General features: G+C 74.3%; 117 protein-coding genes and 1 pseudogene (1 of these 118 only partly in view). 79 read left to right on the forward strand and 39 right to left on the reverse strand.

Features of this window, described 5'->3' with window-relative positions; translation table 11 throughout:
• Positions 1-99: 99 nt before the first annotated feature.
• Entirely contained in the window at positions 100-264 is a 165-nt protein-coding gene (locus DQ237_RS19655; protein ID WP_166509514.1) for a hypothetical protein, read from the forward strand.
• Between the two features lie 67 nt (positions 265-331).
• On the opposite strand, the gene DQ237_RS06010 is transcribed toward DQ237_RS19655, so the two are convergent.
• From DQ237_RS06010 to DQ237_RS06020, 3 genes are all read right to left on the reverse strand, one after another.
• Positions 332-2,125: an acyl-CoA dehydrogenase gene (locus DQ237_RS06010; RefSeq protein ID WP_113798129.1), complete on the reverse strand. Its 1,794-nt coding sequence runs from the start codon at positions 2,123-2,125 to the stop codon at positions 332-334.
• A gap of 143 nt (positions 2,126-2,268) precedes the next feature.
• Positions 2,269-3,915, reverse strand: coding sequence for an MDR family MFS transporter (locus DQ237_RS06015; RefSeq protein ID WP_240619442.1), 1,647 nt, complete (start codon positions 3,913-3,915; stop codon positions 2,269-2,271).
• 108 nt (positions 3,916-4,023) lie between these two features.
• Positions 4,024-4,557, reverse strand: a complete 534-nt coding sequence (locus DQ237_RS06020; protein ID WP_113798131.1) for a MarR family winged helix-turn-helix transcriptional regulator — start codon at positions 4,555-4,557, stop codon at positions 4,024-4,026.
• A gap of 311 nt (positions 4,558-4,868) precedes the next feature.
• Here DQ237_RS06020 and DQ237_RS06025 point away from each other — a divergent pair, with 311 nt between their 5' ends.
• The 6 genes from DQ237_RS06025 to hrpA all read left to right on the forward strand — a co-directional run bounded on the left by DQ237_RS06025 (position 4,869) and on the right by hrpA (position 12,711).
• A complete protein-coding gene (locus tag DQ237_RS06025; protein WP_113798133.1) occupies positions 4,869-5,192 on the forward strand; it encodes a hypothetical protein in 324 nt (107 codons plus the stop codon).
• A 16-nt stretch (positions 5,193-5,208) separates the two neighbouring features.
• Positions 5,209-5,799, forward strand: a complete 591-nt coding sequence (locus tag DQ237_RS06030) for a hypothetical protein (RefSeq protein ID WP_147251752.1) — start codon at positions 5,209-5,211, stop codon at positions 5,797-5,799.
• Positions 5,792-6,919, forward strand: a complete 1,128-nt coding sequence (locus tag DQ237_RS06035) for a peptidoglycan-binding domain-containing protein (protein ID WP_113798137.1) — start codon at positions 5,792-5,794, stop codon at positions 6,917-6,919. Before DQ237_RS06030 ends, DQ237_RS06035 begins: the two co-directional genes overlap by 8 nt.
• Positions 6,916-7,560 (forward strand): ABC transporter ATP-binding protein, encoded by a 645-nt coding sequence (locus DQ237_RS06040; RefSeq protein WP_113798139.1) that lies wholly within the window; start codon positions 6,916-6,918, stop codon positions 7,558-7,560. The genes DQ237_RS06035 and DQ237_RS06040 overlap by 4 nt, the downstream gene beginning before the upstream one ends.
• Positions 7,557-8,669, forward strand: coding sequence for an FtsX-like permease family protein (locus DQ237_RS06045; RefSeq protein ID WP_113798141.1), 1,113 nt, complete (start codon positions 7,557-7,559; stop codon positions 8,667-8,669). The genes DQ237_RS06040 and DQ237_RS06045 overlap by 4 nt, the downstream gene beginning before the upstream one ends.
• 100 nt (positions 8,670-8,769) lie before the next feature.
• Complete coding sequence (gene hrpA, locus DQ237_RS06050; RefSeq protein ID WP_113798143.1) at positions 8,770-12,711, forward strand: ATP-dependent RNA helicase HrpA; 3,942 nt, start codon at positions 8,770-8,772, stop codon at positions 12,709-12,711.
• Here hrpA and DQ237_RS06055 read toward each other — a convergent pair.
• Positions 12,708-13,076: a hypothetical protein gene (locus DQ237_RS06055; RefSeq protein ID WP_113798145.1), complete on the reverse strand. Its 369-nt coding sequence runs from the start codon at positions 13,074-13,076 to the stop codon at positions 12,708-12,710. The genes hrpA and DQ237_RS06055 overlap by 4 nt on opposite strands.
• 212 nt (positions 13,077-13,288) lie before the next feature.
• Here DQ237_RS06055 and DQ237_RS06060 point away from each other — a divergent pair, with 212 nt between their 5' ends.
• The gene (locus DQ237_RS06060; protein WP_113798147.1) at positions 13,289-13,678 is read left to right on the forward strand and encodes an ATP-binding protein; all 390 of its coding nucleotides are present in this window, start codon (positions 13,289-13,291) and stop codon (positions 13,676-13,678) included.
• A 91-nt stretch (positions 13,679-13,769) separates the two neighbouring features.
• A complete protein-coding gene (locus DQ237_RS19660; RefSeq protein ID WP_166509515.1) occupies positions 13,770-13,934 on the forward strand; it encodes a hypothetical protein in 165 nt (54 codons plus the stop codon).
• 162 nt (positions 13,935-14,096) lie between these two features.
• Here DQ237_RS19660 and DQ237_RS06065 read toward each other — a convergent pair whose 3' ends face one another.
• On the reverse strand, positions 14,097-15,422 hold the full coding sequence (locus DQ237_RS06065; protein ID WP_113798149.1) for a sulfate adenylyltransferase subunit 1: 1,326 nt from the start codon (positions 15,420-15,422) through the stop codon (positions 14,097-14,099).
• A gap of 68 nt (positions 15,423-15,490) precedes the next feature.
• Here DQ237_RS06065 and DQ237_RS06070 point away from each other — a divergent pair, with 68 nt between their 5' ends.
• Positions 15,491-15,709 (forward strand): hypothetical protein, encoded by a 219-nt coding sequence (locus DQ237_RS06070; RefSeq protein ID WP_113798151.1) that lies wholly within the window; start codon positions 15,491-15,493, stop codon positions 15,707-15,709.
• On the opposite strand, the gene cysD is transcribed toward DQ237_RS06070, so the two are convergent.
• The 6 genes from cysD to DQ237_RS06100 form a co-directional block, all read right to left on the reverse strand.
• Positions 15,700-16,608 (reverse strand): sulfate adenylyltransferase subunit CysD, encoded by a 909-nt coding sequence (gene cysD, locus DQ237_RS06075; protein WP_113798567.1) that lies wholly within the window; start codon positions 16,606-16,608, stop codon positions 15,700-15,702. The genes DQ237_RS06070 and cysD overlap by 10 nt on opposite strands.
• Positions 16,609-16,694: 86 nt before the next feature.
• Entirely contained in the window at positions 16,695-17,435 is a 741-nt protein-coding gene (locus DQ237_RS06080; RefSeq protein ID WP_113798153.1) for an inositol monophosphatase family protein, read from the reverse strand.
• Positions 17,426-18,148: a PaaI family thioesterase gene (locus DQ237_RS06085; protein WP_240619443.1), complete on the reverse strand. Its 723-nt coding sequence runs from the start codon at positions 18,146-18,148 to the stop codon at positions 17,426-17,428. The genes DQ237_RS06080 and DQ237_RS06085 overlap by 10 nt, the downstream gene beginning before the upstream one ends.
• 22 nt (positions 18,149-18,170) lie before the next feature.
• On the reverse strand, positions 18,171-19,685 hold the full coding sequence (locus tag DQ237_RS06090) for a cell wall metabolism sensor histidine kinase WalK (protein WP_113798155.1): 1,515 nt from the start codon (positions 19,683-19,685) through the stop codon (positions 18,171-18,173).
• 15 nt (positions 19,686-19,700) lie between these two features.
• Complete coding sequence (locus tag DQ237_RS06095) at positions 19,701-20,465, reverse strand: response regulator transcription factor (protein WP_240619444.1); 765 nt, start codon at positions 20,463-20,465, stop codon at positions 19,701-19,703.
• Between the two features lie 229 nt (positions 20,466-20,694).
• Positions 20,695-21,489: a siderophore-interacting protein gene (locus DQ237_RS06100; protein ID WP_113798158.1), complete on the reverse strand. Its 795-nt coding sequence runs from the start codon at positions 21,487-21,489 to the stop codon at positions 20,695-20,697.
• A 105-nt stretch (positions 21,490-21,594) separates the two neighbouring features.
• Between DQ237_RS06100 and DQ237_RS06105 the strand changes: the two genes are divergently transcribed.
• Both DQ237_RS06105 and DQ237_RS06110 read left to right on the forward strand, forming a co-directional pair.
• A complete protein-coding gene (locus DQ237_RS06105; RefSeq protein WP_113798160.1) occupies positions 21,595-21,804 on the forward strand; it encodes a DUF2945 domain-containing protein in 210 nt (69 codons plus the stop codon).
• A 45-nt stretch (positions 21,805-21,849) separates the two neighbouring features.
• Positions 21,850-22,308, forward strand: coding sequence for a DUF2795 domain-containing protein (locus tag DQ237_RS06110; protein ID WP_113798162.1), 459 nt, complete (start codon positions 21,850-21,852; stop codon positions 22,306-22,308).
• Positions 22,309-22,311: 3 nt separating this feature from the next.
• Here DQ237_RS06110 and DQ237_RS06115 read toward each other — a convergent pair whose 3' ends face one another.
• Entirely contained in the window at positions 22,312-23,112 is an 801-nt protein-coding gene (locus DQ237_RS06115; RefSeq protein WP_113798164.1) for a hypothetical protein, read from the reverse strand.
• Between the two features lie 247 nt (positions 23,113-23,359).
• On the opposite strand from DQ237_RS06115, the gene DQ237_RS06120 reads away from it, so the two are divergent.
• Positions 23,360-25,294 (forward strand): LCP family protein, encoded by a 1,935-nt coding sequence (locus DQ237_RS06120; RefSeq protein WP_240619445.1) that lies wholly within the window; start codon positions 23,360-23,362, stop codon positions 25,292-25,294.
• On the opposite strand, the gene DQ237_RS06125 is transcribed toward DQ237_RS06120, so the two are convergent.
• The 7 genes from DQ237_RS06125 to DQ237_RS06155 form a co-directional block, all read right to left on the reverse strand.
• On the reverse strand, positions 25,275-25,829 hold the full coding sequence (locus DQ237_RS06125) for a GNAT family N-acetyltransferase (RefSeq protein WP_113798168.1): 555 nt from the start codon (positions 25,827-25,829) through the stop codon (positions 25,275-25,277). The two genes, DQ237_RS06120 and DQ237_RS06125, sit on opposite strands and share 20 nt — an antisense overlap.
• 23 nt (positions 25,830-25,852) lie before the next feature.
• Positions 25,853-26,632 carry a phosphate ABC transporter ATP-binding protein PstB gene (gene pstB / locus DQ237_RS06130; RefSeq protein ID WP_113798171.1) on the reverse strand — a complete coding sequence of 260 codons (780 nt, stop codon included), beginning with the start codon at positions 26,630-26,632 and terminating at the stop codon, positions 25,853-25,855.
• Positions 26,633-26,652: 20 nt separating this feature from the next.
• Positions 26,653-27,735 carry a phosphate ABC transporter permease PstA gene (pstA, locus tag DQ237_RS06135; protein ID WP_113798173.1) on the reverse strand — a complete coding sequence of 361 codons (1,083 nt, stop codon included), beginning with the start codon at positions 27,733-27,735 and terminating at the stop codon, positions 26,653-26,655.
• Positions 27,735-28,679 (reverse strand): phosphate ABC transporter permease subunit PstC, encoded by a 945-nt coding sequence (gene pstC / locus DQ237_RS06140; protein WP_113798175.1) that lies wholly within the window; start codon positions 28,677-28,679, stop codon positions 27,735-27,737. The genes pstA and pstC overlap by 1 nt, the downstream gene beginning before the upstream one ends.
• Before the next feature lie 121 nt (positions 28,680-28,800).
• A complete protein-coding gene (pstS, locus tag DQ237_RS06145) occupies positions 28,801-29,913 on the reverse strand; it encodes a phosphate ABC transporter substrate-binding protein PstS (protein ID WP_113798177.1) in 1,113 nt (370 codons plus the stop codon).
• A gap of 188 nt (positions 29,914-30,101) precedes the next feature.
• A complete protein-coding gene (gene mshD, locus DQ237_RS06150; RefSeq protein ID WP_113798179.1) occupies positions 30,102-30,998 on the reverse strand; it encodes a mycothiol synthase in 897 nt (298 codons plus the stop codon).
• A 7-nt stretch (positions 30,999-31,005) separates the two neighbouring features.
• Complete coding sequence (locus DQ237_RS06155; RefSeq protein ID WP_113798181.1) at positions 31,006-31,752, reverse strand: response regulator transcription factor; 747 nt, start codon at positions 31,750-31,752, stop codon at positions 31,006-31,008.
• A 166-nt stretch (positions 31,753-31,918) separates the two neighbouring features.
• On the opposite strand from DQ237_RS06155, the gene DQ237_RS06160 reads away from it, so the two are divergent.
• From DQ237_RS06160 to DQ237_RS06185, 6 genes are all read left to right on the forward strand, one after another.
• Positions 31,919-32,743 carry a hypothetical protein gene (locus DQ237_RS06160; protein WP_113798183.1) on the forward strand — a complete coding sequence of 275 codons (825 nt, stop codon included), beginning with the start codon at positions 31,919-31,921 and terminating at the stop codon, positions 32,741-32,743.
• A gap of 13 nt (positions 32,744-32,756) precedes the next feature.
• Complete coding sequence (locus DQ237_RS06165) at positions 32,757-33,446, forward strand: DUF2993 domain-containing protein (protein ID WP_113798184.1); 690 nt, start codon at positions 32,757-32,759, stop codon at positions 33,444-33,446.
• Between the two features lie 41 nt (positions 33,447-33,487).
• Positions 33,488-33,937 carry a thioredoxin family protein gene (locus DQ237_RS06170; protein WP_240619446.1) on the forward strand — a complete coding sequence of 150 codons (450 nt, stop codon included), beginning with the start codon at positions 33,488-33,490 and terminating at the stop codon, positions 33,935-33,937.
• 150 nt (positions 33,938-34,087) lie between these two features.
• Positions 34,088-34,516 (forward strand): DUF4395 domain-containing protein, encoded by a 429-nt coding sequence (locus tag DQ237_RS06175; protein ID WP_113798187.1) that lies wholly within the window; start codon positions 34,088-34,090, stop codon positions 34,514-34,516.
• Between the two features lie 37 nt (positions 34,517-34,553).
• Positions 34,554-35,381, forward strand: coding sequence for a sulfurtransferase (locus DQ237_RS06180; protein WP_113798189.1), 828 nt, complete (start codon positions 34,554-34,556; stop codon positions 35,379-35,381).
• Between the two features lie 6 nt (positions 35,382-35,387).
• Complete coding sequence (locus DQ237_RS06185) at positions 35,388-35,684, forward strand: DUF1416 domain-containing protein (protein ID WP_113798191.1); 297 nt, start codon at positions 35,388-35,390, stop codon at positions 35,682-35,684.
• Positions 35,685-35,736: 52 nt separating this feature from the next.
• Here DQ237_RS06185 and DQ237_RS06190 read toward each other — a convergent pair whose 3' ends face one another.
• Entirely contained in the window at positions 35,737-37,497 is a 1,761-nt protein-coding gene (locus DQ237_RS06190) for a SpoIIE family protein phosphatase (RefSeq protein WP_113798193.1), read from the reverse strand.
• Between the two features lie 88 nt (positions 37,498-37,585).
• Positions 37,586-37,810 (reverse strand): DUF4184 family protein, encoded by a 225-nt coding sequence (locus DQ237_RS19890; protein WP_205730092.1) that lies wholly within the window; start codon positions 37,808-37,810, stop codon positions 37,586-37,588.
• Between the two features lie 183 nt (positions 37,811-37,993).
• Between DQ237_RS19890 and DQ237_RS06200 the strand changes: the two genes are divergently transcribed.
• A complete protein-coding gene (locus DQ237_RS06200; protein ID WP_113798195.1) occupies positions 37,994-38,527 on the forward strand; it encodes an FABP family protein in 534 nt (177 codons plus the stop codon).
• Complete coding sequence (locus DQ237_RS06205) at positions 38,524-40,245, forward strand: DUF885 domain-containing protein (RefSeq protein WP_113798197.1); 1,722 nt, start codon at positions 38,524-38,526, stop codon at positions 40,243-40,245. The genes DQ237_RS06200 and DQ237_RS06205 overlap by 4 nt, the downstream gene beginning before the upstream one ends.
• Positions 40,246-40,259: 14 nt before the next feature.
• Here DQ237_RS06205 and DQ237_RS06210 read toward each other — a convergent pair whose 3' ends face one another.
• The 3 genes from DQ237_RS06210 to DQ237_RS06220 all read right to left on the reverse strand — a co-directional run bounded on the left by DQ237_RS06210 (position 40,260) and on the right by DQ237_RS06220 (position 43,611).
• Complete coding sequence (locus DQ237_RS06210; protein WP_113798199.1) at positions 40,260-40,994, reverse strand: hypothetical protein; 735 nt, start codon at positions 40,992-40,994, stop codon at positions 40,260-40,262.
• Positions 40,995-41,314: 320 nt separating this feature from the next.
• Positions 41,315-42,691, reverse strand: coding sequence for a Na+/H+ antiporter NhaA (gene nhaA / locus DQ237_RS06215; RefSeq protein WP_113798201.1), 1,377 nt, complete (start codon positions 42,689-42,691; stop codon positions 41,315-41,317).
• Positions 42,692-42,762: 71 nt separating this feature from the next.
• On the reverse strand, positions 42,763-43,611 hold the full coding sequence (locus tag DQ237_RS06220; RefSeq protein WP_113798203.1) for an aminotransferase class IV: 849 nt from the start codon (positions 43,609-43,611) through the stop codon (positions 42,763-42,765).
• Positions 43,612-43,650: 39 nt separating this feature from the next.
• Between DQ237_RS06220 and DQ237_RS06225 the strand changes: the two genes are divergently transcribed.
• The 7 genes from DQ237_RS06225 to DQ237_RS06255 all read left to right on the forward strand — a co-directional run bounded on the left by DQ237_RS06225 (position 43,651) and on the right by DQ237_RS06255 (position 48,593).
• Positions 43,651-44,109 (forward strand): Fur family transcriptional regulator, encoded by a 459-nt coding sequence (locus tag DQ237_RS06225; RefSeq protein ID WP_113798205.1) that lies wholly within the window; start codon positions 43,651-43,653, stop codon positions 44,107-44,109.
• A 2-nt stretch (positions 44,110-44,111) separates the two neighbouring features.
• Positions 44,112-45,215, forward strand: coding sequence for a folate-binding protein YgfZ (locus tag DQ237_RS06230; RefSeq protein WP_205730093.1), 1,104 nt, complete (start codon positions 44,112-44,114; stop codon positions 45,213-45,215).
• Between the two features lie 64 nt (positions 45,216-45,279).
• Positions 45,280-45,840 (forward strand): aerial mycelium formation protein, encoded by a 561-nt coding sequence (locus tag DQ237_RS06235; RefSeq protein ID WP_113798209.1) that lies wholly within the window; start codon positions 45,280-45,282, stop codon positions 45,838-45,840.
• 8 nt (positions 45,841-45,848) lie between these two features.
• Positions 45,849-46,802, forward strand: a complete 954-nt coding sequence (locus DQ237_RS06240) for an asparaginase (RefSeq protein ID WP_113798211.1) — start codon at positions 45,849-45,851, stop codon at positions 46,800-46,802.
• Between the two features lie 88 nt (positions 46,803-46,890).
• On the forward strand, positions 46,891-47,355 hold the full coding sequence (locus tag DQ237_RS06245) for a helix-turn-helix domain-containing protein (protein ID WP_113798213.1): 465 nt from the start codon (positions 46,891-46,893) through the stop codon (positions 47,353-47,355).
• A gap of 30 nt (positions 47,356-47,385) precedes the next feature.
• Positions 47,386-48,168, forward strand: a complete 783-nt coding sequence (locus DQ237_RS06250; protein ID WP_113798215.1) for a hypothetical protein — start codon at positions 47,386-47,388, stop codon at positions 48,166-48,168.
• 140 nt (positions 48,169-48,308) lie between these two features.
• The gene (locus DQ237_RS06255) at positions 48,309-48,593 is read left to right on the forward strand and encodes a DUF2516 family protein (RefSeq protein WP_113798216.1); all 285 of its coding nucleotides are present in this window, start codon (positions 48,309-48,311) and stop codon (positions 48,591-48,593) included.
• A gap of 30 nt (positions 48,594-48,623) precedes the next feature.
• Here DQ237_RS06255 and DQ237_RS06260 read toward each other — a convergent pair whose 3' ends face one another.
• From DQ237_RS06260 to DQ237_RS06270, 3 genes are read right to left on the reverse strand one after another with little or no spacing between them, the layout of a single operon-like run.
• Entirely contained in the window at positions 48,624-48,818 is a 195-nt protein-coding gene (locus DQ237_RS06260) for a PspC domain-containing protein (RefSeq protein WP_113798218.1), read from the reverse strand.
• Positions 48,819-48,849: 31 nt separating this feature from the next.
• Positions 48,850-49,689, reverse strand: a complete 840-nt coding sequence (locus DQ237_RS06265; protein WP_113798573.1) for a spermidine synthase — start codon at positions 49,687-49,689, stop codon at positions 48,850-48,852.
• Positions 49,690-49,694: 5 nt separating this feature from the next.
• Positions 49,695-50,558 (reverse strand): class I SAM-dependent methyltransferase, encoded by an 864-nt coding sequence (locus DQ237_RS06270; RefSeq protein WP_113798219.1) that lies wholly within the window; start codon positions 50,556-50,558, stop codon positions 49,695-49,697.
• A 34-nt stretch (positions 50,559-50,592) separates the two neighbouring features.
• Here DQ237_RS06270 and DQ237_RS06275 point away from each other — a divergent pair, with 34 nt between their 5' ends.
• Both DQ237_RS06275 and DQ237_RS06280 read left to right on the forward strand, forming a co-directional pair.
• Positions 50,593-51,600 (forward strand): UDP-N-acetylmuramate dehydrogenase, encoded by a 1,008-nt coding sequence (locus DQ237_RS06275; protein WP_113798221.1) that lies wholly within the window; start codon positions 50,593-50,595, stop codon positions 51,598-51,600.
• Positions 51,597-51,878, forward strand: a complete 282-nt coding sequence (locus DQ237_RS06280) for a hypothetical protein (RefSeq protein WP_113798223.1) — start codon at positions 51,597-51,599, stop codon at positions 51,876-51,878. The genes DQ237_RS06275 and DQ237_RS06280 overlap by 4 nt, the downstream gene beginning before the upstream one ends.
• A 482-nt stretch (positions 51,879-52,360) precedes the next feature.
• Here DQ237_RS06280 and DQ237_RS06290 read toward each other — a convergent pair whose 3' ends face one another.
• A complete protein-coding gene (locus DQ237_RS06290; protein WP_113798227.1) occupies positions 52,361-53,146 on the reverse strand; it encodes an SDR family oxidoreductase in 786 nt (261 codons plus the stop codon).
• An 86-nt stretch (positions 53,147-53,232) separates the two neighbouring features.
• Here DQ237_RS06290 and mshA point away from each other — a divergent pair, with 86 nt between their 5' ends.
• From mshA to DQ237_RS06315, 5 genes are all read left to right on the forward strand, one after another.
• Positions 53,233-54,573 (forward strand): D-inositol-3-phosphate glycosyltransferase, encoded by a 1,341-nt coding sequence (gene mshA / locus DQ237_RS06295; RefSeq protein WP_113798229.1) that lies wholly within the window; start codon positions 53,233-53,235, stop codon positions 54,571-54,573.
• A complete protein-coding gene (locus DQ237_RS06300) occupies positions 54,570-55,112 on the forward strand; it encodes a YbjN domain-containing protein (RefSeq protein ID WP_113798231.1) in 543 nt (180 codons plus the stop codon). The genes mshA and DQ237_RS06300 overlap by 4 nt, the downstream gene beginning before the upstream one ends.
• Positions 55,109-56,701: an MFS transporter gene (locus DQ237_RS06305; protein ID WP_113798233.1), complete on the forward strand. Its 1,593-nt coding sequence runs from the start codon at positions 55,109-55,111 to the stop codon at positions 56,699-56,701. Before DQ237_RS06300 ends, DQ237_RS06305 begins: the two co-directional genes overlap by 4 nt.
• 100 nt (positions 56,702-56,801) lie before the next feature.
• Complete coding sequence (locus DQ237_RS06310; protein ID WP_113798235.1) at positions 56,802-58,052, forward strand: pyridoxal phosphate-dependent aminotransferase family protein; 1,251 nt, start codon at positions 56,802-56,804, stop codon at positions 58,050-58,052.
• 44 nt (positions 58,053-58,096) lie between these two features.
• Entirely contained in the window at positions 58,097-58,858 is a 762-nt protein-coding gene (locus DQ237_RS06315) for a phosphoglyceromutase (protein ID WP_240619447.1), read from the forward strand.
• Between the two features lie 63 nt (positions 58,859-58,921).
• Here the strand turns inward: DQ237_RS06315 and phoU are convergent, their stop codons facing one another.
• Positions 58,922-59,587 carry a phosphate signaling complex protein PhoU gene (gene phoU, locus DQ237_RS06320; protein ID WP_113798237.1) on the reverse strand — a complete coding sequence of 222 codons (666 nt, stop codon included), beginning with the start codon at positions 59,585-59,587 and terminating at the stop codon, positions 58,922-58,924.
• A 169-nt stretch (positions 59,588-59,756) separates the two neighbouring features.
• Between phoU and DQ237_RS06325 the strand changes: the two genes are divergently transcribed.
• Positions 59,757-60,962 carry a cell wall metabolism sensor histidine kinase WalK gene (locus DQ237_RS06325; protein WP_113798239.1) on the forward strand — a complete coding sequence of 402 codons (1,206 nt, stop codon included), beginning with the start codon at positions 59,757-59,759 and terminating at the stop codon, positions 60,960-60,962.
• On the forward strand, positions 60,959-61,645 hold the full coding sequence (locus DQ237_RS06330) for a response regulator transcription factor (RefSeq protein ID WP_113798241.1): 687 nt from the start codon (positions 60,959-60,961) through the stop codon (positions 61,643-61,645). Before DQ237_RS06325 ends, DQ237_RS06330 begins: the two co-directional genes overlap by 4 nt.
• 34 nt (positions 61,646-61,679) lie before the next feature.
• On the opposite strand, the gene DQ237_RS06335 is transcribed toward DQ237_RS06330, so the two are convergent.
• Positions 61,680-61,880, reverse strand: a complete 201-nt coding sequence (locus DQ237_RS06335) for a DUF3072 domain-containing protein (protein WP_113798242.1) — start codon at positions 61,878-61,880, stop codon at positions 61,680-61,682.
• Positions 61,881-61,983: 103 nt separating this feature from the next.
• On the opposite strand from DQ237_RS06335, the gene DQ237_RS06340 reads away from it, so the two are divergent.
• Positions 61,984-63,051 carry a helix-turn-helix domain-containing protein gene (locus DQ237_RS06340; protein ID WP_113798244.1) on the forward strand — a complete coding sequence of 356 codons (1,068 nt, stop codon included), beginning with the start codon at positions 61,984-61,986 and terminating at the stop codon, positions 63,049-63,051.
• Here DQ237_RS06340 and DQ237_RS06345 read toward each other — a convergent pair.
• Entirely contained in the window at positions 62,944-63,756 is an 813-nt protein-coding gene (locus DQ237_RS06345) for a hypothetical protein (RefSeq protein WP_113798246.1), read from the reverse strand. The two genes, DQ237_RS06340 and DQ237_RS06345, sit on opposite strands and share 108 nt — an antisense overlap.
• Positions 63,757-63,841: 85 nt before the next feature.
• Between DQ237_RS06345 and DQ237_RS06350 the strand changes: the two genes are divergently transcribed.
• A complete protein-coding gene (locus DQ237_RS06350) occupies positions 63,842-64,786 on the forward strand; it encodes a hypothetical protein (RefSeq protein ID WP_113798248.1) in 945 nt (314 codons plus the stop codon).
• Complete coding sequence (locus DQ237_RS06355; RefSeq protein ID WP_113798250.1) at positions 64,786-65,610, forward strand: hypothetical protein; 825 nt, start codon at positions 64,786-64,788, stop codon at positions 65,608-65,610. Before DQ237_RS06350 ends, DQ237_RS06355 begins: the two co-directional genes overlap by 1 nt.
• A 25-nt stretch (positions 65,611-65,635) precedes the next feature.
• Here the strand turns inward: DQ237_RS06355 and DQ237_RS06360 are convergent, their stop codons facing one another.
• Entirely contained in the window at positions 65,636-66,202 is a 567-nt protein-coding gene (locus DQ237_RS06360) for a type 1 glutamine amidotransferase domain-containing protein (protein ID WP_113798252.1), read from the reverse strand.
• Between the two features lie 169 nt (positions 66,203-66,371).
• On the opposite strand from DQ237_RS06360, the gene proC reads away from it, so the two are divergent.
• The 5 genes from proC (at position 66,372) to DQ237_RS06385 (ending at position 70,105) form a co-directional block, all read left to right on the forward strand.
• Positions 66,372-67,190 carry a pyrroline-5-carboxylate reductase gene (proC, locus tag DQ237_RS06365; protein WP_113798255.1) on the forward strand — a complete coding sequence of 273 codons (819 nt, stop codon included), beginning with the start codon at positions 66,372-66,374 and terminating at the stop codon, positions 67,188-67,190.
• Positions 67,191-67,619: 429 nt separating this feature from the next.
• A complete protein-coding gene (locus tag DQ237_RS20595) occupies positions 67,620-67,835 on the forward strand; it encodes a helix-turn-helix domain-containing protein (protein WP_113798577.1) in 216 nt (71 codons plus the stop codon).
• 150 nt (positions 67,836-67,985) lie between these two features.
• Positions 67,986-68,084: a 30S ribosomal protein bS22 gene (locus tag DQ237_RS06375; RefSeq protein WP_012854759.1), complete on the forward strand. Its 99-nt coding sequence runs from the start codon at positions 67,986-67,988 to the stop codon at positions 68,082-68,084.
• Positions 68,085-68,094: 10 nt separating this feature from the next.
• Complete coding sequence (locus DQ237_RS06380; protein ID WP_113798257.1) at positions 68,095-69,201, forward strand: NAD-dependent epimerase/dehydratase family protein; 1,107 nt, start codon at positions 68,095-68,097, stop codon at positions 69,199-69,201.
• On the forward strand, positions 69,194-70,105 hold the full coding sequence (locus DQ237_RS06385) for a lysophospholipid acyltransferase family protein (RefSeq protein WP_113798259.1): 912 nt from the start codon (positions 69,194-69,196) through the stop codon (positions 70,103-70,105). Before DQ237_RS06380 ends, DQ237_RS06385 begins: the two co-directional genes overlap by 8 nt.
• Positions 70,106-70,118: 13 nt before the next feature.
• Here the strand turns inward: DQ237_RS06385 and DQ237_RS06390 are convergent, their stop codons facing one another.
• From DQ237_RS06390 to DQ237_RS06400, 3 genes are all read right to left on the reverse strand, one after another.
• A complete protein-coding gene (locus DQ237_RS06390; protein ID WP_113798261.1) occupies positions 70,119-71,033 on the reverse strand; it encodes an HAD family phosphatase in 915 nt (304 codons plus the stop codon).
• A gap of 99 nt (positions 71,034-71,132) precedes the next feature.
• On the reverse strand, positions 71,133-72,275 hold the full coding sequence (locus tag DQ237_RS06395) for a DUF5667 domain-containing protein (RefSeq protein ID WP_147251753.1): 1,143 nt from the start codon (positions 72,273-72,275) through the stop codon (positions 71,133-71,135).
• A gap of 112 nt (positions 72,276-72,387) precedes the next feature.
• On the reverse strand, positions 72,388-73,254 hold the full coding sequence (locus DQ237_RS06400) for a sigma-70 family RNA polymerase sigma factor (protein ID WP_113798265.1): 867 nt from the start codon (positions 73,252-73,254) through the stop codon (positions 72,388-72,390).
• A gap of 200 nt (positions 73,255-73,454) precedes the next feature.
• On the opposite strand from DQ237_RS06400, the gene DQ237_RS06405 reads away from it, so the two are divergent.
• The 15 genes from DQ237_RS06405 to DQ237_RS06475 all read left to right on the forward strand — a co-directional run bounded on the left by DQ237_RS06405 (position 73,455) and on the right by DQ237_RS06475 (position 88,059).
• The gene (locus DQ237_RS06405; RefSeq protein WP_113798267.1) at positions 73,455-75,038 is read left to right on the forward strand and encodes an AMP-binding protein; all 1,584 of its coding nucleotides are present in this window, start codon (positions 73,455-73,457) and stop codon (positions 75,036-75,038) included.
• Positions 75,031-75,276, forward strand: a complete 246-nt coding sequence (locus DQ237_RS06410) for a glutaredoxin family protein (protein ID WP_113798269.1) — start codon at positions 75,031-75,033, stop codon at positions 75,274-75,276. Before DQ237_RS06405 ends, DQ237_RS06410 begins: the two co-directional genes overlap by 8 nt.
• A gap of 224 nt (positions 75,277-75,500) precedes the next feature.
• Positions 75,501-76,163: a redox-sensing transcriptional repressor Rex gene (locus tag DQ237_RS06415; RefSeq protein WP_205730094.1), complete on the forward strand. Its 663-nt coding sequence runs from the start codon at positions 75,501-75,503 to the stop codon at positions 76,161-76,163.
• Positions 76,160-77,518, forward strand: a complete 1,359-nt coding sequence (locus DQ237_RS06420; protein ID WP_113798273.1) for a glutamyl-tRNA reductase — start codon at positions 76,160-76,162, stop codon at positions 77,516-77,518. The genes DQ237_RS06415 and DQ237_RS06420 overlap by 4 nt, the downstream gene beginning before the upstream one ends.
• Positions 77,515-78,501: a hydroxymethylbilane synthase gene (gene hemC / locus DQ237_RS06425; protein ID WP_205730095.1), complete on the forward strand. Its 987-nt coding sequence runs from the start codon at positions 77,515-77,517 to the stop codon at positions 78,499-78,501. Before DQ237_RS06420 ends, hemC begins: the two co-directional genes overlap by 4 nt.
• Positions 78,502-78,610: 109 nt before the next feature.
• Positions 78,611-80,155, forward strand: coding sequence for a uroporphyrinogen-III synthase (locus tag DQ237_RS06430; RefSeq protein WP_113798275.1), 1,545 nt, complete (start codon positions 78,611-78,613; stop codon positions 80,153-80,155).
• On the forward strand, positions 80,152-81,153 hold the full coding sequence (gene hemB / locus DQ237_RS06435; RefSeq protein WP_113798277.1) for a porphobilinogen synthase: 1,002 nt from the start codon (positions 80,152-80,154) through the stop codon (positions 81,151-81,153). The genes DQ237_RS06430 and hemB overlap by 4 nt, the downstream gene beginning before the upstream one ends.
• Before the next feature lie 4 nt (positions 81,154-81,157).
• The gene (locus tag DQ237_RS06440) at positions 81,158-81,628 is read left to right on the forward strand and encodes a hypothetical protein (protein ID WP_113798279.1); all 471 of its coding nucleotides are present in this window, start codon (positions 81,158-81,160) and stop codon (positions 81,626-81,628) included.
• Complete coding sequence (gene hemL / locus DQ237_RS06445) at positions 81,625-82,998, forward strand: glutamate-1-semialdehyde 2,1-aminomutase (RefSeq protein ID WP_113798281.1); 1,374 nt, start codon at positions 81,625-81,627, stop codon at positions 82,996-82,998. Before DQ237_RS06440 ends, hemL begins: the two co-directional genes overlap by 4 nt.
• Positions 82,995-83,633 carry a histidine phosphatase family protein gene (locus tag DQ237_RS06450; RefSeq protein ID WP_113798283.1) on the forward strand — a complete coding sequence of 213 codons (639 nt, stop codon included), beginning with the start codon at positions 82,995-82,997 and terminating at the stop codon, positions 83,631-83,633. The genes hemL and DQ237_RS06450 overlap by 4 nt, the downstream gene beginning before the upstream one ends.
• Positions 83,630-84,205 (forward strand): TlpA disulfide reductase family protein, encoded by a 576-nt coding sequence (locus DQ237_RS06455; RefSeq protein WP_113798285.1) that lies wholly within the window; start codon positions 83,630-83,632, stop codon positions 84,203-84,205. The genes DQ237_RS06450 and DQ237_RS06455 overlap by 4 nt, the downstream gene beginning before the upstream one ends.
• Before the next feature lies 1 nt (position 84,206).
• Positions 84,207-85,025: a cytochrome c biogenesis CcdA family protein gene (locus tag DQ237_RS06460; protein WP_113798287.1), complete on the forward strand. Its 819-nt coding sequence runs from the start codon at positions 84,207-84,209 to the stop codon at positions 85,023-85,025.
• A gap of 68 nt (positions 85,026-85,093) precedes the next feature.
• Positions 85,094-86,695, forward strand: a complete 1,602-nt coding sequence (locus DQ237_RS06465) for a cytochrome c biogenesis protein ResB (protein ID WP_240619449.1) — start codon at positions 85,094-85,096, stop codon at positions 86,693-86,695.
• Complete coding sequence (gene ccsB / locus DQ237_RS06470; protein ID WP_113798289.1) at positions 86,688-87,668, forward strand: c-type cytochrome biogenesis protein CcsB; 981 nt, start codon at positions 86,688-86,690, stop codon at positions 87,666-87,668. Before DQ237_RS06465 ends, ccsB begins: the two co-directional genes overlap by 8 nt.
• A gap of 112 nt (positions 87,669-87,780) precedes the next feature.
• The gene (locus DQ237_RS06475; RefSeq protein ID WP_113798291.1) at positions 87,781-88,059 is read left to right on the forward strand and encodes a hypothetical protein; all 279 of its coding nucleotides are present in this window, start codon (positions 87,781-87,783) and stop codon (positions 88,057-88,059) included.
• Positions 88,060-88,070: 11 nt separating this feature from the next.
• On the opposite strand, the gene DQ237_RS06480 is transcribed toward DQ237_RS06475, so the two are convergent.
• A complete protein-coding gene (locus DQ237_RS06480) occupies positions 88,071-88,289 on the reverse strand; it encodes a hypothetical protein (RefSeq protein ID WP_113798293.1) in 219 nt (72 codons plus the stop codon).
• A 105-nt stretch (positions 88,290-88,394) separates the two neighbouring features.
• On the opposite strand from DQ237_RS06480, the gene DQ237_RS06485 reads away from it, so the two are divergent.
• Positions 88,395-88,823 (forward strand): Lrp/AsnC family transcriptional regulator, encoded by a 429-nt coding sequence (locus DQ237_RS06485; protein WP_240619450.1) that lies wholly within the window; start codon positions 88,395-88,397, stop codon positions 88,821-88,823.
• The gene (locus DQ237_RS06490) at positions 88,816-89,118 is read left to right on the forward strand and encodes a DUF4229 domain-containing protein (RefSeq protein ID WP_113798297.1); all 303 of its coding nucleotides are present in this window, start codon (positions 88,816-88,818) and stop codon (positions 89,116-89,118) included. The genes DQ237_RS06485 and DQ237_RS06490 overlap by 8 nt, the downstream gene beginning before the upstream one ends.
• A gap of 6 nt (positions 89,119-89,124) precedes the next feature.
• On the opposite strand, the gene DQ237_RS06495 is transcribed toward DQ237_RS06490, so the two are convergent.
• Together DQ237_RS06495 and menE are read right to left on the reverse strand one after the other, a co-directional pair.
• Entirely contained in the window at positions 89,125-89,994 is an 870-nt protein-coding gene (locus DQ237_RS06495) for a 1,4-dihydroxy-2-naphthoate polyprenyltransferase (RefSeq protein WP_113798299.1), read from the reverse strand.
• On the reverse strand, positions 89,994-91,109 hold the full coding sequence (menE, locus tag DQ237_RS06500; RefSeq protein WP_113798301.1) for an o-succinylbenzoate--CoA ligase: 1,116 nt from the start codon (positions 91,107-91,109) through the stop codon (positions 89,994-89,996). The genes DQ237_RS06495 and menE overlap by 1 nt, the downstream gene beginning before the upstream one ends.
• A 39-nt stretch (positions 91,110-91,148) precedes the next feature.
• Between menE and DQ237_RS06505 the strand changes: the two genes are divergently transcribed.
• From DQ237_RS06505 to DQ237_RS19665, 3 genes are all read left to right on the forward strand, one after another.
• Entirely contained in the window at positions 91,149-92,117 is a 969-nt protein-coding gene (locus tag DQ237_RS06505; RefSeq protein WP_113798303.1) for an o-succinylbenzoate synthase, read from the forward strand.
• A complete protein-coding gene (gene menD / locus DQ237_RS06510) occupies positions 92,114-93,784 on the forward strand; it encodes a 2-succinyl-5-enolpyruvyl-6-hydroxy-3-cyclohexene-1-carboxylic-acid synthase (protein ID WP_113798305.1) in 1,671 nt (556 codons plus the stop codon). The genes DQ237_RS06505 and menD overlap by 4 nt, the downstream gene beginning before the upstream one ends.
• 112 nt (positions 93,785-93,896) lie before the next feature.
• Complete coding sequence (locus tag DQ237_RS19665; protein WP_166509517.1) at positions 93,897-94,037, forward strand: hypothetical protein; 141 nt, start codon at positions 93,897-93,899, stop codon at positions 94,035-94,037.
• Between the two features lie 9 nt (positions 94,038-94,046).
• Here the strand turns inward: DQ237_RS19665 and DQ237_RS06515 are convergent, their stop codons facing one another.
• Complete coding sequence (locus DQ237_RS06515) at positions 94,047-95,306, reverse strand: isochorismate synthase MenF (RefSeq protein WP_113798307.1); 1,260 nt, start codon at positions 95,304-95,306, stop codon at positions 94,047-94,049.
• Positions 95,307-95,341: 35 nt separating this feature from the next.
• On the opposite strand from DQ237_RS06515, the gene DQ237_RS06520 reads away from it, so the two are divergent.
• The 14 genes and pseudogenes from DQ237_RS06520 to DQ237_RS06585 form a co-directional block, all read left to right on the forward strand.
• Positions 95,342-96,061 carry a demethylmenaquinone methyltransferase gene (locus DQ237_RS06520; protein ID WP_113798309.1) on the forward strand — a complete coding sequence of 240 codons (720 nt, stop codon included), beginning with the start codon at positions 95,342-95,344 and terminating at the stop codon, positions 96,059-96,061.
• 1 nt (position 96,062) lies between these two features.
• Positions 96,063-96,935 carry a DNA polymerase beta superfamily protein gene (locus tag DQ237_RS06525; RefSeq protein WP_205730096.1) on the forward strand — a complete coding sequence of 291 codons (873 nt, stop codon included), beginning with the start codon at positions 96,063-96,065 and terminating at the stop codon, positions 96,933-96,935.
• A 39-nt stretch (positions 96,936-96,974) separates the two neighbouring features.
• Positions 96,975-98,486 carry an HNH endonuclease signature motif containing protein gene (locus DQ237_RS06530; RefSeq protein WP_240619451.1) on the forward strand — a complete coding sequence of 504 codons (1,512 nt, stop codon included), beginning with the start codon at positions 96,975-96,977 and terminating at the stop codon, positions 98,484-98,486.
• Between the two features lie 111 nt (positions 98,487-98,597).
• The gene (locus DQ237_RS06535) at positions 98,598-99,866 is read left to right on the forward strand and encodes a geranylgeranyl reductase family protein (protein WP_113798587.1); all 1,269 of its coding nucleotides are present in this window, start codon (positions 98,598-98,600) and stop codon (positions 99,864-99,866) included.
• Between the two features lie 109 nt (positions 99,867-99,975).
• The gene (locus tag DQ237_RS06540; RefSeq protein ID WP_113798589.1) at positions 99,976-100,338 is read left to right on the forward strand and encodes an NADH-quinone oxidoreductase subunit A; all 363 of its coding nucleotides are present in this window, start codon (positions 99,976-99,978) and stop codon (positions 100,336-100,338) included.
• 13 nt (positions 100,339-100,351) lie between these two features.
• Positions 100,352-100,903: pseudogene (locus tag DQ237_RS06545) on the forward strand (NADH-quinone oxidoreductase subunit B family protein); the annotation flags it as partial.
• A gap of 119 nt (positions 100,904-101,022) precedes the next feature.
• The gene (locus DQ237_RS06550) at positions 101,023-101,775 is read left to right on the forward strand and encodes an NADH-quinone oxidoreductase subunit C (protein ID WP_113798313.1); all 753 of its coding nucleotides are present in this window, start codon (positions 101,023-101,025) and stop codon (positions 101,773-101,775) included.
• A 13-nt stretch (positions 101,776-101,788) separates the two neighbouring features.
• Positions 101,789-103,111, forward strand: a complete 1,323-nt coding sequence (locus DQ237_RS06555; RefSeq protein WP_113798315.1) for an NADH-quinone oxidoreductase subunit D — start codon at positions 101,789-101,791, stop codon at positions 103,109-103,111.
• Positions 103,108-104,112, forward strand: coding sequence for an NADH-quinone oxidoreductase subunit NuoE (nuoE, locus tag DQ237_RS06560; protein ID WP_113798317.1), 1,005 nt, complete (start codon positions 103,108-103,110; stop codon positions 104,110-104,112). The genes DQ237_RS06555 and nuoE overlap by 4 nt, the downstream gene beginning before the upstream one ends.
• Before the next feature lie 2 nt (positions 104,113-104,114).
• Positions 104,115-105,443, forward strand: a complete 1,329-nt coding sequence (gene nuoF, locus DQ237_RS06565) for an NADH-quinone oxidoreductase subunit NuoF (protein WP_113798319.1) — start codon at positions 104,115-104,117, stop codon at positions 105,441-105,443.
• A complete protein-coding gene (locus DQ237_RS06570; RefSeq protein WP_113798321.1) occupies positions 105,440-107,938 on the forward strand; it encodes an NADH-quinone oxidoreductase subunit G in 2,499 nt (832 codons plus the stop codon). Before nuoF ends, DQ237_RS06570 begins: the two co-directional genes overlap by 4 nt.
• Complete coding sequence (gene nuoH / locus DQ237_RS06575) at positions 107,935-109,392, forward strand: NADH-quinone oxidoreductase subunit NuoH (RefSeq protein ID WP_113798323.1); 1,458 nt, start codon at positions 107,935-107,937, stop codon at positions 109,390-109,392. Before DQ237_RS06570 ends, nuoH begins: the two co-directional genes overlap by 4 nt.
• Positions 109,385-109,948 carry an NADH-quinone oxidoreductase subunit NuoI gene (nuoI, locus tag DQ237_RS06580; protein WP_240619452.1) on the forward strand — a complete coding sequence of 188 codons (564 nt, stop codon included), beginning with the start codon at positions 109,385-109,387 and terminating at the stop codon, positions 109,946-109,948. The genes nuoH and nuoI overlap by 8 nt, the downstream gene beginning before the upstream one ends.
• On the forward strand, positions 109,945-110,465 hold the 5' portion of the coding sequence (locus DQ237_RS06585; RefSeq protein WP_113798325.1) for an NADH-quinone oxidoreductase subunit J. Its footprint extends 298 nt past the window's final position; the window shows 521 of its 819 coding nt (coding positions 1-521); it begins with the start codon at positions 109,945-109,947; its stop codon lies beyond the right edge, outside the window. The genes nuoI and DQ237_RS06585 overlap by 4 nt, the downstream gene beginning before the upstream one ends.

A 110,465-nucleotide genomic window follows, 5' to 3' on the forward strand; every position in this document is an offset into this window, starting at 1 on the left:
CGACGGATCGGGGGAAGAGTCGTCCGACGACGTGCGCCGCCCTGACGGATGGCGCCGAGGACATGCAGACGCAGTACAGCGCGATGGGGGAGAGATCTGATGATGATGTGGCCGGCCGTGGCCCTGCTGGGGTTCCTGGTCCTGACGGCCCTGGTCATCGCGATGGGCACCCAGTCCACCGCCCGGTACGAGCAGGAGCAGCGCGCCGCTGCCCGCTCGGCCGGTCCGCGCACCGCCTCCGAGGCGGTCGGCGCCAGCGCCTGACCACTGACCGACGACGCCCCGCTCTCCTCCGGGAGGGCGGGGCGTCGTGCTGTCCGGGGTCGAACGGTCAGAACACGTCGGGCGGGGTGTCCAGCACCGTGCGGTCGAGCGACTCGAGCAGGTCGAACCACCCGCGGGTGCGGGAGAGCTCCCAGCGCCAGAAGTAGCGCGCCGCTGCCCGCTTGCCCTCGTAGAACGACCCGGTCCCCGTCCCGGTCGCCAGTGCCTGCTCCAGCCACAGCCAGGCGACGACGACGTGCCCTGCGGCCTCCAGGTAGACGTGCGAGTTGGCCAGTGCCACGTCAGGGTCGCCGGTGCCCCACAGGGCCGCTGTGACCGAGCCCATCCGCGCCACGGCGGCATCGAGGTCGGCGGCGAACCCGGCCCACTCCGTGCCGGCGGCGCGGGCGGTGGTCGCGGCGATCGTCTCGCCGAGCAGTGCCAGGCCCGCGCCGCCCTGCATGACGACCTTGCGGCCGAGCAGGTCCAGCGACTGGATGCCCTGCGTGCCCTCGTGGATCGGGTTCAGCCGGTTGTCCCGGTAGAACTGCTCGACCGGGTAGTCGCGGGTGTAGCCGTAGCCGCCGTGCACCTGGATGGCCAGGTCGTTGGCGACCAGGCCCCACTGCGAGGGCCAGGCCTTGGCGACCGGCGTCAGCATGTCCAGCAGCAGGTGGGCCCGCTCCCGCTCCTCCGGCGACTCGGCGGTCTGCTCCTCGTCGACCAGTCGGGCGCAGTACAGGCCCAGCGCCATGCCGCCCTCGGCGTAGGACTTGGCGGCCAGCAGCATCCGGCGCACGTCGGTGTGCTCGATGATCGGCACCATCGGCGAGGCCGGGTCCTTCGCGCCGGCCGGCCGGCCCTGGGTGCGGGTGCGGGCGTACTCGAGCGCGTGCAGGTAACCGGTGTAGGCGAGCACCGTGGCGCCCACGCCGACGCCGATCCGCGCCTCGTTCATCATGTGGAACATGTAGGTGAGGCCGCGGTGCGGCTCGCCGACGAGGTAGCCCACCGCCCCGGCCCGCCCGCCCGGGGTGTGCACGCCCTCGCCGAAGTTGAGCAGCGTGTTCGTCGTCCCGCGGTAGCCCATCTTGTGGTTGAGGCCGGCCAGGACGACGTCGTTGCGCTCCCCGAGGGTGCCGTCGTCGTTCACCAGGAACTTGGGCACGATGAACAGCGAGATGCCCTTGGTGCCGGCCGGTCCGCCGGGGATCTTGGCCAGCACCAGGTGCACGATGTTCTCGGTCAGCTCGTGGTCGCCGCCGGAGATCCACATCTTGTTGCCGGTCAGCCGGTAGGTGCCGTCGTCCTGCGGCTCGGCCCTGGTGGTGATGTCGGCCAGGGAGGAGCCGGCCTGCGGCTCCGACAGCGCCATGGTGCCGAACCAGCGGCCCTCGAGCTCGGGCCGGACGAACGTGTCGATCTGCTCCGGGGTGCCGTGCGCGAGCAGCAGCCGCGCGTTGCCCATCGTCAGGAACGGGTACGCCGACGTCCCGACGTTGGCCGCCTTGAACCAGGCGAAGACCGCCTGCCCGACGGTGTGCGGCAGCTGCATGCCGCCGTACTCCTCGTCGAAGGAGCCGGCCATGAGCCCCGCGTCGGTGAAGACCTTGAGCGCCTTGGCCACCTCGGGGATCAGCACGGCCTTGCCGTCGACCATGTGCGGCTCGTTCTCGTCGGCCTTGCGGTTGTGCGGCGCGAAGTGGTCGGCGGCGATCTGCTCGGCCAGGTCCATCACGGCGTCGAAGGTCTCGCGGGAGTGCTCGGTGAAGCGCGGCCGCTTGGTCAGCGACTCGACGTCGAGCCACTCGTGCAGCAGGAAGTCCAGGTCGCGGCGGGACAGGATCAACGACGACGGCATGCCCCGACTCTATGCCCAGGGAAGCGGGGCAGTTGTGGCCGCGGACACCTTCTCCGCGCCCCCGCCCTCGTCCTCCCTCACCGTTCCGGGTCCTCCCTCGCGGTCGACCGTGAGGGAGGACCCGTGACGATCAGGAGACCTGATCACCAGGGGATCGAGGGGTGTCGCCGGGGCGGCCCACCGGCGGCGGCGTGGACGTCGGGGCAGCGGCACCCGCCGCCTCGACGGCCTGCTCGACGGGGTCGCGCTGGTCGGTCGTCGCCGTGCCGGCCGCCGCCTGCTGGGCCTGGATGCCCGACTGGTTGCGCAGGGGCAGCTCCGGCAGGAACAGCAGCACGAAGAAGCCGAGGGCGACCACCACGGCCGCGACGAGGAAGACCAGGTCGATCGAGTCGGAGAACCCGGTCTCGAACGGCCGGGCCAGCGCGTCCGGGAGCTTCTGGATGAAGGAGGTGTCGTCCAGGTTCCCGCCACCGCCGGCACCCAGCTGCTGGAACTGCGGGCCGAGTTCGGGGTTCGCGGCGACCGCCGAGGTCACGGCGTCGTTGATCTTGTTCGGCAGCGTGGTGAAGAGGATGGAGAGGAACGCGGCCACGCCGATCGTGGCCCATCTGCCGGAAGAACGTCACCGAGGAGGTCGCGACCCCCATCTCGGTCGGGCGGACGGCGTTCTGCACGGCCAGGATCACCGGCTGGAAGTTGAAGCCGAGCCCGAGGCCCATGAGGATCATGAACGGCACGAGCGTCCAGACCGAGGTGTCCGCGTCGATGATGAACGACATCGAGACGAGGGCCACGACGATGAAGACCGTGCCGATCAGCGGATAGATCTTGTACTTGCCGGTCTTCCCGATGATGATGCCCGAGCTCATCGCGCCGGTCATGATGCCGAGCACCAGCGGGATCATCTGCAGGCCGGCGACGGTCGGGCTCGAGCCGTGCACGATCTGCAGGTACTGGGGCAGCAGCAGGATGCCGCCGAACATGCCGGCACCGAGGACGACGCTGCCGACACTGCTCACCGCGAAGCTGCGGTTCCGGAACATCCGGAGCGGCAGCAGGGCGTCGTCCCGGTAGGCCCGCTCGGCGAGGACGAACAGCACCAGCCCGAGGGCGCCGATGGCGTAGCAGGTCAGCGCCCGGCCCGAGCCCCACCCCCAGAGGCGGCCCTGCTCGGCGACGATGAGCAGCGGCACCAGGCAGACGATCAGCGCGAGCGCGCCCGGCCAGTCGATCCGGTGGTCACGGCGGGTGTGCGGCAGGTGGAGCACCCGCATGACGACGAGGAACGCCGCGATGCCGAGGGGCACGTTGATGTAGAAGATCCAGCGCCAGCCGTCGATGGCCAGCAGCGAGCTGCGGCCGGCGAAGAAGCCGCCGATGACGGGCCCGAGGACGCTCGACGTGCCGAAGACGGCCATGAACATGCCCTGGTACCGCGAGCGCTCCCGCGGGGGCACGATGTCACCGATGATCGCAAGGGCCAGCGACATCAGGCCACCGGCTCCGATGCCCTGGACCGCTCGGAAGGCCGCCAGCTGGTACATCGAGTCGGCCAGCCCGCAGAGCATCGAGCCGATGACGAACACGCCGATGGCGAACAGGTAGAAGGGACGCCGCCCGTACAGGTCGGAGAGCTTGCCGTAGAGCGGCGTGGCGATCGTCGAGGTGATCAGGAAGGCCGTCGTCGCCCACGCCTGCAGGTCGTAGCCGTTCAGGTCGTCGGCGATCGTGCGGATGGCGGTCGAGACGACGGTCTGGTCGAGCGCGGCGAGGAACATGCCGAGCATCAGGCCGCCGAGGATCGTGAGGATCTGGCGGTGCGTGAAGGTGCCGTCGCTCCCGGGGGGCGGCAGCCGCGGCGCGGGCGTCCCGCCGATCGTTCGCGGTGGACTGGCTCATCGGTTCTCCCGAGGGGACGTGGCAGAGGTGCTGGTGGACGGTACGGAAGCGGTCCCCGGCCAGCCGGGAAGCGCGGCGGCGAGATCGTCGAGGAATCTGCGCAGCAAGGTGGTGAACGTGCCGACGTCGTCGTCGCTCCATGCGGCGGTGACGGCGGTGAGGTGGGCCTCCCGCTCGTCGCGGAGCGCGACGAGCGTGGCAAGCCCATCGTCGGTGATGACCAGGCGGCTTGCGCGGCCGTCGGACGCATCGGCCGCGCGACGGACCAGCCCCGCCTCGACCAGCGCGGCGACGTGCCGGCTGATCGTCGACGGGTCGGCGTGCACCAGCTCGGCGAGCGCGCCCTGACGCAGCGGCCCGAGCCGGGCCAGCGGGTGCAGGAGCAGGAGCCCGGCGCGGTCGCGGGTGGGGCTGGAGAGCCGGGTGCGGGCGGCCTGGACCAGCCGGAAGAACCGGGGCAGTTCGTCGGCCAGGGCGCGCAGGTCCGCCGACCGGTCCGGCGGCGGGCCGGGGGCAGCGGACGTCGTCACGAAGGGCCTTCCGGATTCGGTGCACGGCACATGCCGTTGTACGAAGCAAACATCCGGCTGCGGTATGCCGGCAATCGTCCGGCCATGTGACCTGCCCGACGCCCGCGGACGGGCCGGGTACCGCCTTCAGAGGGCCGGCCCCCGATCCGTGGCCCCCTGTACCCGTGCTGCCCGGGAGGAACCCCTGCCCGCCCACCGGCGTGGGGGCTCTCGCGCCCGAGAGGAACGAGTTCCGAAACCTCTTGTTCCAGGACTTCCGCGCCACTAGGTTCGGCGCCCCGGAGCAGGGTGCTCCGACGGAAGGAGCGTTCATGAAGAGACGCTCGGGCGTCCTCGCGGCCGCGGCTGTCGCCGTCGTCGCCACGGCGCTGCCTGCGCACGCCGCCGTCGGCAAGAGCGGCACCAAGTACTGCGCCAGCACCCAGTCCGCGTACGCAACGGTGCGGTACTACGGCACCGGCACGCTGCAGCCCCCGGGTGGATCGCGCAGCTACCTGAACTCGTCCACGGGGGTGTGGGCGACCGCGACCAGGTACTCCCCGTACGGCAACGGCGGTGGCTACTGGGCCGCCTCGATCACCGGGGGGATCAGCGATTCGGGCACCTACGCCGGCTGCAACTCCAGCCAGCCGTGATCGGCCCCTGCTCCCGATGAATCGAACGGCACGGCTGGTGGTGGCGGGGCTCGTCCTCGCCACCACCCTTGCCAGCGGGTGCTCCTCCGCCGAGAGCGCCGACGGAGGCGCGACCGGGACCGGCGGGCGGGCACCGGCGGCCGCCTCGTCGGCGGGGGCGGTCTTCGAAGGGTCGGACGCCGAGTACGACGCCGCGATCCTCGACTGCCTCGCCGGGAGGGGGTGGCCGGCGGTGACGACGGACGGCGCTGCCACGTTCCCGGGCAGCGAGGGCGACCCGGAGGGGTTCGACCGCGCCTTCGCTGCGTGCCAGCGCGAGCTGGGGACGCCGGCGCCCCCCGACTACTCCGACGCCCAGTTCGCCGCGATGTACGAGTTCCAGGTCGGTACCCGGGAGTGCCTCATCGGCCTCGGGTACCCGATCTCCGAGCCGCCGACGGTGCAGCAGTGGACCGACAGCTACCGTGCCAGCCTCTCGAACGGGCAGCCCCCGTGGCTGCCGTGGTTCGAGCTCACGGCGCCCGCCCCCGGGGTCGAGGAGCAGTGCCCCCAGGCCCCGCGCGACGGGTGGCCGGCGTACTTCGCCGCCCAGGGCGTCGATGGCTGAACCGGAGACCAGTGGCGGCCCCAGCCGCACCGCCCGACGCAACCCCTGGGTCGCGCGGGCCGGTGCCCTCGGGCTCGCGCTGCTGACCCTCGGGACGGGCTGGTGGGCCGGGCGGGCCACCCTCAGCCCACCGGAGTCGGCGTCGCCGGCCGCGGCCGATCCGATCATGTACGAGGTCGTCGAGGGCACCGTCGGCCAGGCCGTCTCGTTCACCGCCGAGGCGACGTGGGCACCGGCCCCGCTGGCGGTCAACGCGGCGTCGGGCACGGTGACCAGCGTCGACGTGGCCGACGGCGACACGCTGACCGCCGGCGACGTCGTCTACACCGTGGGCCTGGAGCCGGTCGTCGCACTGCCGGGGGCCGTGCCGGCCTTCCGGGATCTCTCCGTGGGCCTCGAGGGTGCCGACGTCCGGCAGCTCGAGCAGTTCCTCGTCTCCGAAGGACGCCTGCGGACGGCGGACAGCAGGTACGGCGAGGACACCGCGGGGGCGGTTCGCGCCTGGCAGCGCGCGCTCGGGCGTCCGCCGACCGGCACGGTCGGCCCGGCCGGTCTCCTGTTCGTCCCGCGCCTGCCTGCCCGGGTGCTGGTCGACGACGCGCTCCAGGTGGGCGCCATCGTCTCGCCCGGTCAGGCCGCGCTGTCCGCGCTCGCGGACGCCCCGGAGTTCGCCGTCGTCCTGTCCTCGCAGCAGCAGGACTCGGTGCCGCTGACGGCGGCGGTGGAGGTGCACGCCGGGAACACGTCGTGGTCGGGCGTCATCGCCGATGCGGTGGCCACTCCCGAGGGCGACCTCCGCCTGCGCCTCACCGGTCCCGGCGGCGGCGCGCTCTGCGGTGCCGACTGCGGTCAGGTCCCCGTGTCGGGTGCACCCCGCTACCGGACCGACGTGGTCCTGGTCCCGGAGACGAGTGGCCCCGTGCTCCCGGTCGCGGCGATCGTCACGGCGCCGGACGGCACCACCCACGTGGTCCACGAGGACGGCCAGCAGGCCCCGGTGGAGATCGTGGCTGCGGCCGAGGGGCGGGCGGTGGTCTCCGGAGTGGAGATCGGCGACAGGGTCCGGCTGCTGCCCGGGGCCGGGGTCGGCGCGCCCGCGTCCGCCGATGGGCCGTCATGACCGAGGGCCTGGTCGTCGAGGACCTGACCTTCGCCTACCGGCCCGGAGCGGCGGCCGTGCTGGACGGGATGAGCGCCCGTTTCGAGCCGGGAACGGTCACGGTGGTGACGGGGGCGTCGGGGCGCGGCAAGTCCACGCTCCTGTACCTGCTCGGCATGCTGCTGCGGCCGACCTCCGGCCGGCTGCGGTGGGGCGACGTCGACCTGACCGGCGCGGACGACAGGACCTGCTCGCGGATCAGGGCGGAGCGCATCGGGTTCGTCTTCCAGGACGCGCTGCTGGACCCGGCACGCACGATCCTGGACAACGTCCTGGAAGGCGGTCTGTACGCCGGTCTCACCGGACCGGTGGGCCGGGCGCGGGCCCATGACCTCCTCGAGCAGTTCGGCGTGCGGGCGAGGGTCGACCACCGACCGGGCGAGATCTCCGGCGGCCAGGCCCAGCGGGTCGCGCTGTGCCGCGCGCTGATCAAGGAGCCGCTCCTGCTCCTCGCCGACGAGCCGACCGGCAATCTCGACGCCGAGTCCGCCGCCGTGGTGTGGCAGGCCTGCGCGGACACGGCAGCGCGCGGGGGAACTGTCGTCGTGGCCACCCACGACACCTCCCGGGCCGCGGGAGCGCGGCACCTGGTGCTCGCATGACGAGCGGCGGCCTCCGCCCGTGGCACCTCGTGCGCGAGGCGCTGGTCACCGCGCGCGTGCAGCGAGTGCCGACCGTGGTCACCGCCCTCGTCGTCGCTGCCGTCTGCGGGGTCGTCTTCGCCACTACGGGGCAGTCGGCCGCCGCCGAGCAGCGGGTGCTGTCGCGGCTGGGCGACGTCGGATCCCGCACCATCGTGGCCGAGGACGTGTCCGGCGCGGCGGGGATGTCGGCGCGATCGGTGTACATGGTGAGCCGGCTCGACGGCGTGCAGTGGGCCCTGGGCGTGGGACCGGTCGTCGACGTCCGCAACGCCGTCCTCGGGTCCGCCGGCCCACCGGTGCCCGGGCGTCTGCTGTACGGAGACGTCCCCGCCGAGATCCGGGTGGGCGGGCGGCTCCCGGCCGCCGGAGAGGCGCTGGTCAGCCCCGGGGCGCAGCAGGTGCTCGGCCTGGCCCAGCCGGTCGGCGGCGTAATGGGCGCGGAGCTCGACGCCGCCCTCGTGGGCTCCTTCACCGCCGTGGCGCCGCTCGACGGGCTGAACGACGGCGTGCTCCTCCGGGGGCCGGACAGGGTGGCCGAACCGACGCTGCGCAGGCTCTACGTCCTCGTCGAGGAGGTCGACGACGTGGAGGTGCTCGCCGCTGCGACCCGGGCGGCGCTCAGCGCCGACGATGCGACCCAGATCCGGGTCGAGGTCTCCACCACGGTCCTGGACCTCCGGGAGGTCGTCGCCGGTGACCTGGGCAGCTCCGGCCGCCGGATGATGCTCCTGGTCTGGGGAGTGGGCCTGGTGCTGATCGCCACCACGCTCTTCGCCGCCGTGAGCTCGCGGCGACGGGAGTTCGGACGGCGCCGGGCCCTGGGTGCCTCGCGGCCGGTGATCGTCGCCGTCGTCGTGCTGCACGGGCTCGTCGCGGCCGGGATCGGCGCGGGAACCGGGACAGCCATCGGGCTGATCACCGTCTGGCGCACTGCCGGCGCGCTACCGGCCGCCGAGTTCACGGCCGGTGTCGCCGTGACGGCAATCCTGGTGGCCCTCGTCGCGAGTCTCCCCCCGGCGCTGACCGCCGCCTACCGGGACCCGGTGCGGATCCTCCGCGTGGCCTGACCCTGATCGGTCGCGGGATTCGCGGCGCCCGCAGGATGGGGGCTGTCGCGAGGTGGGATCCTGGGACCCCTACCGAGCCGAGAGGAACCCGAGCCCCACCGTGAGTGCCCCGCAGCACGATCTCCAGGCGCGACTCAAGGCCCTCACCCTCGCCGACGAGCACCGGCTGCGCCGCCGGCTCGACGGGCTGCGGCGCACCCGCGATCCGCAGGCCCGTGAACGGCAGCGCGAGCGGATCGCCGTCGAGGTCAGCGCGGCCGAGGAGCGGATCGCCCGACGGCGGGCAGCGGTCCCGGTCGTCGGCTATCCGGAGGACCTGCCGGTCAGCGGCCGCCGCGACGACATCGCCGCGGCGCTCCGCGACTCGCAGGTCGTCGTCGTTGCGGGCGAGACGGGTTCGGGCAAGACCACGCAGCTGCCCAAGATCGCCCTCGAGCTGGGGCGCGGGGTGCGCGGGCGGATCGGGCACACCCAGCCGCGGCGCATCGCCGCGCGCAGCGTCGCCGAGCGCATCGCCGAGGAGCTGGGCACGGAGCTGGGCTCCGGTGCCGTGGGCTACAAGATGCGCTTCAACGACCAGGTGTCGGACTCGACCCTGGTCAAGCTGATGACCGACGGCGTCCTGCTCGCGGAGATCGGCCACGACCGGCTGCTGCGCCAGTACGACACGATCATCATCGACGAGGCCCACGAGCGGAGCCTCAACATCGACTTCCTGCTGGGCTACCTGGCGCAGATCCTCCCGCGTCGCCCCGACCTCAAGCTGGTCATCACCTCGGCGACGATCGACGTCGAGCGGGTGGCCAAGCACTTCGGGGACGCCCCGGTCGTGGAGGTCAGCGGGCGGACCTACCCGGTGGAGGTCCGCTACCGCCCGGTCGTCGACCCGGACGATCCGGACGCCGACCCCGACCGGGACCAGGTCACCGCGATCGTCGACGCCGTCGACGAGCTGGTGGTGGAGGGGCCGGGCGACATCCTGGTCTTCCTGGCCGGCGAGCGGGAGATCCGCGACACCCAGGACGCCCTCGCCGAGCGCGCACTGCCGAACACCGAGATCGTCCCGCTGTACTCGCGGCTGTCGGCCGCCGACCAGCACAAGGTGTTCGCGCCGCACACCGGACGGCGGATCGTGCTGTCGACCAACGTCGCCGAGACCTCGCTGACCGTTCCCGGCATCCGGTACGTCATCGATCCCGGGACGGCGCGGATCTCCCGGTACAGCCATCGCACGAAGGTGCAGCGACTGCCGATCGAGCCGGTGAGCCAGGCCTCGGCCCGCCAGCGGTCCGGCCGCTGCGGCCGCCTGGGACCCGGCATCGCCATCCGGCTCTACACCGAGGAGGACTTCGAGAGCCGGCCGGAGTTCACCGACCCGGAGATCCTGCGCACCAACCTCGCCTCCGTCCTCCTGCAGATGGCGGCGCTCGACCTCGGGGAGGTCGCGGAGTTCCCCTTCGTCGACCCGCCCGACAGCCGCGCGGTCGCCGACGGCCTCGCTCTCCTCGAGGAGCTGCACGCCCTCGACGGGGACGGGAAGCTCACCGAGACCGGCCGCGCCCTGGCCGCCCTGCCGCTGGACCCGCGGATGGCCCGCATGGTCGTGGAGGGAGACCGCCGGGGGGTGCTGGACGAGGTCCTCGTCATCGCGGCCGGTCTCACCATCCAGGACCCCCGCGAGCGGCCGAGCGAACACCAGCAGGCCGCCGACGAGCTGCACGCCCGATTCGCCGACGGGAACTCCGACTTCCTGGCCCTGCTCAACCTGTGGCGGTACCTGGGGGAGCAGCAGGAGGCGCTCTCGGGCAACCAGTTCCGCCGCACGGTCAAGCGCGAGTTCCTCCACTACCTGCGCATCCGGGAGTGGCAGGACCTGCACGGTCAGCTCCGCGGGACGGCCCGCCGGCTGGGCATGAACCTGGGGGAGCCGGCGGCCGAGCCCGACGAGCGCGGCATCCACGCCTCGCTCCTCGCCGGCCTGCTCTCGCACGTCGGCCTGCAGGTGGAGCCCGCGAAGGGCCGGGACGGGAAGCCCGGCCGGCCCGGCCGCGAGTACCTCGGCACGCGCAACACCCGCTTCGTGCTCGCCCCGGGCACGCCCCTGGCGAAGAAGCCGCCCCGCTGGGTGGTCGCCGCCGAGATCGTGGAGACCAGCCGGCTGTTCGCCCGCACGGTGGCGCGCGTCGATCCCGAGGACGTCGAGAAGCTCGCCGGGCACCTGGTGAAGCGTCAGTACTCCGAGCCGCGCTGGGACGCCAAGCGCGGCAGCGTCGTCGCCACCGAGCGGGTCACCCTCTACGGGCTGCCGCTGGTCGTCGGCCGGCGCGTGCAGTACGGCTCGATCGACCCCGTCGTCTCCCGGGAGCTGTTCATCCGGCACGCGCTGGTGCAGGGGGAGTGGACCACCCACCACCGGTTCTGGGCCGACAACCAGCGGGCCATCGAACGGGTCGCCGAGCTCGAGGAGCGCGCCCGCCGCCGCGACATCGGGGTCGACGACGAGACGCTGTTCGAGCTCTACGACGCCCGCATCCCCGCCGACGTCGTCTCCACCCGGCACTTCGACACCTGGTGGAAGCGGGCCCGGCACACGCACCCGGACCTGCTGACCTTCACGCCGGAGATGCTGACCAACGCGGCGGTGGCCGCCGAGGTGCGCGCCGAGGACTTCCCCGACGAGGTGCGGCTGACGCAGGGGCTGACCCTGCCGCTCTCCTACGCCTTCGCCCCCGGCGCCCCCGAGGACGGCGTGACCGTCGACGTGCCCCTGGGTGTCCTGGACTCCGTCGCCGAGCGGACTGCCGGCGAGTCGCTGGCGTTCACCGTGCCCGGGCTCCGCGCCGAGCTCGTCACCGAGCTGCTGCGGTCACTGCCCAAGCAGCTGCGCCGCGCGCTGGTGCCGATCCCGGACCGCGTACGCGAGGTGCTCCCGCGCATCGAGGTGACCGAGCCGCTGCTGCCGGCGCTCGAACGGGAGCTGCGCCGCGCCGTGGGCGTCGTCGTCCCGCCCGACGCGTGGCAGCCGGCGCAGGTGCCCGGGCACCTGCGGGCCACCTTCCGGGTGCTCGACGACCAGCACCGGCCGCTCGCGCAGGGCAAGGACCTCGGTGCGCTGCGGGCCCAGGTCGCGCCCCAGGCACGGACGAGCCTCGCCCGGGCGGCCTCCGACCACGAGCGCACCGGTGCGACGGCATGGATCTTCGGCACGCTGCCGGAGTCGGTCGAGGTACGGCGCGGAGGGCACGTGGTCACCGCCTTCCCGGCGCTGGTGGACGAGGGGTCGACCGTCGGCGTGCGCGTCGTTCCCACCCGGTCCGAGGCCGCCCGCCTCACCCGGCTCGGCGTCCGCCGGCTCCTGGTGCTGGTCGTTGGGTCCCCGGTCCGGCAGGTGGTGAAGGGGCTGCGGCCGGCCACCCGGCTGGCCCTGCAGTTCAACCCCGACGGCGAGATCCCCGACCTCGTCGCCGACTGCGCGGACGCGGCCGCCGACGAGCTGGTCGCTGCCGCGGGAGGTCCGCCCCGCGACGAAGCGGCGTTCGGCGCCCTCGTGACCGCCGCCAAGGCGCAGCTCCCGCAGCTCACGGCCGACACCGTGCAGCGTGTCGAGGCGGTGCTGACCCGCGCCCGGGAGGTCGCGGTGGCCATCGGTGCCGCGCCGGGCCGCCGAGTTCCCGAGGCGGCGGTCGCCGACCTGCGTGCGCAGATGACCGGCCTGCTGCACCGGGGCTTCGTGGCGGCGGCCGGTCGACGGCGCCTGCCCGACATCGTGCGGTACCTGTCCGCGATGAGCCACCGGCTGGAGAAGCTCCCGGCCAACGCCGCGCGCGACCAGGTGTCGATGCAGCAGGTCGCGGCGGTCACCGCGGAGTACGAGCAGCTGCGCCGGCAGGTGCCTTCCACCGGGGCTCCGGACGATCCGGTCGTGCGGGTGCGCTGGATGATCGAGGAGCTGCGGGTCGCGCTGTTCGCGCAGACCGTCGGCACGCCCCGCCCGGTGTCCGAGCAGCGGATCTACAAGGCGATCGACGCCGTCCTGGCCTAGTCGCCGGCCGTGGGGCCGGTGCCCTTGAGCAGCGCCGAGATGCGCTGGCGCGTGACCCCGAACAGGGCGGCGATCCGGTTGATGCTCACCTGCTCGCGCTGCAGGGCCGCGGCCTCCTCGCGGCGCCAGGTGTGCCCGGCGGTGGCCAGGGAGGACAGCACCGACGAGATGCTCTCGACCACCAGTGGGCGGGACTCCTGGGTGACCAGCTCCAACCAGCGGCGGCCGGCCCGGCGATCGGCCAGGAGCGTCACCGCTCGTTCCCGCGCCCGGTGCAGCTCCTCGACGGACCTGTCGATCTGCCCGATCAGGGCCTCGAGCGCCCGGGTCGCGGCGTCGTCGGACGGGGGCCCGGGAACGGTCATGCGGGTCCTCTCGACGCGGGGACGGGACTGGTCCCTCCACCGTACGGCAACGTCCGTTGCGCGCAACGGACATGACATGCAACAGGGGTTGCGCGATCGTCCCTCCAACGGGGAAAGTTGTGGGCAACCCAGTCGAGAGGCGTCACCGCACTGCCGATAACCAGTGCACGGGCAACTCCGCCGCACCGCCCCGGCAGAACGGAACGCACACCATGTCCACCCTCACCGCCAGCTTCGACCTGCCGCCGACCGCCGCCAGCGTGCCGGTCGGACGTCGGCTCGTCCGTGAGCTGCTGCAGGCCTGGGGTGCCCGTCAGGACCACGACGACGCCGCGCTGCTGGTGACGGAGCTGATCGCGAACGTGGTGGACCACGTGGGCGGCTCGGACTGCCTGACGCTGGAGGCGACCTACTCCGAGGACTGGCTGCGCCTGGCCGTCATCGACTGCTCGCCGGCGCGTCCCGCCGTCCAGCAGCTCGACCCCGAGAGCACCCGGGGCCGTGGCCTGCACATGGTCGAGGTCGTGGCCGACCGCTGGGGCTGCGAGGACCACCGCGGCGGCAAGCGGGTCTGGTTCGAGCTCCGCCCGCAGCGCCTCTGACCCGTCGCGCGGTGTGACGCCGTCGCTGGTTTGCCGCGGCCCCGCAGCGGGGAGGCTCCTGTCAGGAGCGACCCACAGGAAGGGGACTGCGATGAGCGAGCCCAACACCCACGCCGCCGGCGAGGGGATCTCCGACGAGGAGATGATCGAGACCGTCGCCGGTCAGACCGACAGCGCGTCGGAGAACGCCGACGTCGCCGGCAAGGACTGGGACGGCGACCCGAGCGCCGCGCCCGCGCCGACCGACCAGGCCTGAGCCGCACGACCCCGCGCCGCCCCCGTCCCGCATGTCGGGCCGGGGGCGGCGCTGCGTCCGGACCCCGGCGGCCCGGAACGATCAGGTGACCTGATCGTCATGGGTCCTCCCTCGTGGTCGACCGTGAGGGAGGACCCGGAACGGTGAGGGAGGACGGGGCTGCTAGCTGCCGGGGACGAGCATCCCGGCGCCGACGGTCGCGTTGGTGGCCTCGTCGACGAGGATGAACCGGCCGGTCACCCGGTTGCGCGCGTAGTCGTCCACGAACAGCGGCTGCGTGGTGCGCAGCTTCACCCGGCCGATGTCGTTGAGCCCGAGCTCGCCGGCCTCCTGGTCGCGGTGCAACGAGTTCACGTCGAGCCGGTACTGCAGCTCCTTGACCATGCCGCGCACCGTGCGGGTCGTGTGCTTCACGGCGAGCCGCTGCCGCGGGCGCAGCGGCTCGTCGGTCATCCAGCACACCAGCGCGTCGAGGTCCTGGGTGACGTGCGGAGCGTTCGCCGGCCGGCAGATCATGTCCCCGCGCGAGACGTCGAGGTCGTCGGCGAGCCGCACGGTCACCGCCATCGGCGCGAACGCCTCCTCGACCGGTCCTCGGGGGCCGTCGATGCCGGCGATCGTCGTCGTCAGACCGCTGGGCAGCACCTGCACCTCGTCGCCGGTCCGCAGCACGCCGCTGGCGACCGTCCCGGCGTAGCCGCGGTAGTCGTGGTGGGCATCGGACTGCGGGCGGATCACGAACTGCACGGGGAAGCGGACGTCGACCAGGTTCCGGTCGCTGGCCACGTGCACGTGCTCGAGGTGGTGCAGCAACGAGGGGCCGTCGTACCAGGGCGTGTGCTCCGACCGCCGGACGACGTTGTCGCCGTGCAGCGCGGAGATCGGCACCACGGTGAGGTCGGGGACGTCGAGCTTGGCGGCGAAGGCGCTGAACTCGTCGCGGATCGCCTCGAACGTCGCCTCGGACCAGTCGACGAGGTCCATCTTGTTGACCGCCACGACCAGGTGCGGCACGCGCAGCAGCGAGGCCAGGAAGGCGTGCCGGCGGCTCTGCTCGACCATGCCCTTGCGCGCGTCGACCAGGACGATCGCCAGGTCCGCGGTGGAGGCGCCGGTGACCATGTTCCGCGTGTACTGCACGTGGCCCGGGGTGTCGGCGAGGATGAACGTGCGCCGCGGGGTGGCGAAGTACCGGTAGGCGACGTCGATCGTGATGCCCTGCTCGCGCTCGGCGCGCAGCCCGTCGGTCAGCAGCGCCAGGTTCACGTAGTCGCCACCGGCGCTGGCGCGCTCCACGGCCTCGTACTGGTCCTCGAAGACGGCCTTGCTGTCGTAGAGCAGTCGGCCGATGAGCGTGCTCTTGCCGTCGTCGACCGAGCCGGCGGTGGCGATCCGCAGGATGTCCTTGCGCGCGGCGGCGATCTCGGCGGCCTGCTCGGCCGCGCGGGAGTGGAGGTCGACGGCGGGGTCCGGGTGCGGAGCGGTCATCGGGAGATCTCCTGGCAGAGGACGGCGGCGCGGCGGACGCTGGGGGCCGGCGTCCGGGGAGGCAGCGCGTGTTCGTGGTGGTCGTGGCGGTGCCCGCGCTGCTCGTGGTCGTCCTGGGCTACGTCGTCGGGCACGCGGTCGCCACGCAGGTATGCGCCGCGCTGGGGGTGGAGACGCAGCGGCCGCCGGAGGTGGCGGGCTGGGTCACCGGGCTGGTGCTGCTCGCCGTCGTGGTCCGGGCGCTGGTGCACCGCCGGCGCAGCCGGAGGGCGGGCCATCAGAAGTAGCCCTCCTTCTTCCGGTCCTCCATCGCCGCGTCGCTCACCTTGTCGTCGCCCCGGGTGGCGCCGCGCTCGGTCATCCGGGTCACCGCGATCTCGGCGATGACCTCCTCGACGGTCCGCGCCTCGGACGGCACGGCGGCGGTCAGGTTGGCGTCGCCCACGGTGCGGTAGCGGACGCTCTCGCGGCGCACCTGCTCGCCCTCGCGCGGGGTGATGAACTCGTTGACCGCGTAGAGCATCCCCTGGCGCTCGACGACGTCGCGCTCCTGCGCGAGGTACAGCGGCGGGATGGCGATCTGCTCGCGCGCGATGTACTGCCAGATGTCGAGCTCGGTCCAGTTCGACAGCGGGAAGACGCGGATCGACTCGCCCAGGTGGATGCGGCCGTTGTAGAGGTCCCAGATCTCCGGGCGCTGGTTCTTCGGGTCCCACTGGCCGAACTCGTCGCGGAAGGAGAACATCCGCTCCTTGGCGCGGGCCTTGTCCTCGTCGCGCCGGGCGCCGCCGAACAGCGCGGTGAACCCGTGCTCCTCGACGGCGTCGAGCAGCACCGGGGTCTGGATCCGGTTGCGGGAGCCGTTGGGCTCCTCCTTCACCGTGCCGGCCGCGATCGCGTCGGGGACCGAGGCGACGACGAGCTGCACACCGAGCTCGGCGACCCGCTTGTCGCGGAACTCCAGCACCTCGGGGAAGTTCAGCCCGGTGTCCACGTGCATGACCGGGAACGGGATGCGGGCCGGGGCGAACGCCTTGCGGGCCAGCTCAAGCATCACGATGGAGTCCTTGCCGCCGGAGAACAGCAGCACGGGCCGCTCGAGCTCGGCGACGACCTCGCGGATCACGTGGATGGACTCGGCCTCGAGCGTCTCCAGCTGGCTGAGCCGGTAGTCGGGGGTCGTCACGGGGCTGGGCTCCGGGGGATCGAGGACGGGGTGCAGCACAGTGCGCCAACCCCATCGGGTCGGTGCGGATTCCCCTCCAGTGTCCGCTATCGCCCCGCGCGAGCCGCAGCCAGCACCCGGTCGGCCAGCTCGGGGCGGGCCACGACCAGGTCGGGCAGCGAGGGATCGGGCGCGTTGTAGACCAGGGGCGATCCGTCCAGGCGGCAGGTCACCAGGCCCGCGGCCCGGGCGATCGCCACCGGGGCGGCGGAGTCCCACTGGTACATGCCGCCGGAGTGCACGTAGGCGTCGACCTCCCCGCGGACGACGGCGAGGGTCTTGTAGCCGGCCGACCCCATCGGCACCAGCTCGCCGTTCGTCGCGCGGGCCACCGCCTCGGCCTCGGCCGGGGGACGGGTGCGGCTGACCGCGATGCGGACCGGTCCGTCCGGGCGCGCCGGAAGGGGCGGGACGGGGTCGGTCACGTGCACCTGGCCGAGCGCCGGCAGCGCCACCGCGGCGGTGACCAGGTCGCCGCCGGTCCACAGCGCCACGTGCACCGCCCAGTCGTGGCGCCCGGGGTCCGAGTACTCGCGGGTGCCGTCGAGCGGGTCGACGATCCACACGCGGTCGGCGGTCAGCCGGCGGTCGCTGTCGGCCGCCTCCTCGCTGAAGACGACGTCGTCCGGGCGCTCGGCGGTGAGCAGCGCCAGGATCGCGCGCTGGGCCGCGGCGTCGCCGGCGTCGCCCAGGGCCCGGCCCTCCAGCCCACCGGACCGGAGGGGGAGCAGCGCGGTCGCGGCGGCCTGTGCCGCGGCGGCCGCGACGGCGACGTCGGTCAGCTCCACTGCACCGCGGTCGCGTCGCCCGGCCGGCGCGGCGGGGTGTGCTTGCCCGCGGCGTCGGTGATCGAGCCGAAGTACGCCTGGGCCTTCTCCGGGCGCGGCATGACGAAGATGCCGCGCGCCTCCACCAGCGGCTTGTCCGGGGCCGAGGCGAGCGCGATCGTGCCGGCGATGACCGACTTGCGGCCCTCGTTGCTGTCGACCCAGGCCCGCAGGACCAGGGGGGTCTCCAGCGGCAGCGGCCCCCGGTAGTCCAGCTCGAGGTGGGCGGTCATGCCCCACAGGCCCGCGGCCCCGGCCGCGCTGCCCAGCAGCTGGTCCATGAACAGGGCGCTCATCCCGCCGTGCACGTAGCTGGGCGGGCCCTCGTAGGCCACCCCGAGGGTGACCTCCGCGGCGACGCCGTTCCCCTCCCGCCGCACCAGCAGCGGCGGGGCGATCGCGTTGCCGATGCCGACGACGGGGTTGAACACCCGACGGCCCACGGAGGGGTCGTCGAGCACGGGCAGCTGGGCGGCGGGCCGACGCGAGGTGCTGATGCGGGCCGTCGCCTCGCGCACCAGCTCGGCGGCGGCCGCGATCTCCGCGGCGGGCACCGTGCTGACCACGGAGGCCTCGATGAGCTCGCGCAGCGCCGCACCCAGATCGGTGGACGCCGTCATCAGCTCGGCGTCGTAGGGGGCCCCGGCCTCGGGGGCGCCGTCGTTCGTCGTCACCCCCAGATGGTCGCAAGCGCCGTCACGACGGCGTCGCGGGACCCCCGCCCGGACCGCCGCGCGAAAGCCGCACGGTGACGGCGAGGCCCGCGCCGGGTGCGGTCTCCAGCTCTGCGGAGCCGCCGTGCGCGGCGGCGAGCGAGGCCACGATGGCCAGCCCCAGGCCGGTGCCGCCGGCGGCCCGGGTGCGGGAGGCGTCGGCCCGGTAGAAGCGCTCGAACGCGCGGGCGGCGTCGGCGTCGGCCATGCCGGGCCCCTCGTCGGCGACGCGGAGCAGCAGCACGTCGGCGTCGTCGGGGTCCTGGGCCACCGACACCTCCACCCGGGTGTCGACCGGGGTGTGGGTCAGGGCGTTGGTGACCAGGTTGCCGACGACCTGCCGCAGCCGGCTCTCGTCACCGATCACGACGGGGACGTCGGTCAGCGACTCGTCCAGGTGCAGGCCGATCGGGCGCTCCGGCTGGACGGCGCGCGCGTCGTGGACCGCGTCGCCGGCGACGGCGGCGAGATCCACCGGCGCCATGGCCAGGGGGCGCTGCTGGTCCATGCGCGCCAGCAGGAGGAGGTCCTCCACCAGCAGTCCCATGCGGCCGCCCTCGGCCTCGATCCGCTCCATCAGGCGGGCCACCTCGTCGTCGGACCGGACGGCGCCCTGCCGGTAGAGCTCGGCGAAGCCGCGGATCGACGTCAGCGGTGTGCGCAGCTCGTGACTGGCGTCGGCGACGAACCTCCGCATCCGCTGCTCGGAGCCCCGGGCCTGCTCCTCGGAGGCCTGCTGGGCGTGGAAGGCGCTCTCGATCCGCCCGAGCATGCCGTTGAGCGCGGTGGAGAGCCGGCCCACCTCGGTGCGTTCGTCCCCGGCGGGCACGCGCCGGGACAGGTCGCCGTCGGCGATGGCCCGTGCGGTCGACTCGACCTCCGCCAGCGGCCGGAGGCTGTTGCGCACCAGCAGGTAACCGGTGGCGCCCAGCAGCGCGAGGACGACGAGGCCGACCACCACCTCGATCGCGACCAGCCGGCCGATGACCTGCTCGTCGCCGCTCAGGTCGCGGGCGATGAGCGCGGTGTAGCCCTCCGGGAGCTCGACCGCGGCGACCCGCCAGGAGGTGCTGCGGTCCTCCGCGGGGACGGTGAACATGTGCGGTGGCCGCACGTGCTGCGGCCCGTCCAGGGCGCGGTCCTCGACGCGGGCGGCCAGTCGGCCGAGGTCGGGGCGCTGGTGCTCCTCGCCCGCCGGGCCGGCCAGCACCACCAGCTCGTCCCCGTCGGGGGACAGGCAGGCGAGGTAGTCGCTGGCCGGGTACGGCTGGGTCTCGACGGTGCACTGCCGGAGCACCGAGACGCGCTGCTCCGACACGCGGTCGGCGGTCAGCCGCAGCTGGGCGTCCTGCTGTTCGGTGAGGTAGCCGCGCAGCAGTGAGGTGGCGGCGAGCCCGGTGGCCAGCAGGGCGACGGAGACCAGTGCGACCAGCAGGGCGACCAGGGTGACCCGCAGGGGTACGCGCGGGAACCGGTGCTGGTCCGACCGGGCGGTCATGGCGTCATCGCGGGATCAGGACCCCCGGGGGAGCCGGAGCGTGTAGCCCACCCCGCGGATGGTCTGCAGGAGGCGCGGCTCGGTGGTGTCGATCTTGCGGCGCAGGTAGGAGATGTAGGACTCGACGACGTTGGCCTCGCCGTTGAAGTCGTAGTTCCACACGTGGTCCAGGATCTGCGCCTTCGAGAGCACCCGCCCGGCGTTGGCCATGAGGTAGCGCAGCAGCTTGAACTCCGTCGGGGAGAGGCTGATGACCTCACCGGCCTTCACGACCTCGTGGGTCTCCTCGTCCAGCTCGATGTCGGCGAACGTCAGGCGAGGGGCCTCGGTGGCCCGCTGCGCGGACGAGGTGCGCCGGAGGACGGCGCGGATGCGTGCGACGACCTCGTCCAGGCTGAAGGGCTTGGTGACGTAGTCGTCGCCGCCCAGCGTCAGCCCGGAGACCTTGTCCTCGGCGGCGTCGCGCGCGGTGAGGAACAGGACGGGGGTGTGCCGACCGGACTCCCGCAGCCGCCGGACGACGCCGAAACCGTCGAGCCCGGGCATCATCACGTCGAGGACGAGCAGGTCGGGGCGGAACGACGAGGCCAGCGCGAGGGCCTGGTGCCCGTCGGCGGCGGTGGCCACCTCGAACCCGGCGTAGCGGAGGCTGGCCGACAGCAGCTCGCGGATGTTCGGCTCGTCGTCTACCACGAGCAGGCGGGCCTCGGGTGCGGGGCCGCCGGTTGGCTGGTTCCCGGACACGGCTCCTCCGGTCGCGTGCGCCGATGCGGTCGTCATGGTCCGAGGTTCGGTTCCCCGCCTGCGCCGGGACTGGACGCTACCTGTGAACTTGCTGTCAGCCCGCCCGCGCACTCTTCCCCGTGATCATGAAGTTCGGGAAGCGGCGCGCCGTCCTCACCCGGCGAGTCCCTTCCCGAACTTCATGATCACGCGGGATCGGGTGGAGGTGCTGGGTGGAGGTGCTGGGTGGAGGTGCTGAGGAGCGGGGGGCGGGGGCGGGGCCGGCTCAGCCGGCGGGGGACATCGCGCGACCGCGCCGCCAGTAGCCGATGGCGTGGTGCTGGGCCCGGCCGAGCCCCCACCGGCCGCGCAGGTCGGCGCGGATGGCTCGGACCGTCGCGGACTCCGCACCCACCCACGCGAAGACGTCGTCGCCCTCCGGTCGCTCCAGGGCCGCGACCGCGTCCACCAGCAGGGTGCTCTCGCCCGGCGGGGTGCCTCCCCGGTGCAGCCAGTGCACCGCGATCCCCGGGGGCCCGGCCAGCGGCTGCTCCTCCTCGGGTCCGGCGACCTCGAGGAACGCCACCCCCGTGGTGCCGGCGGGCGCGGCCGCGAGCAGTCGGCTGATGGCCGGCAGGGAGGTCTCGTCCCCGGCGAGCAGCAGCCATCCGGTGAACCGCTCGGCCAGCGATGCGGCCCCGGCCACCGCGAGGACGGCCCCGGGTCGGGCCGCCGACGCCCACGCCGCAGCGGGGCCGTCGCCGTGCAGGACGAAGTCGATGTCCACCTCGCCGAGGTCGGGGTCCTGCCGGCGCGCGGTGTAGCTGCGCAGGGCGACGCCGTGGCTGCCCTGCGGCCAGACGATGCGGCCGTCCCGCTGGATGCGCGGCCACTGCGGGGCCGGGTCGTCGGGGCGGGGGACGAGCAGGTTCACGGTGGGCCCGGCCGCCGACACGGCCGCGGGTGCCCCGGAGAGGGTCACCCGGCGCACCGAGGGGGTCACGTCGGTCACCGCGACGACGGTGAGGACGTCGGCCGGGCGCGTGCCGTCGGTGAACACGGCGCCATCAGGGGAGGTCACGTCGCTCCAGCCTAGGTGTGCGCCCGGTCGCGGGTGAGCCATGTGTGCCGCGCCGCCCCGACGGGCACGGCACGGACAGCACTGTCCACGAGCAGGGAGCAGGCGATGTCGGGCGATCCGGAGAAGGGTGACCACGTCACCTGGCAGAGCCACGGCCAGACGGTCGAGGGCACGGTCGAGCGGAAGATCACCTCCGACACGGAGGCCTCCGGCCGCACCGTGCGGGCCAGCGACGACGAGCCCCAGTACGAGGTCCGCAGCGACAAGACCGGCAAGACGGCCGTGCACAAGCCCGGCGCCCTGCACGAGGACTGATCCACCGGCCCGGGACCGCCCGGGCCAGAACACGAGGGAGACACCGTGACCGAGTCCGCAGGCCAGTTCGCCGGGGCGTCCGAGCGCAGCACCAAGCACAACCCGCGCCTCGACGAGGAGCTCGAGCACGAGATGCAGGGGATGCTCAAGGCCGAACGCGCCACCCGCGCGCACGAATGGCGCGAGGTCGAGCCGGTCGCCGAGGGCGAACCGGACCTCTCGGCGGACCCGAACGGTGCACTGATCGGCGGCACGCCGGTCGGCATGACCCCGGACGCCGTGGCCGCCCGCGCGGAGCTCGCACGCTGGCTGGACCGCGCCGACTTCCCGAGCACCGGCCCGGACCTGGTCGAGGCCGCGCTGGACCACCGTGCACCCGACGCCGTCGTGGGCGAGCTGCAGCGGCTGCCCGAGGGGGAGACCTTCGAGCGCATCGGGGACGTCGTCCGGGCGCTGGGCTACCCGACGGAGACCGGCCCGGGGCCCGGGGCCTCCGAGGGGTAACCCTCAGGCGTCGGTCGCTTCCCGGGCCTCGTCCTGCGCGATCTCCTCCGCGCCGCGGCGGCGGAACAGGCGAGAGCCCGGGAAGCCCTTCACGATCTGGCGCATGTCCTGGACGGTGTCCACCAGGTCGTGGACGTCGGTGCCCACGGACCCGAGGGTCTCCAGCACCGGCAGGATGTCCTCGTCCAGGTGGGTGACCAGCCGAGGCAGCTGGTCGATCAGCCGGACGAGAGCCTCCACCTCGTCCGGGTCCACCGTCGCGGCCAGTCGCCGGACCGCCGGGGCGAGCGCGGTCAGGGCCGGCTCGTAGTCGGCGAGCATCGGCTCGACCCGGCCGAGCATGCCCTCGGCCCGGTCGACGATCGCGTCCGCCCGGCCGGTGGTGCCACCGACCCGCTCGATGGCGTCGTCGGCCTTCTGCTGGGTCTCGCCGACGCGGGAGATGGCGTCGTCGGCCTTCTGCTGGGTCTCGCCGACGCGGGAGATGGCGTCGTCGGCCTTCTGCTGGGTCTCGCCCACGCCCGCGATCGCGTCGTCGGCGCGGGAGCGGGTCTCCTCCAGGCGGTCGATGGCGCCCTCGGCGCGCCCGCGGGTGCCCTCGAGCCGGTCGATCGCCCCGTCGGCGCGGTCGACCACGCCGTCGACCCGGTCGAGCAGCCCGGACACCCGGTCCAGGAGCTCCTCCATCCGGCCCAGCGCGCTGAACGCCCGCGGCACGAGGTCCAGGGCATCGCTCACGCCGTCGCGGACCCCGCTGACGAGGCCGAGCGCGTCGGAGGGGCCGGGCACGGAGGGCAGGCGCATCGCAGTGACGCTACGCATCCTGCCGGTCGTGCACCATCCGGTTGCCCGCGCCATGAACCATCGTGTACCGCGCGTCGGCGTGGCAACGACGCGAACGCCCGTATCGTGGGTCGACGGACACGTGCACGCGGACGACGAAAAGGTGTCGACACCTGTGGGGGATCAGCCGACGCGGGACGGCGGGGACGGCCGCGGCGTCCCCGGTCGATCCCGTCGTGGGCACTCTCCGGAGGGCGCCGTCGAACCGGTGACCGTCGAGCAGCTCCTGGCCCGCCAGGGCGACGGCGTCGGCCGGCGCCGGGCCTCCCGGCGCGCCGTCGAGCCGGAGCCGCAACCGCAGGCACCGGTCCGTCGGGCGCCGGCCGGGCGGGCATCCGGACTGCCGCCGGCCCGTCCGGAGGAGCCCCCCGCCGTCCGTGCCGGGCTGCCCCCCGTCCCCGGAGCCGGCCGACCCGCGGGCGGTGCCCAGCCGGGTCTGCCACCCGTCCCCGGAGCGCAGGCCGGGTTCCCGCCCGTTCCACCGGCGCCGCAGGTGCCCGGACCGGCCGACCAGCTCCCCGTCCCCGCCGTCCAGGCGGGGCTGCCGCCCGTGCCCGGGAGCGCCGCCTCGCTGTGGGCGCCCGCCGATCGCCCGTCGCGGCGCAGCGGTCCGATCCCCCCGCTGCCGGGTCTCGCCGTCCCGCCGGCTCCGGCGACCCCGCCGGTGCAACGGCGCACCCGCGCCAAGGACCGGCCACCCCCCAGCCCCGGCCGCCGTCGGGCCGTGCGGGTGGTCACCGCGCTGGCCGCCCTGCTCGGCGTCGTCGTCCTGTACCACCTGGCGCTCTACTTCTACGTCGACCAGCGCATCGACCGGGTGGACGCGCTGGCGACCGACGGCCCCGAGGTCCTGGCTCCGGAGCTCCAGGACGCCGCGGACACCTACCTCGTCGTCGGCACCGGAGTTCCCGGGCAGACCGGAGCCGCGTCGGTGGCCACGCTGGTGGCCTCGGTCTCCGCCGACGGTGACCGGGCGGTGCTGGTCAGCGTGCCGCCCACGGCCCTCGTCGACACCCCCGTCTGCCGCACCCCCGACGGCGATCTGCGCAACCCGGTGACCGAGGCCTTCGCCAGCTCGCTGCTCGACGGCGGTCCGGCATGCATGGTGCGGGCGATCCAGCAGCTGTCGGGTCTGCGCATCGACCACTACCTGGGCGTGGACCTCGCCGGCCTGCCGACGATGGTCGACGCGCTGGGCGGCGTTCCGGTGTGCATCGTCCCGACCGAGGCCACCGCGGCCGCGGCCCAGCCGCCGCCGCCCGGTCCCTCGCAGCTGTCGGGCGAGGCCGCGTCCGGCTTCCTCGAGCCGGGTGACACCGGTACCGACGTCACCGGCGCCGCGGTCGCCGAGCGCGCGCAGCGGCTGCTCACCTCGACCCTCCGCGCGGCGATGTCCGGCGGCACGCTGCTCGACCCGGTCACCCTGGCCCGGTTCCTCAACCGCGCCTCCGACAGCCTGACGGTCGACGAGCAGACGACCCTGGGCGACCTGCGGGTCCTGGCCTCATCCCTCGGTGACCTCTCGGGCGACGCGGTCCAGCGGGCCGGGCTGCCGGTCGCGCAGGTCGGCTACGTGCCGGCCGGCTCCGACGACGCCTTCGTGGTCCTCGACCGGCCGGCGACCCGCGCCCTCTTCGACGAGGTCATCGACGGCACCCGACTGCCCGCGGAGGTCCTCGAGGCCCAGCGCGCGGCCCAGACGGCGGCCTCCCAGGCGGCCGAGGCGCCGCAGCCCGCCCCCGAGCAGCCGACCGGCCCGGCGCCGCTCACCGTGGCTCCGGGCGCGATCACCGTCGACGTGCTCAACGGCACCGGGACGACGGGGCTCGCCGGGACCGTCGCCGAGGCGCTGCGCGGCCAGGGCTTCGGCGTCGGCACCGTCGGCAACGAGGAGGGCACGGTCAACGAGACGGTCGTCCGCTTCGGGCCGGGGGCGGAGGAGCAGGCGCGGACCGTCGCCGCCGCGGTGCCGAACTCGGTGCTGCGGCCCAGCGATGCGGTCGGTGCCGCGGTGCAGCTGGTCATCGGCCCGGGGTACTCGTCGGTGGTCCCGGTGCAGGTCGGCGCTCCGGTGGCGGCCGATCCCGGCCCCGAGACCACTCCGGCCGATCCGCAGCCGGAGGTCAGCCCGGTCCGGTGCTGACGGCGGTGGGTTCCTCCATCGCCTCGTTGAGCACCTGGAACAGGACGTGGTCCTGCCACCGGCCCCCGACGTGCAGGTAGCGGGGCGCGAGGCCGTACCGCTGGAAACCGTTGCGCGCGAGCACGGCCTGGGAGGCGACGTTGTCCACCAGCGTGCCGGCCTCGAGGCGGTGCAGGCCGAGTTCGTCGAACGCGAGCCGCACCACGTGCGCCAGCGCCGCCGCGGCCAGCCCCTGCCGGGTGTACCGCTGGGCCACCCAGTACCCGACGACGGCGGACTGCAGGGGACCGCGCACGAGCCCGCTCAGCGTGATCTGGCCGGCCACCTCACCGTCCGGACCGAGCACCACGAGCGGGACACCGGTCCCGGCGGTGTGGCCGGCCAGCCCGTCGGCGATCCGCGTCCGCTGGCCGGCCTCGGTGTAGAACGACTCCTCGCGGTGCGGCTCGTAGGGCGCGAGGAACCCTCGGTTCTCCCGCAGCAGGGCGGCGAGGGCGGGGGCGTCGTCGAGGGTGACCAGCCGGGGAGGGAGCACCCGGGCATCCTCCCAGCCGGCGGTCAGCCGAAGCGGCCGGAGATGTAGTCCTCGGTGGCCTTCTCGTCGGGGCTGCTGAAGATCTTCTCCGTCGGGTTGAACTCGATCAGCCGGCCGGGCTGGCCCACGCCGGAGAGGTTGAAGAAGCCGGTGGACTCGCTCACCCGGGCGGCCTGCTGCATGTTGTGCGTGACGATGACGATGGTGAAGCGCTCCTTGAGCTCCGTCATCAGGTCCTCGATCGCCAGGGTCGAGATCGGGTCCAGCGCCGAGCAGGGCTCGTCCATCAGCAGGACGTCGGGCTCGACGGCGATCGCGCGGGCGATGCAGAGCCGCTGCTGCTGACCGCCGGACAGGCCCGACCCCGGACGGTTCAGCCGGTCCTTGACCTCGTTCCAGAGGTTGGCGCCCCTGAGCGAGCGCTCGACCAGGTCGTCGAGGTCGGACTTCCTCATCTTCTTGGCGTTGAGCCGCAGGCCCGCCGCGACGTTGTCGTAGATCGACATCGTCGGGAACGGGTTGGGGCGCTGGAACACCATGCCGATCTGGCGGCGGACGTCGACCGGGTCGACGTCGGAGCCGTAGAGGTCCTGGCCGTCCATGACGACTTTCCCCTCCACCCGGGCGCCGGGGATGACCTCGTGCATGCGGTTCAACGACCGCAGGAAGGTCGACTTGCCGCAGCCGGACGGTCCGATCAGGGCGGTGATGCTCCGCGGCTCGATGGAGACGTTGACGCTCTGCACGGCCAGGAAGCTGCCGTAGTAGATGTCGAGGTCGGAGACGTCGATGCGCTTGGCCACAGGTTCCTCCGATGGGTCGGTCAGCGACCGGTCTTGGGGGCGAAGAAGCGGCTGATCAGGCGCGCGACGACGTTGAGCGCCATGACCAGGATGATGAGCAGGAGGGCCGCCGTCCAGGCCCGGTCGATCGCCGGCTCGGGCGGCACTCCCGGCTGGGTGAGCTGGTAGAAGGCGAAGACCGGCAGCGTGGACATGCGGCCGTCGAACGGGTCGAGGTTCGTGCCGTTGACCAGGCCCACGGTCACCAGCAGCGGAGCGGTCTCGCCGACGACGCGGGCGATGGCGAGGGTGACGGCGGTGCCGAGACCGGCGATGGAGGTGGGCAGCACGACCCGGAGGATCGTGCGCCACTTCGGCACGCCGAGGGCGTAGCTGGCCTCGCGCAGCTCGTTCGGGACCAGCTTGAGGACCTCTTCGGAGGAGCGGACGACGACCGGGATCATCAGCACCGACAGCGCGACGGCGCCCATGATCCCGAGCCGGATGCTCGGCCCGGAGAAGAGCGCGAACAGGGCGAAGGCGAACAGGCCGGCGACGATCGAGGGGATGCCGGTCATCACGTCCACCAGGAAGGTGATGGCCCGCTTGAGCCGCCCCGTGCCGTACTCGACCAGGTAGATGGCGGCGAGCAGCCCGATCGGGACCGAGATCAGCGCGGTGAGCAGCGTGATGATCAAGGTTCCGGCGATCGCGTGGTACGCCCCGCCGCCCTCGCCGACGATGCCCAGCATGGAGGAGTTGAAGAACTCGCCGTCCAGCCGGCGCACCCCGTTCTCCAGCACCGTCCAGACCAGCGAGACCAGGGGCACCATCGCGATGCCGAAGGCGCAGGTCACCAGGCACGTGACGAGCCGGTCGAACGCCTTGCGGCCGCCCTCCACCCGGCGGGCCACGACGTAGAGCACCAGGGTGCCCAGCACCACGCCGTAGACGACGGTCAGCGTCAGGCTGAACCCGGTGGCGGCCGAGAGCCCCGCGCCCAGGAGGACGCCCAGGCCGAAGAGCCCGGTCGGCGCGAACCGCGGGAGCTGCCGCCGGGAGCGGAGGGCGGGGTTCCGGGCAGGAGTGGCCGCGACGGCGTCGGGCCGCAGATCGGTGCTCATCAGTTGGCTCCGGAGAAGTCGGCCCGCCGGTTGACGATCCACCGGGCGAACATGTTCACCGCGAAGGTGATGACGAACAGGGCCAGGCCGCTGGCGATGAGGGCGTTGACCTCGATCCCGGTGGACTCCGGGAACTTGAGGGCCACGTTCGCCGCGATCGTCGACGGGTTGCTCTGGCCGATCAGGTTGACCGTGATCCCGCCGGAGCCGGAGAGGACGAGGGCGACGGCGAGCGTCTCGCCGAGCGCCCGTCCGAGGCCGAGCATGGCGCCGCCGATGACCCCGGAGCGCCCGTAGGGCAGGACGGCCATGCGGATCATCTCCCAGCGGGTCGCGCCCAGGGCGAGCGCGGCCTCCCGGTGCAGGGCCGGTGCCTGGCCGAAGACCTCGCGGGAGATCGCCGAGATGATCGGCAGGATCATGATCGCCAGCACCAGGCCGGCGGTCAGCATCGTCCGACCGGTCACGGACGCGGGGCCGGCGAAGAACGGCAGGAAACCCAGGTGCTCCTCCGCCCAGCCGTAGAAGGGCACCAGCGCCGGGGCGAGGGCGGCGATGCCCCAGAACCCGTAGACGATGCTGGGGATCGCGGCGAGCAGGTCCATCACGTACCCCATGAGCGTCGCGAGCCGGGGCGGTGCGTAGTAGGTGATGTAGAGCGCGATGGCGACCGCGAGCGGGGTCGCGACGAGCAGGGCGATCACCGCCGCCAGCAGCGTGCCGAAGACCAGCGGGGCGATGTAGGCGGTCAGGCCGTCGCCGCCCGGGATGTCCTCGGCGGGGGCGACGACGGCGGGCCACGCCTCGCTGACGAGGAACGCCGCGACGCCGGCCAGGACGACCAGGATCAGGATCCCGGCGCCGGTCGCGCTGCCGGCGAAGATCCGGTCCCCGGGCCGTCGTCGGGGCCGAGGCGGGGCGGGGGGTGCGTCGGTGGTCGTCACCGGGGTGGCTCCGTCGCGTCGAGGAGGGTCGGTTCGAGGGGGCGGACGTGCGACGCGGCACGGCGGCCCGAGGTGTCCACCGGGGACATCTCGGACCGCCGCGCCGGTGCGGGCCGGTGGATCAGGCGCCGGCCGTGATCGCGTCGACGGCGGACTGCGCCTGGTCGCGCAGCTCGTCGGAGATCGGCGAGCTGCCGGCGTTCTTCGCCGCGGCCTCCTGGCCGTCCTCGCTGATCACGTAGCCGGCGAAGGCCTTCACGAGGTCGGCCTTGTCCTGGTCGTCGTACTGGATGCAGCCGATCAGGTAGCTGACCAGCACGATCGGGTACTCGTCGGCCGACTCGGTGGTGCGGTTGACCTTGACGGCGAGGTCGTGCTCGCCGCGACCCTCGACCCGGTCGGAGTTGGCGACGACAGCGGCCGCGGCCTCCGCGGACGGGGCGACGAACTCGTCGCCGACCTTGATCTTGGCGATGCCCAGGTCGCCCGCCTGGCTCTCGTCGGCGTAGCCGATGGCGCCGGCGCCCGCCTTGACGGCGTCGATGACGCCCTTGGTGCCGTTCGCCGCCTCGCCGCCACCGGTCGGCCACTCCTCGACGACCCCGGCGGTCCAGACGTCACCGGCGGTCTGGTCGAGGTAGTCGGTGAAGTTCTTGGTGGTGCCGGACTTGTCGGCCCGGTGCACCGGGGTGATCGCGGTGCTCGGCAGGGAGGCGTCCGGGTTGTCCGCGGCGATGGCCGGGTCGTTCCAGGTGGTGATCGAGCCGTTGAAGATGCCCGCCACCGTCGCCGGGGAGAGGTTCAGGTCGTCGACGCCCTCGAGGTTGTAGACGACGGCGATCGCCGAGATGTAGTTCGGCAGCTCGAAGACGCCGGCGTCGCCGCACCGGGTCGTGGCCTGCGTCAGCTCCTCGTCGTCGAGCGCGGAGTCCGAACCGGCGAAGTCGGTGCCGCCCTCGGCGAGGAACTGCTCGCGGCCACCGCCGGACCCGACCGGGTCGTAGCTCACGTTCACGTCGGGCTGCTCGCCGTTGAAGCCGGCCTGCCACGCCTGCATGGCGGCCTGCTGGGCGCTGGAGCCCGCGCCGACGAGGTCACCGCTGAGCTGCTCGGCCGAGCCGGTGGAGTCCGCGGAGTTGCCGCCCTCGTTGGAGGCCCCGCACGCCGCGAGGGAGAGGGAGGTGGCGAGGGCCGTGGTGAGGACCACGGCGCGCGCCGTGCTGCTGAGCTTCAACTCAGTGCCTTTCGACAAAGGAGACCCGGACGTCGGTGCCGGGCTGATGTGGTCGAACGGCGAGGACGCTAGGGAGCGCAAGTGGCCTGATCACCGGTGTTCGGTGAACGCACGGTGAACGAGCGCTGAGGAGTTCGGCGAGCGGTGGTGGCGGCCGTCACCCAGGGGGAGGATCTCCCGTCGGACGGTCAGCGGGCGCCCGGCTCGCGATGCCAGGAGACGTCCACGGCGAACCGGCGGAATCCACGCCCCTCGTAGAGCCGGACCGCGCTGGTGTTGTCCTCCTCGACGTAGAGCAGCACCTCGGCGAGGCCCTGGGAGCGCAGGTGGGCGAGGCCGAGATCGGTCAGCGCCCGGCCCAGCCGCATGCCCTGGGCGGCGGGGTCCACGCCCAGCACGTAGACCTCGCCCACCGGGTCGGGTCCGGCGTCGCCCGCCGGGTGCACCTTCGTCCAGTGCGAACCGAGCAGCTCACCGCCCTCGGCCGGGTCGCCACGCCACGCCATCAGGAAGCCGGCGGGGTCGAACCAGGGTTCGGCCTCGCGCCGCCGCAGGTCCTCCAGCGTCATCCGGCCCTGCTCGGGGTGCCAGGAGAAGGCGCGGGTGTTGACCCGCAGCCATGCCTCCTCGTCGCGGCCCGGCACGAAGGGCAGGACCCGCACGTCGCCCGGGAGCTCCGGCCGGGGGTCGGGGTCCACGCCGGTGAGGTCGCGGCGCATCTGCAGCAGGACCCGGGCCCGCCGGAAGCTCCGGGAGGAGAGCAGCTCGGCGGAACCGGGCAGGTCGCCGTGCGCCCAGATGCTCAGCGGCCGGTCGCCGGCGGCGTGCAGCAGCTGGTCGAGCAGGGTGCGACCCATGCCGCGCCGCCGCAGGTCGGGGTGCACGACCAGCTCGGCGACCCCGTCGTCGTACCGCGCGTAGCCGGCGAGCCGGCCGTCGTCCGCGCGGACGACCAGGTCCGATCCGCCGGGCGAGCCGTGCTGCAGGCGCAGCTCCGCCTCCTCCGACAGCGGGCGGACCCCGTCCGCGGCCGCCGCGGCCCGCAGGAGCTGGAGGATCTCGGCGACGTCGGGGGAGCGGCTCACCCGGTCATCAGACCAGCTCGGCGTCCGACCGGTCCTCGGAGGTGGTCGCCCGGGCGGCCTTCGCCGTCGCGTCGGCGACCTGCTGGTCGAGCTTGTAGCCGACGTTGCGCACGGTGCCGATCAGCGCCTCGTGCTCGGTGCCGAGCTTCGCGCGCAGTCGCCGGACGTGGACGTCGACGGTGCGGGTGCCGCCGAAGTAGTCGTAGCCCCAGATCTCCTGGAGCAGCTGGGCGCGGGAGAACACCCGCCCCGGGTGCTGCGCGAGGTACTTCAGGAGCTCGAACTCCTTGTAGGTGAGGTCGAGCGAACGACCGCGGAGCTTCGCCGAGTAGCTGTGCTCGTCGATGACCAGCTCGCCGGCCTGGGTGAGGCCGCCGTCGGCACCGTCGGCGGGTGCGGCCGCGGCCAGCCGGCGGGCGGTGGCCCACTTGAGGCGGGCGTCGACCTCGGCGGGACCGGCGGTGTCGAGGAGGACGTCGTCCACCCCCCAGTCGGCCGACAGCGCGACCAGACCGCCCTCGGACAGGACGGCCACGAGCGCTGCCGCGACGCCGGTGGAGGAGAGCAGGCCGCACAGGGTGCGCGCGCGGACGAGGTCGTGGCGGGCGTCTACGAGGACGACATCGCCGGCCTCGCCGTCGAGCAGGCTGGAGAGCTCGGGCGCGACCACGCGGACCTGGTGGGGGAGCAGGCCCAGGGCGGGCAGCACCTCGGTCGTCGCCTGCCGGGCGGCGGTCATGAGCACGAGTCGCATGGCGTCTCCTCAGGGGTCCAGGGTCGGCGGTCGCCGACCGGACCTGCGACAACGCTGTCGAGGTGAGAGGGCAGGATAGCGGACGCCGGGCCCGGACACGCCCGATCGCCGCGACGGATCCGCTCGTCGGCCGCCTCGGACGCCGGGCTTCTGAGACGATCGCGGCGTGAGTCCCACCGCCGCCCTGCCCGAGACACCGGACCGGGCGCACCACCTGCCCGCCGCCGGGCTGGCGGCCCTGGCGACCGCGGTCCTCGCCGGTCTCCCCGCCGTCCTCGACGAGGTGGGCGCGCTGGCCGGGGTGCTGGTGCTGCAGCTGGCGCTGGTGCTCTCGTGGGTGATGGTGGCCCGGTTGCGCGGGGCCACGGCCTCGCTGGTGGTGGGCACGGCGGCCGCGGTCGCCGCGGACCTGGTCCTCGTGCTGCCCGACCGCCCCGAGATCGGCGGACTGCTCGCCGTGCTCGCCGTCGGGTTCCTCGTCTCCGTGGTGCAGCAGATGCTGCGTTCGCCGCGGCACCGCCTGGTCGACTCGCTCGCCGGCGCCGCCCTCCTCCTGACGGCGGTCGGCGCGCTCGCCGCGCTGCTGCTGCTCGGGCGCGAGGACGAGGGGCGGCTGGTCGTCGCCGGGCTCGCCGCCGGGACCGCGCTGGTGGTCGGCCACCTCGTGGACCAGGTCCTCCCCCGCCCGGTGGTCGCCGAGGGGGTGCCCCGGGGGCTGGTCGGCACGGTGGTCGCCGTCGTCGCGGGTGCGGCGGTGGCCTTCCTGGCCCGGGAGGTCGCCGATCTGGGGATGCTGCGGTCGGCCTTCGTCGGCGCGGTCGTCGCCGGCGTGGTCGCGCTGGTGGCCGTCGCCGCCAGCTACGTCGCCGTCGAGGCGGCGGCCGAGGGGGTCCCCGACGTGGTGTCCCCGTGGGTGCTGACGGTGGTGCAGGTGGCGTTGCCGCTGGCCGCCACGGCGCCGGTGGCCCTCGGTCTGCTGTCGGTGCTGTGACGGTGCTGGCCCCGTGAAGGTGCTGGCGGTGCTGCTGGTCCTGCTCCTCGGTGCCGGCGTGCTGCTCGACCGGGTGGCGGTGGGCGTCGCCGAGGCGCAGGTCTCCCGTCAGCTCGCGGCGACGGCGGGGCTCGCCGGCCGGCCCGACGTCGAGGTGCGCGGCTTCCCCTTCCTGACCCAGGCCGTCGGTGGCCGCTACGACGAGGTCCGCATCTCCCTGACCGCCGAGCAGCTCGGCCGTCCCGCCGGGACCACGGCCGACGTGGTGCTGCGCGGGGTGCGGGTGCCGCTGTCCGCGGTGCTCGCCGGCGACGTCGAACGGGTGCCGGTCGACCGCATCGACGGGACGGCGACCCTGTCCTACGGCCTGCTCGCCGACCAGCTGGGCGGGAACACCACCCTGCGCCGCGAGGGCGACGGGCTGCGGATCACCCGGACCGTCGACGTCCTCGGGTACACGCTGCCGTTGACGGCGGTGGGCACGGTGGCCCTCGACGGGGACGTGCTGGTGATCGACGTCGAGCGGGCGACCGGCGCGGGCGTCGACGTCCCGGGCTTCCTGGTCGACCGGGTCAGCGACCTGCTGGACCTGCGCTACCGGGTCGAGCTGCCCTTCGACCTGCGGCTCACCGAGGTCACCCCGGCCGCGGACGGCGTCGACGTCCGGGTGGCGGCACGCGACACCGTGCTCGGCGCTCCGTGACGACCGGGAACAGGCTCCGCCGGCCGCGGGTTGGTGCGGACGTGGACCGGACCGGGCTGGTGGTGCTGGCCGCGGCCCTGCTCGTGACGGTCGCGGCCGGCTGGTGGCTGCGCACGCGCAGCGGTGCGGTGCGGGCGACGGGGGAGGACGCGATGGCGGTGACCACGGTCTTCGAGCGGCTGGGCGTGCGCGCGGGCGAGGCGGACCTGACCGTCGTCCAGTTCTCGACCGCCTTCTGCGGCCCCTGCCGCGCGACGAAGGCGCGGCTGACGCAGCTGCAGGCGACCCGCCCGGGGCTGGCCACCGTGCACGTGGACGCCGAGAGCCACCTCGACGAGGTCCGTGAGCTGGACGTCCGGCGGACGCCGACGCTGTTCTACCTCGACCGCACCGGCGCGGTGGTGGGCCGCAGCAGCGGCGCTCCTCGCCCGGCCGAGCTGGTCGCCCTCGTCGATGCCCACGTCGGGGCCGGGACCGACGGCGTGTCGTGATCGGTTACCCTCGCCCCATGGGCCTCATGCTGACCTCGCGCCGCACAGTGGACCTGTGCCGCGTCGGCAGCTGCCTGTGTCCGACCTGCTGAGGTCGGCGCCCCGACCGACCAGACGTGCCCCGTCCGCCGTCCGAAGGTCCTCACTCCCATGACCGCACCCACGCAGATCGACGTGCGTGCCCCGCGCTTCGCCGCGACCGTCACCGCTGTCGTCCTCGCCGTCGCCCTGCTGGCCGGTAGCGGGTGGATCGTCGCCGCCCAGGCGGCGGTCTTCGCCGTCGGCGCGGCCGCGGGGCTGCGGCGTTCGCCGTACGGCCTGCTGTTCCGCCGGGTGGTGGCGCCGCGGCTCGGCCGGGTCCGCGAGACCGAACCGGAGGCGCCGCCGCGGTTCGCCCAGGTCGTCGGCCTGCTCTTCGCCGTCGTCGGCGCGGCGGGCTACCTGCTCGGCGCACCGGTCGTCGGCGCCGTCGCCACCGGCTTCGCGCTGGTGGCGGCCCTGCTCAACGCGGCCACGGGCTTCTGCCTGGGCTGCGAGCTCTACCTGATCGCCCGTCGGGCCCTGCCGGCCCGCATCTGACCGCACACGACCGCACCGACTTTCCGGAGGGAAATCCATGAGCCGCACCGACGTGCTCGTCAGCGTCGACTGGGTCCAGGAGCACCTGGGCCAGCCCGGCATCGTCCTCGTCGAGGTCGACGAGGACACCAGCGCCTACGACGGCGGCCACATCGAGGGCGCCGTCAAGCTGGACTGGAAGAAGGACCTGCAGGACCCGCTGCGCCGCGACTACCTGGACAAGTCCGCCTTCGAGGCGCTGCTGTCCTCCCGTGGCATCGCCAACGACGACACCGTCGTGCTCTACGGCGGCAACAACAACTGGTTCGCCGCCTACGCCTACTGGTACTTCAAGATCTACGGCCACCGCGACGTGAAGCTCATGGACGGCGGCCGCAAGAAGTGGGAGCTCGACGGCCGCCCGCTGTCGAAGGACGCCGTAGAGCGCCCGGCCACCCAGTACCAGGCCGCCGAGCCGGACTTGTCGATCCGCGCCTTCCGCGACGAGGTCGTGCAGTCCATCGGCAGCAAGAACATCGTCGACGTCCGCTCGCCCGACGAGTTCTCCGGCAAGATCCTCGCCCCCGCCCACCTGCCGCAGGAGCAGTCGCAGCGCCCGGGCCACGTGCCCACGGCGATCAACATCCCGTGGAGCAAGGCGGCCAACGAGGACGGCACCTTCAAGAGCGACGAGGAGCTGGCCAAGCTCTACGGCGAGCAGGGCTTCGACCCGAGCAAGCCCACCATCGCCTACTGCCGCATCGGCGAGCGCTCGAGCCACACCTGGTTCGTGCTGCGCGAGCTGCTCGGCAACAGCGACGTGAAGAACTACGACGGCAGCTGGGTCGAGTACGGCTCGCTGGTCGGCGTCCCGATCGAGAAGTGAGCTGACATGTGCGGAGCGCCGAAGCAGGGCGGTGCCCTGGCGGGGATCGACCTGAGCACCCAGACGGTGATCCAGGGCTCGGTGTGGCACGAGGGTGCGCCGGTGGCCGGTGCCTACGTCCGGCTGCTGGACGGCACCGACGAGTTCACCGCCGAGGTCGTGACCAGCCCGGAGGGTGAGTTCCGGTTCTTCGCCGCCCCGGGCGAGTGGAAGCTGCGCGCCCTGGCCCCGGGCGGCAAGGGGCAGCGGGTGATCGAGGCCGAGGTTGGCCTGAACGAGACCACCGTCGTCCTCGACGCCTGAGGAAAGCCGCAGGGCCCGCTCTCGCACCGCGAGGGCGGGCCCTGTCGCGTTCTCAGCCGAAGGTGGGCGGCAGCCGGTTGGGACCGGCCTCCGGCGGCCGGGGCCGGTCCTCCGGGAAGGTGCGGACGGCGACGATCGCGACGTCGTCGGCGCCGGCCTCGGGTACCAGGCGGGCGAGCACCTCGTCGAGCAGGTCCTCCAGCGGCCGGTCGCCCAGGTCTCGGAGCACCTCGTGCAGCCGGCGGGTGCCCTCGTCCAGGTCGATGTCCCGGCGCTCGACCAGCCCGTCGGTGAACAGCAGCAGGGTGTGGTGGTCGGGCAGGTCGACCACGTGGTCGGTGCGCGGCGCGTCGGGGTCGATCCCCAGCATCAGCTCCGGCCGGCTGGTCAGCTCGGTGACGGTCCCGTCGGGCGCGAGCAGGACCGGCGGCGGGTGCCCCGCGTTGCTCCAGCGCAGGAGCCGGGCGCCGGTGACCGGCACGTCGGGGTGGCGCTCGATGCGGGCCAGGACGCCGGTGGCGAGGGTCGAGACGGCCAGCCCCTGCGCGGCGTGCTCGACCCGGGTGAGGGTGGCGGCGGGCGCGTCGTCGGAGTCGTAGGCCAGCGCCCGCAGCAGACCGCGGAGCTGGCCCATGGCGGCCGCCGCGTTGCTGTCGTGGCCCACGACGTCGCCGATGGCGAGCATCGTGGCGCCGTCGGGCTGGAGGAACGCGTCGTACCAGTCGCCGCCGACCTGCGCCTCGTGCGCCGCCGGGCGGTAGCGCACGGCGATCTGGAGGTGGTCGGGCTCCGGCGGCGGGGTGAGCAGCGACTGCTGCAACCGATCCGACAGGGCGCGATCGCTGGCCGCCCGTGCGGCGAGGGCCTCGAGCTCGGCGGCCTGCTGCTGGGCCGCGAGCCGCTCGGTGAGGTCGCGGAAGGAGACGACCACACCGGTCTGGACGCCGCCTTCCTCGGTCGGGACGACGACCATCTCGACGGGGATGGGCGAGCCGTCGCGGCGCCAGAACGTCTCGTCGTCGGCGATGACGGTGCGGCCGGTGCGCAGCGCCAGCCAGACCGGGCACTCCTCCCGCGGGTAGGGGGAGCCGTCCCGCCGGTGGGAGTGGATCAGGGAGTGCTGGTCCTCCCCGAGCTGCTCGTCGGCCGGGTAGCCGGTCAGCTCCGCGGCGGCCGGGTTGACGAACTCGACCCGCCCGTCGGCGTCGAGGCCGTAGATGCCGTCACCGACGTTGGCCAGCACGCGCTCGCTGAGCGCCAGTGCCCGGGTCAGCTTGGCCTCGGTCTCCCGGAGCGCGTCGAGGTCACGCGCGCGGCTGGCCGCCACCTGCCGGAGGGTCGAGGCCTCCGCCCCGGCCGCGCGGGCCTCGGCGGCGGTGCGCTCGGTCTCCAGCCGGTCGGTGATGTCCATGCCGGTGGCCAGCACGTACTGCGGCTCGTCGCCCTCGCGGACCAGCTGCAGGGTGAAGTCGGCGACCCGCTCCGTGCCGTCGGCGAGGAAGTACGGGGTGGAGGCGCGGACCGGCTCCCCGCCGCCGGAGACGCCCCGGAACCAGTGCTCCACCCGCTGCTGCACCTCGACGCTGCCGGCCCACCAGCCGGTGCGCCAGAAGGGCAGGCCGAGCTGCTCGCCCCGGTCGAACCCGCAGCCCTCCAGCGCCAGGAGGTTGGCGGTCAGCAACCGCCCGTCGAGGTCGCACACGGAGGCGAACATGAACGCGGAGTCGTGCAGCACCGAGTACCAGGACGGGGTGCCGGGCAGTGCCTCGTCCGCCGTGGTCGGCGCCGTCCCTCCAGGGGCGGCCTCGGCCATCTCGATGTGTGCTCCTCGTGCTCGTGTCCGGGCTCGTCCCAGCCTGCCCCACAACGTCCGTGACCACCAGGAACGTTCCCTGTCGGGTTCACCGCATCGGGGAGGACCGTTCCGCCGTCGGTCCCAGGCGCCGGGCCGGCGCGAGCAGCAGGGCGACCCCCGCGGCGGCGCCCCCTCCGGCCGTGGCAGCCGCGAAGCCGGCGGCGCGGGGGCTCGGGTCGGGTGCCAGGCTGCCGGCCACGAGTCCCGAGGCCGGCAGGGGGGTGCGCAGGAAGGGCAGCACCGCGGCGGGATGGCTCCCGGTGAACGGCATGCGCCCTCCTCGGCTCGTCGTCCCGGAACCACGGTCCACCACCGTGCGGCCGGTGGCCGGGTGCGTCACTACGGTGGTTCCCATGGTTTCTGCCTGGGTCCTGGTCGTCCTGGCCGCCTGCGCGGCGCTGGGTTCCGGCTACGGGGCGGTCCGGCTGTCCCGTAGCCCGAAGGCGGCGCGGCGATGAGCGGGGAGACCGAGCTGCCGGTTCCCGACACCGCCGACGTCCGCAGCGGGCCGGAGGTCCCCCCGGAGCTGCTCTCGGTGCTGCCGCTGCTCGGCGAGTGGCACGGTGAGGGCCAGGCCGCCGGCACCGGCGGCGACCACCGCTTCGGCCAGTGGGTGCGGTTCGCGCACGACGGCCGGGGGTTCCTCGCCTACGAATCGCGCACCTGGCGGCTCACCGACGACGGGAAGATCGTCGGCCCCGACGTCCGGGAGTCCGGCTTCTGGCGTCCGATCGGTGAGGACGACGTCGAGCTGCTGGTCGCCTCGCCCGACGGGCTGGTCGAGATCTACGTCGGAACGGCGCGCACGACCACGAGCTGGGAGCTGAGCAGCGACGTCGTCGCGCGCACGCCCGACGCTCCCGAGGTGACCCGCTCCGTGCGGCTGTACGGCATCGTCGAGGGCGCGCTCATGTACGCCGTCGACCGCGCGGTCGGGGACGGCGAGCTGCGCCCGACGATGTCGGCCCGCCTGGAGCGCCTCCGATGACGCCGAGCACCGCGCCATCGCCCACCCGCCCGACCACCCCGCGCGAGGTCGCCGACGCCTACGTGGAGGCCGCCACCGAGCTGGATCCCACGCTGGGTACCGCGCTCGGCACCCGCCCCCGCGAGGACCGGCTGCCCGACACGAGCCCGGCCGGGCTGGAGGCCGAGGCGCGGCTGGCGCGCGCGACGCTCGCCGAGCTCGACCGCGTGCTGGCCGCCGATCCGGCACTGGAGGACGACCCGGTCGAGCGCCGCTGCGCCCGGCTGCTGCGGGAGCGGCTGGAGGCCGAGCTGGCCGCGCACGAGGCCGGCGAGGGCTTCCGGTCGCTGAACAACCTGTTCACGCCGATCCACTCGATGCGCCAGGTGTTCTCCATGATGCCGACGTCGAGCGAGGAGGACTGGTCGGTGCTCGCCCGCCGGATGGCGCGAGTGCCCGAGGCCTACCGCGGCTACCGGGAGACCCTCGCCGAGGGCGCCCGGCGCGGTCTGCTGGTCGCCCCCCGCCAGGTGCGCACCGTCGTGGCCCAGCTGGACGAGTGGCTGGCCGGCCCGTACTTCGCCGGGTTCGTCGCTCCCGGTCCCGACGCGCTGCGCGGGGAGCTGGACGCGGCGGCCCGTGCGGCCGACGCCGCCGTCGCCGAGATCCGGGACTACCTCCGCGACGAGTACGCGGATCTGGCCGCGGGGACTCCCGACGCCGTCGGCCGGGAGCGCTACGCCGTCGCGGCCCGGCGGTGGACCGGGTCGGACCTGGGCGCCGGGCGGGGGCTGGAGGAGGCCTACGCCTGGGGCTGGTCCGAGCACCGGCGGATCCTCGCCGAGCAGCGGGTCGAGGCGGAGAAGGTGCAGCCGGGCGCCACGCCGATGGAGGCGATGCGCTGGCTCGCCACGTCCGGCCCGGCCGTCGAGGGCGTCGAGGCGATCCGCGAGCGGCTGCAGCAGATGATGGACGACGCGATCGCCGAGCTCGACGGCACGCACTTCGACCTCGCCGACCCGGTGAAGCAGGTCGAGGCGATGATCGCTCCGCCCGGCAGTGCCGCGGCGCCGTACTACACCCGCCCCGCGCAGGACTTCTCCCGGCCGGGGCGCACCTGGCTGCCCACCCTCGGCCGCACCCGGTTCCCCCTGTGGGACCTCGTGTCGATCTGGTACCACGAGGGCGTTCCGGGCCACCACCTGCAGCTCGCGCAGTGGGCGCTGGTCTCCGGCGAGCTCTCGACCTACCAGACCTCGGTGGGCTCGGTCGGCGCCAACGTGGAGGGCTGGGCCCTCTACGCCGAGCGGCTCATGGACGAGCTGGGCTACTTCCGCGACCCGGGCGAGCGGCTCGGTTTCCTCGACGCGCAGCAACTGCGCTCGGTCCGGGTGGTCATCGACATCGGCATGCACCTGGAGCTGCCGATCCCCGACGACGCCGAGGGCGCGCTGGCCGAGCACCGCGGCCGCCCCTGGACGCCGGACCTGGCGCGGGCGTTCCTCGGCGAGCACTCCGGGGCCGAGGTCGCCTTCCTGGACAGCGAGCTGGTGCGCTACCTCGGCATGCCGGGGCAGGCGATCAGCTACAAGCTCGGCGAGCGGGCCTGGCGGCAGGGCCGGGAGGCGGCGCAGCGGGCCCGGGGCGCCGAGTTCGATCTCAAGGCCTGGCACATGGCCGCGCTGTCGCAGGGCTCGCTGGGCCTCGACGACCTCGAGGCGGAGCTGGCCCAGCTGTAACGGGACGGGGTCGGTCAGCCGCGGGGCGGCACCGGGTTCACGGGGTCGTCGGCGTGGCCGACCCGGTCACCGGGGTCGGCGGGCACGACCTCCAGGCCCGGGGCGGCCAGCAGCTCGGCGACGCAGGCCTCGCTCCCGCCCACGTAGGTGCTCATCAGGTCGATGTCGGTGGCCACGACCCACGCGCGGTCGGCCGGCCACCAGAGGTTGGCGCTCTGCTCCGAGGGCTCCGGGGCGAGGTTGCGGACCGCGTCGGCGACCGAGCCGTGGGCCAGCACGACGTCACGTGCGCGGGGCAGCGGCAGGCGGGGGGCGCCACGGAGCTCGGCGGTGTCGTAGCCGAAGCCGGTCCACCGGCCGAAGCAGCAGTCCCCGGGGGTGCTGGTGTGGCGGCTCAGCACGGCGACCATCCGGGCGGCGACCGTGCCCGGGAGGTGCCCCTCCGCGGGGGTGCCGTCCCAGGTGGGCGGCTGGCTGTCCTCGCTGGCGTACTCCCAGCCGCCGGTGACGGCGGGCCACTGCATCCGGGGGTGTGCGGTCGTCCCGTTCAACCGGGCGACGGCCGCCCAGGGGATCTCGACGTCGTCGTCGCCGTCGTAGCGGTAGGCCGGGTGCAGGACCCGTGCGTAGGCCGGGAACAGTGCCGGCACGAGCGACCCGACGGTGCTCCAGTGCGCGCGACCGACCGCCTCGGCGATCCAGGTGCCGACGGCGACGTCCCGCAGGATCGGCAGGCCGCCGAGCTGCACCTGACCTCCCCGGGGAACGGACAACCCCCGGGCTGTTCCGCGGCGCCCAGCCCTCGGTGAGGGGGAGCAGCACACGGGCCGACTGGACAATGGTCGGCGGCCCGGGGGTCGGGTGACTGTCCGGTTCTCGCTCGCCGCCGTACGACGGACGGGCGATTCGTGCCTCTCGTCCGGCTTCCACGCCGGACGGGCGGCCCATCTGGACGGCGGCTAGCGGACAGCCACCTCACGAGTCCTGTAGCTCAGCAAGTTACGGACCACCTCCTCTCTCGTGTACGTCGAAAGTACGACCGGGGGAGCGGGCCCTGCAACCGGATTGCTCAGCTGTCGGCGAACGGCCTGGTCGGGCCACCGGACGGCGTGTCGCTGGAGCCTCGCGTCCCCTCCGGGACGCGGTCGTCGACGGGATCCCAGGCGTCGGGGATGCCGTCGCTGTCGACGTCGGTGGTCTCCTCGAGCGCGATGCGCTTGTAGATGCGGTTGCGCGCCCGGAGGACGACGGTGGCCAGCAGCGCAGCGGTCAGCGTGCCCACCAGGACGCCCACCTTGACGTGCTCGTCGCGCTCGCTGCCCTGGCCGAACGCCAGCTCGCCGATCAGCAGCGAGACGGTGAACCCGATGCCGCCCAGCAGGGCCAGGCCGACCACGTCCCACCAGCTGAGGTCCTCGGCCAGCCGGGCACGGGTGAAGCGGGCCACCAGCCAGGTGGCCAGCGTGATCCCGACGGCCTTGCCGGCGACCAGCCCGACGACGATGCCGACGGCGACGGGATCGGTCAGGGAGTCGGTGAGCCCGGAGAGGCCGCCCACGGTGACGCCGGCGGCGAAGAAGGCGAAGACGGGCACGGCCACGCCCGCCGAGATGGGGCGGAACCGGTGCTCGAAGTGCTCGGCCATGCCGGGGCCGGCCTCGGGGCCACCGGCGGCCTGGCTGCGGATCACCGGGACGGTGAAGGCCAGCAGCACCCCGGCGACCGTGGCGTGCACGCCGGACTCGTGCACGAGCACCCAGGTGAGGACTGCCAGCGGGATCAGCAGCCACCAGGAACGGATGCGCTTCTGCACGAGGAGGCCGAACAGTGCCAGGGGGAGGAGCGCGAGCAGCAGCGGGGTGAGTGCGAGCGAGGAGGTGTAGAAGACCGCGATGATCGTGATCGCCAGCAGGTCGTCGACGACGGCCAGCGTCAGCAGGAACGTGCGCAGCGCGCTCGGCAGGTGGGTGCTGATGACGGCGAGCACCGCGAGCGCGAACGCGATGTCGGTGGCGGTGGGGATCGCCCAGCCGCCCAGCGCGCCGCCGTCGCGGAGGTTCACCAGGACGTAGAGGAGCGCCGGCACCGCCATGCCGCCCACTGCGGCGGCGACCGGGAGTGCCGCACGGCCGGCGTCGCGCAGGTCGCCGGCGACGAACTCCCGCTTGAGCTCGAGGCCGGCGACGAAGAAGAAGACCGCCAGCAGCCCGTCGGCCGCCCAGGTGCCCAGCGGCAGGTCGAGGTGCAGGGAGGAGGGCCCGACCTCCGTGTCGCGCAGTGACTCGTAGGCCTCCGCCCACGGTGAGTTGGCCCAGACCAGCGCGAGCACGGTGCCGACCAGCAGCAGGACGCCACCGACGGTCTCCTTGCGGAGCACCGAGGCGATCCGGCTGGCCTCGGTCCAGGAGCCGCGTCCGAACAGGCGACCGGTGGCGGGGGAGGACATGCGGGCGGCTCCAGGGGAGGGGTCGGGAAGGACGTTGCCGACCAGACTTCCCGGCGCACCGGTTGCCGAGGCTACCGGGCGAGCAGCTCCCGCACCCGCGCGGACAGGCCCCCGTCGTCGCGCCGGACGCCGTCCAGGGTGTGCACGGCCGCGGCACCCCGGACACCGGAGAGCAGCCACACGGCGTCGGCGGCGTGCAGGTCCTCGACCGTTCCGGGGGTGACCGCGGTCGGCCAGCCGTCGGCCTCGGCCTGCGCGAAGAGCCGCGCCTGGGTGGTGCCGGCGAGGATGCCGGTGTCCAGCGGCGGGGTGTGCAGCGTGCCGCCGGCGGCCCACACGACCGAGGAGGTCGGCCCCTCGAGCAGCCGGCCCTCGAGGCTGGTGAACACGACGTCGTCGGCCCCGACCGCGTGGGCGTGGCGCTGGGCGGCCATGTTGACCGCGTAGGAGAGCGTCTTGGCGCCGCCGAGCAGCCACGGTGCCGAGGCGCGGAAGTCCGCCGGGACGCCGAGGCCCAGGCTGACCACCGAGATGCCCTCGGTGCGCTGGCCCAGGGTGTCGGCGGGCACGGGGGCCAGCAGCGCGAGCGCCGTCGGCTCGTGGCCCTCACCCGGCCCGCGGGTGAGGAAGAGGCGGCAGACGCCCTCGTCGGCGGCCGGCCAGTCCGCGAGGACCGCGTCGATCAGCGCGCGCCAGGCGGCGTCCCCGGGGTGCGGGATGTCCAGCAGCCCGGCCGAGCGGACCAGCCGCGCGAGGTGGGCGTCGAGGCGGGGCGTGCCACCGTCCACCACGGCCACGGACTCGAAGACACCGTCGCCGCGGGCCAGGCCCTGGTCGAACGCCGTCACCACCGGCTGGTCGGCGGGCACGGCGACCGCCGCGCCGTCGCGCCAGACCGCCACCCTGCGCTGTTCCGTCACGACCTCCAGCCTGCCGCACCCGCGGCATAGGCTCACGGCATGGGTCCGGAGGAGGTCGCCGCGCCGCTCGCCGAGCAGCTGAGGGCGCGCGGGCTGCGGCTCACTCCTCAGCGGGCCCGGGTGCTGGCCGCCGTGAGCGCGCTGGCGCACGCGACGCCGGAGGCCATCGGCGCGCGGCTGCGTGACGAGGCGGGACCGGGTGGCAGCGCTCCCGACACCTCCACGATCTACCGCACGCTGGAACTGCTGGAGAGCCTGGGCCTGGTCTGGCACACCCACCTGGGCCGCGGGGCGCCGGTCTACCACGCGGCGGAGCGTCCGCACCTGCACGTCGTGTGCGCCTCGTGCGGAGAGATCTCGTCCGCGGCTCCGAACCTGCTGGACCAGGCGGCGGAACGTCTGGCGGCCGATCTGGGTTTCACCGTCGACGTCGGCCACGTCGCCCTGTCCGGGACGTGCCGGAACTGCCGCGAACGAGCCGCTGAGGAAAAGCCGTGACCGTGACCCCTTCACCCCTGCTGTCCCGCTCCGGCGCCGTGCCGGAGGAGGGCGGCGCGGTCGCGCTGCACTACGGCGACCCGCTGCGGGAGCAGTGGAGCCTCGCCGAGGGCGCCGGGCTGGTCGACCGCAGCGACCGAGACGTCCTCGTCGTCCCCGGGGCCGACCGGCTGTCCTGGTTGCACAGCATCACCAGCCAGCACTTCGAGCAGCTCGGGGACGGAGCCGGCAGCGAGGCGCTCGTGCTGTCCCCGAACGGGCACGTCGAGCACCACCTCGTGGTCGCGGAGCTCGGCGGCACCACCTGGGCCGACGTCGAGCCCGGCACGGGCGCGGCGCTGCTCGCCTCCCTCGAGCGGATGCGGTTCATGCTCCGCGTCGAGCCGCAGCTGGTCACCGGGGCGTGGGGGGTGCTGAGCCTCGTCGGCCCGCAGGGACCCGCCGTCCTGGCCACCGCCGGGCTCCCCGTCCCGGAGCGCGAGTACGCGGTCGCTGCGAACGGTGCCGGGTTCGTGCGCCGCATGCCGGCGATCGGCGACGGCGGGGCAGTGGTGTTCGACCTCGTGGTCCCGCGCCCCGACCTGGCCGCGGTCGCCGACGTCCTGCTCGCCGCAGGGGCCGTGGTCGCGGGCTCGTCGGCGTTCGAGGCACTGCGCGTGGAGGCCCGCCGGCCGCGGTTCGGCGTCGACAGCGACCACCGCACCATCCCGAACGAGCTGGAGTGGCTGAGCACCGCCGTCCACCTGGAGAAGGGCTGCTACCGCGGGCAGGAGACCGTCGCGCGGGTGCACAACCTGGGCCGGCCGCCGCGGCGACTGGTGCTCCTGCACCTCGACGGCGTGAGCGAGGACCTGCCGCAGCCCGGGGCCGAGGTGCTCGCGGGCACGCGCGCCGTCGGGCGGGTCGGCACCGTGGTGCGCCACCACGAGCTGGGCGTCGTCGCGCTGGCGCTGGTGAAGCAGTCGGTCGCCCCCGATGCCGCGCTCGTCGTCGGCGGCTCCACCGCCGCCATCGACCCCGACGACGCGCCCGCCGACCTCGACGACACCCGGGCGGCGGCGCGCGACCGGATCCGGGCGCTCCGGTCTGCGACGATCGGGAAGTGACCGCGGCGGGCGGCTGACCTACGCTCGCCCGGCGCCCGTCGACCACGCACCAGGAGGCCGCCCCGTGAGTCCGAAGCCGTCCCCCGCCGGGGGTGCCGCCGTCGACGCGCTGCTGGACCCGTCGTTCCTCGAGAGCGCCGTGCAGCGGCCGATGGGTGATGTGCGCCGGCTGCGCCGCGAGGCCGAGCAGCAGGAGGTCAACCTCTCCTACACCCGCCGCCTGCTCCAGGGGCGGCTGGACATCGTGCGCCGCGAGCTGCAGCGCCGCGCCGAGCACGACGGGCGGTCCCTGGTCGATCTGCTCCCGGAGATCCTCGCCGAGAAGGGCCGGGGCCCCGCGCACGGTCTGGGGCGGCACCAGACCGTGCAGCCGGCCAACCCGGAGGAGTACGAGTCCTGGGTCAACTCGCTGACCCCCGGGGCGGACCTGTCGGCGATAACCGACCTGACGGACAAGAAGCTCGAGGCGGCCGCGCGCTCGCTCGCCGACGCCGAGAAGGGCCTCTCGGAGCGGCGCCGCGGCGTGCAGCAGGTCATGGACGGGCTGGCCGCCGAGCTGGGCCGCCGCTACCGGGACGGCGAGGCCGACGTGGCCGCCCTCCTCGCCGACGAGGGTCGACACTGAACTGGCCGGTGAACCCCGTCCTCGTCGAGGTCCGGCGCTCGGGGTTCCTGGAGTCGGTGCACCGGGGGTCGCTCGTCGTCCTGGACGCCGCCGGGCAGGTGACCTTCGCCGCCGGCGCCGTGGACCGGCCCACGCTGCCCCGGTCGTCGAACAAGCCGGTGCAGGCGACGGTTCTGCTCGCGGCCGGCTGGACGCCGGGCTCGGGCGAGGAACTGGCCATCGCGGCCGGCTCGCACAGCGGCGAGGACGGCCACCGCGAGACCGCGGCCGCGATCCTGGCCGCGGCCGGCCTGGCCCCCGAGGCGCTCGGCTGCCCGCCGGCGCTGCCGCAGCACGAGCCGACGAAGGCGGCCTGGCTGGCCGCCGGGCGCGCCCCGGAGCGGCTGGCCATGAACTGCTCGGGCAAGCACGCGGGCATGCTCGCCGCCTGCGTGGCGGCCGGCTGGCCGACCGAGGGCTACCTGTCCCGGGAGCACCCGCTGCAGCAGGCGATCGAGGCGCGGCTGGCCGAGGCCGCGGGCGAGCCGGTGACGGCGGTCGTCGTCGACGGCTGCGGAGCGCCGCAGCACGCGCTCTCGGTGACGGGGCTGGCCCGGGGGGTGCTCTCGCTGGTGCAGTCGGCCGAGGGCACCGGTGAGCGCTCGGTGGCCGACGCCATGCGGGCGAACCCGTGGTTCGTGGCCGGCACCGGTCGTGAGGACACCGACCTCATGCGCGCGGTCCCGGGGCTGCTGGTCAAGGGCGGCGCCGACGGCGTGCACGTGGCCGCGCTGCCCGGGGCCGGGGTGGTCGCGCTCAAGCTCGACGACGGCGGCGACCGCGGACGCACACCCGCCCTCGCCGCCGGGCTCCGCCGTCTCGGCGTTCCGGCCGAGGTGCTTGCTCCCTGGGCGCGCACACCGGTCGGCGGCGGCGACGGTGTGGTCGGCGACGTCCGGGAATCCGCGGATCTAAACGCCTGAACGGCACGTTCGTCGTGTGAGGGTCTTCACGCCGATGTGCTAACTCCTCCGCTTGCAACTGCTAGCACTCGGGGCTAGCGTCGGTGACGTGCAGACCCCCGGTGAGTTCGTCCGCGAGCAGGTGACGACGGTCCGCGAGAAGGTGGACCGGGTCGCCGGCAGCGTGGCCGAGACGGTCGCCGAGGCGCCCAGCGTCTCCGCCGTCAGCTCGTCGGTGGGGGACTTCATCCGCGAGCAGCGCAGTGCTGCCCGGGTGTCGCTGCGCGAACTGGCCCGCAGCGCGGGGGTCAGCAACCCGTACCTGTCCCAGGTGGAGCGGGGTCTCCGGAAGCCGTCAGCGGAGATCCTCGCCTCGATCGCCCGGGGCCTGAAGATCTCGGCCGAATCGCTCTACGAGCAGGCGGGGATCCTCGACCGGCGCTCCGGGAACCCGGACACCGTGGCGGCGATCCGCTCGGACGACGCGCTGTCCGAACGACACAAGGCCGTGCTGCTCGAGCTCTACGAGACCTACGTCCGGGAGCACCGGGCCACCGCGCCGGCCGCCGGCTGAACCCCCACCCCACACCCCGAAGGAGTCGACATGACCCCCACCCAGACCGTGAAGCAGTACGGCGAGCTCGCCGTTGCCCAGGGCCGCACCCTCGCCGAGCAGGCCCGGACCCCGCTCCTGGCCGTCGTCGGCGCCGGTGACCTGGCCGTCGAGCGTGCCCGCACCGCGATCGCCTCGCTCCGCTCGCAGGCCGAGGCGCTCCCCGGTGAGGCGCAGGTCCAGGCCGACCTGGCCGTCAAGGAGGCCCGCACCCGGGCCACCGAGGCCGCCGACACCGCTCGCACCACCGCGCAGCAGCTGGCCACCGCCGTCCGTCCCGAGGCGCTGCGCAGCACCGTCGCCGGCCTGGTCGAGGTCGCCCGCACTTCTGCCGCCACCACGGTGGAGCAGCTGGCCGAGCGTGGCGCCGAGGTCGTCGAGGAGCTGCGTCGCCAGCCCGGCGTCCGCCGGATCGTGCGTCGCGCCGAGGCCGCCGTCGACACCGTCGAGGACACCCTCGAGGAGGCGCTCGAGGACGCTGCCGAGGCCGTGACCGACGCGTCCGACGAGCTGACCTCGATCGTGCAGAAGACCGCGGGCAAGGCCGCCAAGGCCGCCGCCAAGGCCGAGGAGACCGTCCGCGAGACCGCCGAGTCGACCAAGGCCTCCGTCGCCGAGGTCGCCGAGGAGGAGCCGGCGCCGAAGGCCAAGAGCACGGCCAAGAAGAGCAGCGCCGCCGCGGGCAAGAAGGTCGCCACCACCTCGGCCCGCGTGACCCGCGCCCGCTCCGCCCGGCGCAGCGACCCGACCGCGGTGCCGGCCAAGAAGAACTGACCTCACCCGGTCCCGTGAACCAGGGCCCCGGAGCTGCTACGGCGCTCCGGGGCCCTGTCGCGTCCGCACCCGACCCACCACAGGGTGACCGCTCGTGCGGGCGACCCCGTCCGGCAGCGTCCCGCGGGTAGCCTTGCCCCATGCGCCACTTCGACGCGTTCCTGATGGCCGGTCTGAAGTACGGCGCGCTGGCGCTGGCCGTCTGGGCCTTCGTCGACGCGCTGATCCGCCCGGCGAACGCCTACGTGGCGACGGGCAAGCTCACGAAGCCGGCCTGGGTGGGCATCACGGCCGTGGCCGGGCTGGTCATCAAAGGCTTCGGACTGCTGAGCTTCCTCGGGCTGCCGGCGGTCATCGCCGCGGTCGTGTACCTGGTCGACGTGCGCCCCGCGGTGCGCGGGCTGAGCAGCGGCAACAGCTGGTGATGCCGGCCCCGCTGACCCGCGCCCGCCCGGTCAGCCGGCGGGGATGAGCAGCCAGAGCAGCAGGTAGGCCACGATCTGCGGGCCGGGGAGCACGCAGGAGATCACGAAGGCCAGGCGCAGGCCGTTCGTCGACAGCCCGAACTGGCGGGCCAGGCCCGAGCACACACCACCCAGGACCTTGTTCCGGGTGTCCCGACGGAGTCCTCGCGGTGCAGGTGTCGTCACCCGTCCCACCCTAGGCCGCCGGGCGGCCCGGTCAGCGGCCGAAGACGCCCTCGGGCGGTTCGGGTGAGGGCTGCGCGTCGGCGTCGGTGACCGGCTGGGCCCTGCCGACGAAACGGTCGAGGTCGGCACCCTCCACCACGCGGGAGGGCATCGGGTCCCGGGCGCAGGCGCGGGTGAGGGCAGCGACCGGCAGCTCGGCGTCGGAGGCGACGGCGACCAGGTTGCCGAAGCGGCGACCCCGCATCGTGCCGGGCTCGGCCAGCAGGCAGACGTGCCGGAAGGCCGTGCGCAGCGTCGCCACCTGCGCGCGGGCGAAGCGCAGCGGAGGCCCGTCGGCGACGTTCGCTGCGTAGACCCCACCGGGGCGCAGCACGCGCGCGACCTCCCCGGCGAACTCGGCGCTGGTCAGGTGCCCCGGTGTCCGCGCGCCGGCGAAGACGTCGGTGATCACGACGTCGGTGCTGCCGGGGTGCATGGACTGCAGCGCCTCGCGCGCGTCGGCGGCCCGCACGCGGATGCGGGCGTTGCGGGGGAGCGGCAGGTACTCCCGGACGAGGCCGGTGAGCGGTTCGTCGATCTCCACCACCCGCTGCCGGGAGCCGGGCCGGGTGACGGCGACGTAGCGGGGGAGGGTGAGCGCGCCACCGCCGAGGTGGACCACGTCCAGCGCCGCCCCGGGCTCCGCGGCCAGATCGAGCACGTGCCCCATCCGGCGGACGTACTCGAACTCCAGGTGCGCGGGGTCGTCGAGGTCGACGTGCGACTGCGGCGTGCCGTTCACCATCAGCACCCAGGCGCCGTCGCGGTCGGCGTCGCCCAGGAGCTCGGCGGTACCTCCGGCCACGGGGGTCGGGCCGGGCGGGACCCGCATCGGTGTCAGACCGGGGCGACGGCCGACCACCGGACCGTCACCTCGCCGTGCCGCCACCGCCGGCTCGAGCCCACCAGCGGCCAGCCCTGCTCGCCGAGCGCCCCGACCGCGGCGGCCCAGCGCTGGCGGGGTCCGAACGTGGACATGCCGGCTGCGGCGGCCCAGGTGGCGTCGAGGGCGCGCAGGAACTCGTGCACCGGCTGTCCGGGCACGTTGTGGTGGATCAGCGCCTTGGGCAGCCGCTCCGCGAGGTCCGAGGGCGTCGCGATGTCCGAGACCCGGGCCGCCAGCGTCAGGGTGAGCGGCCCGTCGGCGTCCAGGGCCACCCAGGCCGACCGTCGTCCCCACTCGTCGCAGGTCCCCTCGACGATCAGACCGCCGGGCGCCAGGGCGCCACGCATCGTCTCCCAGGCCCGGGCCGCGGACTCCTCGTCGTACTGCCGCAGCACGTTGAACGCGCGCACGACCACCGGGCGCAGCCCGGCCAGCTCGAACCCGCCGATGCGGAAGTCCACCCGCGGCGGGTCCCGGTCCGCCTCGACGGCCCTCACCCGCTCCGGGTCGATCTCCAGGCCCACGACCTCCAGGCCGTCGACCTCCGGGCCCAGGCGCTCGACGAGCTCCAGGGTGGTCACCGCCGAGGAGCCGTAGCCCAGGTCCACCACGAGGGGGCGTGCGGAGTCGCGCAGTCGCGGGACCTGGGTGGCCACCAGCCAGCGGTCGACCCTGCGCAGCCGGTTGGCGTTGGTGGTGCCTCGGGTCGGGAGGCCCAGGGCGCGAGCGCGTCCGGCGGCGAGCCGCGGGGCCCTGCGCTGCGGCTGAGGGGACAGCGAGGCCCGCTGCTTGTGCTCGTTGCCCGCCTCGCTCACCGGGGGGAAGGGTAGTCCCGGCTACCGTCGTGACGTGCAGGTGCGAGCGGACGTCCCCCTTTCGGAGCTCACCACCCTCGCCGTCGGTGGCCCCGCAGAGCGGCTGGTCGAGGTGGAGACGGCGGACGAGCTGGTCGCCGCCGTCCGCGACGCCGACGGGGCAGGCCGCCCGCTGCTGCTCATCGGCGGCGGCTCGAACCTGATCGCACCCGACGAGGGCTGGCCCGGCGACGTCGTGGCCGTCCGGTCCCGGGGCATCGAGCGGACCGGCGACCGGCTGACCGTCCAGGCCGGCGAGGACTGGGACGCGCTGGTCGCCCACACGGTCGAGAACGGCCTGGCCGGGATGGAGGCGCTGTCGGGGATCCCCGGGTCAACGGGGGCGACGCCGGTGCAGAACGTCGGCGCCTACGGCCAGGAGGTCGCGCAGACGATCACCGCCGTCCGCGTGTACGACCGCTCCGAGAAGGCCGAGCGCACGCTGACGCCGGCCGAGTGCGGGTTCGGCTACCGGGACAGCCGGCTCAAGCGGGAGCCGGGCCGGTTCGTCGTCCTCGAGGTGACGTTCCGGCTGACGCCCGGGGAGCTGTCCATGCCGGTCGGCTACGCGGAGCTGGCCCGCACGCTCGGCGTCGAGATCGGCGACCGGGCGCCGCTGGCCGAGGTACGCGAGGCGGTCCTCGGGCTGCGCCGCGGCAAGGGCATGGTCTGGGACCCGGCCGACCCCGACTCGCGCAGCGCGGGCTCCTTCTTCACCAACCCGATCGTGCCGGTGGAGCAGGCGGTCGAGGGCTGCCCGAGCTGGCCGGCGAGCGAGGGGATGGTCAAGCTCAGCGCCGCCTGGCTGGTGCAGCACGCCGGCTTCGGTCGCGGCACTCGCGATGGACGGGTGGGGACCTCGTCGCGGCACAGCCTGGCGCTCACCACCTCCGACGGCGCCACCGCCGCCGAACTGCTCGCCTTCGCCGACAGGATCGTCGCGACCGCGCAGGAGAAGTTCGGCGTCACGCTCGAGCGCGAGCCCACCGCGGTGCGGCCGTGACCGCCGAGGACCGCCAGGCGCGGCTGCGTGCCCTCTACGCGGTGCTGTCCGCTCCCGACCCCAGCCCGAGCGGGCAGGAGAGCGACGAGGAGTGGACCCGCTGGATGGACCGGGTCGCCGCAGACGAGGCCCTGGCCGGGCTGGTGCACTCCGGCGCGCACGGGGACCGGTTCGAGAACGCCGATCTGGCGCCGCACCGGGAGGCGTCGGAGCGGCTCGGGTCGCGGCTGGACGCCGATGCGCTCGCCGAGGCCTTCCGATTGCTCGCGGAGCGGTAGGTGTCCGGCCAGCCGGCACGTCCACGGTGGAGGTGGTCTGCCAGGCTCCTCGCGCGGTTGCGAGATCGTGCGGTGCCGCGTCGTGAGGCGGAGGCCGCGTGGCGCCAGGTGTGGGGTGCCGTGCTGCAGCAGGCGAGCGCGGACGCCGAGGAGCTGCCCGCCCGGCACGAGGCCGCCTTGCCAGGACTGGACGTCGGCGTCACCCGGGGTCTGACCGACCGCGGTACGTGGACCTGGGGGATCCACGCACTCCTGCTCGATGGGACCGATGTTCGCCAGAGCTGGGAAGTGCTCGCCACCCGGACGGCCGGCGAGCGGGACTGGACGGTCGCGCAGAGCGCGGAGTCCGCACGCGCCCGGACCGAGGCCGCCCTGCGTGCGTGGGCGCGCCGACCGGTCAGGGCCAGGGTGCGGTGTGCGCTGATGTGCCGCTCTCGGCTCGCGAACGGCACAACCGCGCACACGGTCGGGCCGCGACCAGGTCAGCCGTCCCGCGCGACCTTGTGCTGAGCTGCCTGGGCGCGCGGGCGGACCACCATCAGGTCGATGTTCACGTGGTGCGGCCGGGTGACCGCCCACGCGATGCAGTCGGCGACGTCCTCGGCCACCAGCGGTTCGCGCACTCCCTGGTAGACCGCGTCCGCCCGCTCCTGCGACCCCAGCCGGTTGAGCGAGAACTCCTCGGTGTGCACCATGCCCGGGGCGATCTCGACCACCCGCACCGGCTCGCCCACCAGCTCCAGCCGCAGCGCCCCGGCCAGGGCGTGCACGCCGTGCTTGGCCGCGGTGTAGGAGCTGCCGTTCTCGTAGGTGACCAGACCGGCCGTCGAGCTGACGAAGAGCACGTCACCGGCGCCCGATGCCCGCAGGGCCGGGAGCAGTGCCTTGGTCAGCCGCACCGTGCCGACGACGTTGACGTCGTAGGTGCGGGCCCACGAGTCCAGGTCCGCCTCGGCCACCGGGTTGCCGTCGAACGCGCCACCGGCGTTGTTGACCAGCACGTCCACCCGGTCCAGCGTCGTGGCGAACGCGTCCACCGATGCCTGGTCGGTGATGTCCAGCGGAAGCGCCCGGGCCCCGATCGCCGTCGCCAGCTCCTCGAGCCGGTCGACCCGGCGCGCGGCGACGACGACGTCGAAGCCCTCGGCGGCCAGGCGCCGGGCGGTGGCGGCGCCGATGCCGCTGGAGGCCCCGGTGACGACGGCGGTGCGGCGGTGACCGGGCAGGGCGCGGTACTCGGACCGGGTGAGGTCTGCGGGGTCGGGCATGCGGGCCATCCTCGCGCTGTTGCAGGATGGACAGCAGACAGGGGGTGCGCAGAGCACCCGGTGCAGCACGGAGCGGGAGGTCGCAGGTGCCCGCTCGCCGCTTCCCCGGCCCCGGCCTGCCCCACCGCGTGGCGACGCTGTCGGTGCACACCAGCCCGCTCGACCAGCCCGGCGCCGGCGACGCCGGCGGCATGAACGTCTACATCGTCGAGGTCTCGCGCAGGCTGGCCGCCCGTGGCATCGCCGTCGACGTCTTCACCCGCGCCACCTCCAGCGACCTGCCGCCCGTGGTCGAGATGAGCCCCGGGGTGACCGTGCGGCACGTCAGCGCCGGCCCGTTCGAGGGCCTGGGCAAGGAGGAGCTGCCCGCGCAGCTGTGCGCCTTCACCGCGGCGGTGCTGCGCGAGGAGGCGCAGCACGAGCCCGGGTACTACGACGTCGTCCACTCGCACTACTGGCTGTCGGGGCAGGTCGGCTGGCTGGCGCGCGACCGGTGGAGCGTGCCGCTGGTGCACACCGCGCACACCCTGGCCAAGGTCAAGAATGAGGCGCTGGCCGCCGGCGACCGCCCCGAGCCGCGCTCCCGGGTGATCGGCGAGGAGCAGGTCGTCGCCGAGGCCGACCGGCTGATCGCGAACACCGACGAGGAGGCCCGCCAGCTGGTCCGCCTCTACGGCGCCGACCCCGCGCGCACCCTGGTGGTCCCGCCGGGGGTCGACCTCGACCGCTTCACCCCGGGTAGCCGTGCCGCCTCCCGGCGCGAGGTCGGGGTGGGCGAGGACGCGGTCGTGCTGCTGTTCGTCGGCCGCATCCAGCCGCTCAAGGCCCCCGACGTGCTGCTGCACACGGCCGCCCGCATGCTGGCCGACGACCCGGCGCTGCGGTCCCGGCTGCAGGTGCACGTCGTCGGTGCGCCCAGCGGGAGCGGCCTGGACGCCCCGCGCCAGCTGGAGCAGCTGGCCGCCGAGCTCGGGATTCCCGACGTCGTCCGCTTCCACCCGCCGCAGCCGCCCGAGCGGCTGGCGCACTTCTACCGAGCCGCCGACGTCACCGTCGTCCCCAGCCACAACGAGTCCTTCGGCCTCGTGGCGCTGGAGTCCCAGGCCTGCGGCACGCCGGTGGTCGCCGCGGCCGTGGGCGGGCTGCCGACGGCGGTCCGCGACGGCGTGTCCGGCGTGCTGGTCCCCGGTCACGACCCGGCCGACTACGCGGTCGCGGTCCGCGCCGTGCTCGCCCGCCGCGAGCTGCTGGCGGCCGGTGCCCGCCGGCACGCGGCGCGCTTCTCCTGGGAGCGCACCGTCGACTCGCTGGTGGAGGCGTACGCGTCGGCCGCCGCCGAGATGGCCGCGGCGCCGGTCCGGCCGGCGCGCGAGCGGCGTGCAGGCGGCCCGCTGCGCACCCTGCCCGGCCTGGGGGTGGCCCGGTGAGCCGCACGGTCGAGGAGCTCGACGCCGTCATCGACCGCACGCTGCGCGACAGCGAGCTCGTGCACGAGCACCCCGCCCCGGGAACGTGGCTGGTCGACCTCCCGGGCACCAAGAAGCTCAAGACGGTGTGCGGGCTCATCGTCGGGGAGCACTCGCTGCGGATCGAGGCCTTCGTCTGCCGCCAGCCCGACGAGAACCGCGAGCAGCTGTGGACCTACCTGCTGCAGCACAACGCCCGCATGTACGGGGTCTCGTACTCCATCGACGCCGTGGGCGACGTGTACCTGACCGGCCGGCTGCCGCACGCCGCGGTGACGCCCGAGGAGCTCGACCGGCTGCTGGGCGCGGTCCTGAGCTACGCCGACGACCACTTCAACACCATGCTGGAGATCGGCTTCGGTACCTCGATCCGCCGCGAGTGGGACTGGCGGGTCAAGCGCGGTGAGTCGCTGCGCAATCTGGAGGCGTTCGCCGCCTTTGCCGACCCCACCCGCCGCCCGGACGCCGACCCCACCCGGCGGACCGACGGCGAGGCGTGACCGCGACCGAGGAGTCGCAGCCGGGCGCGGCGTCGCCCGGCGAGCAGGAGCGTCCCGGCTACGCCCGCCGGTGGTGGGTGCTGGCCACCATGACGGTCTGCCTGCTCGTGGTGATCATGGGGAACACGATCCTCAACGTCGCCATCCCCACGCTCCAGCGGGAGCTGCGGGCGACCCAGGGGGAGCTCCAGTGGGCGGTCGACGCCTACATCCTCGTGTTCGCCGGCCTGCTCTTCTCCTGGGGCGTGATCGGTGACCGGATCGGCCGCCGCCGGGTCCTGCTGATCGGGCTGAGCGTCTTCGCGCTGGGATCGGTCATGGCGGCCGTCAGCGACAGCGCCCTGGAGCTCATCGCGTGGCGGGCGGTGATGGGCATCGGCGGGGCGGCCGTGCAGCCCACCACGCTCGCCGTCATCACCAACGTCTTCCCCGCGGGGGAGCGGGGTCGCGCCATCGGCATCTGGGCCGGGACCGCCGGCATCGCCGTCGCCGGTGGGCCGCTGGCGGGCGGGGCCGTCCTGGAGCACTTCTGGTGGGGCGCGGTGTTCCTCGTCGGGGTCCCGGTCGCCGTCGTCGGGCTCGTCGCGGTCCTGGCGGTGGTCCCCGAGTCCCGGGACCCGAGCCCCGGCCGGCTCGACGTGCCCGGCGTCCTGCTGTCGATCGCGGCCCTGGCCGGCCTGGTCTACGGGATCATCCGCGGGGGCGGGGGAGCCGGCTGGACGACTCCCGGCGTGCTGGCGCCCCTGCTCGGCGGCCTCGCTCTCCTGGCGCTGTTCGTGTGGCTGCAGCGCCGCTCGGCCCACCCGGCGCTGGACGTCTCGCTCTTCGGCAACCCGGCCTTCTCCGCGGCGGCGGGCGCGCTGGGGCTGAACTTCTTCGCGCTGCTCGGCGCCACCTTCTACCTGGTCTTCTACCTCCAGGGCGTCCGCGGCTTCAGCCCGCTGGAGAGCGGAGCCGCGCTCATCCCGGTCGCGCTGGGCATGGCGGTCATGGCACCCCTCAGCTCGGGGTTCGCCGACCGGTTCGGCGCGAAGGCCGTCTGCGCCGTCGGCTTCCTGCTGATCGCGCTCTCCTTCGTCGGCGTCCAGCTGCTGGACCAGGACACCGCGGTCTGGGTGCTGATCACCGTGCTCTCCGTGCAGGGGGTCGGAATGGGCACGGTGATGGCGCCCGCGACGGAGTCGATCATGTCCGTCGTCCCCCGGGAGAAGGCCGGGGCCGGCGCCGCGGTGAACAACTCCGTGCGCCAGGTGGGCGGCGCGCTCGGCGTCGCCATCCTCGGGTCGCTGCTCGCCGGGGTGTACGCGGCGCGGCTGGGCGACGCGGTCGACGCCCTGCCGGCCGGGATCCGTGACGAGGCGAGCGAGTCGATCGTCGCGACCCTGGAGGCGGTCCGTCGTGTCCAGGCCGACGGCGGGCCCGACGTCGCACGTGCCGCTGCGGACCTGGTCGGACCGGCACGGGAGGCGTTCGTCTCGGCCATGCACGTGACTGCCGTCGGCACGGCGGCGGCCACGCTGGTGGCCGCGGTGGTCGTCCTGGTCTGGCTGCCGGGTCGACGCGCCGATGTGGTTCCGGTCACGGAGTGACTCGATAGGGCAACCGACGGTTGACGTCGGCACCCGCCAAAACCCACTCTGACGCGCGACGCAGGCGGGACCACCCCGCGACCACGCGCAAGGAGATCCGGTGCCCGACCACGCTCCCCGTGCCCCGCAGGGCCGTCGGGACCCGTTCGCGCCGTTGCTGGAGAACCCGCTCGCGGCCCTGCTCCGGGAGCACACCGCCGCCGATGCCGCGACCCACGCCGTCCCCACCGGGGGCGCGCCTCTCCCGGTGACCACGTACGCGGACGGCCGGAGCCGGACCAACCTCGGGACCGGCAACTACCTCGGCCTCGCCGGGGACCCCCGCGTCGTCGAGGCGGCCGGGGCGGCCTTGCGCCGCTACGGCACCAGCGCCTCCGGCAGCCGGGTGCTCAACGGGACCACGGCGCTGCACCTGGAGCTCGAGGCGGAGCTGGCCGACCACTACGGCACCGAGGCCGCCGTCCTGACCTCCTCCGGCGTCAACGCCAACCTGGCGCTGCTGTCCACCGCCTGCGGGCCGGACGACGCCCTGCTGGTCGACGCGCACGTGCACGCGAGCCTGCACGCGGCGGCCGCCGCCAGCCGCGGCACGGTGCTGCGCTGGCGGCACAACGACCTGGACTCGCTGACCGTCCGGCTGGAGCGGCTCGACCCGCGGGCCGGCGGGGTCGTGGTGGTCGACGGCGTCTACTCGATGACCGGGGAGCTGGCGCCGCTGGACCGGATCGTGGCCCTGTGCGACCGCTTCGACGTGCGACTCGTGGTCGACGAGGCCCACGGTCTCGGTGTTCTCGGGGCCGGTGGTCGCGGCGCGGCCGAGCAGCTCGGTGTGCTGGACCGCGTCGACGCGGTCACGGTCGCGCTCAGCAAGTCGCTGGCCAGCGTCGGTGGTGCGGTCATGACGTCCAAGGCCGCGGCCGACGGCATCCGCGCCGGTGCGATGCCCTACGTGTTCAGCGCCGCCAACGACCCCGCGTCGGTGGCCGCCGCGCTGACCGCGCTGCGCATCCTGCGCGCCGAGCCGGAGCGGGTCACCCGGCTGCAGCACAACGGCGAGCTGCTGCGGACGGCGCTGGCCGAGGCGGGTGCGACTCCGGTGCCGGGCCGCGGTGCGGTCATCGCCGTCCCCACGGGGGCCGAGGAGGTCACCGCCGCCGCCTGGCGGGCGTGCTTCGACCAGGGCGTCTACACGAACGCGGTCGCCTACCCGGCGGTCCCGCGCGGCAAGGGCGTCCTCCGGCTGACCGTGATGGCGACGCACACCGACGAGCAGCTGCGGGAGGCCGCCCAGGTCGTGGCCGCGGCCGTGCGATGGGCGCGCGAGGGCGAGCGGGAGATGGTCCCGGCCTGACGGCCCTGCTGCTGCCGCGCAACCGGTCGGGCAGGATGTCCGCCGTGACGACGTCGACGGGAACGCTGGTCCTGCTCCGCCACGGCGAGAGCGAGTGGAACAAGGCCAACCTCTTCACCGGCTGGGTGGACGTGCCGCTGTCGGAGAAGGGTCGCGCCGAGGCCGCCCGCGGTGGTGAGCTGCTCGCCGAGCACGGCCTGCTCCCCGACGTGCTGCACACCTCGCTGCTCAAGCGGGCCATCACCACCGCCGAGCTCGCCCTGGCCGCCGCCGACCGGCAGTGGATCCCGGTGCAGCGCTCCTGGCGGCTCAACGAGCGGCACTACGGCGCGCTGCAGGGCAAGGACAAGGCCGCCACCCTCGCCGAGTACGGCGAGGAGCAGTTCATGATCTGGCGCCGGTCCTACGACACCCCGCCGCCGCCGATCGACGCCCAGAACGAGTTCTCCCAGGACGCCGACGCCCGCTACGCGTTCCTGCCGCCGGAGGCGCGCCCCGCCACCGAGTGCCTCGCGGACGTCGTCGTCCGGATGCTGCCCTACTGGTACGACGCGATCGTGCCCGACCTGCGCGCCGGGAAGAACGTGCTGGTCGCCGCGCACGGCAACAGCCTGCGCGCGCTGGTGAAGCACCTCGACGGCATGGGCGACGACGAGGTCGTGGGGCTCAACATCCCGACCGGGGTCCCCCTGCGCTACGACCTCGACGACGACCTGCGTCCGACGACGCCGGGTGGGCAGTACCTCGACCCGGACGCCGCCGCGGCCGCCATCGAGGCCGTCAAGAACCAGGGTAAGAGGACCTGATCGCCCCCCACACCTCGCTGGCGCTCGGCGCGGGCCCCTGCGACCAGGCCGAGAGTGCCCGGGTCAGATCGGGGTGCTGGCCTCGGGGACGTAGCGCTCGCCGGTGACCAGGTAGCAGACGCGGCGGGCGACGCTGACCGCGTGGTCGGCGAAGCGCTCGTAGTAGCGCCCGAGCAGGGTGATGTCGATGGCGGTCTCGATGCCGTGCGGCCAGTCGTCGCTGAGCAGCTGACGGAACAGGCCCCGGTGGATGCGGTCCATCGCGTCGTCGTCGGTCTCCAGCTCGCGCGCCGCCTCGACGTCGCTCTTGGCGATCACCGTCGCCGTCTTGGTGATGAGCAGCTCGGCCACGTTCCCCGCCTCGAGGAAGGCCGGCCGGACCTCCTGCGGCACGGCGTGCTCCGGGAAGCGCATCCGCGCCACCTTGGCGATGTGGGCGGCCAGATCTCCCATCCGCTCCAGGTCGCTCACGATGCGCATGGCGGTGGTGATGGTGCGCAGGTCCCCGGCGACCGGCTGCTGGCGCGCCAGCAGGGTGAAGGTGCGCTGCTCGATGCTCTCCCGGGTGGCGTCGATCGCGTCGTCCCCGGTGATCACCCGGTCGGCGAGTTCCACGTCGGCGTCCAGGAGTGCGGTGGTCGCGGTGCTCATCTGCGAGCCGACCGCGTTCGCCATCCCCACCAGGCAGGCGTTGATGTCGTCGAGTTCCTCGTGGTAGCTGTCCCGCACGGTCGTCCCTCTCGTCGTCTGTTCCGGGGCGACGCTAGGTGTGCCCGGGAGCGTCCCGGTCGCCGTCAGGTGAACGCGCCCCCACTCTCCGGTGAACACTGACCCGTCCGGGCGGTGAACCCTTGCGCGGGGGCGCTTCCCGGCCGGTCGCCCACCTAGCATCTGGGCCGTGAGTCCGCTGGTCGCCCTGGTGGTCGGCCTCCTCCTCGGTGGGGTGGTGGCCGCAACCGTCGTCATCCGGTTCCGCCCCGACCTCGGGCGGTCCGTCGGTGACGACCCCACCCTGGCGGCCCCCGAGGTGGCGCTGACCCGCCGGCTGGTCGACCTGATCGACCCGGCGATCGTGTTCGTGGAGAGCGACGACTCGGTGCTGCTGGCCAACCCCGCGGCCCGTGCCCTCGGGATCGTCCGGGGTGACCGGCTACTGGTGCCGGAGCTGCTGACGCTGGCGCGCGACGTGCGCCGCAGCGGCAGCCGTCGCGCGGACGTCCGGCTGCCCGGCGACCTCGTGGGATCGGGCCCGCGGCTGGTCGGGGTGCACGGCGTCCGGCTGGACAGCGGAACGGTGACCGCGCCGGGCCCGGTCGCCCTCGTGCTCCAGGACGTCACCGAGGCCCGCCGGGTCGAGGCGGTGCGCCGGGACTTCGTCGCGAACGTGGGGCACGAGCTCAAGACCCCGGTGGGTGCACTGGCGCTGCTCGCGGAGGCGATCGAGGGCGCGGCGGACGACCCCGAGGCGGTCCAGCGCTTCGCGTCCCGGATCGCGCACGAGTCCGACCGGCTGGGCCGGCTGGTCCGCGAGCTGATCGACCTCTCCCGACTGCAGGGCGGGGAGCCGCTGCCGGAGTTCCGCCGGGTGGACGTCGACCAGGTGCTGGCCGAGGCCGTGGACCGCACCCGCACCGCCGCGCGCGCCAAGCAGCTCGACATCGTCGTCGGCGGGCAGCCCGAGCTGGTGGTGCGCGGCGTGGAGAGCCAGCTGGCCACCGCCGTCACCAACCTGCTGGCCAACGCGGTCGCCTACAGCACGGGGGAGAGCCGGATCGCCGTCGCCGCGCGCTCGCGCTCGGGCTTCGCCGAGATCACCGTGACCGACAGCGGCATCGGCATCCCGCGCGCCGACCGGCACCGCATCTTCGAGCGCTTCTACCGTGTGGACCAGTCCCGGGCGAGCAGCACCGGCGGCACCGGCCTCGGGCTGGCCATCGTGAAGCACGTCGCCAGCAACCACGGAGGCTCGGTCAGCGTGTGGAGCGAGGAGGGGCTCGGCTCCACCTTCACCCTGCGCATCCCGCTCGCCGGCCCGGCCGACCACCCGCTGCCCGACCCCGACCCCGTGACCACGCCGCAGACCCTGGAGAACGAGCGTTCATGACCCGAGTGCTGGTCGTCGAGGACGAGGAGTCCTTCTCCGACGCGCTGTCCTACATGCTGGGCCGGGAGGGCTTCGACCCGGTCGTGGCGGCCACCGGCCCCGACGCGCTCGCCGAGTACGACCGCGGCGGTGCCGACATCGTGCTGCTGGACCTGATGCTCCCCGGCCTCTCCGGCACGGAGGTGTGCCGGGCGCTGCGTTCCCGCGGGAACGTCCCGATCATCATGCTGACGGCGAAGGACAGCGAGATCGACAAGGTCGTGGGCCTGGAGCTGGGCGCCGACGACTACGTCACCAAGCCGTACTCGGCCCGCGAGCTGGTCGCCCGGATCCGCGCGGTGCTGCGGCGCCGCGGCGAGGTGGCCGACACCCCTGCGGACGACGGCGTGCTGACCGCGGGGCCCGTGCGCATGGACGTCGAGCGCCACGTGGTCTCCGTCGACGGCGCGGCGGTCGCGCTGCCGCTCAAGGAGTTCGACCTGCTCGAGTTCCTGATGCGCAACTCCGGACGGGTGCTCACGCGGTCGCAGCTGATCGACCGGGTCTGGGGCTCGGACTACGTGGGGGACACCAAGACCCTCGACGTCCACGTGAAGCGACTGCGCGCCAAGCTCGAGCCCGACCCCGCCAACCCGACCTACCTGCTGACGGTGCGGGGCCTGGGCTACAAGCTCGAGGCCTAGCAGGGGGCCGACGGGCTGGGCCGGCCCCGCGGGCTCAGGACTTGAGCTCGTCGATCTTCTGCGAGGCCTCGGCCTTGGTGAGCTTCTCGGGGTCGACGTCCTCGTCCGACTGGCGGGACAGCGTCTCCAGGTAGCTCTTCTGCGCTCCGGTGGCCGGCTCGTCCCCGGTCACCCATTCCGTCGGGTCCTTCTCCGGTGAGGCGGCGGGCTGGGCGTTCGCGTTCGATTCGCTCATGTGTTCGAGCGTAGGCCGCAGCGGGACCGGTCGCACGCCGAGCAGGGAGATCGGCAGGTGGCAGGATCGACCACGAGCGCAGGTTTTCGGCCACAATGCGGCCATGGCTCTCCCGGACCGCCCCCTGGTCGTCACCGTCCTCGTCGCCGACCGGCTCGTGGCCCCCTTCGGCCTGGGTGTCTGCAACGAGGTCTTCGGCTACGACCGCAGCCGGCTCGGCCTGCCGCGCTTCGACTTCGGGATCGCGGCGGAGCACCCCGGCGTCTGCCGGACCGACACGGGCATCGGCATCCTCGTCGAGCACGACCTCGAGCGCGTGGACCGCTCGGACATCCTGCTCGTCACCGCGTGGGAGGACTTCGACGCCGAGCCCTCGCCCCAGCTGCTCGACGCGGTGCGCCGCGCCCATGCCCGCGGCGCGTTGCTGGTCAGCCACTGCACCGGCGTCTTCGTCCTGGCCGCCGCGGGGCTGCTCGACGGGATGCGCGTGACCACCCACTGGAAGTGGACCGGCGAGCTGGCCACCCGCTTCCCGGAGCTGGAGGTCGACCCGTCGGTCCTCTACGTGGACAACGGCCGGATCATCACCGGGGCGGGAACGGCGGCCGGCGTGGACGCGCTGCTGCACCTGGTCCGCCGCGAGTGGGGTGCGAACGCGGCCAACTCCCTCGCCCGCGAGATGGTCGTGCCGGCGCACCGCGACGGCGGCCAGGCGCAGTTCATCGACGCCCCGGTGGCGGCCTGCGAGGACGACCGGCTGGGTGCGGTCCTGGAGTGGGCGCAGCAGCACCTGGCCGAGGAGATCAGCGTGGACCTGCTCGCCCGGCGCGCGCTGATGAGCCCGCGCTCCTTCGCCCGGCGGTTCAAGGCGACGACGGGGACCACGCCGCACGCCTGGCTGCTCGCGCGGCGCCTCGACGCGGCCGAGGTGCTGCTCGAGGAGTCCGACGCCTCGGTGGAGGAGATCGCCCGGCTGGTGGGTTTCGGCACCGCTGCCGGCCTCCGCGAGCAGTTCACCCGGCGTCGTGGCGTGGCCCCGCGCGCCTACCGGCAGACCTTCCGGTCAGGAGCCCGGACGGCGCCGGTGCAGCTCGACGGGCACCGGCCGTGGGCTGGCGGGGTGCGGGGCGACGAGCCCCTGGTCGAGGCGGAGCTGGGCCAGCCGGCGTAGCTCCGCGTAGGCCGGCCCCCCGAGGAGGGTGGTCAGCTCCGCGGCGTAGGTGTCCACCAGCGGCTCGGGGGCGACGTGCGCGGCCGGCGAGCCGGTGCACCACCAGTGCAGGTCGTGCCCACCCGGGCCCCAGCCGCGCCGGTCGAACTCCCCGACGGTCGAGACCAGGACCCGGGTGCCGTCGGGCCGCTCGACGTGCTCCTGCTCCCGGCGGATTGGCAGCTGCCAGCAGACGTCGGGCTTCGTGGTCACCGGGTGCAGGCCCTCGCGGAGCGCCATCCGGTGCAGGGCGCAGCCGGTGCCGCCGGCGAACCCGGGCCGGTTGAGGAAGACGCAGGCACCGTCGACGACGCGGGTGCGCAGCGAGCGGACCCCTTCCTCGGCGTCGTCCGCCGAGTCCTCCTCCGTCCACGCCCCCCGGCCGACGGCTGCCAGCTGCCAGTCCTCGTCGGCGAGGTCGGCGACCGCGGCGGTCACCCGGTGCAGGTCGTCCTCGTCGGTGAAGAAGGCGCCGTGGCTGCAGCACCCGTCGTCCGGCCGGCCCTCGACGACGCCGGCGCAGCCCCGGCCGAAGATGCAGGTCCACGCCGAGGTCAGCCAGGTCAGGTCCGCCCGCACCACGTGCTCGGGATCGGCGGGATCGGGGAACTCCACCCACTCCCGGGCGAAGTCCAGGGCGACCTCCTCCGGGGGCTCGTTCCACACCGGCCCAGCCTAGAAGGACCCCCTCCTCCTCCCGCTCCCTCCGCTCGCCGCGAGCCTCGGGAGGGGGCCAGGGCAGACTGGGCGCATGCGGCTCGGGGTGCTGGACGTCGGATCGAACACCGTGCACCTCCTGGTCGTGGACGCCCACCGCGGTGCGCACCCGACGCCGATGCACGACGACAAGTCCGTGCTGCGTCTCGCCGAGCACGTCGGCCCGGACGACGTGCTGTCCAAGGCGGGGGAGAAGGCCCTGCTCACGGCGGTGCAGGACGCCTGCGACCAGGCCGAGGCGCAGGTTTGCGACGAGTTCATGGCCCTGGTCACCTCCGCCATCCGCGAGGCGGCGAACGGGCTCGAGGTCCTCGACCGGGTGCGCGAGCGGACGGGCGTGGAGCTCCGGGTGCTCAGCGGGGAGGACGAGGCGCGGCTGACCTTCCTCGCCGTCCGCCGGTGGTTCGGCTGGAGCGCGGGCCGGCTGCTGGTGCTCGACATCGGCGGCGGCTCCCTGGAGCTCGCCGCCGGCGTCGACGAGGACCCCGAGGTCGCGCTCTCGCTGCCGCTGGGCGCCGGCCGGATGACCCGCCGGTTCCTGCCCACGGCGCGTGAGGGCGGTCGCCCCGACCTCGGGGCGCTCGACGCGCTGACCGAGCACGCCACCGGGCTGCTGGCTCCGGCCGCCGAGCAGATCGTCGCCCTCGGGCCGCCGGACCTGGTGGTGGCCACCAGCAAGACCTTCCGGACCCTCGCCCGCCTGGCCGGCGCCGCGCCGTCGTCGGCCGGGTTGCGCGTGCCCCGCGAGCTGACCGCCGTCGGGCTGGGGCAGGTGGTGGGCTTCGTCTCCCGCATCGAGTCGGCCGCACTGGCCGAGCTGCCGGGCGTGTCGGCCGACCGCGCGCACCAGGTTCCCGCAGGAGCGGTTGTCGCTGCCGCAACTCTGCGTGCGCTGGACGTACCGTGCGTGCGGATCTGTCCGTGGGCGCTGCGCGAGGGTGTCATCCTGCGCAGGCTGGACTCGATGGGAGGGGTGTGATGGCCGAACCGGACTGGAACCCGGACACGGGAGGACGCTCCCTCGCCGAGATCCTGCGCGAGGCCGGCATCGAGTCCGCCGCGCGTCAGCAGGCCCGGCGGCGCCGTTTCGACGACGACGACGACACCGGGATCCGCCAGCGGCGGGCCGACGACGCCGCGGCGGCCGAGCGCGCCGGGTACGGCCGCCGGCGCAGTGACCTCCAGTTCTCCGAGCCCGCCGCGCCCCCGGTGCGGCAGTCGCGGCCGCAGCGCGCCACCGCCGGCCCGTCGACGGCGGCCATCCCGGGGCTGCGCCCCGACCGCAAGCCCGGCGTCCCCCAGGTGTCGGCCCAGCCCTCCGCCCCCGTGCCGCCGTTGCGCCGGGCCGCCGAGGCGGCCGGGCCCCAGCGTTCCGCCGGCCGGGGCTCCGCTCGTCCGGACGGCCGCGAGGAGCGTCGCGGCGCCACCCGCACGGCGCAGCGCGAGTCCCACCCGCACACCGGGCCCATCCCCGTCGTCCGGGCCGACGACCTGCCCGAGACCGACTACGACGGCACGCCGCAGGAGAGCGCGCTGGCGTGGCTGCGGTTCGGTGGCGAGCTGCTGATCGCCCTCGCCGCGGGCGTGGGCATCTACTTCGCCGCGACGGTCCTCTGGGAGATGGTGCCGCGACTGGCGATGTTCCTCGCGCCGCTCGCCGTCACCGGGCTGGTGGCCGGCGTCAACCTGTGGCGGCACAAGCAGGGTGCCGAGCCGGTGGGCGCGCGACTGCTCGCGGTCCTGGTGTTCGCCGGCACCCTGCTCACGATCGCCCCGGCCGCCAGCCTGCTCGGCGCCTCCTGAGCGCGCCGGCCGGTGGCCTCGCCGGTCAGGCGTCGGTGGGCTGCTCCTCGCGCGAGCCGGCGAACTCCTCGACGATCGCCGCGGAGAAGGCGTCCAGGTCGTCGGGGTTGCGGCTGGTGACCAGGTTGCCGTCGACGACGACCTCCTCGTCCACCCAGTTCGCCCCGGCGTTGCGCAGGTCGGTCTGCAGCGACGGCCACGACGTCATGCGCCGGCCGCGGACGACGTCGGCCTCGATCAGCACCCAGGGGGCGTGGCAGATCGCGGCGACCGGCTTGCCGGCGTCGAAGAAGGCCTTCACGAACGTGACCGCGTCGGCGTCCGCGCGGACGAAGTCACCGTTGATGACGCCGCCGGGCAGGACCAGCGCGGCGTAGTCGTCGGGGTCGGCCGATCCGAGCTCGGTGTCGACCGTGCGCTTCTCGCCCTTGTCGATGTGGTCGTACGCGGTGATCGAGCCCGAGCTGAAGGAGACCAGTTCCGGCTCGGCGCCGGCCTCCTCGAGTGCCTGCCAGGGCCGGTCCAGCTCGACCTGCTCGACACCGTCGGTGGCCAGCACGGCCACCCTCATCCCGCTCAGTTCTCCAGCCATGGGGGCCGCGCTACCCGGTGGCGCGAGCGCACACACCCGGGCGCACTACGGTTTCGGGCACCGGAGAGCGCGGCCCGCCACGGCCCGCGCCCGACAGCTGGGAGCACGAGATGGCCTGGGCAGACCCCGTGGAGCAGCAGCGCAGCGCGTCCCGACCCGGGGTGCGGGCGTGACCGCGGCCGGCCGGCGCGGGCTGGCGATCGTCGGCGGCGGCAAGATGGGGGAGGCGCTGCTCTCCGGGCTGGTGCGTCGCGGGGGACCGGACGGCATCGTCGTCTGCGAGCGGAGTCCCGAGCGCGCCCAGCAGCTGGCCGAGCGGTACGGCGTCGGCACCGTCGACCTCGCCGGGGCGGCCGGGCGCGCGCGGGTGCTGCTGCTCGCGGTGAAGCCGCAGGACATCGACGGCCTGCTCGGCCGCATCGCCGCGCACGTCGACACCGGGCACCTGGTGGTGTCGATCGCCGCCGGGGTGCCGACCGCGCGGATCGAGGCCGCCCTTCCCGAAGGGGTGCCGGTGGTCCGGGTCATGCCGAACACCCCGGCCCTGGTCGACGAGGGGATGAGCGTCCTCTCCGCCGGGGCGCACGCGGGGGAGGCCGATCTCGACGAGGCCGAGGCGCTGCTGGCCGCGGTCGGCCGGGTGCAGCGGGTGCCGGAGGCCCAGCAGGACGCGGCGACGGCGTTGTCGGGCAGCGGTCCGGCCTACTTCTTCTACCTGGTCGAGGCGATGGTCGACGCCGGGATCCTGCTCGGCCTGCCCCGCACGCTGGCCGCCGACCTCATCGTGCAGACCGCGCTGGGCGCGGCGGTGATGATGCGGGACTCCGGCGAGCACCCCGTCCAGCTCCGCGAGGCAGTGACCAGCCCCGGGGGGACGACCATCGCGGCGATCCGCGAGCTGGAGCGGCACGGTGTGCGGGCCGCGCTGATCGCGGCCATCGAGGCCGCGCACGCGCGCTCCGTGGAGCTCGGAGTCGACAAGTCGTGAGGTCGACTCGTCGACGGTCACCGTGCGGAGCGGGCCGAACACGGTAGCGGCTGGCCGGCAGAAATCCGTGGACGCTGCGTGATCGATCGTTCACCGTGTCGCAGAACGCGCCGGAACGGCTGTGTCCCGTGTTGCATAGGTGTAGTTCTGCCTAGGACGGACCGGTCCGCCTGTTCGTTTCATCCATCGCATCCGTCACGCCCGTCCCCTTACGCTCAGTACCAGCGCATGCGTGTTCAGTTGCCGGTGGGGAAGCCGGCGCCACGACATGGGCCAGGTACCGGAGACGAAGACATGACCATGCCCCAGCGTCAGCACCAGCACGCCGCCACCGTCGTCCGTCCGGGGATGCCCGTCCCCCGCCCGATGGGCCGCCCGATGCCCGCAGCCGCCATGGCCCGCCCGGTGCCGGCCGCCCACCCCGCCGCCATGCCCGTCGGCCGCGCCGCCGTCCCGGCTCCGCGTGCCGCCGTCACCTTCCTGACCGTCGCCGAGGTCGCCTCGATGATGCGGGTCTCCAAGATGACCGTGTACCGCCTCGTCCACGCCGGCGAGCTCTCCGCCGTCCGCGTCGGCCGCTCCTTCCGCGTCCCGGAGCGCGCCGTGCAGGACTACCTGCGCGACGCCTACACCGACATCGCCTGATCCGCAGGGCGTTCCCCGCTCTTCCTCCGGTCGGGCCGTCCCGCGGCGACGTCGTCGCGGGGCGGCTCGGGTACGCTCGGTCGCCGAGCGACACCGGGGCGGACTCGGCGGTCGCGCTCGAGCTGTTCAATACGACGTCGGGAGCACCACGTGGGTTCGGTCATCAAGAAGCGGCGCAAGCGGATGGCGAAGAAGAAGCACCGCAAGCTGCTGAAGAAGACGCGCGTTCAGCGCCGCAACAAGAAGTGAGCTGACGCTCGTGCCGCCCGCGGTCGTCCTCGTCACCGGTGTGAGCCGGTGGCTGGGCGGTGCGCTGGCGGCCGAGCTCGCAGCGGACCCGTCGATCGAGCGGGTCATCGGCGTGGACACGGTCCCGCCGTCGCCGGCGATGCTGCGCCGGCTCGGTCGCACCGAGTTCGTGCGGGCCGACATCCGCAACCCGCTGATCGGCAAGGTCATCGGCGCGGCGTCGGTCGACACCGTGGTGCACATGAACATCAGCTCCACCCCCGCCGGTTCCGGCGGACGCGTGCCGATGAAGGAACTCAACGTCATCGGCACGATGCAGCTGCTGGCCGCCTGCCAGCGGGCCTCCTCGGTGCGCCGTTTCGTCCTCAAGTCGACGAGCGCGGTCTACGGCGCCTCCTCCCGGGACCCGGCGGTCTTCACCGAGTCGATGCAGGCCCGCCAGGTGCCCTCCGGCGGCTTCGCCAAGGACAGCGTCGACATCGAGGGCTACGTGCGCTCCTTCGCGCGGCGCCGGCCCGACGTCGACGTCGCGGTCCTGCGGTTCACCAACTTCATCGGGCCGCGGATCGACTCGCTGCTCACCGGCTTCCTCCGGATGCCCCTGGTCCCCACCGCTCTGGGCTACGACGCGCGCGTCCAGCTGCTGCACGAGGACGACGCGCTCGCCGTGCTCACCCGCGCGACCACCGGGAGCTTCACCGGCACGGTGAACGTCGGCGGCGAGGGAACGCTGCTGCTGTCGCAGGCCGTGCGCCGGCTCGGCCGCATCGAGATCCCGCTGCCCTCGCCCGCCCTCGGCTCGGTGGGCCGGCTCTCCCGCCGGTTCGGGTTCGTCGACTACTCGCCCGAGCAGATGCGATTCCTGAACTTCGGTCGCGTCGTGGACACCACGCGGTTGCGCACGGAGTTCGGCTACACCCCCCGATACTCGACGGCGGACGCGCTGGCCGACTACGCCCGCACGGTGCCCGCCGTCATCGACCCGAGGACGGTGCGGTCGGTGACCGGTGGCCTCCGTTCGTTGCTCACCCACGCCGGAGACGCGGCCACGGCCGTCGAGCGACGGCTCCGACCGGTCCCGCCACCGCCGGGACTGCGGGCGGTGCGCGATGCCTGAGGCCCGCGTGATCCCGCTGCGCCCCGACGACGACGAACCGTTCGTCCCGGTGTCCCCGCCGCCGGCCTGGGACGACCAGATCGCCGGCGGGCTGGACTTTCTGCAGCGCCGGGTCACCGGCGAGTACGACACCGACGAGTTCGGCTTCGACCCGGACCTGGCCGACCACGTGCTGCTGCCGATCCTGCGACCCTTCTTCCAGAAGTGGTTCCGGGTGGAGACCTTCGGCCTGGAGAACGTGCCCGCCGACAGCGGCGCGCTGGTGGTGGCGAACCACTCGGGAACCCTCCCGGTCGATGCGCTGATGACGACGGTGGCGCTGCACGACGAGCACCCCGCGTCCCGGCGCTTCCGGTTGCTGGGCGCGGACCTCGTGTTCGAGATCCCGGTGATCGGGGCGATGGCCCGCAAGCTCGGTGCGACGCTGGCCTGCAACGAGGACGCGGAGCGGCTGCTCACCGAGGGGGAGCTGGTCGGTGTCTTCCCCGAGGGGTTCAAGGGCATCGGCAAGCCGTTCCGCGACCGGTACACGCTGCAGCGGTTCGGTCGGGGCGGCTTCGTCTCGGCGGCGCTGCGCACCGGCGCCCCGATCATCCCGTGCGCGATCGTCGGCGCCGAGGAGATCTACCCGATGATCGGCAACGCGAAGACCCTCGCCCGGGTGCTGGGGCTGCCGTACTTCCCGATCACGCCCACGTTCCCGCTGCTCGGTCCGCTGGGCCTGGTGCCGTTGCCCTCGAAGTGGCTGATCGCCTTCGGTGAGCCCATCGAGACGGCGTCGTACGGCCCCGCGGCCGCCGAGGACCCGATGCTGGTCTTCAACCTGACCGACCAGGTGCGGGAGACCATCCAGCACTCGCTCTACCAGCTGCTGCTGCGCCGCCGGAGCGTGTTCGGCTCCTAGCCGAGGGGCCGGCTCACCAGGGGAGCTTGTTGCGGCGGCGCAGCGCGACCGCGCCGCCCACCAGGCCGCCGGACACGGCCGCGGCGGCAACCGTCGGCACGCCGATCTTCGCCGCCTTGCGGCCGGTGCGGAAGTCGCGGATGGTCCATCCGCGCTGCTTGGCGGCCGCGCGCAGCTCCGTGTCGGGGTTGACCGCCACGGCGGTGCCGCAGAGGGACAGCATCGGCAGGTCGTTGGCCGAGTCGCTGTAGGCGGTGCACCGGGCGAGGTCGAGGCCCTCGCGCTCGGCGAGCGCCAGCACGGCCTCCGCCTTGGCCGGGCCGTGCATCATCTCGCCGACCAGCCGACCGGTGTACTGGCCGTCGACCACTTCGGCGACGGTGCCCAGGGCGCCGGTGAGGCCCAGCCGCTGGGCGATGATAGAGGCCAGCTCCACCGGCGTCGCGGTCACCAGCCACACCCGCTGCCCGGCGTCGAGGTGCTTCTGGGCGAGGGCGCGGGTGCCCGACCAGATGCGGTCGGCCATCAGCTCGTCGTAGATCTCCTCGCCGGCCTGCACGATCTCGGCGACCGTCCGGCCGGCCACGAACGCCAGCGCGTTCTCCCGGATGGTGTGCATGTCGTCGGCGCTCTCGTTGCCGGCGATGCGGAACTTGGCCTGCTGCCAGACGAATCCGGCCAGGTCACGGGTGGTGAAGTACTTCCGGGCCGCCAGCCCACGGGCGAACCAGAACAGCGAGGCGCCCATCATCATCGTGTTGTCGACGTCGAAGAAGGCGGCGCCGGTCAGGTCCGGGTCGATGGTCGCGGGAGCCGTGACGTCCGCGGCGGCAGCGGAGGCCGCACCCGCCACGTGGGCGCGGGTGTCCTCGTCGCCCTCGACGACAGGCCGCCCGGCGCGGCGGCCGCGCACCGACAGTCGCGGCACAGCGACCTCCCTGTACTCGATCCGCCCCGGTCGCCCGGCCGGCGTCCGATCCCGACGACTGCGACCCTAGCGGCACCGGCGGAGCGGGTCAGGTCGTGGTCAGCAGTTCCCCACGGTCGCCAGCGGAGGCAGGCAGATCCGGATCGGTCCCGGCAGCGGCACCGCGATGGCCGGGGGCGTCGTGGTCCGGCTCGTCGTCGCCGAGCTGCCGCCCGGCAGCGGGGGCAGGAGCTGGCCCGTCGGCAGCGTGCCGCCCCCGGCCGAGGGCTCCGGGGCCGGGACGTCGCTGGTGCCCGGCGTCGGGACGGCCACGCCCGGTGCACCGCCCTCGGACGCGGGTGGCGCCGGAGCGGTCGTGGGTGCGGGCGCGCCACCGGCGCCGGTGGCCGAGGGGGGCGGAACCGGTGCCTCGCCGGGCAGCGGGGCCGGGGTCTCGGCCACGCAGATGCCGGGCACGGGGCCCAGGGCGTCGGTGCCGACGGTGGCCGGGCCGGACGGGCAGTCCAGCGCGATGACGAGTCCGGCGGTCCGCGTCGTCAGCGACTCGAGCAGGTCCACCGACTCGGCGTAGGCGGCCTCGGCCGGAGCGGGGACGGCCGAGCCCAGGGCGGTGAGCCCGGCGGCCTGGTGGTGGGTCCAGACCTCGAGGTCCTCGAGGGCGTCGGCGTCGCGGTCGGCCACCGCCCGCGCGGTGAGCAGGGCGGCCCCCTCGGCGGTCTGCTGGTCCATCAGCCGGAGCGTCTGCTCGGCGAGGTCGGCCTTCCCGGTGACCGCCCGCAGCTCCTCCAGCCGGGTGCTGGCCAGCTCGAGGAGCGTCTGGCCGCGGCTGTCCCCGGCGAGCGCCAGCTGGGTCTGCTCGGTGCCGCGCTTCAGGTCGTAGAGGGGGTCCCCGGGCTGCGCGCCGGCGGCGACGGCCACGAGCGCGGCGAGGCCGGTGACGCCCACGGCGACACCCGCCAGCCCCGCCGTCAGCCGGCCGCGCCAGCGGGACGGCTGACGGTCGACGGCCCGGAGCGCGAGCAGCCGGGACGCCAGGGGGCGCGGAGCGGGCTGCGGCGTCCGGACGGCCGCCATCGCGACCAGCCGGGCACGGGCGCGCGCCCGGTAGGCCGGGTCGGGCTCGTCGTCGAGGACGGCGGAGAGGCTCTGCAGGCGGGCCAGGACCTCGGTCTCGGGATCGCCCGCGGCCACCGCCCCGTGCGTCGTCTCACCAGGAGTCGTCGTGCCGTGGTGCCGGATCACTCTCGACCTCCCGTCCTGTCCGCCGACCGGGTCCGCCCGTCGTGGGGGGACCGCTCCGGAGGGCACAACGACGCGGCGTGGCTCCCGGTTACGCCCGGGACCGCGACGTCGCTCATCGCAGGCCCTCGGGCAGGAGCCCCGCCAGCCGCCGGACCGCCCGGTGCTGCAGCGCCTTGATGGCGCCGTCCTTCTTGCCCATGATCTCGGCAGTCTCGGAGACGGACAGACCATGCAGGAAGCGCAGCACGATGCACTCCTGCTGCTCGCTCCCCAGCTGTTGCACGCAGGCCAGGAGCTGCTGGTTGGTGAGGTGCTGCAGGACGGCGTCCTCGGGCCCGTCGGTGACGCGGTCGGCGTCGCGCATGTCGGCGGTGCTGACCTCCAGGCGGAACCGGCTGCTCTTCACCTGGTCGCGGATGATGTTGCGGGCGATCGTGACCAGCCAGGCGCCGACGTCGCGCCCCTGGAAGGACAGCGAGTCGATCCGCCGCAGCGCGCGCACGAAGGTCTCGCTGGTGACGTCCTCGGCCGTGGCCCGGTCCCCGACCCGGTGGTAGGCGTAGCGGTGGACCAGCGTGACGTAGTGGTCGTAGAGCCGGCCGAACGCTTCCGCGTCACCCTCCTGGGCCTGACGGACCAGCGCCCAGACGTCGACGGCGCCGTCGGCCGCACCCACCTCCGCCGCGGCGAGCTCGTCGGCCACCTCTGCCGGAAGGTCCGCGGTGTCCGGGACCTCGGTCGGCACGCCGTCCTCGGCGGTCGCCGGCGGGCCCACCGTCACCTCCGGGTCGGGGTGCTCGTTCACCGGGTGACCGTCGGGCACGGGCTGCGCGTCGGGGAGCGCGGCGTCGGGGAGACCGTCGTCGGGGAGTGCGGCGTCGGGGAGTGCTTCGGTGCTCGTCCGCGGGAAGGGGGTCGGTCGCGGGCGGGGAGGAGCGGGCGCGCCGGCCGGCCGTTCGGCGTCCAGGGGTGCGGGCATGCGGGCGATCGACCTCCTCGTCGGCCCGCTGTGCCTGGACCGTCTCGTGGACCTCGCACGCCCACGACGGCGCGCGCGGGCTGCGGTGCAGGCCCCATGGTGACAACATCGCCCGTGCTCGTCCACGGCAGCCTCGCCGTGCGCGTCCGAGGAACGCGCGCCGGTGGCCGGTTGTCGCCCCCTGACGACAGGAGACCTCCGTGTCCGACGCAGGCACTTCGCTGGCCGCACTGGTCCGCGCGGCCGCCGAGCGCGACCCCGCCGCCCCGGCGGTGGTCGCCGGTGACCAGCGGCTCAGCTGGGGCGAGCTCGACGCGGCCGTCGACCGGGTCGCGGCCGGCTATGCCGAGCGGGGCATGGCGACCGGCAGCCGTGTCGCGGTCCAGCTCCCCAACGGGCTGGACTGGCTCCGGGCGGTGCTCGGGGCCCTGCGCGCGGGCCTCACCGTCGTCCCGGTCAACACCGCCTACACCGACCCGGAGCTCGAGTACGTCCTCACCGACTCCGGGGCCGAGCTGCTGGTCGCCGTCGCCGAGCGGAGCTCGCTCGCGGGCGTGCCGGTGTGCCCGGGCCCGCCCACGGCGGACGGTCCGGTGCCGGCGGTGGCCGACGACCCCGCGGCACTGGCCTTCCTCTGCTACACCAGCGGCACGACCGGGCGGCCGCGCGGCGCGATGCTCACCTCGGGCGCGCTGCGGGCGAACCAGGAGCAGTGCCTGGCGATGACCCCGCCCCCCGTCCGAGGTGACGACCGCGTGCTGCTGGTCCTCCCGCTCTTCCACGTCTACGGGCTGAACGCCGGCTTCGGGCTGGTCGCCGCGACCGGCGCCTGCGCGGTCCTGGAGGAGACCTTCGACCCCCGGGCGTCCCTGGCGCTGATGGCCGCCGAGCAGGTGACCGCCGTCCCCGGCGCGCCGCCGATGTACCAGGCGTGGCTGGCCACCGCCGACGCCGCCGGTAGCGACGCCGACCTCCGCCGTGCCTTCGCCGCCGTGCGGGTCGCCTCGGCCGGTGCGGCGCCACTGCCCGAGGGCGTGTGGCGCGCCATGCGCGACCGGGCCGCGGTCACGGTGTGGGAGGGCTACGGCCTGACCGAGGCCGCCCCCGTGGTCGCCAGCACCCTGGCGACCGGCCGGGCCAAGCCCGAGTGCATCGGTGGACCGGTGCCGGGGCTGGAGCTCGTCCTCCGGGACACCGCCGCGGTGGGCGCGGTCACCGTCGACCTGCCCGACGAGGAGACCGGGACGGGGGAGGACGACGGCGGCGACAACGACGAGGGGCCGGGCGAGATCTGGGTGCGGGGGCCCAACCTGTTCGCCGGCTACTGGCCCGACGGCGCCGACGGTCCCGACGCCGACGGGTGGCTGGGCACCGGTGACCTCGCCTACCGCGACGCCGACGGCGACCTGCACCTGGTCGACCGCCGCAGCGACCTGATCCTGGTCAGCGGGTTCAACGTCTACCCGGCCGAGGTCGAGCGGGTGCTCGACCAGCACCCCGCCGTCGTGGAGAGCGCCGTCATCGGGGTGCCCGACCCGCGCACGGGGGCCGCCGTGCGCGCCGTCGTCGTCCTCGCCCCGGGCGAGCGGCTGACCGTCGAGGAGCTGCAGGCGTACGCCGGGGAGTCCCTGGCCCGGTACAAGGTGCCGACGTCGGTGCACTTCCTCGCCTCGCTGCCGCACTCGCTCACCGGCAAGGTGAGCCGGGCGCGGCTGCGCGAGCTCGGCCTGACCGGCGCCGACGCCGACGCCGTGGTGCCGGCCGGGAGCCCGGCCGATGGCTGAGCCGCGGCTGCAGCTGCTCGGCCGGGACGGCTGCCACCTGTGCCTGACGGCCGCCGAGCAGCTCCGGCCGGTCGCCGCCGAGGCCGGGCTGGAGGTGGTCGACGTCGACGTCGACACCGACGCGGAGCTCCAGGCGGAGTACGGCGACCGGGTGCCGGTGCTCCTGCTCGACGGCCGCGAGCACTCGTACTTCACGCTCGACGTCCCCCGGCTCCGGCGAGATCTCGGACTCCGCTGACCCCCTTCCGGGTGGGGCCTGACCTGCGGATACGGTGGTCTCCACCACAACCGGGGGGATCAGCCCTGGTCAGCGGGTCGTCGCCCGTCCGGCGACTTTGTTCCTGCGTTCACAAGCGGTTACCGTGGCGGACGCGAGCGCATCCTGCCGCTCGCGTCCCGATGTCGCACATCCCGCGCCCGGCGCCCGCCGGGCCTCCCGGGTGCGACCGCTGTGGAGAGCCCGTGATCCAGCCACGGCCCCGGACCATCCCGGAGGCCACCGTCGCGCGTCTGGCCGTGTACCTGCGGGTGCTCACCGGTCTCGCCGACGGCGGTCGGACCACCGTGTCCTCCGGTGACCTGGCCTCGGCCGCCGGGGTGAACCCCGCGGGGCTGCGCAAGGACCTCTCGCACCTGGGCTCCTGCGGTGTCCGCGGCGTCGGCTACGACGTCGTCGCCCTCCGCGAGCGGATCGCCCGCGTGCTCGGCGCCGAGCGGTCCCGCGCCTGCGTCCTGGTCGGCATCGGCAACCTCGGGACGGCGCTGGCCGACTACGCCGGCTTCGGCAGCCGCGGTTTCCGCTTCGTCGGCCTCTTCGACGCCGCACCCGCGCGGGTCGGGCAGCGGATCGGCGGCCTGACCGTGCAGCCGATGGCCGAGCTGGAGTCGACCGTGGCCGAGGCCGAGGTCTCCATCGGGGTCATCGCGACACCGGCCGAGGTCGCGCAGTCGGTCTGCGACCGGCTGGCGGCGGCCGGGGTGAGGAGCATCTTGAACTTCGCGCCGGTGACCCTCGCGCCCCCTGAGGGTGTCGACGTCCGCCCGGTCGACCTGTCCGTGGAGCTCCAGGTGCTGGCGTTCCTCGGTCAGCAGCGCACGGCGAGCGCGGCGGAGGTGACCGCGTGAGCCTGCTCGCGGTGGGCGTCAGCCACCAGACCGCCCCCGTGGCGCTGCTCGAGCAGTTCGCCATGACCGCCGATGACCGGGTGAAGGCCCTGCACGAGCTGGTCGGCAGCGACCACGTCACCGAGGCGCTCGTGCTGGCCACCTGCAACCGCATCGAGGTCTTCGCCGAGGTGGACCGCTTCCACGGGGGCGTCACCGACGTCGGCCGGGTGCTGGCCCGGCAGGCCGGCGCCACCGTCGAGGAGCTCTCCCCGTACGTGACCGTCCACTACGAGGACCAGGCGGTCGAGCACCTGTTCACCGTGGCTGCCGGGCTGGACTCGATGGTCGTCGGGGAGACCCAGGTCCTCGGCCAGCTGCGCGCCGCCTACGCGCTCGCCCGCGAGGAGGGCACCGTCGGCCGCGCCCTGCACCCGGTGGCCCAGCGGGCCCTGCGGGTCGGCAAGCGGGTGCACTCCGAGACCGGCATCGACAAGGCCGGCGCCTCGCTGGTGTCGGTGGCGCTGGACCGCGCCGAAGCGCGGATCGGCAGCCTGGGCGGGCGGCCCGTCCTCGTCGTCGGAGCCGGGTCGATGGGCGCGCTGGCGGCCACCACGCTGGCCCGCCGGGGCGCCGACGTCGTGGTCAGCAGCCGCACCGATGCCTCCGCCGAGCGCCTGGCCGAGACCGTCGGTGGCCGTCCGGCACCCCTGGACCGGCTGGCCGAGGAGCTCGCCGCGGCCGACCTGCTGCTCACCTGCACGGGCGCGACCGGGCTGGTCGTCGGCACCGACGTCGTCACCGCCGCGATGGCCGCCCGGAGCGGGTCCGAGCGCGCCGGCCGGCCGCTCGTGGTCGTCGACCTCGCGCTGCCCCGTGACGTCGACCCGGGCGTCGCGGCGATCCCCGGCGTGCACGTGGTCGATCTCGCCCTGCTCCAGGGCGAGCGTGGCGACGGCAGCGGCCCCGTGGCGGCCGACGACATCCGCAGCGCCCGCGCGATGATCGAGGCCGAGACGGCCCTGCTGCGGGCCGAGCGCCGCGCCGCCGAGGTCGGCCCCACGGTCTCCGCCCTCCGCTCGCAGGCCGCCGAGGTCGTCGACGCCGAGCTGCTGCGCCTGGCCGGCCGGCTGCCCGACCTGGACACCCGCGCGCGGGCCGAGATCGCCCGAACCGTGCGCCGCGTCGTCGACAAGCTGCTCCACGAGCCGACCGTGCGGGTCAAGGAGCTGGCCGCGACGCCCGGGGGCACCGACTACGCCGGCGCGCTGCGCGCCCTCTTCGGTCTGGGCATCGACGCCGACGTGACGCCCGGCTCCGGCCGCCTGGCCGACGCGGTCACCGTCGACCCCGAGCGCACGGGAGGAGCGGCGTGACCGCCACCGATCTCCAGGGCGCGGCCTCGGCCGCCGGGGTGCCGGGTGCCCCGCTCCGCCTGGGTACCCGGGCCAGCGAGCTCGCCCGCACGCAGTCGCAGACCGTCGCCGACGCGATCACGGCCGCCACGGGCGTCCCGGTCGAGCTGGTGCTGATCAGCACCGAGGGCGACCGTTCCTCGGCGGCGATCGCCCAGCTCGGCGGCACCGGCGTCTTCGTGGCGGCGATCCGCCGGGCCCTGCTCGACGGCGAGGTCGACCTCGCCGTGCACAGCTACAAGGACCTGCCGACCGCACCCGAGCCCGGCCTGATCCTCGCCGCCGTCCCGGCCCGCGAGGACCCGCGCGACGCCCTGGTCGCCCGGGACGGGCTGACCCTCGGCGAGCTGCCGGCGGGCTCGCGCATCGGGACCGGCGCCCCGCGTCGGGTCGCCCAGCTGCGGGCCCTGGGCCTCGGTCTGGAGGTCGTGCCGATCCGCGGCAACGTCGACACCCGCCTCGGCCGGGTCCCCGGCGCCGGGAACGGCCCCGGCGACCTCGACGCCGTCGTGCTCGCCCGGGCCGGGCTGAACCGCATCGGCCGGCTGGCGCCGATCACCGAGACCCTCGACCCGCTGCAGGTCCTGCCGGCTCCCGCCCAGGGCGCTCTGGCCGTGGAGTGCCGCACCAGCGACGCCCGCACCCGGGAGCTGCTCGGCCGGCTCGAGGACGCCCCCACCCGCGCCTGCGTGGTGGCCGAGCGCGCCACTCTCGCCGCCCTCGAGGCCGGCTGCAGCGCCCCGGTGGCCGCCTACGCCGAGGTGGCCGAGGGCGAGGACGGTCCCGAGCTGTTCCTCCGCGCCTCGGTGACCGCGATCGACGGCAGCGACGGCGTGCGCGGCTCGGTGACCGGCCCGCTGGCCGACGCCGCCGCGCTCGGCCGGGCGCTGGCCGACGACCTGCTCGACCGCGGCGCGGCCGAGCTCATGGCGGTCGGCGGGTGACCGCCCCGTCGCGGTCCCGCCGCGCACCGCACCCCCAGACCCCCGCAACGGCCCGCACCCGGGCCATGACAGACGCCCGAGTTCCTCGGGCCAGGATCAGGAGCACGCGATGACGCGCTTCCGCAAGACCGCAGGCCAGTCGGGCCGGGTCGTCTTCGTCGGCGCCGGCCCCGGTGACCCCGGCATGCTGACCGCCCGCGCCACCGCCGCGCTGGCCGAGGCCGCCGTGGTGCTGGTCGACCCCGACGTGGCAGCACCTCTCCAGGACGCCGTCCGCGAGGCGAACCCGGGCACCGAGCTCACGCCGGTCTCCGGCGAGCCGGCCGACATCGCCAAGGGCGCGGTGGCCGCCGCCAAGAGCGGCTCGGTCGTGGTCCGGCTGGTGCACGGTGACCCCTACACCTCGGACGAGGCGATCAAGGAGGTGCTGGCCGTGGCCCGCACCTCGGTGCCCTTCGACATCGTGCCGGGTGTGGCGACCTCGACCGCGGTGCCGGCCTTCGCCGGTGTCGCCATGGGCAGCACGACGCTCACCGCCGACCTGCGCAGCGGCGCGGACCTCGCCGCGCTGGCCGCCGCGACCGCCGCGACCAGTGGCACCCTCGTGCTGCAGGGCTCCGCCGAGGAGCTGCCCGACGCCGCCGCCCGGCTGATCGAGGGTGGGCTGTCCGGCAGCACCCCGGTCGTCGTCACCACCGGCGGTTCCGGCACCGGGCAGAAGAGCGTCGCCGCCAAGCTCGCGGCCGTCGCCGAGAAGAACGCCGGCCTGGACCCGCTGAGCGGCCCGGTCGTGGCCACCATCGGGTCGGTGGTCGACAAGCGCGCCCGCATGTCGTGGTGGGAGAGCCGGCCGCTGTTCGGCTGGCGGGTCCTGGTGCCGCGCACCAAGGACCAGGCCGGCGACATGAGCGACCGGCTGCGCGCCTACGGCGCCGTCCCCGTCGAGGTGCCGACGATCGCCGTGGAGCCGCCGCGCAGCCCCGCGCAGATGGACCGCGCGATCAAGGGCCTGGTCACCGGCCGCTACGGCTGGATCGTGTTCACCTCCGTCAACGCGGTGAAGGCCGTCCGCGAGAAGTTCGCCGAGCTGGGGCTCGACGCCCGCGCGTTCGCCGGCGTCAAGGTCGCCTGCGTGGGCGAGCAGACCGCCCAGTCGGTCCGCGACTTCGGCATCGTGCCGGAGCTGCTGCCCACCGGTGAGCAGTCCAGCCAGGGCCTGCTGGCCGACTTCCCCGAGTTCGACGACGTGCTGGACCCGATCAACCGGGTGCTGCTGCCGCACGCCGACATCGCCACCGAGGTCCTCGCGGCCGGGCTGGTCGAGCGCGGCTGGGAGGTCGACGACGTCACCGCCTACCGGACCGTCCGGGCGGCCCCGCCGCCGGCGCCGGTGCGCGAGGCGATCAAGGGCGGCGGCTTCGACGCGGTGTGCTTCACCTCGTCGAGCACGGTGCGCAACCTGGTCGGCATCGCCGGCAAGCCGCACGCCAAGACCGTCGTCGCGGTGATCGGCCCGCAGACCGCGGCCACCGCGCAGGAGTTCGGCCTGCGGGTGGACGTGCAGCCGGAGACCGCGGCCGTGGCGCCGCTGGTCGACGCGCTGGCGGAGTACGCGCTGTCGCTGCGCGAGGCGGAGGACGGCGAGGGCAAGTGACCTCCGCAGGGGGAGCGAACCCGGGCTTCGCGCGCGGGCGTCGGCTGCGGTCGACGCCCGCGCTGCGGCGGCTCACCGCGCAGACCCGGGTGGCCCCGGCCGACCTGGTGCTGCCGGTCTTCGTCAAGGAGGGCATCGACGCGCCGGTCGCCATCGGCTCGATGCCCGGCGTCGTCCAGCACACCCACGACTCGCTGCGGAAGGCCGCGCACGAGGCGGCCGAGGCCGGTATCGGCGGGCTGATGCTGTTCGGCATCCCGTCGGAGAAGGACGCAGCGGGGTCGCAGGCCGACGCCGCCGACGGCGTGGTCAACGTGGCGCTGCAGAACCTGCGCGCCGACCTCGGCGACGAGCTCGTGCTCATGGCCGACCTGTGCCTGTGCGAGTACACCGACCACGGCCACTGCGGCGTCGTCACCCCCGCCGGCGTGGTCGACAACGATCCCACGCTGGACCGGTACGCCGCCGTGGCCATCGCGCAGGCCCGGGCCGGCGCCCACCTGGTGGCCCCCAGCGGGATGATGGACGGCCAGGTCGCGGCGATCCGCGCCGGCCTGGACAGCGCCGCGTTCACCGAGGTGCCGATCCTCGCCTACGCCGCCAAGTACGCCTCGGGCTTCTACGGCCCGTTCCGCGAGGCCGCCGAGGGCGCGCCGCAGTTCGGCGACCGCTCGACCTACCAGATGGACCCGCCGAACGCCGACGAGGCGCTGCGCGAGGTCGCGCAGGACCTCGCCGAGGGCGCGGACGCCGTCATGGTGAAGCCCGCGCTGCCCTACCTCGACATCGTGGCGCGGGTCGCCGACGCGGTGCAGGTGCCGGTGAGCGCGTACCAGGTCAGCGGCGAGTACGCGATGGTCGAGGCGGCTGCGGCCAACGGCTGGATCGACCGGGAACGCGCCATCCTGGAGACCCTCACCGCGATCCGGCGGGCCGGGGCCGGCCAGGTGCTCACCTACTGGGCGGTCGAGGCCGCCCGGCTGCTCGCCCGCGGCTGAGCCGATGGCCGCGACCGCGGAGGACTACGTCGAGCCCGGGGGCTCGTGGCGCCCGTTCTGGATCGTCCTCGCGGTCGCGGTGCTCGCCGTCGTGCTCGAGCTGGTGTTCCCCGGCCCGGATCTCCCGGTCCTGGCGTGGGGGGCCCTGGGGGTGGTGCTCGCCATCGTGGCCACCGGCTGCCTGGCCGGTCGCCGGCTCTGGACGGTGCGGGTCGACGGGAGAGGCGGCGAGGGGGCGCTGAGCGTCGGTCGCGAGCGGGTGCCGCTCGCCGACATCGACGCCGACCACCTGGCTGCGGTCGAGGCGGGCGTCGACGCCGGGGCCCCGGTGCTGGGCGGCGGGTGGACCGTGCCGCAGGGGCGCACCGGGCTGCCGCTGCGCCTCGCCGACGGGCGGACCGTGCTCGTTCCCACACGGGACCCGGCCGCCCTGCGGACGGCACTGCTCACGGCGAAGGGGACACTGGGACCGTGACCTCGCCGGACAGCTCGCCCTTCCCCTACGAGGCGCCGGTCTCGGCCGGCCTCTTCGCCCGCGGCCAGGAGATCACCCCCGGTGGTGTCAACTCCCCGGTGCGCGCGTTCCGCGCCGTGGGCGGGACGCCACGGTTCATGGTGGAGGCCTCCGGCCCCTGGATCACCGACGCCGACGGCCGCCGCTACGTGGATCTGGTGAGCTCCTGGGGCCCGATGATCCTGGGCCACGCCCACCCCGCCGTGGTCGACGCCGTCGCCACCGCGGCCCGTCGTGGCCTCTCCTTCGGCGCGCCCACCGAGGGCGAGCTGGACCTCGCCGAGGAGATCCGCTCGCGCGTGGCGCCGGTCGAGCGGGTCCGGCTGGTCAACTCCGGGACCGAGGCGGTGCTGTCGGCCGTCAGGCTGGCCCGCGGCGCCACCGGCCGCCCGCTGGTCGTCAAGTTCGCCGGCAACTACCACGGCCACGTCGACGCGCTGCTCGCCTCGGCGGGCTCCGGCGTCGCCACGCTGGGCCTGCCCGACACCCCCGGGGTGACCACCGGCGCCGCCGCGGACACGATCGTCCTGCCCTACAACGACGTCGCCGCCGTCGAGGCGGTGTTCGCCGAGAAGGGGGCGCAGATCGCCTGCGTCATCTCCGAGGCCGCCCCGGGGAACATGGGCGTCGTCCCGCCGCTGGAGGGCTTCAACGCCGAGCTGCGACGGATCACCGCGGCGCACGGCGCGCTGCTGGTCCTCGACGAGGTCATGACCGGCTTCCGGGTCTCCCGGTCGGGCTGGTACGGGCTGGACCCGGTCGAGGCCGACCTGTTCACCTTCGGCAAGGTCATGGGTGGCGGGCTGCCCGCCGCGGCGTTCGGCGGCCGGGCCGACCTCATGGACCACCTGGCGCCGAGCGGACCGGTCTACCAGGCGGGCACCCTCTCGGGGAACCCGGTGGCGGTGGCCGCAGGCCTCACCACGCTGCGCCTGTGCACCGACGAGGTCTACGCGCGGTGCGACGAGACGTCGGCCGTGCTGCGCGGTGCGGCCAGCGCCGCGTTGTTCGCCGCCGGGGTGCCGCACCGGGTGCAGCAGGCGGGCAACATGTTCTCGATCTTCTTCGTGCCCGACGAGCGGCAGGTGCGCGACTACGACGACGCCCGCACCCAGGACGTCGCCCGCTACACCGCCTTCTTCCACGCCCTGCTCGCCCGCGGGGTCTACCTGCCGCCGTCGGCCTTCGAGGCCTGGTTCGTCAACGCCCAGCTGACCGGCGAGGCCCTGGACCGCGTGCTCGAGGCGCTGCCCGCCGCAGCCCGTGCCGCCGCCGCGGTCCCGGGGGACGGGCGGCCCGCCGACCAGGACCTCTCCGAGGTGAGCTCGTGAGCGAGCGGACCACCGTGCACCTGCTGCGCCACGGAGAGGTGCACAACCCGGGCAAGGTGCTCTACGGCCGGCTGCCCGGGTTCCGGCTCTCGTCGGCCGGCGAGGGGATGGCCCGGCGCGCGGCCGCCTGGTTCGACGGGCACGACGTCGTCCACCTGGTCTCCAGCCCGCTGGAGCGCGCCCGGCAGACCGCTCAGCCGCTCGCGGACGCCACGGGGCTGCGCGTGGGGATCGACGACCGGCTGATCGAGGCCGGCAACGCCTTCGAGGGCATGGCCGTGGCCGGTGGTGGGGCGGGGGTGTTCGCCGCGCCCCGCAACTGGTGGAAGCTGCGCAACCCCTTCCGGCCGTCGTGGGGCGAGCCCTACGTGGAGATCGCCGCGCGCATGGTCGCCGCCGTCGAGGCCGCCCGGGACGCCGCCCGCGGGCACGAGGCGGTGCTGGTCAGCCACCAGCTGCCGATCTGGACCACCCGGCTGCACCTCGAGGGCCGCCGCTTCGCGCACGACCCGCGCCGCCGGGAGTGCGCCCTGGCCAGCGTCACCTCGGTCACCTACGACGGCGACCGGCTGCTCGGCGTCACCTACGCGGAGCCCGCGGGCGCCACCGATCCGGACGCGGTGCCGGGCGCATGAGGAGGATCGCGGTCGCGCTGCTCGCTGGCGCCCTCCTGGCCGGGTGCTCCACCGGCTCCGACGCCGTCGACGTCAACAACGGTGGCGAGTTCCGCTTCGTCGCGGGCACCCCGCGCGGCGAGGTCATCCCCGCGGACGAGCGCGCCTCGGCGCCCGAGTTCTCCGGCACGCTCCTGGGCGGCGGGGAGTTCTCCTCGGCCGAGCTCGACGGCGAGGTCGCCGTCCTCAACTTCTGGGGCTCCTGGTGCCCGCCCTGCCGGGTGGAGACGCCGGAGTTCCAGGAGGTGTACGCGGACGTGCGCGACCAGGGTGTGGAGTTCCTCGGCATCAACGTGAAGGAGACCAGCGACCAGTTCGCGCTGGCCTTCGTCGAGAAGTTCGGCATCGAGTTCCCCTCGGTCTACGACCCCCGGGGCGAGGTGGCGCTGGCCTTCCGCGACTACCCGGCCACGGCCATCCCTTCGACCATCGTGCTGGACCGCGACGGCCGGGTGGCCGCTGTCTACACGGCCGAGGTGTCGCAGGAGGACCTGCGCGCCACCCTGGACCTGGTGCTGGCGGAGGAGACCTGACGTGGGGGAGACCTTCGCCGAGCTCGTGACCGACGGCCCGCTGCTCGTGGCCGCGGCGGTCGCGGCGCTCGTGGGCCTGATCAGCTTCGCCTCGCCGTGCGTCCTGCCGCTCGTGCCCGGCTACCTGTCCTACGTCGCCGGGCTGGTCGGCGCCGGTGCCCGCGAGACCGTGCCCGCTCCGGTGGGTGGCGCGGGTGCGACGGCGACCGCGGTCCGGGTCGACGAGCGATCCCCGCGCGGGCGCATGGTGCTGGGCGCGGTGCTCTTCGTGCTCGGCTTCACCGCGGTCTTCGTCGCGATCAGCACCGCCTTCGGGGGCCTGGGTCGGTTGCTCCTGGTGCACAACGAGGCCATCACCCGGGTCATGGGGGTGGTCACCGTCGTCGTCGGCCTCGGCTTCCTCGGCTGGCTGCCGCTGCTGCAGCGGACCAAGCGGCTGTCGCTGCGCCCGGGTGTGGGCCTCGCCGGGGCGCCGCTCCTCGGGGTCGTCTTCGGGCTGGGCTGGACGCCCTGCCTCGGCCCGACCCTCGCCGCCGTGCAGAACCTCGCCTTCTCCGAGGCGACCGCCGGCCGGGGGGCCTTCCTCGGTCTCGCCTACTGCCTCGGGTTGGGCGTGCCGTTCGTGCTGGTGGCCCTGGGCGCGCGCTGGGCGCTGGGCGCGACGACGTTCCTGCGCAAGCACGCGCGGGCCGTCACCCGGTTCGGTGGCGTGGTGCTGGTGGTCGTCGGGCTGCTCCTGGTCACCGGGGCGTGGACCGGGATGATGGAGTGGCTGCGTTCGTGGCTGGCCGCCGGTGGGTTCCTGGAGACCTCGCTGTGAGCGTCGAGGCGCCCGCCCGGCCCGACACCCCGCCGTCGCCGCCGTCGAGGCCGTCGGCGGGTCGTCGGGTGGCGGGTTTCCTGCTGCGCGCCTGGCGGCGGCTGACCGCCATGCGGACGGCGATCATCCTGCTGTTCCTGCTGGCGCTCGCCGCTGTCCCGGGCTCGCTGCTGCCGCAGCGCTCGCTCTCGCAGAACAACGTGCGCGGGTACTTCGCCGACCACCCGGACCTCGCGCCGGTCCTGGACAAGCTCTACCTGTTCGACGTCTTCAGCTCGCCGTGGTTCGCCGCGATCTACCTGCTGCTCTTCATCTCCCTCATCGGGTGCGTGCTGCCGCGGGCCGCCGAGCACTTCCGGTCGCTGCGCACCCCGCCGCCGCCCGCGCCGCGCAACCTCCTGCGGCTGCCCGACTCCGGCTGCCTGGAGAGCCCGCTGGCGCCGGCCGCGGCCCTCGACGTCGTCGAGGAGGAGCTGCGGGTGCGCCGTTTCCGCGTGGTGCGCCGCGACGGGAGGCGCGGCTCTTTCGTCTCCGACGGGTCCAGCGGCCCTTCCGCCGCCGGGTCCAGCGGTGAGCTCTCGGCGGAGAAGGGCTACCTCAAGGAGACCGGCAACCTGCTGTTCCACCTCTCGCTGCTGGCACTGCTGCTCGGACTGGCCGGCGGCAAGCTGTGGGGCTACGAGGGCAGCATCCTGGTCACCGAGGGGCAGGGGTTCTGCAACTCCTTCCAGCAGTACGACACCTACTCCTCGGGTGCGCTCGTCGACAGCGGCGACCTCAACGACCTGTGCATCGACCTCGACCAGTTCCGCGCCGAGTACGAGGAGAACCTCACGGCGTCCTCGTTCACCGCCGACATCCGCTACGGCGCCCCCGGGGGCGAGGAGCGGGCGACGACGATCGGGGTCAACGAGCCGCTGCGGATCGACGGCGACCGGGTCTACGTGACCGGCCACGGCTTCAGCCCGACCTTCACCGTCACCCTCCCCGACGGCACCGCGTTCACCGACGTCTCCGCGCCGTTCCTGCCCGCCGACCAGCGCACGATGGCCAGCGAGGGCGCGCTGAAGCTGCCCGACCTCGGTGCCGGCCAGGACGACCAGCTCGCGCTCGAGGGCTTCTTCGCGCCGACCGGGCTCATGCAGGGTGGGGTGCTGACCTCGGTCGATCCGCGTCCGCTGGCGCCGCAGGTCGCGATCATCGCCTACCGCGGCTACCTCGGGCTCGACTCCGGCCTGCCCCAGTCGGTCTACTCGCTGGACGCCACCCAGATCGAGCGCGGCCGGCTGGAGCGCGTGGGCGCGGCGAACCTGTCGGTGGGGGAGTCCATGGACCTGCCCGACGGCACCCGGGTCACCTTCAGCGGCTACAAGGAGTTCGCGGCGCTCCAGTACTCGCACGACCCCGGCCAGCTCTGGGTCCTGGGCGCCGCCATCTCGCTCCTCACCGGCCTGCTCGGGCTGCTCCTGCTGCGCCGCGAGCGGGTCTTCGCCCGGGCCGAGCCCCTCACAGGGAGCGGCGGTACCGTGCTGTCGATCGCCTCGCTCACCCGCGGCGGCGGCGAGAGCGGGCCGCGGTTCACCGCGCTGTCCGCCGATCTGCAGGAGGCGCTCACCACGGCCGCCTCGCGCACCGCACCGTCCGACCCGGAGGTCCCCCCGCGTGACTGACACCTCGATGGCCGCGCTGTCCGACACGCTCTTCTCCGTGAGCGTCGCGCTCTACTCGGTGGCCCTCGTCGCCTTCTGCGCGGAGCTGGCGTTCGGGCGTCGTAGCGGTGCCGCGCCCCGCCGGGCAGTGAGCGTGGCGGCAGCAGGCGCCACGACCGGGACCGCCGGGGGAGGAGTGCTGCTCGCCGACCGTCCGTCGGACGACGAGGACGTCGCGACGCGGCGGAGCAACCGTTGGGGGGTCCTCGCCCTCGCGGTCACGGTGCTGGGGGCGCTGGCGCACGCCGGCGTCCTGGTGACCCGCGGGCTGGCGGCCGACCGCCTGCCCTGGGGCAACATGTACGAGTTCGCGACGGCGGTCGTGCTCGTGGCCGTCGTCGCCTTCACCGCGTTCGCCGTCCGGTCGCCGGCGCTCCGGCACATCGGGGTGTTCGTGCTGGCGCCGGTCATCCTCGGCCTCGTCGCGATCGGTCTGGGCCTCTACACCGAGGCGGCGCCGGTCGTGGCCGCGCTGCGCTCCTACTGGCTGGCCATCCACGTGACCGCCGCCATCCTGGGCTTCGGGATCTTCCTGGTCAGCGGGATCGCCAGCATCCTCTACCTGGTGCGCTCCCGGCCCGGTGCCGAGGAGGGCACGGGCTTCGTCTCCCGCCTGCCCTCGGCCGCGGCCCTCGACCGCCTCGCGCACCGCACCGCGGTGTTCGGTTTCCCGATCTGGACCTTCGCCGTGATCGCCGGCGCCATCTGGGCCGAGGCCGCGTGGGGTCGCTTCTGGGGCTGGGACCCCAAGGAGACCTGGTCCTTCGTCGCCTGGGTCGTCTACGCCGCCTACCTGCACGCCCGCACGACCGCGGGCTGGCGTGGTCGGCCCGCGGCATGGGTCAACGTCGTCGGCCTGGTCGTGATGATCTTCAACCTGACGTTCGTCAACCTGGTGTCGACCGGGCTGCACAGCTACGCCGGCGTGAACTGAGCCGTTCCCACGGGGAGGACCGCGCAGCAGCCCGGTGACCGTGTCGGTCGTGCGTGATTCGATGCCCGCATGGAACGGAAGCAGCAGGAACGGGTCGACGCCGAGGCGCGTCGTGGGTAGGCACACCGCGGCGGAGGACGGTTCGGCGGACCCGCTCGTGGCGGCGGCCCTCGCGCAGCGCGCGGGTGGCGCTGCCGGAGTCCACCGGGGCGAGGCCGCGGCCGATCCCCGGGAGGGCGACCTGGGCTGGCCGGCGGCCCCGCAGGCACCCGAGCCGGACGACGGCGGCAGCGTGGGCTGGCCCGGGGGCGGTTCCTCGGGCGAGGACGCGGCAGCGCCGCGGTCCGGGCGGGGCTGGCGCCGAATGTTCCGCTCGCGCGCCGCCGCCTGAGCCTGCGCAGATCAGGCGGGCGAGCCGTCGTCCCGTCGCACGCGGCGGCCCAGCTCCCGCAGGAACTCCGGGTCGTCGTCGGGCGCGACCGGGCGCACCCGGCCCTGGGTCGGACGCGGAGCCCGACGGGCCCGTCGGGCGGCCCGGGCGGGATCACCCGACACGGCCGCGGCACGCACGACCACCAGAAGGACGACGACCGCCGCCACGAGCACCACCAGGAACACCACGGTCCCACCCCCTCGTCGGACTCCAGCGTACGTCCGCCGGGGATACTCGGGGGCGACGAGCGGCACCGCGCTCGCGACCCGAGGACGGAGCACCCCATCGACGCCGTGGACCGGCAGCTGATCGACCTGCTGCGCGCCAACGGCCGCGCCAGCTACGCCGAGCTGGCCCGGCAGGTCGGCCTCTCCTCGCCCGCCGTGCACGAGCGGGTCGGCAAGCTCGAGGGGGCCGGGGTGATCACCGGCTACCGCGCCGACGTCGACCCCTCGTCGGTGGGGCTGGACGTCACCGCGCTGATCGGCGTGATCGAGAGCGACTCGGTGGACGACACCGGCCTGGAGACCGCCATGCGCGAGGTCCAGGGGATCGAGGACTGCTGGCGGGTCGCCGGGAGCGAGGGGTACGTGCTCAAGGTACGAGTGACCGACATCCCGGCACTCGAGGCCACCGTCAACGCGTTGAACCGGATCAGAGGGGTGGCACGCACCCGGACGACGGTCGTCCTGTCGACCAAGTGGGAGGGCCGTCATGGCTGAGCAGCAGGCAACGACGAACGCCGGCGCGCCGGCCGCGCCGCAGAAGGTCCTGCCGTGGCTGGTGATCTACGTGGTGGGCCGGCTGGCGATCACCGCGGCCCTGGTGCTGATCCTCTGGACGGTCGGCCTGGGCAGCTTCCCCGGGCTGCTGTTCGGGCTCCTGCTGTCGATGCCCGTCGCCTACCTGCTCCTGCGGCCCTCCCGGGACCGGCTGACCGCGGCGCTGCTGGCCCGGTCCGACGCCCGCCGCGCGGCAAAGGCGGACCTGCGCAGCCGGCTCAGCGGAGGGCAGTGAGCCCGCTCAGCTGAGGGCGAGCCCCGCGCCGAGCAGCACGCCGGTGGCCAGGGTGACCTGCCCGGTCGCCTGCAGCGCGGCGATCAGCGCCGGGCCGTGGGCACCGGACAGCACGATCCGCGCCGGCTGCACGGCCAGCGGTGCGGCGAGCAACCCCAGCAGCGCCCAGGGGTGGGCGACACCGACGCCCGCGACGACCGCGAAGGCGACGACGAACAGGCCGGCGAACAGCCGCCGGGTCGGGCGGTCGCCGAGCAGCACGGCGAGCGTCCGCTTCCCCACCTCGGCGTCGCCGGCGAGGTCGCGCAGGTTGTTGACCACCAGGATCGCCACGATCAGCAGCCCGACCGGCACGGCGACGGCGAACGCCAGCCCCTCGACGGTGCGGGTCTGCGCGTAGGTGGTGCCCACGACGGCGACCAGCCCGAAGAACACGAAGACGAAGACCTCGCCCAACGCCCGGTAGCCGTAGGGCAGCGGCCCCCCGGTGTAGGTCCAGGCCGCGGCGATGCAGGCCGCGCCCACCGCGACCAGCCACCAGGACGACAGCGCGGCGAGGGCCAGCCCGGCGACCCCGGCGACGGCGAAGGAGAGCAGCGCCGCTCCGAGGACCTGCCGGGGAGTGGCCGCGCCGGAGCCCACGAGACGCATCGGCCCGACCCGGTCGGCGTCGGTGCCGCGCGTGCCGTCGGAGTAGTCGTTGGCGTAGTTGACCGCCACCTGCAGGGCGAGCGCCACCAGCAGCGCCAGCAGCGCCGGGCCGAGCCGGAACCCGTCGAGGGCGACGGCTGCGCCGGTGCCGACGAGCACCGGGGCGACGGCTGCGGGCAGGGTGCGCGGGCGCGCGCCGGCCAGCCACTGGGCGGGGGTGGCCATCAGACCTCCGGGATCAGGGCCGCGACGGCGCGGCGGTCGGGCTTGCCGGTGTGCAGGGTGGGCACGCCGTCGATCAGGTGCAGCTCCCGCGGCGCGGCGGGGGCGCCGAGCCGCTCGGCCACCCAGGGGCGCAGGTCGGCCAGCAGCGGCGTGGCGCCGGCCGCCGGGACGACCGCGGCCACGACCCGCTGCCCCCACTCGGGATCGGGGCGGCCGAGGACGACGGCGTCGGCGACCGCGGGGTGCTCGCGCAGGGCCGCCTCGACCGCGGCCGGGGCGACGTTCACCCCGCCGGAGATCACGACGTCGTCGAGCCGGCCGAGCACGGTGAGCCGACCGTCGTCGAGCACGCCCGCGTCACGGGTGCGGAACCAGCCGTCGGCGAAGGCGGCGGCGGTGCCCTCGGGATCGCGCCGGTACCCGTGCGCGAGCACCGGGCCGGCCAGCTCGATGCCGTCGGTCACGCGGACGCCGACACCGTCGAGGGGCACGCCGTCGTAGACGCAGCCGCCGGCGGTCTCGGTCATCCCGTAGGTGGTGACGACGGCGACGCCCTCGGCACGGGCACGGTCGAGCAGCGCGGGATCGGTGGCTGCGCCACCGACCAGCACCGCGTCGAAGGCGCGGAGCGCGTCCGGCTCGGCGTCGAGGAAGCGGCGCAGCTGGGTCGGGACCAGAGAGGTGTAGAGGCGGTCGCCGGCCGGCATGCGGGCGACCGCGGAGGCCAGGGCCTCGCCGTCGGTGAGCCGGGTGGCGGGGCGGCCGGCGAGCAGGGCGCGGGAGAGCACCTGCAGCCCGGCGATCGCGGAGACCGGCAGGGCGAGCAGCCAGCTGCCGGGGCCGCCGATCCGGTCGAGGGCCGCGGTACCGGAGGCGCGCAAGGCGGCCGCCGACAGCAGCACGCCGCGGCCGCAGCCGGTGGAGCCGGAGGTGACGACGACGAGATCGGTGCCCGGCTCCAGCGGCTCGTCGGGACGCAGGGCCGCGCGGGCGGCGTCGAGGACGGCGGAGGGCCCCGAGGGGAGGACGGCCAGCGGGCGGTCGCCGTCCAGGGCGGCGCGGACGTCGTCGTCGGAGAGCTCGGCCGCGGGCACGAGGGTGAGGTGCCGAGCCACGAGGGATCAGGGTAGGCCCCGCCGAATACGCTGATCACCGTGACCGCCGCCCCCGCACCCGCGCTCCCGGCCGGGATCACCGAGGTGGCGGTCTACGAGGTGCCGCTGCGCACCCGCTTCCGCGGCATCGACGTCCGCGACGGGGTGCTGTTGCGTGGGCCCGCGGGCTGGGGCGAGTTCTCCCCGTTCTGGGACTACGACGCCGCCGAGAGCCGCCGCTGGTGGGCCGCCGCGGTCGAGGCCACCACCGAAGGCTGGCCCGCGCCGGTGCGCCACTCGGTGCCGGTGAACGTGACCGTGCCGGCGGTCGGGGCCGAGCGGGCGCACGCGATCGTGGCGGCGTCGGGCTGCCGGACCGCGAAGGTCAAGGTCGCCGAGCCGGGGCAGTCGGCTGCCGAGGACCTGGCCCGGGTCGAGGCCGTGCGGGCAGCATTGGGGCCGGGCGGCGCGATCCGGGTGGATGCCAACGCCGCCTGGGACGTCGACACCGCGGCCGCGCGGATCCGGTCGCTGGACGCCGCGGTGGGCCTGGAGTACGTCGAGCAGCCGTGCGCGACGCTCGAGGAGCTGGCCGCGCTGCGCCGCCGCATCGACGTGCGGATCGCGGTCGACGAGGGGGTCCGGCGGTCGGCCGACCCGCTGCGGGTGGACCTGCGGGAGGCCGGCGACGTCGTGGTCCTCAAGGTGCAGCCGCTGGGCGGGGTGCGGGCGGCGCTGCGGGTCGCCGAGGCGCACGGGCTGCCGTGCGTCGTCTCCTCGGCGCTGGAGTCCTCGGTCGGCATCGCGGCCGGGGTCGCGCTGGCCGCCGCGCTGCCCGAGCTGCCGTTCGCCTGCGGGCTGGCCACGGTCGCGCTGTTCACCGGCGACGTGTCGTCGTCCCCGCTGCTGCCGGTCGACGGCGCGCTGCCGGTGGTCCGCCCCGAGCCCGACCGGCTGGCGGCGCTCGCCGCTCCCGAGGGCACCGCCGCCCGCTGGCGGTCCCGGATCGACGAGGTGCTCGCCGCGTGAACCCCTCCACCGCCTTCGCGCGGGTTCTGGTCGACGAGCTGGTCCGCGGTGGCGTGACCGATGCGGTGCTGGCGCCCGGCTCCCGCTCGGCCCCGGTGGCCCTCGCGCTGGCCGCCGCCGAGCGCGACGGGCGGCTGCGGCTCTTCGTGCGCATCGACGAGCGGACGGCGGCCTTCCTGGCGCTCGGCCTGGCGAAGGCATCTGGCCGGCCCGTGCCGGTGCTGACGACGTCCGGCACCGCGACCGCGCACCTGCACGCCGCGGTGCTCGAGGCGCACGAGAGCGGGGTGCCGCTGCTCGCGCTCACCGCCGACCGGCCGCCGGAGCTCCGTGCCACGGGGGCGAACCAGACGATCGAGCAGGCGGGGCTCTACGGCGGCGCGGTGCGCTGGGCGGTCGACGTCGGGGTTCCCGAGGCCGGCCGCGAGGAGGCGCATAACCGCTACTGGCGCTCGGTGGTCGCCAAGGCGCTGGTGACGGCGTCCGGGGTGCTCTCCGGCGATCCCGGGCCGGTGCACCTGAACCTGGCGCTGCGCGAGCCGCTGATGCCCGACGACGAGGCCGGCGAGCTCGGCGGGCCGTGGGCCGGGCGGCCCGACGGCGCACCCTGGACGGTGGCCGAGCGCGCACCCGGCCACCCCGCGCCTGCGCACCGGCTGCCCCCGCGCACGCTGGTCGTCGTCGGCGACGCTGCCGCGCACGCTGCTCTCGGACTGGATGACGACTTCCCGTGGCCGGTGGTCGCCGAGCCCAGCAGCGGCCGCTGGGGCGGATCGCTGCGCGGTGGTGTGCTCCTGCTGGGCGCCCGTGACTGGCTGACCGCGCACCGGCCCGACCACGTGCTCGTGGTGGGGCGGCCGACCCTCTCCCGGCCGGTGAACGCCCTGCTCGCCGATCCCGCCGTCACGGTCGAGACGGTCACCGCCTCGCCCCGCTGGGCCGACGCGGTGCGCTCCAGCACGCGCGTCTCTCCGCTCTTCCTCCGTGCCGACGGTTACCCCGACGCCGAGTGGGCGGCGGCCTGGCGCTCGGCCGCGCAGCAGGTGGGCTCGGCGGTGGACGCCGCGTTGGACGGCTCGCCTGCGCTCACCGCCGCCCGGCTCGCCCGCGACGTCGTCGCCGCGGTGCCGTCCGGTGCGCCGCTGGTGATCGGCTCGTCCACGCCGGTGCGCGACGTCGACCGGCTGGCGGTGCCGCGGGCCGACGTCCGCGTGCTCGCCAACCGCGGCGTGGCCGGCATCGACGGCACGATCTCGACCGCCGTCGGGGCGGCGCTGACCCACGACGGGTCGTCGTTCGCGCTGATGGGGGACCTGACGTTCCTGCACGACCTCACGGGGCTGCTGCTGGGCGAGGAGGAGCGCCGTCCGGACCTCACCGTCGTCGTCCCGGACAACGACGGGGGTGGGATCTTCGCCCAGCTCGAGCCGGGGGAGGACCGCTACGCGGCGGACTACCGGCGGGTGTTCGGCACCCCGCACGGCCGCGACCTGGTGGCGGTGGCCGGATCGCTGGGCTGGGCGGCGTCCCGGGTGTCGACGCCGGCCGAGCTGAGGGAGGCCCTTACGGCCGGCGGACCGCGGGTCGTGGTCGTCGGCACCGACCAGCGCGCCGAGGCCCAGCTGGCCCGCGAGCTGCGCGAGGTGGCCGCCCGCGCACTCGGCTGAGCGGTCTTGCGCAGTTCTTGCGGTTCCCACGCGGACACCCTGCGGTGGGCGGCGCAGAGTTCTCCGTGCACGGGGGACGCGCCCCGGTGGGAGCGGTGAGAGGAGTTCGGCGATGGCCCAGGACGTGGTGCGGTCGTTCCGCCTGGTGGCGGCCACGATCGCCGTCGCGGCCGTGATCGCCGGATTCGCTCTGGGGGACACCGCACCCACCGGGGCCACCCCGACCGACATCGTGCTGGTGGAGGCCCGCTGAGCCGGTGGTTCAGCCCTCGAGCGCGGCCTGGAACGCGGCGAACTTCGACTGCGTCTCGGCCAGCTCCGCGGCCGGGTCGGAGCCCGCGACGATGCCGCAGCCCGCGAAGAGCCGGGCACTGTCGTCGCCGACCAGCTCCGCGCAGCGCAACGCCAGGCCGAACTCGCCGTTCCCCGTCGCGTCCAGCCAGCCGACCGGGCCGGCGTACCGGCCACGGTCCATGCCCTCGAGCTCGCGGATGAGCGCCGCGGCGTCCGGCGTCGGGGTACCGCAGACCGCGGCGGTCGGGTGCACCGCACCGACCAGTTCGAGCAGCCCCGCCCCGGCGGCACGCCCGGTGCCGGTCTGGGTGCCGACGACGTCGGTGGCCAGGTGCCGCACGTTCGCCAGGGTCAGCAGCTGCGGCTCGGCGGGGGCATCGAGGGCATCGCAGTAGGGCTCCAGCGCGCGCACCAGGGAGTCGACGGCGAGCGCGTGCTCGGCGCGGTCCTTCGGCGAGGCCAGCAGCGCCCGGGCCAGCCGGTCGTCCTCGGCGCCGGCGCCCCGCGGGGCGGTCCCGGCCAGCACGCGGGCGGAGAGCCGGCGGCCGGTGCGCCGCAGCAGCAGCTCGGGGGTGGCGCCCAGCAGCCCGTCGACGGCGAAGGTCCAGCAGCCGGGGAAGCGAGCGGCCAACCGGCGCAGCATCCGGCGCGGGTCGAGCGGCTCGTCGGAGGAGACCAGCAGGTCGCGGGCGAGCACGACCTTGGCCAGGTCCCCCGCGTCGATGCGGGTCACCGCCTCGGCGACCGCTGCGCACCAGCTGGCGGGGTCGAGCGCGCCGTCGGCGTAGCGGAGGCGGGGGGCCGGGCCATCGTCCACGGGGGTGGGGTCGGGGAGCTCCGGCGCGGTGCCGACGGCGGTGACCCAGCCGACGCCGTCGCGCCGTCCGACCACGACCTCGGGGACGACGAAGACCGACGTCCCGGTGGCCGGGTCGAAGGCGATGCTGCCGAAGAGCACCGGCCCGGAGCCGGGGACCGCGAGCTCGTCGTCGACGTCGAGCCCGGCGGTGAGGTCGTCCCACCAGGCGGCCGCCTCGATGAGCGCGTGGGGTCCGGTGACCTCCAGCCGGGCGGCCTCGCCCCACCCGACCAGACCCTCGCCGCGGCGCACCCAGGAGAGCCCGCCGACCGACGGCAGGAGGTCGAGCAGCTCACCGGCGGCGTCGGACCGGACCGTGGTGACGGTGCGCGACGCCGCTGCCGGGGAGGTCAGGGCGGCCGCGGTCACGGACCCAGAGTAGGAGGCCTTGTAGCGTCGATGGTGTGGCAGACCGGCGAGAGACCCAGCACACCGGGGGCCTGAGGGCCGATCTGGACAAGCGGCCGGCCGAGGTCGCGGCCATGTTCGACCGGGTCGCCAAGCGCTACGACGTCACCAACACGGTGCTCTCCGGCGGTCTCGACGCCGCGTGGCGGCGGGCCACCCGGGAGGCGCTGGGGGCCCGTCCGGGGCAGACCGTGCTCGACGTCGCGGCCGGGACGGCGGTGTCCACCGTCGAGCTGACCGCGGGGGGAGTGCGGGCGATCGCCTGCGACTTCTCCCAGGGCATGCTGCGCGCCGGCGCCGCGCGGCCGGTGCCCAAGGTCGCCGGTGATGCGATGGCCCTGCCTCTGGCCGACGAGAGCGTCGACGCCGTCGTCATCTCCTTCGGCCTGCGGAACGTCGCCGACACCGACGCCGCGCTGCGCGAGTTCCACCGGGTGACCAAGCCGGGCGGCACGCTCGTGGTCTGCGAGTTCTCCAGCCCCACCTGGGCGCCGTTCCGCACCGTCTACACCGAGTACCTGATGAGGGCCCTGCCGGCGATCGCCCGGGCGGTCAGCAGCAACCCGGAGGCCTACGTCTACCTCGCGGAGTCGATCCGGGCGTGGCCGGACCAGCCCGCGCTCGCCTCCCGCCTGCAGAGGGCCGGCTGGGCCGACGTCGCCTGGCAGAACTTGACCGGCGGCATCGTCGCGCTGCACCGCGGTCGCAAGGTCTGACGTGGGCGTGATCCTGGGGGACTGGTCGCTGCCGGGCCCCTTCGACCACCCGCACGCCTCGGAGCAGGGCCGCCGCATCGCCGAGCGTGGCACCGTGCTGCGGGCCCAGGTGGGCTCCGGGGTGCACGGGACGTCGATCAGCGGTCAGGACGACCGGGACGAGATCGGCATCTGCTTCGAGCCGCCCGAGTACGTCACCGGCCTCGCCCGCGTCCCGTCGGGCCTGTCGACGACCGCGACCGTCGAGTTCGAGCAGTACCACCGGCACACCGCCTGGGACCGCCCCGGCGGCCTGGCGAACCGGTCCGGCGCCGGCGACCTCGACGTCGTCATCTACTCGGCGCGCAAGTGGGCCCGCCTGGCGCTCTCCGGCAACCCGTCGGTCCTCCTCCTGCTCTTCGTGCCCGACGAGGAGGTCGTGTACCGGGACGAGATCGGCGTCGAGCTGGGGGAGGGGGCGCACCACTTCGTCTCCCGTCTGGCGGCGGACAAGTTCCTCGGCTACCTGCAGTCGCAGAAGGCGGCCATGACCGGGGAGGTGGGGGCTCACACGAACCGGCCGGAGCTCGTCGCCGAGCACGGCTACGACACCAAGTTCGCGATGCACGCGTTGCGGTTGGGCGTGCAGGGCGTGGAGCTGCTCACCACGGGTCGCATCACGCTGCCGGTGCCCGAGCCGGATCGCGCCCGCCTGCGGTCGGTGCGTCGCGGCGAGGTGCCGCTGGCCGAGGTGATCGCGGCGGTGGCCGACATCGAGGTCCGGTTGCAGGGGCTGCGGGAGCACTCCGACGTTCCGCCCGAACCGGACCGCGCCTGGGTCGACGGCTGGCTGCACCGTTCGTACGAGCGGTTCTGGGCCGGGCTCGGGCGCTGACCTGCCGGAACTGTCGTACCTCGAACGTATGTTCGGTCCGTGGCCGCCGTCGAGCTCTCCCGCAGCTCGATGGAGGCTGCCCTGGTCGGGTGGCTGGTCGAGCGGCCGCCGTCGGTCGCCCGGCTGTCGGTCGGTCTGCTGACTGCGGAGGAGAAGGCGGCCGAGCTGCGGCGGCTGCAGGCCCGCAGGGCCATGGACGCCGCGTACGAAGCCGAGCTGGTCATGGCGCTGGCTGCGGACCGGCCCGACACCGACGACCCGCCGCCGGGGCATCCCGGGGCACGGCGGCGCGGGCCCGGGTCACCGGTGCCGGGGACGAGTGAGTTCCTGCCGCAGGAGCTCGCCTTCGTGCTCAACTGCTCGCCGGTCTTCGCCGCCGGGCTGCTCTCGGATGCCTACCAGCTGGTCGAGCGGATGCCGGCGGTGTGGGCGGCGTGCAGCGAGGGGCGGCTGGACTGGTTCCGGGCGCGGGTGTTCGCCGACGTGCTGGGTCCCGCGTCCGACGAGGTCGTGACCGCGGTCGTCTCGGCGTTGCTCCCCGAGGCGAGCACGTTGTCCGCGGGGCAGCTCCGCCGCCGTCTGGTCGCTGCTGCGGTGGCGGCGGACGAGGAGTTCGCCGAGCGGCGCCGGATCGAGGCAGAGCGCCGGGCAGACGTGCGCACCCGGCCGAGCGCTGACGGGATGTCGGTGCTGTCCAGCGAGCTGCCGTCGGCGGTGACGGCCGCCATGTGGTCGGTGATCGACCAGGCTGCACAGCTGGCCCGCACCGCCGGGGACGACCGGCCCATCGGAGTGCTCCGGGCGGAGGCCCACGCGGCACTGGTCCTGAACCCGGGTGGTTCCCGTGGGCCCGGCTTCACCGGCCACGTCACGGTGCTCGCGCCCCTGTCGTCCCTCCGGGAGCCGGGAGCACGCACCCGGGCAGCGGATCCGACGGGCGGGAACGGGCCCGAGGTCGACGGACTCCCGATCACCGCGGCACACCTGCGAGAGCTGATGGCCGCGATCGGCGCCCTCGGGGTGCAGGCGCCACCGGGCGGAAGCCTGACGGTGGCCCTCACCGACGAGTGCGGGGTGCTGCTGGCCACCGCCACGCCGGCCGAGTTGGCGCGCCTCGCCGCGCGGGGCTGTGCGGTCCACGGTCCTGCGGCGACCTGCGCCTGCCCCGTGCTGAGTCGTCCGGCCGACCGAGAGGGGTACGACCGCTCCGCGGCGCAGGAGCGCTTCGTGCGGCTGCGGGACCGCACCTGCCGGCACCCCGGGTGCTCCCGGGCCGCTGGGCGCACCGACCTCGACCACGTCGTGTCCTACGACTGCGGTGGCCGCACCGGGTGCGACAACCTGTGCTGTCTCTGCCGCACCCACCACCGTCTGAAGACCTTCGCCCGCGGATGGCGCTTCGAACTCCTGCCGAACGGCACGCTGCAGGTCACCACGCCGAGCGGGATCACCCGCACGACCCGGCCGCCAGGTCTGCGCGATCCCTTCGATCAACCGGCGCTCCCACCAGCGCCAGCACCGGGGACGACAGCCGAACCACCCCCCTTCTGACGGGGGGATTGCGAGCTGGGTCACACCAGGTCCTAGACTCGGGACCGAGCACTTTGTGAACCATTTCACAAAGTGTGTCCGGGCTCGACGACGGAACCGGGGGTGAAGGCCATGGCGCAGCCGGGGGAGCACCGTGCCGACGTCGTCGTGGTCGGCGCCGGCCCCGCGGGTTCCAGCGCGGCCTGGCACCTCGCCCAGACGGGCCTGGACGTCGCCGTGCTGGAGAAGGCGGAGTTCCCGCGCGAGAAGGTCTGCGGCGACGGGCTGACCCCTCGCGGGGTCAAGGCGCTGCTCGACATGGGCGTGGCCACCTCGGGTCCCGGCTGGGTGCGCCGCCGCGGCCTGCGGGTGCACGGCGGCGGGCGGATCGCCGAGGTCGACTGGCCCCGGCTGGACTCCTGGCCCGACCACGGCCTCGTCCGCACCCGCATGGAGCTGGATGCGCTGCTGGCCGACCACGCCGTCGCCGCGGGCGCGCGCCTGGTCACCGGCACCACCGTCACCGAGCCCCTGCTCGACGACGACGGGCGGGTCGTCGGTGTCCGCGCGGAGGCAGGGGAGGGGCGCGAGTCGCTCACCTGGCGGGCGCAGCTCGTGGTCTCCGCCGAAGGCCTCTCCGGTCGGCTGGGCAAGAGCCTGGGCCTGCAGCGCCGCACCGATCGACCGCTGGGCGTCGCCGTCCGCCGGTACGTGCGCAGCCGGCGATCGGAGGACCAGTACCTGGACATCGCCTTCGACCTGACCGCCGAGGGCCCGACGCGCGACTCCATGCCCGGCTACGGCTGGATCTTCGGCATGGGCGACGGCACCGCCAACGTCGGCTACGGACTCCTCGACACCCGCCGCGGCACCGGCGCCGACCGGAAGGCGATCCTCCGGCGCTGGCTGGACCTCTTCCCCGCAGAGGAGGGACTGCGCGAGGAGGACTCCGTCAGCCCGCTGCGGGGCGCCGGACTGCCCATGGCGCTCAGCCGCGGCCCGGCCTACACCCGGGGGCTGCTGCTCGCCGGTGACACCGCCGGCACCGTGAACCCGTGCAACGGGGAGGGCATCAGCTACGCCCTGGAGAGCGGACGCATGGCTGCCGAGGCCGCCGTCGAGGCGCTCGCCGCTCCGACCGCGGACGCACGCGAGGCGGCGCTGCAGCGGTACCCGGAGCGGCTGCGCGGGGAGGTCGGCCGGCACCACCGGCTCGGCATGGGCTTCCTGGCCCTGCTCGCGCACCCCGGCGTCGTCCGCTTCGCCACCGCGCGGGGGCTGAGCCGTCCGAAGCTGGTCGACGGGGCGCTCCGGCTCATGGGCAACCTGACCGACGGCCGAGACGGCGACGCCGTGGACCGCGCGCTCGCCGTCCTCCTCCGCCTGACCCCGGCGGCATGACCGTGCCAGCCGCATTTCCGGCCCCCGGGTCGACGAATCGACCCGACACGAACGCTCCGTGTCCCCATCGTGACCCGGACGTGACCCAACTCACCCTAGGGTGCCGCTGATGCTCTCGACCTACGTCCCGATCGTCGGGCTCTTCGCGCTGGCGGCGGCGTTCGCGCTGTTCTCCGTCACCGCGGCTCCCTACGTCGGCCCGCGCCGGTACAACCGGTCCAAGCTCGAGGCCTACGAGTGCGGCATCGAGCCGGTCGACCAGCCGCTCACCGGCGGCCGCTTCCCGGTCAAGTACTACCTGACGGCGATGCTGTTCATCGTCTTCGACATCGAGATCGTCTTCCTCTACCCGTGGGCCGTGCACAACGAGGCGCTGGGCGTCTTCGGCCTGGTCGAGATGGCGGTCTTCATCGCCACCGTGTTCATCGCCTACGCGTACGTGTGGCGCCGCGGCGGCCTGGAATGGGACTGACGGGGATCTGACGATGGGACTCGAGGAGAAGCTGCCCAGCGGCGTGCTGCTGACCAGCGTGGAGAAGCTGGTCAACTGGACGCGGAAGTCCTCGCTGTGGCCGGCCACGTTCGGACTGGCCTGCTGCGCGATTGAGATGATGGCCTCGGGTGCGGGCCGCTACGACCTCGCCCGGTTCGGCATGGAGGTCTTCCGGGCCTCGCCGCGCCAGGCCGACCTGATGATCGTCGCCGGCCGGGTGAGCCAGAAGATGGCGCCGGTCCTGCGGCAGATCTACGACCAGATGCCCGAGCCGCGCTGGGTGCTGGCGATGGGCGTCTGCGCCAGCTCCGGCGGCATGTTCAACAACTACGCCGTCGTCCAGGGCGTCGACCACATCGTGCCGGTGGACATGTACCTCCCCGGCTGCCCGCCGCGGCCGGAGATGCTGATGGACGCCATCCTCAAGCTGCACCACAAGATCCAGCACGAGCCGCTGGGCGCCAAGCGCGAGCGGCAGCTGGCGCGGGACCGCGCGGAGGGCCGGGCGAAGGACCTGCTGGTCGAGATGCCCTCCACCGTGCGCGCGAACAAGGACCTCCGCCGCGCCTACGAGGAGGCCGCCGCGCAGGGCCGCACCGGCCAGTTCGCGATCGAGCAGCGCGGCGGCAACGCCGTGCTCCTCCCGGGTGAGCGGGGCCCGGAGTGAGCAACGACGGCGGGTCGGACGTCGTCCCCGGTCGCGAGGAGGCCGGGTACGACGACGCCACCGCGGCCGGTGGCGGCTTCCGCAAGGGAGCCTTCGGCGTCAGCGGCAGCGGTGACACCTCCGGCTTCGGCGGGCTGGTCCGCGTCGAGCCCGGCGGCGCGGTCGCGCTGCACTCCACCGAGCGGCCCTACGGCGGTTGGTTCGACGAGGTCACCGACGCGCTGATCGAGGCCGTCGGTCAGGCCACCTACGACGCCGCCGTCCAGCGGGTCCTGGTCGACCGGGGCGAGATCACCTACTTCGTCGGCCGCGAGCACCTGCTGCCCCTCGTGCAGGCGCTGCGCGACGACGAGGCGCTGCGCTTCGAGCTGCTGTCCAGCGTCTCGGGCGTCGACTACCTCGACAGCGGCGGCCCCGCGGTGACCCCCGGCCGACCCCGGCTGCACGTCGTCTACCACCTGACCTCGATGACCTACCGGCGCCGGATCCGGCTGGAGGTCGCCGTCACCGCCGAGGACCCGCACGTCCCCTCGGTGACCGGCACCTACCCGACGGCGGACTGGCACGAGCGGGAGGCCTTCGACATGTTCGGGATCGTCTTCGACGGCCACCCGGGCCTGACCCGGATCCTCATGCCGGACGACTGGGACGGGCACCCCCAGCGCAAGGACTACCCCCTCGGCGGCATCCCGGTCGAGTACCACGACGCGACCATCCCGCCGCCCGACACACGTCGGGCCTACAGGTGAACGGGGCGTACCGATGACGACCACCCAGGACCCCTACGCCGGCTCCCGGGAGACCACCGAGGGGCGGGTCTACACCGTCACCGGTGGCGACTGGGACGCCACGCTCGGCGCCGACCCCCACGAGAACGAGCGGCTCGTGGTCAACATGGGCCCGCAGCACCCCTCCACCCACGGCGTGCTGCGGCTCGTGCTCGATCTCGAGGGCGAGACGGTGACCAAGGCCCGCGTGGTCATCGGCTACCTGCACACCGGCATCGAGAAGAACACCGAGTACCGCAACTGGGTGCAGGGCACGACCTTCGTGACCCGCATGGACTACCTCGCCCCGCTGTACAACGAGGCCGGCTACTGCATGGCGGTCGAGAAGCTGCTCGGGATCGAGGTGCCCCAGCGCGCGCAGACCATCCGTGTGCTGGTCATGGAGATCAACCGGATCGCCTCGCACCTGGTGGGCCTGGCCACCGGCGGCATGGAGCTCGGCGCGCTGACCGCCATGACCAACGGGTTCCGCGAGCGGGAGATGTGCCTGGACCTCCTCGAGGAGATCACCGGCCTGCGGATGAACCACGCCTACATCCGGCCCGGCGGGCTGGCCCAGGACCTGCCCGAGGGCGCGGTCGAGCACATCCGCGAGTTCCTCGAGGTCATGCCGAAGCGGGTGGCCGACTTCCACCGGATGCTCACCGGGCAGCCGATCTGGCAGCGCCGGCTCAAGGACGTCGGCTACCTCGACGTCACCGGCTGCCTCGCCCTCGGCGTGACCGGTCCGATCCTGCGCTCCGCGGGCCTGCCCTGGGACATGCGCAAGGTGGAGCCCTACCTGGGCTACGAGACCTACGACTTCGAGGTGCCGACCGCCGACACCTGCGACGCCTGGGGCCGCTACCTGGTGCGCATGGCCGAGGTGAACGAGTCGCTGAAGCTCATCGGCCAGGCGCTGGACCGGCTCGAGCCCGGCCCGGTGATGGTCGAGGACCGCAAGATCGCCTGGCCGGCGCAGCTGGCGCTCGGGCCCGACGGCATGGGCAACTCCCACGAGCACGTCGCGCACATCATGGGCCAGTCGATGGAGGCCCTGATCCACCACTTCAAGCTGGTCACCGAGGGCTTCCGGGTGCCGGCGGGCCAGGTCTACGTGCCGATCGAGTCGCCCCGCGGCGAGCTCGGCTACCACGTCGTCAGCGACGGGAGCACCCGCCCGTGGCGCGTCCACGTGCGCGACCCCAGCTTCGTGAACCTGCAGGCCACGGCGGCGATGAGCGAGGGCGGCATGATCGCCGACGTCATCGCCGCGATCGCCTCGATCGACCCGGTGATGGGAGGTGTCGACCGGTGAGTGCGCTCCCTGGTTCGGCAGAAGGAACCGCGGTCACGGGGCTCGACTCCAGCCCCGTCGAGCCGGCGCCCGCGGACCTGCCGCCGCTGACCGAGCAGACGCGTCTCGAGGCGCGGGAGATCATCGCCCGCTACCCGGTCGCGCGCTCGGCGCTGCTGCCGATGCTGCACCTGGTGCAGAGCTACCAGGGCTACGTCAGCCCCGAGGGCGTCGCGCTGTGCGCCGAGGAGCTGCGTCTGACCAAGGCCGAGGTCGGCGCGGTGGCGACCTTCTACACGATGTACAAGCGCCGCCCGACCGGCCGGCACATCGTGAGCGTCTGCACCAACACGCTGTGCGCCGTCCTCGGCGGCCAGCGGATCATGGACGCGCTCTCGGCCGACCTCGGCGTGCACCACGACGAGACCGCCGCCGACGGCTCGATCACCCTCGAGCACGCCGAGTGCCTGGCTGCCTGCGACTACGCGCCGGTCGTCACCGTCGACTACGAGTTCTACGACCAGCAGGACGTCGAGAGCGCCCGCGCCCTGGTCGCGGCCCTGCGTCGCGGCGAGAAGCCGCACCCGACCCGCGGCGCCCCGCTGACCGACTTCCGCGGCGTCTCCCGGCAGCTGGCCGGTTTCACCCAGTACGAGGACCCGGACGCCGCCGTCGACGCGCCGGGCCACTACGAGCCCACCCTGCGCGGGCTCCGGCTGGGGGCCGAGCGCGGTGAGTCCGCCCCGCCGATGCCGCGCCCGTCCGCGCCGGCGCCGGACACCCGGGAGCCCGCCGCCACCGTCGCGCCCTCGGGCGGGACGGGGGAGACACCGGGCCGCGAGGCGGCCGACGCGCGCGTGGCCGCCGCCGACACCCCGGCCGAGAAGGCGGGCGCAGCCGGATCGCACCCCGACGCACCCGAGCCCGCCGGCCGGTCGCTCGCCGACCAGGACGACGGCACCGACACGCCCGCGGGGTCCGAGCCGGGCACGTCCGGCCAGGGTCCGCAGAGGGAGGCCTGACCATGCCCCTGAGCCCCGTCCTCACCTCCCGGTGGGGGGCCGACCAGTCGTGGCGGCTGGCGACCTACGAGTCGCTGGACGGCTACGCCGCGCTGCGCACCGCGCTCTCGATGACCCCCGACGAGCTGGTCACGATGGTCAAGGACTCCGGTCTGCGCGGCCGCGGCGGTGCCGGCTTCCCGACCGGCATGAAGTGGAGCTTCATCCCGCAGCCCAAGCCGGGGGAGACCCCGACCGGTCCGGCGGCGATGCCCAAGTACCTCGTGGTCAACGCCGACGAGGGCGAGCCGGGCACCTGCAAGGACCTGCCGCTGATGATGGCCGACCCGCACTCGCTCATCGAGGGCGTGATCATCTCCGCGTACGCGATCCGGTCGGAGTTCGCCGTCATCTACGTCCGCGGGGAGGCGGTGCACGCCCACCGGCGGCTGATGAACGCCGTGGCCGAGGCCTACGCCGCCGGATACCTCGGCACGGACATCCTCGGCACCGGCTACGACCTGGAGCTGGTCGTGCACGCGGGCGCCGGCGCCTACATCTGCGGCGAGGAGACGGCGCTGCTCGACTCGCTCGAGGGCTACCGCGGCCAGCCCCGCCTCAAGCCGCCGTTCCCGGCCGTCGCCGGGCTGTACGGCGCGCCGACGGTCATCAACAACGTGGAGACGCTGGCCAGCGTGCCGTTCGTCGTCCGCGGCGGGGCGGAGTGGTTCAAGGCCTTCGGGCCGGAGAAGTCACCCGGCCCGAAGATCTACTCGCTCTCGGGCCGCGTGGTCCGTCCCGGCCAGTACGAGGCCCCCATGGGGACGACGATGCGCGAGCTGCTGGAGATGGCCGGCGGCGTCCGCCCCGGGCACGAGCTGAAGTTCTGGACCCCGGGCGGCTCCTCGACCCCGTACTTCACCCCCGAGCACCTCGACGTCCCGCTGGACTTCGACTCGGTCGCGGCGGCGGGCTCCATGCTCGGCACCACCGCGCTGATGGTCTTCGACGAGACCGACTCGATCGTCGAGGCCACCCTGCGCTTCACCCAGTTCTACGCGCACGAGAGCTGCGGCAAGTGCACCCCCTGCCGGGAGGGCACCTACTGGCTGGTCCAGATCCTGCAGCGGCTGGTCGACGGCCAGGGCACCGCCGCCGACCTCGACCTCCTGGTCGACACCTGCGACAACATCCTCGGCCGGTCGTTCTGCGCGCTGGGCGACGGCGCGACCAGCTGCATCTCCAGCTCGCTGAAGTACTTCAAGGACGACTACGTCGCCTTGCTGCCGCCCGAGGAGCAGGCCCGCCTGGGTCGCAGCCTCCGACTCGAGCCCGTGGGGGCCGCCTCGTGACCCTGACCAACCCCACGCCGGCGCCCGCCGTCCCCCCGGGCGCACCGGGGCCGCACACGCCGCCGGACGCCGTCCACTGCACCATCGACGGCTTCGACGTCGCGGTGCCGAAGGGCACGCTGATCATCCGGGCCGCCGAGATGATCGGTGTGCAGATCCCGCGGTTCTGCGACCACCCGTTGCTGGAGCCGGTCGGCGCCTGCCGGCAGTGCCTCGTCGAGGTCGAGGGGCAGCGCAAGCCGGTCGCCTCGTGCACGATGCCCGTCACCGACGGCATGGCGGTGCGCACCCAGCTCTCCAGCCCCGTCGCCGACAAGGCGCAGCAGGGCACGATGGAGCTGCTGCTGATCAACCACCCGCTCGACTGCCCCGTCTGCGACAAGGGCGGCGAGTGCCCGCTGCAGAACCAGGCCATGAGCAACGGGCGCACCGAGAGCCGGTTCGAGGGCGAGAAGCGCACCTATCCCAAGCCCCTGCCGATCAGCACCGAGATCCTGCTCGACCGCGAGCGCTGCGTGCTGTGCGCCCGGTGCACCCGGTTCTCCGAGCAGGTGGCCGGCGACCCGTTCATCGAGCTGTTCGAGCGCGGCGCCCTGCAGCAGGTCGCGATCTACCAGGACGAGCCGTTCGAGTCCTACTTCTCCGGCAACACCACCCAGATCTGCCCGGTCGGCGCCCTGACCAGCGCCCAGTACCGGTTCCGCGCCCGGCCGTTCGACCTGCGCAGCGAGCCCAGCGTGTGCGAGCACTGCGCCTCGGGCTGCGCGATGCGCACCGACTACCGCCGGGGCAAGGTCACCCGCCGGCTGGCGGGTGAGGACCCGGCGGTCAACGAGGAGTGGACCTGCGACAAGGGGCGCTACGCGTTCCGCTACGCCACCAGCAACGAACGGCTGACCACTCCGCTGGTGCGCGGCGCCGACGGCGAGCTGCGGCCGGCGTCCTGGCCCGAGGCATGGGCGGCCGCCGCCGCTGGGCTGGCGCAGGCCCGCGCCGAGGGCGGGGTCGGCGTCCTGCCGGGCGGACGGCTCACCCTCGAGGACGCCTACGCCTGGGCCACCTTCGCGCGCGTGGCGCTGGGCACCAACGACGTCGACGCCCGGGCGCGAGCCCACTCGGCCGAGGAGCTCTCGTTCCTGGAGGCCGCCGTCGCCGGCACCGGTCCGGTCACCGGGGCGGTCACCTACGACGACCTCGGTGCCGCCTCGGCGGTCCTGCTCGCCGGGCTCGAGCCGGAGGAGGAGTCACCGATCCTCTTCCTGCGGCTGCGCCGGGCGGTGCGCACCGGGAAGCTCGCCGTCTTCGACCTCGCGCCCTTCGCGACCCGCGCCGCCGAGAAGCTGCAGGCCACGGTGCTCGCCACGCTGCCCGGTGCCGAGGCCCGGTCGCTGCGGGCGCTGGCCGAGGGCACCTGGGGCGGTCCGGCCGTCGAGGCCCTCCGGGAGCCCGGCGCGGTGCTGCTCGCCGGTGAGCGGCTGGCCGAGGTGCCCGGCGCGCTCACGGCCCTCGTGGCGCTCTCCCGCGCCACCGGAGCGCGGTTGGCCTGGGTGCCCCGCCGCGCCGGTGAGCGCGGGGCGGTCGAGGCCGGGGCGCTGCCGAACCTCCTCCCCGGCGGCCGCAGCATCGGCGACGCGCAGGCGCGCGCCGAGGTGGCCGCGCTGTGGGGCATCGACCCCGCTGCGGTGCCGAGCGCTCCGGGCCGTGACCTGACGGCCATCCTCACCGCCGCGCGCAGCGGCCGGCTCCCCGGCCTGCTCGTCGGTGGCGTGGACCCGGCGGACCTGCCCGACCCGGCCCTCGCGATCGCGGCACTGGACGCGGCCGCGTTCGTCGTGAGCCTGGAGATGTTCCCGAGCGCAGTGACGGAGCGGGCCGACGTCGTCCTCCCGGTCGCCGCCGCACCGGAGAAGGCGGGCACCTACCTCGACTGGGAGGGCCGCGCCCGGCCCTTCGACGCCACCCTCCACGGCACCGGGATGCTCACCGACGGGCGGGTCCTGCACGGCCTGGCCGAGGAGATGGACGTCGACCTGCGGCTGCCGACCCCGGCAGCCGCTCGCGCCGCGATGCTGGCGCTCGGCGCCCGCCGCTCACCGGCCGCCGGGGCGCCGGACGTCCCGGCGCCGGCCGCCCCGGTGCTGCGCGAGGACGAGGCGCTGCTGGCCAGCTGGCGGCAGCTGCTCGACGTCGGCACCCTGCAACGGGACGAGCCGGAGCTCGCCGGGACCGCCCGCCGTCCGGTCGCGCGGATCGGGGCGCAGACCGCCGCCCGCCTCGGCCTGGCCGACGGCGACCGCGTCACGGTGGCCGGCGCCACCGGCTCGGTCACCCTGCCGGTGCGCATCACCCCGATGCCCGAGCAGGTGGTGTGGCTGCCCATGCGCTCGCCGGGCAGCGAGATCCGGACCGGGCTGGGCACCGGGCCCGGCGGCATCGTGCGGCTGGCCCGCACCGGCGAACCGGTGACCGCCGACGTCACGGGAGGCACGCGATGAACCTGTGGGCCGCGCCCGACCAGCCCACGCTGGAGGACTTCGGGCACGACGTCTGGTGGATCGTGCTCGTCAAGATCGTCGGGGTCTTCGGGCTCCTGGTGCTGATGACGCTGTTCGCGATCGTGTTCGAGCGCAAGGTCGTCGCCCGCATGCAGCAGCGGATCGGCCCCAACCGGGTCGGCCCGCGCGGCTACCTGCAGAGCCTCGCCGACGGCCTGAAGCTGGCGTTCAAGGAAGACATCATGCCGGCGCTGGCGGACAAGCCGGTCTACTTCCTGGCTCCGGTCATCGCCGCGATCCCCGCGTTCCTGGCCTTCTCGGTGATCCCGCTCGGCCCGACGGTCAGCATCTTCGGCGAGCGCACTCCGCTGCAGCTCACCGACGCCCCCATCGGCGTCCTGGTCGTCCTCGCCTGCTCGGCCATGGGCGTCTACGGCATCGTGCTGGCCGGCTGGGCCTCGGGCTCCACCTACCCGCTGCTCGGCAGCCTGCGCAGCGCCGCCCAGATGGTCAGCTACGAGATCGCGATGGGTCTGTCCATCGTCGCGGTGTTCCTCTACGCCGGCTCGATGTCCACCTCGGAGATCGTCGCCGCGCAGGCCGACGGCAACCGGCTGGACTTCTTCGGCGCGGAGTTCACCGGGCCGAGCTGGTTCGCGGTGCTGCTGCCCGTCTCGTTCGTCATCTACGTGATCGCCGTCGTCGGCGAGACCAACCGGGCGCCGTTCGACCTGCCCGAGGCCGAGAGCGAGCTGGTCGGCGGGTTCCACACCGAGTACTCGTCGCTGAAGTTCGCGCTGTTCTTCCTCGCCGAGTACATCAACATGGTCACCGTCTCCGCCCTGGCCGCGACGCTGTTCCTCGGCGGCTGGCGGGCGCCGTGGCCGATCTCGATCTGGGACGGCGCCAACACCGGCTGGTGGCCGCTGCTGTGGTTCTTCCTCAAGGTCGTGGCGGCGCTGTTCGTCTTCATCTGGCTGCGCGGCACGCTGCCCCGGCTGCGCTACGACCAGTTCATGCGCTTCGGGTGGAAGGTCCTGGTACCGACGGCGCTGGTCTGGATCCTCGTCGTCGCCACCATGCGCACCGTCTCCCGCGAGGCGGACCTCTCCACCGGTCAGATCGCGCTGTTCGTCGGCGTCCCGGCCGCGCTGCTGGTCCTCGCCGGGCTGCTGGTCGCCAGCCGGTCGGCCAACCGCGACACCCGGGTGATGGCCGAGCAGGCGTCCGCCGGCGCGGTGCACGCCACCGATCCCGAGCCCGACGTGCTGCCCCCGGTGGGCGCGCGTCGCGGTGGCCCCCGCCGCGCGGAGGGCGGTTTCCCGGTGCCGCCCATGGACCTGACGGTGCCGCCGTCACCGCGCATCCGCCGGGAGAGCGGCGAGACCGGCGCGACCGTGGTCGGCACCGGCCGCCGCGGCACCGCCACGATCGAGGAGGACGGCGATGTCTGAGATCGAGCGCGCTCCGGCGAAGGCCGCCCGGCCGGCGCTGCGCGACGCCGTGACCCCGGCTCCGGCCCAGGGGTTCGGTGTCACCTTCGCGCAGATCTTCCGCACGGTGACCACCGAGCAGTACCCGTTCGAACCCAAGGTGACCAAGCCGCGCTACCACGGGCGGCACGTGCTCAACCGGCACCCCGACGGGTTGGAGAAGTGCGTCGGCTGCGAGCTCTGCGCCTGGGCGTGCCCGGCGGACGCGATCTACGTGGAGGGTGGCGACAACACCGAGGAGGCCCGCTACTCACCCGGTGAGCGGTACGGCGCGGTCTACCAGATCAACTACCTGCGCTGCATCTTCTGCGGGCTGTGCATCGAGGCCTGCCCCACCCGGTCGCTGACGATGAGCAACGACTTCGAGCTGGCCGACGACGACCGCCGCGACCTGATCTACACCAAGGAACAGCTCATGGCCCCGCTGCTGCCCGGCATGGAGGCACCCCCGCACGCCATGCGCCTGGGCGAGGACGAGAAGGACTACTACCTGCGCGCACCGGAGGCCCGCTCGTGACCCCCGAGGCAGCCGACGTCGTCATCGGCACCGGCGAGGCCGTCGTCTTCTGGATCCTGGGCCCCATCGCGCTGGCCGGGGCGCTCGGCATGGTCTTCAGCCGCAACGCCGTGCACTCCGCGCTGTGGCTGGTCAACACGATGCTGGCGCTGGGCGTGTTCTACGTCGTCCAGTCCGCCCCGTTCCTCGGCGCGGTGCAGATCATCGTCTACACCGGCGCGATCATGATCCTCTTCCTCTTCGTGCTGATGCTGGTCGGACGCGACTCGTCGGACTCGGTGGTGGAGACGCTGCGCGGGCAACGGATCGCGGCCACCGTGCTGGGCCTGGGCTTCGCCGGCCTCGTGGGTGCCGGCATCGCCCGGGCCACCCAGGACCTGCCCGTGGCCGGGCTGGACGAGGCGCAGGGCGAGGGCAACATCGCCGCGATCGCCGAGCTGCTCTTCACCCGCTACCTGCTGGCCTTCGAGGTCACCAGCGCGCTGCTCATCACCGCCGCCGTCGGGGCCATGGTCCT

Origin of the sequence: Blastococcus sp. TF02-8, assembly GCF_003319175.1 — a bacterium.
GTDB lineage: Bacteria > Actinomycetota > Actinomycetes > Mycobacteriales > Geodermatophilaceae > Blastococcus.

What these genes read in the sequence shown, in the direction of transcription:
- DQ237_RS06055 (WP_113798145.1), bottom strand. Translation starts at nt 13,076, where the DNA reads ATGACCGTTCCCGGGCCCCCGTCCGACGACGCCGCGACCCGGGCGCTC.
- DQ237_RS06200 (WP_113798195.1), top strand. Translation starts at nt 37,994, where the DNA reads ATGAGCGGGGAGACCGAGCTGCCGGTTCCCGACACCGCCGACGTCCGC.
- DQ237_RS06335 (WP_113798242.1), bottom strand. Translation starts at nt 61,880, where the DNA reads ATGAGCGAATCGAACGCGAACGCCCAGCCCGCCGCCTCACCGGAGAAG.
- DQ237_RS06015 (WP_240619442.1), bottom strand. Translation starts at nt 3,915, where the DNA reads ATGCTCGGCATGTTCCTCGCCGCGCTCGACCAGACCGTCGTCTCGACC.
- DQ237_RS06340 (WP_113798244.1), top strand. Translation starts at nt 61,984, where the DNA reads ATGGCTCTCCCGGACCGCCCCCTGGTCGTCACCGTCCTCGTCGCCGAC.
- DQ237_RS06400 (WP_113798265.1), bottom strand. Translation starts at nt 73,254, where the DNA reads ATGCCCGCACCCCTGGACGCCGAACGGCCGGCCGGCGCGCCCGCTCCT.
- DQ237_RS06385 (WP_113798259.1), top strand. Translation starts at nt 69,194, where the DNA reads ATGCCTGAGGCCCGCGTGATCCCGCTGCGCCCCGACGACGACGAACCG.
- DQ237_RS06250 (WP_113798215.1), top strand. Translation starts at nt 47,386, where the DNA reads ATGACCCCCACCCAGACCGTGAAGCAGTACGGCGAGCTCGCCGTTGCC.
- DQ237_RS06430 (WP_113798275.1), top strand. Translation starts at nt 78,611, where the DNA reads ATGACGCGCTTCCGCAAGACCGCAGGCCAGTCGGGCCGGGTCGTCTTC.
- DQ237_RS06065 (WP_113798149.1), bottom strand. Translation starts at nt 15,422, where the DNA reads ATGACCGCTCCGCACCCGGACCCCGCCGTCGACCTCCACTCCCGCGCG.
- DQ237_RS06205 (WP_113798197.1), top strand. Translation starts at nt 38,524, where the DNA reads ATGACGCCGAGCACCGCGCCATCGCCCACCCGCCCGACCACCCCGCGC.
- DQ237_RS06180 (WP_113798189.1), top strand. Translation starts at nt 34,554, where the DNA reads ATGAGCCGCACCGACGTGCTCGTCAGCGTCGACTGGGTCCAGGAGCAC.
- DQ237_RS06035 (WP_113798137.1), top strand. Translation starts at nt 5,792, where the DNA reads ATGGCTGAACCGGAGACCAGTGGCGGCCCCAGCCGCACCGCCCGACGC.
- DQ237_RS06455 (WP_113798285.1), top strand. Translation starts at nt 83,630, where the DNA reads ATGAGGAGGATCGCGGTCGCGCTGCTCGCTGGCGCCCTCCTGGCCGGG.
- DQ237_RS06175 (WP_113798187.1), top strand. Translation starts at nt 34,088, where the DNA reads ATGACCGCACCCACGCAGATCGACGTGCGTGCCCCGCGCTTCGCCGCG.
- DQ237_RS06225 (WP_113798205.1), top strand. Translation starts at nt 43,651, where the DNA reads ATGGGTCCGGAGGAGGTCGCCGCGCCGCTCGCCGAGCAGCTGAGGGCG.
- DQ237_RS06410 (WP_113798269.1), top strand. Translation starts at nt 75,031, where the DNA reads ATGGCTGAGCCGCGGCTGCAGCTGCTCGGCCGGGACGGCTGCCACCTG.
- DQ237_RS06360 (WP_113798252.1), bottom strand. Translation starts at nt 66,202, where the DNA reads ATGGCTGGAGAACTGAGCGGGATGAGGGTGGCCGTGCTGGCCACCGAC.
- DQ237_RS06535 (WP_113798587.1), top strand. Translation starts at nt 98,598, where the DNA reads ATGGCGCAGCCGGGGGAGCACCGTGCCGACGTCGTCGTGGTCGGCGCC.
- DQ237_RS06555 (WP_113798315.1), top strand. Translation starts at nt 101,789, where the DNA reads ATGACGACCACCCAGGACCCCTACGCCGGCTCCCGGGAGACCACCGAG.
- DQ237_RS06290 (WP_113798227.1), bottom strand. Translation starts at nt 53,146, where the DNA reads ATGCCCGACCCCGCAGACCTCACCCGGTCCGAGTACCGCGCCCTGCCC.
- DQ237_RS06040 (WP_113798139.1), top strand. Translation starts at nt 6,916, where the DNA reads ATGACCGAGGGCCTGGTCGTCGAGGACCTGACCTTCGCCTACCGGCCC.
- nuoF (WP_113798319.1), top strand. Translation starts at nt 104,115, where the DNA reads ATGCCCCTGAGCCCCGTCCTCACCTCCCGGTGGGGGGCCGACCAGTCG.
- DQ237_RS19665 (WP_166509517.1), top strand. Translation starts at nt 93,897, where the DNA reads ATGGCCCAGGACGTGGTGCGGTCGTTCCGCCTGGTGGCGGCCACGATC.
- DQ237_RS06490 (WP_113798297.1), top strand. Translation starts at nt 88,816, where the DNA reads ATGGCTGAGCAGCAGGCAACGACGAACGCCGGCGCGCCGGCCGCGCCG.
- nhaA (WP_113798201.1), bottom strand. Translation starts at nt 42,691, where the DNA reads ATGTCCTCCCCCGCCACCGGTCGCCTGTTCGGACGCGGCTCCTGGACC.
- DQ237_RS06255 (WP_113798216.1), top strand. Translation starts at nt 48,309, where the DNA reads ATGCGCCACTTCGACGCGTTCCTGATGGCCGGTCTGAAGTACGGCGCG.
- DQ237_RS06265 (WP_113798573.1), bottom strand. Translation starts at nt 49,689, where the DNA reads ATGCGGGTCCCGCCCGGCCCGACCCCCGTGGCCGGAGGTACCGCCGAG.
- DQ237_RS06025 (WP_113798133.1), top strand. Translation starts at nt 4,869, where the DNA reads ATGAAGAGACGCTCGGGCGTCCTCGCGGCCGCGGCTGTCGCCGTCGTC.
- DQ237_RS06060 (WP_113798147.1), top strand. Translation starts at nt 13,289, where the DNA reads ATGTCCACCCTCACCGCCAGCTTCGACCTGCCGCCGACCGCCGCCAGC.
- DQ237_RS19660 (WP_166509515.1), top strand. Translation starts at nt 13,770, where the DNA reads ATGAGCGAGCCCAACACCCACGCCGCCGGCGAGGGGATCTCCGACGAG.
- DQ237_RS06045 (WP_113798141.1), top strand. Translation starts at nt 7,557, where the DNA reads ATGACGAGCGGCGGCCTCCGCCCGTGGCACCTCGTGCGCGAGGCGCTG.
- DQ237_RS06030 (WP_147251752.1), top strand. Translation starts at nt 5,209, where the DNA reads ATGAATCGAACGGCACGGCTGGTGGTGGCGGGGCTCGTCCTCGCCACC.
- DQ237_RS06330 (WP_113798241.1), top strand. Translation starts at nt 60,959, where the DNA reads ATGACCCGAGTGCTGGTCGTCGAGGACGAGGAGTCCTTCTCCGACGCG.
- DQ237_RS06440 (WP_113798279.1), top strand. Translation starts at nt 81,158, where the DNA reads ATGGCCGCGACCGCGGAGGACTACGTCGAGCCCGGGGGCTCGTGGCGC.
- DQ237_RS06090 (WP_113798155.1), bottom strand. Translation starts at nt 19,685, where the DNA reads ATGACCGCCCGGTCGGACCAGCACCGGTTCCCGCGCGTACCCCTGCGG.
- nuoI (WP_240619452.1), top strand. Translation starts at nt 109,385, where the DNA reads ATGTCTGAGATCGAGCGCGCTCCGGCGAAGGCCGCCCGGCCGGCGCTG.
- DQ237_RS06350 (WP_113798248.1), top strand. Translation starts at nt 63,842, where the DNA reads ATGCGGCTCGGGGTGCTGGACGTCGGATCGAACACCGTGCACCTCCTG.
- DQ237_RS06155 (WP_113798181.1), bottom strand. Translation starts at nt 31,752, where the DNA reads ATGCGACTCGTGCTCATGACCGCCGCCCGGCAGGCGACGACCGAGGTG.
- DQ237_RS06095 (WP_240619444.1), bottom strand. Translation starts at nt 20,465, where the DNA reads ATGACGACCGCATCGGCGCACGCGACCGGAGGAGCCGTGTCCGGGAAC.
- DQ237_RS06355 (WP_113798250.1), top strand. Translation starts at nt 64,786, where the DNA reads ATGGCCGAACCGGACTGGAACCCGGACACGGGAGGACGCTCCCTCGCC.
- pstA (WP_113798173.1), bottom strand. Translation starts at nt 27,735, where the DNA reads ATGAGCACCGATCTGCGGCCCGACGCCGTCGCGGCCACTCCTGCCCGG.
- nuoH (WP_113798323.1), top strand. Translation starts at nt 107,935, where the DNA reads ATGAACCTGTGGGCCGCGCCCGACCAGCCCACGCTGGAGGACTTCGGG.
- DQ237_RS06540 (WP_113798589.1), top strand. Translation starts at nt 99,976, where the DNA reads ATGCTCTCGACCTACGTCCCGATCGTCGGGCTCTTCGCGCTGGCGGCG.
- DQ237_RS06495 (WP_113798299.1), bottom strand. Translation starts at nt 89,994, where the DNA reads ATGGCCACCCCCGCCCAGTGGCTGGCCGGCGCGCGCCCGCGCACCCTG.
- DQ237_RS06185 (WP_113798191.1), top strand. Translation starts at nt 35,388, where the DNA reads ATGTGCGGAGCGCCGAAGCAGGGCGGTGCCCTGGCGGGGATCGACCTG.
- DQ237_RS20595 (WP_113798577.1), top strand. Translation starts at nt 67,620, where the DNA reads ATGCCCGTCGGCCGCGCCGCCGTCCCGGCTCCGCGTGCCGCCGTCACC.
- DQ237_RS06105 (WP_113798160.1), top strand. Translation starts at nt 21,595, where the DNA reads ATGTCGGGCGATCCGGAGAAGGGTGACCACGTCACCTGGCAGAGCCAC.
- DQ237_RS06010 (WP_113798129.1), bottom strand. Translation starts at nt 2,125, where the DNA reads ATGCCGTCGTCGTTGATCCTGTCCCGCCGCGACCTGGACTTCCTGCTG.
- DQ237_RS06190 (WP_113798193.1), bottom strand. Translation starts at nt 37,497, where the DNA reads ATGGCCGAGGCCGCCCCTGGAGGGACGGCGCCGACCACGGCGGACGAG.
- DQ237_RS19655 (WP_166509514.1), top strand. Translation starts at nt 100, where the DNA reads ATGATGATGTGGCCGGCCGTGGCCCTGCTGGGGTTCCTGGTCCTGACG.
- DQ237_RS19890 (WP_205730092.1), bottom strand. Translation starts at nt 37,810, where the DNA reads ATGCCGTTCACCGGGAGCCATCCCGCCGCGGTGCTGCCCTTCCTGCGC.
- DQ237_RS06115 (WP_113798164.1), bottom strand. Translation starts at nt 23,112, where the DNA reads ATGCGCCTGCCCTCCGTGCCCGGCCCCTCCGACGCGCTCGGCCTCGTC.